General features: G+C 68.7%; 87 protein-coding genes and 3 pseudogenes. 33 read left to right on the top strand and 57 right to left on the bottom strand.

What is annotated here, in order from left to right:
• A partial coding sequence (locus JX613_RS10170; RefSeq protein ID WP_207101345.1) for a LysR substrate-binding domain-containing protein occupies positions 1-801 on the bottom strand: 801 nt, incomplete at its 3' end.
• Between the two features lie 90 nt (positions 802-891).
• On the opposite strand from JX613_RS10170, the gene pcaD reads away from it, so the two are divergent.
• The 5 genes from pcaD (at position 892) to JX613_RS10145 (ending at position 4502) form a co-directional block, all read left to right on the top strand.
• Entirely contained in the window at positions 892-1677 is a 786-nt protein-coding gene (pcaD, locus tag JX613_RS10165; RefSeq protein WP_207101344.1) for a 3-oxoadipate enol-lactonase, read from the top strand.
• The gene (gene pcaC / locus JX613_RS10160; RefSeq protein WP_207101343.1) at positions 1674-2057 is read left to right on the top strand and encodes a 4-carboxymuconolactone decarboxylase; all 384 of its coding nucleotides are present in this window, start codon (positions 1674-1676) and stop codon (positions 2055-2057) included. Before pcaD ends, pcaC begins: the two co-directional genes overlap by 4 nt.
• Positions 2054-2782 carry a protocatechuate 3,4-dioxygenase subunit beta gene (gene pcaH, locus JX613_RS10155; RefSeq protein WP_207101342.1) on the top strand — a complete coding sequence of 243 codons (729 nt, stop codon included), beginning with the start codon at positions 2054-2056 and terminating at the stop codon, positions 2780-2782. The genes pcaC and pcaH overlap by 4 nt, the downstream gene beginning before the upstream one ends.
• 1 nt (position 2783) lies before the next feature.
• Positions 2784-3383: a protocatechuate 3,4-dioxygenase subunit alpha gene (gene pcaG / locus JX613_RS10150; protein WP_207101341.1), complete on the top strand. Its 600-nt coding sequence runs from the start codon at positions 2784-2786 to the stop codon at positions 3381-3383.
• A 66-nt stretch (positions 3384-3449) separates the two neighbouring features.
• The gene (locus JX613_RS10145) at positions 3450-4502 is read left to right on the top strand and encodes a 3-carboxy-cis,cis-muconate cycloisomerase (protein WP_207101340.1); all 1053 of its coding nucleotides are present in this window, start codon (positions 3450-3452) and stop codon (positions 4500-4502) included.
• 30 nt (positions 4503-4532) lie between these two features.
• Here JX613_RS10145 and JX613_RS10140 read toward each other — a convergent pair whose 3' ends face one another.
• Both JX613_RS10140 and JX613_RS10135 read right to left on the bottom strand, forming a co-directional pair.
• The gene (locus tag JX613_RS10140; RefSeq protein WP_207101339.1) at positions 4533-5795 is read right to left on the bottom strand and encodes an MFS transporter; all 1263 of its coding nucleotides are present in this window, start codon (positions 5793-5795) and stop codon (positions 4533-4535) included.
• A gap of 163 nt (positions 5796-5958) precedes the next feature.
• Positions 5959-6798, bottom strand: coding sequence for a 3-oxoadipate:acetyl-CoA acetyltransferase (locus JX613_RS10135; RefSeq protein WP_207101338.1), 840 nt, complete (start codon positions 6796-6798; stop codon positions 5959-5961).
• A 203-nt stretch (positions 6799-7001) separates the two neighbouring features.
• Here JX613_RS10135 and JX613_RS10130 point away from each other — a divergent pair, with 203 nt between their 5' ends.
• The 8 genes from JX613_RS10130 to JX613_RS10095 are packed head-to-tail and all read left to right on the top strand — an operon-like array spanning position 7002 to position 13148.
• Entirely contained in the window at positions 7002-7664 is a 663-nt protein-coding gene (locus JX613_RS10130) for an amino acid ABC transporter permease (protein ID WP_207101337.1), read from the top strand.
• An 11-nt stretch (positions 7665-7675) separates the two neighbouring features.
• Positions 7676-8326 carry an amino acid ABC transporter permease gene (locus tag JX613_RS10125; RefSeq protein ID WP_207101336.1) on the top strand — a complete coding sequence of 217 codons (651 nt, stop codon included), beginning with the start codon at positions 7676-7678 and terminating at the stop codon, positions 8324-8326.
• Between the two features lie 26 nt (positions 8327-8352).
• Positions 8353-9162: a transporter substrate-binding domain-containing protein gene (locus JX613_RS10120; RefSeq protein WP_207101335.1), complete on the top strand. Its 810-nt coding sequence runs from the start codon at positions 8353-8355 to the stop codon at positions 9160-9162.
• A 40-nt stretch (positions 9163-9202) separates the two neighbouring features.
• Positions 9203-10021: a transporter substrate-binding domain-containing protein gene (locus JX613_RS10115; RefSeq protein ID WP_207101334.1), complete on the top strand. Its 819-nt coding sequence runs from the start codon at positions 9203-9205 to the stop codon at positions 10019-10021.
• A 56-nt stretch (positions 10022-10077) separates the two neighbouring features.
• Entirely contained in the window at positions 10078-10524 is a 447-nt protein-coding gene (gene aroQ / locus JX613_RS10110) for a type II 3-dehydroquinate dehydratase (protein WP_207101333.1), read from the top strand.
• Entirely contained in the window at positions 10521-11567 is a 1047-nt protein-coding gene (locus JX613_RS10105; protein ID WP_207101332.1) for a Gfo/Idh/MocA family protein, read from the top strand. Before aroQ ends, JX613_RS10105 begins: the two co-directional genes overlap by 4 nt.
• A complete protein-coding gene (locus JX613_RS10100; protein WP_207101331.1) occupies positions 11564-12307 on the top strand; it encodes an amino acid ABC transporter ATP-binding protein in 744 nt (247 codons plus the stop codon). The genes JX613_RS10105 and JX613_RS10100 overlap by 4 nt, the downstream gene beginning before the upstream one ends.
• 7 nt (positions 12308-12314) lie before the next feature.
• The gene (locus tag JX613_RS10095; protein ID WP_207101330.1) at positions 12315-13148 is read left to right on the top strand and encodes a shikimate dehydrogenase family protein; all 834 of its coding nucleotides are present in this window, start codon (positions 12315-12317) and stop codon (positions 13146-13148) included.
• Between the two features lie 34 nt (positions 13149-13182).
• Here JX613_RS10095 and JX613_RS10090 read toward each other — a convergent pair whose 3' ends face one another.
• From JX613_RS10090 to JX613_RS10070, 5 genes are all read right to left on the bottom strand, one after another.
• Positions 13183-14109, bottom strand: a complete 927-nt coding sequence (locus tag JX613_RS10090) for a LysR family transcriptional regulator (protein ID WP_207101329.1) — start codon at positions 14107-14109, stop codon at positions 13183-13185.
• A gap of 5 nt (positions 14110-14114) precedes the next feature.
• Complete coding sequence (locus JX613_RS10085) at positions 14115-15989, bottom strand: bifunctional sugar phosphate isomerase/epimerase/4-hydroxyphenylpyruvate dioxygenase family protein (RefSeq protein WP_207101328.1); 1875 nt, start codon at positions 15987-15989, stop codon at positions 14115-14117.
• Positions 15990-16094: 105 nt separating this feature from the next.
• Entirely contained in the window at positions 16095-17297 is a 1203-nt protein-coding gene (pcaF, locus tag JX613_RS10080) for a 3-oxoadipyl-CoA thiolase (protein ID WP_207101327.1), read from the bottom strand.
• 1 nt (position 17298) lies between these two features.
• Positions 17299-17970 carry a 3-oxoacid CoA-transferase subunit B gene (locus JX613_RS10075; protein WP_207101326.1) on the bottom strand — a complete coding sequence of 224 codons (672 nt, stop codon included), beginning with the start codon at positions 17968-17970 and terminating at the stop codon, positions 17299-17301.
• Positions 17967-18701: a 3-oxoacid CoA-transferase subunit A gene (locus tag JX613_RS10070; RefSeq protein ID WP_207101325.1), complete on the bottom strand. Its 735-nt coding sequence runs from the start codon at positions 18699-18701 to the stop codon at positions 17967-17969. The genes JX613_RS10075 and JX613_RS10070 overlap by 4 nt, the downstream gene beginning before the upstream one ends.
• A 104-nt stretch (positions 18702-18805) precedes the next feature.
• On the opposite strand from JX613_RS10070, the gene JX613_RS10065 reads away from it, so the two are divergent.
• Complete coding sequence (locus JX613_RS10065; protein WP_207101324.1) at positions 18806-19564, top strand: IclR family transcriptional regulator domain-containing protein; 759 nt, start codon at positions 18806-18808, stop codon at positions 19562-19564.
• A 3-nt stretch (positions 19565-19567) separates the two neighbouring features.
• Positions 19568-19726 (top strand): annotated as a pseudogene (locus JX613_RS20395) (creatininase); the annotation flags it as partial.
• 75 nt (positions 19727-19801) lie between these two features.
• On the opposite strand, the gene JX613_RS10060 reads toward JX613_RS20395, so the two are convergent.
• From JX613_RS10060 to JX613_RS10030, 7 genes are all read right to left on the bottom strand, one after another.
• The gene (locus JX613_RS10060; protein WP_207101323.1) at positions 19802-20275 is read right to left on the bottom strand and encodes a 6,7-dimethyl-8-ribityllumazine synthase; all 474 of its coding nucleotides are present in this window, start codon (positions 20273-20275) and stop codon (positions 19802-19804) included.
• Between the two features lie 3 nt (positions 20276-20278).
• Complete coding sequence (gene ribB / locus JX613_RS10055) at positions 20279-21394, bottom strand: 3,4-dihydroxy-2-butanone-4-phosphate synthase (protein WP_207101322.1); 1116 nt, start codon at positions 21392-21394, stop codon at positions 20279-20281.
• 103 nt (positions 21395-21497) lie between these two features.
• Positions 21498-23171 carry an alpha-amylase family protein gene (locus JX613_RS10050; RefSeq protein ID WP_207101321.1) on the bottom strand — a complete coding sequence of 558 codons (1674 nt, stop codon included), beginning with the start codon at positions 23169-23171 and terminating at the stop codon, positions 21498-21500.
• A gap of 43 nt (positions 23172-23214) precedes the next feature.
• Complete coding sequence (locus JX613_RS10045) at positions 23215-23391, bottom strand: hypothetical protein (RefSeq protein ID WP_207101320.1); 177 nt, start codon at positions 23389-23391, stop codon at positions 23215-23217.
• Between the two features lie 54 nt (positions 23392-23445).
• On the bottom strand, positions 23446-23766 hold the full coding sequence (locus JX613_RS10040; RefSeq protein WP_207101319.1) for a hypothetical protein: 321 nt from the start codon (positions 23764-23766) through the stop codon (positions 23446-23448).
• A complete protein-coding gene (gene ctaD / locus JX613_RS10035; protein WP_207101350.1) occupies positions 23763-26243 on the bottom strand; it encodes a cytochrome c oxidase subunit I in 2481 nt (826 codons plus the stop codon). The genes JX613_RS10040 and ctaD overlap by 4 nt, the downstream gene beginning before the upstream one ends.
• A 14-nt stretch (positions 26244-26257) precedes the next feature.
• Entirely contained in the window at positions 26258-26902 is a 645-nt protein-coding gene (locus tag JX613_RS10030) for a cytochrome c oxidase subunit II (RefSeq protein ID WP_237168488.1), read from the bottom strand.
• Positions 26903-26947: 45 nt separating this feature from the next.
• On the opposite strand from JX613_RS10030, the gene JX613_RS10025 reads away from it, so the two are divergent.
• Entirely contained in the window at positions 26948-27499 is a 552-nt protein-coding gene (locus JX613_RS10025) for a DUF2231 domain-containing protein (RefSeq protein ID WP_237168487.1), read from the top strand.
• On the opposite strand, the gene JX613_RS10020 is transcribed toward JX613_RS10025, so the two are convergent.
• Entirely contained in the window at positions 27469-27981 is a 513-nt protein-coding gene (locus tag JX613_RS10020) for a CopD family protein (RefSeq protein ID WP_207101317.1), read from the bottom strand. The genes JX613_RS10025 and JX613_RS10020 overlap by 31 nt on opposite strands.
• Positions 27978-28703 (bottom strand): cytochrome c oxidase assembly protein, encoded by a 726-nt coding sequence (locus JX613_RS10015; RefSeq protein WP_207101316.1) that lies wholly within the window; start codon positions 28701-28703, stop codon positions 27978-27980. The genes JX613_RS10020 and JX613_RS10015 overlap by 4 nt, the downstream gene beginning before the upstream one ends.
• A gap of 207 nt (positions 28704-28910) precedes the next feature.
• On the opposite strand from JX613_RS10015, the pseudogene JX613_RS19890 reads away from it, so the two are divergent.
• From JX613_RS19890 to JX613_RS19875, 3 genes and pseudogenes are all read left to right on the top strand, one after another.
• Positions 28911-29294: pseudogene (locus JX613_RS19890) on the top strand (alpha-amylase family glycosyl hydrolase); the annotation flags it as partial.
• 22 nt (positions 29295-29316) lie between these two features.
• Positions 29317-30300: pseudogene (locus tag JX613_RS20390) on the top strand (alpha-amylase family glycosyl hydrolase).
• Positions 30297-30554: a DUF3459 domain-containing protein gene (locus tag JX613_RS19875; protein ID WP_237168486.1), complete on the top strand. Its 258-nt coding sequence runs from the start codon at positions 30297-30299 to the stop codon at positions 30552-30554. Before JX613_RS20390 ends, JX613_RS19875 begins: the two are co-directional and overlap by 4 nt.
• 18 nt (positions 30555-30572) lie before the next feature.
• On the opposite strand, the gene JX613_RS10005 is transcribed toward JX613_RS19875, so the two are convergent.
• A complete protein-coding gene (locus tag JX613_RS10005) occupies positions 30573-32141 on the bottom strand; it encodes a DHA2 family efflux MFS transporter permease subunit (protein WP_207101315.1) in 1569 nt (522 codons plus the stop codon).
• Complete coding sequence (locus tag JX613_RS10000) at positions 32141-33265, bottom strand: HlyD family secretion protein (protein WP_207101314.1); 1125 nt, start codon at positions 33263-33265, stop codon at positions 32141-32143. Before JX613_RS10000 ends, JX613_RS10005 begins: the two co-directional genes overlap by 1 nt.
• Before the next feature lie 117 nt (positions 33266-33382).
• Between JX613_RS10000 and JX613_RS09995 the strand changes: the two genes are divergently transcribed.
• Positions 33383-34051: a TetR/AcrR family transcriptional regulator gene (locus JX613_RS09995; RefSeq protein ID WP_207101313.1), complete on the top strand. Its 669-nt coding sequence runs from the start codon at positions 33383-33385 to the stop codon at positions 34049-34051.
• A gap of 5 nt (positions 34052-34056) precedes the next feature.
• On the opposite strand, the gene JX613_RS09990 is transcribed toward JX613_RS09995, so the two are convergent.
• The gene (locus JX613_RS09990) at positions 34057-34962 is read right to left on the bottom strand and encodes a LysR substrate-binding domain-containing protein (RefSeq protein WP_207101312.1); all 906 of its coding nucleotides are present in this window, start codon (positions 34960-34962) and stop codon (positions 34057-34059) included.
• Between the two features lie 91 nt (positions 34963-35053).
• Between JX613_RS09990 and JX613_RS09985 the strand changes: the two genes are divergently transcribed.
• Positions 35054-37018, top strand: coding sequence for an oxidoreductase (locus tag JX613_RS09985; protein ID WP_207101311.1), 1965 nt, complete (start codon positions 35054-35056; stop codon positions 37016-37018).
• Between the two features lie 51 nt (positions 37019-37069).
• Here the strand turns inward: JX613_RS09985 and JX613_RS09980 are convergent, their stop codons facing one another.
• The 8 genes from JX613_RS09980 to JX613_RS09945 all read right to left on the bottom strand — a co-directional run bounded on the left by JX613_RS09980 (position 37070) and on the right by JX613_RS09945 (position 47752).
• Positions 37070-38521 carry an NAD-dependent succinate-semialdehyde dehydrogenase gene (locus JX613_RS09980; protein ID WP_207101348.1) on the bottom strand — a complete coding sequence of 484 codons (1452 nt, stop codon included), beginning with the start codon at positions 38519-38521 and terminating at the stop codon, positions 37070-37072.
• Between the two features lie 5 nt (positions 38522-38526).
• Entirely contained in the window at positions 38527-39579 is a 1053-nt protein-coding gene (locus tag JX613_RS09975; protein WP_207101310.1) for a tartrate dehydrogenase, read from the bottom strand.
• Between the two features lie 11 nt (positions 39580-39590).
• Positions 39591-41054: an aldehyde dehydrogenase family protein gene (locus JX613_RS09970; protein WP_207101309.1), complete on the bottom strand. Its 1464-nt coding sequence runs from the start codon at positions 41052-41054 to the stop codon at positions 39591-39593.
• Positions 41055-41169: 115 nt separating this feature from the next.
• Positions 41170-42495 carry an FAD-dependent oxidoreductase gene (locus JX613_RS09965; protein ID WP_207101347.1) on the bottom strand — a complete coding sequence of 442 codons (1326 nt, stop codon included), beginning with the start codon at positions 42493-42495 and terminating at the stop codon, positions 41170-41172.
• The gene (locus tag JX613_RS09960) at positions 42492-42791 is read right to left on the bottom strand and encodes a (2Fe-2S)-binding protein (RefSeq protein WP_207101308.1); all 300 of its coding nucleotides are present in this window, start codon (positions 42789-42791) and stop codon (positions 42492-42494) included. Before JX613_RS09960 ends, JX613_RS09965 begins: the two co-directional genes overlap by 4 nt.
• Positions 42788-44755 carry a hydantoinase B/oxoprolinase family protein gene (locus JX613_RS09955; protein ID WP_207101307.1) on the bottom strand — a complete coding sequence of 656 codons (1968 nt, stop codon included), beginning with the start codon at positions 44753-44755 and terminating at the stop codon, positions 42788-42790. The genes JX613_RS09960 and JX613_RS09955 overlap by 4 nt, the downstream gene beginning before the upstream one ends.
• Positions 44756-44760: 5 nt before the next feature.
• Entirely contained in the window at positions 44761-46794 is a 2034-nt protein-coding gene (locus JX613_RS09950) for a hydantoinase/oxoprolinase family protein (protein ID WP_207101306.1), read from the bottom strand.
• A gap of 76 nt (positions 46795-46870) precedes the next feature.
• Positions 46871-47752 carry a LysR family transcriptional regulator gene (locus tag JX613_RS09945; protein ID WP_207101305.1) on the bottom strand — a complete coding sequence of 294 codons (882 nt, stop codon included), beginning with the start codon at positions 47750-47752 and terminating at the stop codon, positions 46871-46873.
• A 98-nt stretch (positions 47753-47850) separates the two neighbouring features.
• Here JX613_RS09945 and JX613_RS09940 point away from each other — a divergent pair, with 98 nt between their 5' ends.
• Entirely contained in the window at positions 47851-48945 is a 1095-nt protein-coding gene (locus JX613_RS09940; protein WP_207101304.1) for an NAD(P)/FAD-dependent oxidoreductase, read from the top strand.
• 2 nt (positions 48946-48947) lie between these two features.
• Here JX613_RS09940 and JX613_RS09935 read toward each other — a convergent pair whose 3' ends face one another.
• Positions 48948-50273, bottom strand: a complete 1326-nt coding sequence (locus JX613_RS09935) for an NAD(P)/FAD-dependent oxidoreductase (protein ID WP_207101303.1) — start codon at positions 50271-50273, stop codon at positions 48948-48950.
• Positions 50274-50428: 155 nt separating this feature from the next.
• Between JX613_RS09935 and JX613_RS09930 the strand changes: the two genes are divergently transcribed.
• Positions 50429-50923 carry an Lrp/AsnC family transcriptional regulator gene (locus tag JX613_RS09930; RefSeq protein WP_207101302.1) on the top strand — a complete coding sequence of 165 codons (495 nt, stop codon included), beginning with the start codon at positions 50429-50431 and terminating at the stop codon, positions 50921-50923.
• Positions 50924-50951: 28 nt separating this feature from the next.
• Here JX613_RS09930 and JX613_RS09925 read toward each other — a convergent pair whose 3' ends face one another.
• The 10 genes from JX613_RS09925 to JX613_RS09880 form a co-directional block, all read right to left on the bottom strand.
• Positions 50952-52607: an ABC transporter ATP-binding protein gene (locus tag JX613_RS09925; protein ID WP_207101346.1), complete on the bottom strand. Its 1656-nt coding sequence runs from the start codon at positions 52605-52607 to the stop codon at positions 50952-50954.
• Positions 52607-53455 carry an ABC transporter permease gene (locus JX613_RS09920; RefSeq protein ID WP_207101301.1) on the bottom strand — a complete coding sequence of 283 codons (849 nt, stop codon included), beginning with the start codon at positions 53453-53455 and terminating at the stop codon, positions 52607-52609. The genes JX613_RS09925 and JX613_RS09920 overlap by 1 nt, the downstream gene beginning before the upstream one ends.
• A complete protein-coding gene (locus tag JX613_RS09915; RefSeq protein WP_207101300.1) occupies positions 53455-54414 on the bottom strand; it encodes an ABC transporter permease in 960 nt (319 codons plus the stop codon). The genes JX613_RS09920 and JX613_RS09915 overlap by 1 nt, the downstream gene beginning before the upstream one ends.
• 57 nt (positions 54415-54471) lie before the next feature.
• The gene (locus tag JX613_RS09910) at positions 54472-56085 is read right to left on the bottom strand and encodes an ABC transporter substrate-binding protein (RefSeq protein ID WP_207101299.1); all 1614 of its coding nucleotides are present in this window, start codon (positions 56083-56085) and stop codon (positions 54472-54474) included.
• Positions 56086-56143: 58 nt separating this feature from the next.
• Entirely contained in the window at positions 56144-56875 is a 732-nt protein-coding gene (locus JX613_RS09905) for an HAD-IA family hydrolase (protein WP_207101298.1), read from the bottom strand.
• A gap of 421 nt (positions 56876-57296) precedes the next feature.
• Entirely contained in the window at positions 57297-58208 is a 912-nt protein-coding gene (locus JX613_RS09900) for a 2-hydroxyacid dehydrogenase (RefSeq protein ID WP_207101297.1), read from the bottom strand.
• Positions 58208-59581: an aspartate aminotransferase family protein gene (locus JX613_RS09895; RefSeq protein WP_207101296.1), complete on the bottom strand. Its 1374-nt coding sequence runs from the start codon at positions 59579-59581 to the stop codon at positions 58208-58210. Before JX613_RS09895 ends, JX613_RS09900 begins: the two co-directional genes overlap by 1 nt.
• A gap of 14 nt (positions 59582-59595) precedes the next feature.
• Entirely contained in the window at positions 59596-60405 is an 810-nt protein-coding gene (locus tag JX613_RS09890) for a GNAT family N-acetyltransferase (protein ID WP_207101295.1), read from the bottom strand.
• Between the two features lie 114 nt (positions 60406-60519).
• Entirely contained in the window at positions 60520-61626 is a 1107-nt protein-coding gene (argE, locus tag JX613_RS09885; protein ID WP_207101294.1) for an acetylornithine deacetylase, read from the bottom strand.
• Entirely contained in the window at positions 61610-61972 is a 363-nt protein-coding gene (locus tag JX613_RS09880; protein WP_207101293.1) for a cupin domain-containing protein, read from the bottom strand. Before JX613_RS09880 ends, argE begins: the two co-directional genes overlap by 17 nt.
• Before the next feature lie 195 nt (positions 61973-62167).
• Between JX613_RS09880 and JX613_RS09875 the strand changes: the two genes are divergently transcribed.
• Both JX613_RS09875 and JX613_RS09870 read left to right on the top strand, forming a co-directional pair.
• The gene (locus tag JX613_RS09875) at positions 62168-62833 is read left to right on the top strand and encodes a haloacid dehalogenase type II (protein WP_207101292.1); all 666 of its coding nucleotides are present in this window, start codon (positions 62168-62170) and stop codon (positions 62831-62833) included.
• Positions 62830-64113: an FAD-dependent oxidoreductase gene (locus tag JX613_RS09870; protein ID WP_207101291.1), complete on the top strand. Its 1284-nt coding sequence runs from the start codon at positions 62830-62832 to the stop codon at positions 64111-64113. The genes JX613_RS09875 and JX613_RS09870 overlap by 4 nt, the downstream gene beginning before the upstream one ends.
• Positions 64114-64305: 192 nt before the next feature.
• On the opposite strand, the gene JX613_RS09865 is transcribed toward JX613_RS09870, so the two are convergent.
• From JX613_RS09865 to JX613_RS09800, 14 genes are all read right to left on the bottom strand, one after another.
• On the bottom strand, positions 64306-65235 hold the full coding sequence (locus JX613_RS09865; protein ID WP_207101290.1) for a GNAT family N-acetyltransferase: 930 nt from the start codon (positions 65233-65235) through the stop codon (positions 64306-64308).
• 129 nt (positions 65236-65364) lie between these two features.
• Positions 65365-66171 (bottom strand): 5-deoxy-glucuronate isomerase, encoded by an 807-nt coding sequence (gene iolB / locus JX613_RS09860; RefSeq protein ID WP_207101289.1) that lies wholly within the window; start codon positions 66169-66171, stop codon positions 65365-65367.
• A gap of 74 nt (positions 66172-66245) precedes the next feature.
• Positions 66246-67157, bottom strand: coding sequence for a myo-inosose-2 dehydratase (gene iolE / locus JX613_RS09855; protein ID WP_207101288.1), 912 nt, complete (start codon positions 67155-67157; stop codon positions 66246-66248).
• A 12-nt stretch (positions 67158-67169) separates the two neighbouring features.
• Positions 67170-68999: a 3D-(3,5/4)-trihydroxycyclohexane-1,2-dione acylhydrolase (decyclizing) gene (gene iolD, locus JX613_RS09850; protein WP_207101287.1), complete on the bottom strand. Its 1830-nt coding sequence runs from the start codon at positions 68997-68999 to the stop codon at positions 67170-67172.
• 41 nt (positions 69000-69040) lie between these two features.
• Complete coding sequence (locus JX613_RS09845) at positions 69041-70963, bottom strand: bifunctional 5-dehydro-2-deoxygluconokinase/5-dehydro-2-deoxyphosphogluconate aldolase (protein ID WP_207101286.1); 1923 nt, start codon at positions 70961-70963, stop codon at positions 69041-69043.
• Positions 70964-70985: 22 nt separating this feature from the next.
• The gene (locus JX613_RS09840; protein WP_207101285.1) at positions 70986-71771 is read right to left on the bottom strand and encodes a TIM barrel protein; all 786 of its coding nucleotides are present in this window, start codon (positions 71769-71771) and stop codon (positions 70986-70988) included.
• A 5-nt stretch (positions 71772-71776) separates the two neighbouring features.
• The gene (locus JX613_RS09835; RefSeq protein WP_207101284.1) at positions 71777-72793 is read right to left on the bottom strand and encodes a Gfo/Idh/MocA family protein; all 1017 of its coding nucleotides are present in this window, start codon (positions 72791-72793) and stop codon (positions 71777-71779) included.
• A gap of 8 nt (positions 72794-72801) precedes the next feature.
• A complete protein-coding gene (locus JX613_RS09830) occupies positions 72802-73701 on the bottom strand; it encodes a sugar phosphate isomerase/epimerase family protein (protein WP_207101283.1) in 900 nt (299 codons plus the stop codon).
• A 68-nt stretch (positions 73702-73769) separates the two neighbouring features.
• A complete protein-coding gene (locus tag JX613_RS09825; RefSeq protein ID WP_207101282.1) occupies positions 73770-74699 on the bottom strand; it encodes a substrate-binding domain-containing protein in 930 nt (309 codons plus the stop codon).
• Positions 74700-74740: 41 nt separating this feature from the next.
• A complete protein-coding gene (locus tag JX613_RS09820) occupies positions 74741-75760 on the bottom strand; it encodes an ABC transporter permease (protein ID WP_207101281.1) in 1020 nt (339 codons plus the stop codon).
• A gap of 12 nt (positions 75761-75772) precedes the next feature.
• On the bottom strand, positions 75773-77311 hold the full coding sequence (locus tag JX613_RS09815) for a sugar ABC transporter ATP-binding protein (protein WP_207101280.1): 1539 nt from the start codon (positions 77309-77311) through the stop codon (positions 75773-75775).
• A gap of 57 nt (positions 77312-77368) precedes the next feature.
• Positions 77369-78310 (bottom strand): sugar ABC transporter substrate-binding protein, encoded by a 942-nt coding sequence (locus JX613_RS09810; RefSeq protein ID WP_207101279.1) that lies wholly within the window; start codon positions 78308-78310, stop codon positions 77369-77371.
• A 242-nt stretch (positions 78311-78552) separates the two neighbouring features.
• Entirely contained in the window at positions 78553-79581 is a 1029-nt protein-coding gene (locus tag JX613_RS09805) for a LacI family DNA-binding transcriptional regulator (protein WP_207101278.1), read from the bottom strand.
• A gap of 60 nt (positions 79582-79641) precedes the next feature.
• Positions 79642-80649, bottom strand: a complete 1008-nt coding sequence (locus JX613_RS09800; protein ID WP_207101277.1) for a LacI family DNA-binding transcriptional regulator — start codon at positions 80647-80649, stop codon at positions 79642-79644.
• Between the two features lie 102 nt (positions 80650-80751).
• Here JX613_RS09800 and JX613_RS09795 point away from each other — a divergent pair, with 102 nt between their 5' ends.
• Positions 80752-81696, top strand: a complete 945-nt coding sequence (locus JX613_RS09795; RefSeq protein WP_207101276.1) for a TIM barrel protein — start codon at positions 80752-80754, stop codon at positions 81694-81696.
• The gene (locus tag JX613_RS09790) at positions 81693-82865 is read left to right on the top strand and encodes a Gfo/Idh/MocA family protein (protein ID WP_207101275.1); all 1173 of its coding nucleotides are present in this window, start codon (positions 81693-81695) and stop codon (positions 82863-82865) included. The genes JX613_RS09795 and JX613_RS09790 overlap by 4 nt, the downstream gene beginning before the upstream one ends.
• A 276-nt stretch (positions 82866-83141) precedes the next feature.
• Here the strand turns inward: JX613_RS09790 and JX613_RS09785 are convergent, their stop codons facing one another.
• On the bottom strand, positions 83142-83444 hold the full coding sequence (locus tag JX613_RS09785; RefSeq protein WP_207101274.1) for an HNH endonuclease: 303 nt from the start codon (positions 83442-83444) through the stop codon (positions 83142-83144).
• Between the two features lie 166 nt (positions 83445-83610).
• Here JX613_RS09785 and JX613_RS09780 point away from each other — a divergent pair, with 166 nt between their 5' ends.
• On the top strand, positions 83611-84438 hold the full coding sequence (locus tag JX613_RS09780) for a hypothetical protein (protein ID WP_207101273.1): 828 nt from the start codon (positions 83611-83613) through the stop codon (positions 84436-84438).
• Between the two features lie 57 nt (positions 84439-84495).
• Here the strand turns inward: JX613_RS09780 and JX613_RS09775 are convergent, their stop codons facing one another.
• Positions 84496-84993: a PRC-barrel domain-containing protein gene (locus tag JX613_RS09775; RefSeq protein WP_207101272.1), complete on the bottom strand. Its 498-nt coding sequence runs from the start codon at positions 84991-84993 to the stop codon at positions 84496-84498.
• Positions 84994-85211: 218 nt separating this feature from the next.
• On the opposite strand from JX613_RS09775, the gene JX613_RS09770 reads away from it, so the two are divergent.
• From JX613_RS09770 to JX613_RS09760, 3 genes are all read left to right on the top strand, one after another.
• Positions 85212-85697, top strand: a complete 486-nt coding sequence (locus JX613_RS09770; protein WP_207101271.1) for a DUF4142 domain-containing protein — start codon at positions 85212-85214, stop codon at positions 85695-85697.
• A complete protein-coding gene (locus JX613_RS09765; RefSeq protein ID WP_237168485.1) occupies positions 85585-86634 on the top strand; it encodes a patatin-like phospholipase family protein in 1050 nt (349 codons plus the stop codon). The genes JX613_RS09770 and JX613_RS09765 overlap by 113 nt, the downstream gene beginning before the upstream one ends.
• A gap of 578 nt (positions 86635-87212) precedes the next feature.
• Positions 87213-87350 carry a hypothetical protein gene (locus tag JX613_RS09760; RefSeq protein WP_207101269.1) on the top strand — a complete coding sequence of 46 codons (138 nt, stop codon included), beginning with the start codon at positions 87213-87215 and terminating at the stop codon, positions 87348-87350.
• A 16-nt stretch (positions 87351-87366) separates the two neighbouring features.
• On the opposite strand, the gene JX613_RS09755 is transcribed toward JX613_RS09760, so the two are convergent.
• Both JX613_RS09755 and JX613_RS09750 read right to left on the bottom strand, forming a co-directional pair.
• Complete coding sequence (locus JX613_RS09755) at positions 87367-87945, bottom strand: response regulator (protein ID WP_207101268.1); 579 nt, start codon at positions 87943-87945, stop codon at positions 87367-87369.
• Between the two features lie 181 nt (positions 87946-88126).
• Positions 88127-88843, bottom strand: a complete 717-nt coding sequence (locus JX613_RS09750; RefSeq protein WP_207101267.1) for an arylesterase — start codon at positions 88841-88843, stop codon at positions 88127-88129.
• Between JX613_RS09750 and JX613_RS09745 the strand changes: the two genes are divergently transcribed.
• Together JX613_RS09745 and JX613_RS09740 are read left to right on the top strand one after the other, a co-directional pair.
• Positions 88842-89540: an ABC transporter ATP-binding protein gene (locus JX613_RS09745; protein ID WP_207101266.1), complete on the top strand. Its 699-nt coding sequence runs from the start codon at positions 88842-88844 to the stop codon at positions 89538-89540. The two genes, JX613_RS09750 and JX613_RS09745, sit on opposite strands and share 2 nt — an antisense overlap.
• A partial coding sequence (locus JX613_RS09740; protein WP_336512289.1) for an ABC transporter permease occupies positions 89537-90856 on the top strand: 1320 nt, incomplete at its 3' end. The genes JX613_RS09745 and JX613_RS09740, both read left to right, overlap by 4 nt.

Raw genomic sequence — 90856 nt, 5'->3', positions numbered from 1 at the left:
GTTGCGGATCGGCAGAACCACCAGCGCGCCCGCCTCGATCTCGGGGCGGACCACCCCTTCGGAAATGAACCACACGGCGTCCGACCGCATCACCACCTCCCGCCCAAAGGCAAGGGAGACGTTCTCGAAGGCGGGCTGCGGGTCGGTGATGCCCACGGAATGCAGCCAGCTTCGCACCGATCCCGCGATCATCGCCCCTGCGGGCGGCAGCATCAGCGGATGGCGCGCCAGATCCGCATGGTCCCAATCCCCCCGCAGCAGCGGATGGCCCGCGCGCACCACCGGCACCACGCGTTCCCAGTAAAGGCGCCTGAAGTTCAGCCCCTCGGTATTGCCCGCGGGCGGCATCCGGCCCACGACCAGATCCAGCTGGCCTTCGCGCAGCAGCGACAGCAGCAGCCAGTTCGGCCCGGTCATCACGTCCAAGAGCACGTCCGGGCGGCTTTCCCGGAAGGCCAGCGCCGCGCGCGGCACCAGCCCGGTCGCCGCCGTGGGCAGCACGCCCACATGCAGGCGCGGGCGTTCGGGCGGGGGCGACAGGACCAGCGATTGCGCGCGCTCCAGATCGGCCAGCGCCGCGCCCGCATGGGTCTGATAGACGCGGCCCGCAGGCGTCAGCACCAGCTTGCGCCCCGATCGGTCGAACAGTTGCACCCGCAGGATTTCCTCCAGTTCCCGGATGGTCTTGGACGCGGCGGGCTGGCTGACATGCAGCGCCTCGGCCGCCGCCGACAGGCTGCCCAACCGGGCGGTTTCCAGAAAGCAGCGCAGGTGGCGCAGGCGCAGATGGGAATGCAGCATGGATAACCGTCCGGTTATGATCAGGTTGCATCATTATAATTTTCATCCCCTGCCCTGTCATGCGATAACCTGCGCCAAGGGGGGGACAGAATGCAGACCATTTCCACACACGGCATCACCCTGCACATCCGCGACGACGGCCCGAAGGATGGCCGCGTGGTGATGCTGGCCAATTCGCTGGGCACCGACCTGCGTGTCTGGGACGCGCTGCTGCCGCTGCTGCCCGCCGGGCTGCGGATCATCCGTTACGACAAGCGCGGCCACGGGCTGTCGGACGCCACGCCCGCGCCCTATACCCTTGACCAGCTTGTCGCGGATGCGGAAGGTGTCTGCGACGGCCTTGGTCTGAAGGACATCACCTTCGTGGGCCTGTCCATCGGCGGGCTGATCGGCCAGGGGCTTGCGGCGAAACGCCCCGATCTGGTCCGCGCACTGGTGCTGATGGACACGGCGGCCAAGATCGGCACCCCCGCCATGTGGCAGGACCGCATCAACACGATCAACGCGGGCGGGGTCGCGGCCCTGGCAGATCCGATCCTGGAACGCTGGTTCACGCCCGGTTTCCGCGCCACGAACCCCGAATTCGCGCTGTGGCGCAACATGCTGACCCGCACATCCGTCGCGGGCTATACCGGCTGCTGCGCGGCCATCGCGGGGGCGGATCTAACCGACAGCACCCGCGCGCTGCGCCTGCCGGTGCTGGCGATGGCGGGCGACCGGGACGGATCGACCCCGCCCGACCTGGTGCGCGCGACCGCCGACCTGTGTGGCGCCGCGTTCCACGTCATCCCCGACGCGGGCCATATCCCCTGTGTCGAACAGCCCGCAGCCACCGCCAAACTGCTGACCGATTTTCTGGAAAGGACCGCCCCATGACCGACCGCCATGCGCAAGGAATGCAGACCCGCCGCGCGGTGCTGGGCGATGCCCATGTGGACCGGGCCGAGGCCGCGAAATCCGACCTGGACCGGCCCTTCCAGGATCTGATCACCGAATCCGCCTGGGGCACCGTCTGGTCGTCCGACGCGATCACGAAACGCGAACGGTCCATGCTGACCCTGGCCCTGCTGGCCGCGACCGGCAATTTCGAGGAAATCCCCATGCATGTCCGGGCCACCGCCCGCACCGGCGCCACCAAGCGCGACGTGATGGAGGCTTTCCAGCACGTCGCCATCTATGCCGGCGTGCCGCGCGCGAACCACGCCATCAAGCTGGCGAAACAAACCTATGCCGAAATGGAGGCGGCATCCGAATGACCGATCTTGGCCCGCTGATCCCGCGCAACCGCGAGATGCATCCCGAACCCTATTGGCCCGACTACAAGACATCCGTCGCGCGGTCCCCGAACCAGCCGCTTCTGTCGCTGGAATCCGGGCCCTCCGAGGAAACCGGCCCGACCTTCGGCCATTCCCGCTTTGGCGCGCTGGACAACAACCTGATCCTGAACTGGACCAAGGGCGCCGCCCCCGCCGTGGGCGAACGCATCCTGATGCACGGGCGCGTCCTGGACGAAAACAACCGCGCGGTCCCCAACACCCTTGTGGAAATCTGGCAGGCCAATGCGGGCGGGCGTTACCGCCACAAGAAGGACACCTATCTGGCCCCGCTGGATCCGAACTTCGGCGGCTGCGGGCGGACGCTGACGGATGAAAACGGATACTATCAGTTCCTGACCATCCGTCCCGGCGCCTATCCCTGGCCGAACCGCGGCAACGACTGGCGGCCGATGCATATCCACATCTCGGTCTTCGGCCACAGCTTCGGCCAGCGCCTGATCACCCAGATGTATTTCGAGGGCGACCCGCTGATCCCGCTGTGCCCGATCGCCGCCACGATCCGCAACCGGTCCCAGCTTGACCGGCTGGTGGCGCCGCTGGACATGGCGCATTCGCGGCGGCTGGATTTCCTGGCCTACAAGTTCGACATCGTGCTGCGGGGCCGCCGCCAGACCATGTTCGAGAACAAGCTGGAAGGAATGTGAGATGGTGCAACCGCTGGATCATCAACCCGAGACGCCCTCGCAGACCGCAGGGCCCTATGTCCATATCGGCCTGATGCCGACCTATGCGGGCAATGCCGGGTATTACGATCAGGAGATCGGGGTCTCCCCCATTTCCGACGGCGCGCAGGGCGAGGTCATCGAGATCGTCGGATCGGTCTATGACGGCACCGGCTGGGCCTTGCGCGACGCGCTGATCGAAAGCTGGCAGGCCGATAGCGCGGGCAAGTTCCCCGGCCAGGACGGCGCGGACCCCGCCGTCAGCGGCCATTGCCGTTTCGCCGCCGACGCGGTGACGGGGGAATTCACGCTGCGCACCGTCAAGCCGGGCCGCGTTCCGTCGCGCTATGGCCGGGCCTTTGCGCCGCACATCTCGCTGTGGGTGGTGGCGCGCGGGATCAACATCGGCCTGCAGACCCGCATCTATTTCGAGGATGAGGACAACGAGGGCGACCCCCTGCTGTCCCGGATCGAGCAGCGCCCGCGCGTGGACACGCTGATCGCCAGAAAGATCGGCGACGGGAAATACCGCTTCGACATCCGCCTGCAGGGCGAGGGCGAGACGGTGTTCCTGGACATCTGACCGCCGGATTTGACCAAAGCGGCGCGGGGGCCACCCTCGCGCCGCTTTCGCATGGAAGGACAGGACATGACCGACGTTTTCGACCATCCCTGGCTGGGCGGACTGTTCGCCGATCCCGACATGGCCGCGCTGTGGTCGCCGGATGCGCAACTGGCCGGAATGCGCGCTTTCGAGGCCGCCTTCAGCCGCGCGCTTGGCCGGGCGGGGCTGGCCGACCGGGCCGAAGAGGCCGCGCGGGCCATCGAGGGCATGGGCTTCGACATGGATGACCTGCGGGCGGGGACCGCGCAGGACGGCGTGGTCGTGCCGCGCCTGGTGCGCCAGATGAAGGCGCAGGCAGGCGATGCCGCGGGGGCGGTCCACAAGGGCGCGACCTCGCAGGACGTGATCGATACGGCGACCGCGCTGGCGATGCGCGACACGCTGGCGCTGGTGGATCGGCGGCTGGCCGACCTGACCGCCGCGCTGGAGGGGCTGGCCGCGCGCTTCGGCGCCCGCCCGCTGATGGGCCGCACCCGGATGCAGGCCGCGACCGAAATCACCGTGGCCGACCGCATCGCGCCCTGGCTTTTGCCGCTGGCGGACCACCGCGCCCGCATCGCGCAGGCGCGGCCCCGCATCGCGCGGCTGCAACTGGGCGGCGCCTCGGGCGACCGCGCGGATCTGGGGGCCAAGGCGGATGCCGTGGCGGCGGACATGGCGGCGGCGCTTAGGCTGGAAAACCCCGCCCGCGCCTGGCACGCGATGCGCGACGGGGTGGCGGAATTCGCGGGCCTTCTGTCGCTGGTCACGGGCACCCTGGGCAAGATGGGGCAGGACGTGGCCCTGATGGCGCAGCAGGGGATCGCAGAGATCGAACTGTCGGGCGGCGGCACGTCCTCGGCCATGGCGCACAAGCAGAACCCGGTTTTGGCCGAATTGCTGGTGACGCTGGCGCGGTTCAACGCGGGGCAGCTTGCCCTGATCCATCAGGCGCTGGTCCACGAACAGGAACGGTCGGGTGCGGCTTGGGCGCTGGAATGGATGGTGCTGCCGCCCATGGCGCAGGCCACGGGGCGCGCGCTGGCGGCGGCGGTCACGCTGGCCGGTCAGGTCAGGCGGATCGGCACCCCCGAATAGGAAAGGGGCGCTTTTCGCGCCCCTTCCTTGTCACAGCTTCTGGCGGATCACGGTTGACTGCGCCAGCGCCAGCGCGCCCAGCAGGCCCACCGCCGCGAAGACATAGAAGCCCCAGGGATGGCCCAGTCCCATCGACACCAGCGTGCCGCCGACCAGCGGCCCGGCGATGGCCCCCATGCGTCCGACCCCCGCCGCCACGCCAAGCGCCGTCGCCCGCACCCCCGGCGGATAGTTGGACGCCACGAAGGCATAGACCAGCACCTGCGCCGAAAACACGAAGCAGCCCGTCAGGAACACCATCGGATAAAGCAGCACCGGCCCCATGCGGATCGACAGCACCGCCAGCAGCACCGCCCCGCACAGGAACCAGGCCACCGCGGCCAGTTTCAGCCCGACCCGGTCGCCCACCTGGCCCGCCACCAGAAGCCCGGCGATCGCGCCCGCGTTCAGCAGCAGCAGCAGCCACAGCCCGCCCGTCAGGCTGTATCCCGCCGTCACCATCAGCTTGGGCAGCCAGGTGTTCAGGCCATAGACCAGCAGCAGCCCCATGAAGGATGTCACGCAGATCGCGATGGAATTGCGCAGGAACGCGCCCCGGAACAGGGTGGGCAGGGAGGCGCGCTCCTCGGGGACGGGGCTGGCCTCGGGCAGGACCAGGCCGTAACGGCTGGCGATGGCCTCGGCCTCGGCACGCCGGCCGGTGGCCAGCAGGAAGGACGGCGATTCGGGCAGGGTGCGATACATGACCGGCGCCAGGATGAAGCCCGGGATGGCGCCGATGATGAACATCGCGTGCCAGCCAAGCGTCGGCAGCACCAGAAGCCCCAACAGCGCGGTCGAGACCGCCCCCACGTGATAACCCGTCATCACCGTGGTCGAGGCCTTGCCCGCCCGCCCGCGCGAGAATTCCGTCACCATGGCGATGGCGGTGGGCAGGCAGCCCCCCAAGCCGAAGCCCGCCAGGAAGCGGAAGATGCCAAGCTGGACATAGCTCTGCGCAAAGGCGCAGGCCAGCGTCAGCGCGGAAAAGACCAGAACGGCGAAGATCATCACCTTGCGCCGGCCCAGCCAGTCGGTGGCGATCCCGATGGACAGCGCGCCCAGCGTCATGCCCACAAGGCTGATGGTGGACACGAAGGTCGCCTGCGCGGGCGTCATCCAGGGCATGTCGCCCCCGGTCAGCGTGGGGATCAGCGCCCCCAGCACGACCAGGTCGAAGCCGTCCAGGACAACGGCGATCCAGCACAGGATCGCCACGGTCCGCGCCGCAGTGCTTTGAGAGGTGGGTATCACGTTTGTCTCCTTCCCAGTGGGGACGGCGACAGGTTCCCACCGTGGCTACGATCCGTAACGCGTCCTCATCCCCTGCGCGGGGCTTACCACGCCCCGGCCCTGCGGCAAAGCGCCACGCTTAGCCTGGGGCATGATATTTGCATGTCGCCCCATGTCTTGCCGGTTATGCGTCCGGCATCCGCAGCCCCAGGATCCGCCGCGCCTGCTGCCATGTCGCGACAGGACGGCCATGCTTCTCGGCGATCCCGGCCGCGCGGCGGACCAGCGCGGCGTTGGACGGCGCCAAGGTGTCGCGGTCCAGGCGCACGTTGTCCTCAAGCCCCGTGCGGGCGTGGCCGCCCGCGCCGATGGCCCATTCGTTCAGCACGATCTGGTTCGGCCCGATCCCCGCCGCGCACCAGGGCGCGTCCGCGCCGAACAGCCGCTTCACGGTGTGGATGTAATAGTCGAACACCTCGCGGTCGGCGGGCATGGCGTTTTTCACGCCCATCACGAACTGCACATAGGGCCGGTCCTTGATCTGGCCCGCCTTCCACATCTGATGGGCCTTGAGGATGTGGGACAGGTCGAAAGCCTCGATTTCCGGCTTCACGTCATGGGCCAGCATTTCGGCGGCCAGCCAGTCCACCAGATCGGGCGGGTTCTCATAGACACGGGTCGGGAAGTTGTTGGACCCTACCGACAGGGACGCCATGTCGGGCCGCAGGGGCAGCATCCCGCCCCGCGCCCGGCCGGCCCCCGACCGCCCGCCGGTGGACAGTTGCACGATCAGGCCGGGACAGTGCTTTTCCAGCCCTTCCTTCAGGCGCGCGAAGCGGTCGGGGTCGCTGGTGGGCTTGCCCTCGTCGTCGCGGACATGGCAGTGGGCGATGGTGGCGCCGGCCTCGAAGGCCTCCTGCGTGGACTCGATCTGTTCGGAAATCGTGATCGGCACGGCGGGGTTGTTGTCCTTGGTCGGCAGCGATCCGGTGATCGCCACGCAGATGATGCAGGGATTGGTCATGGCCGGTCCTTTCGCAGCATGGGGTGCCATGATCGGCCAAAAACCACGCGCCCGCCAGACGGGAACAAGACCTGCCCCCCGAAAGCAAATTAACATCATGTTATGAAAATTCGGGGTTTGGTATTTGACGGAACGCCCGTCCCGGTCCAGTTTCCCTTGAAAGGGCAACGCCTGAATCATGCCACCTGGGGAGGGGGGGAACCATGAACCTTGACTTCGGCGTCGTCTGGACGCGCTGGCCCGAATTGCTGGCGGGTCTTGGCGGCACGCTGTTCCTGGCGGTTTCCGGCATGATCCTGGCGCTGGTGATCGGCGTCATCGGCGTGGCGATCCGCCGGTCGAACAGCCGCATCGGACAGGCCCTGGTGATCGCCTTCGTGGAACTGATCCGCAACACGCCCTTCCTGGTGCAGATCTTCTTCATCTTCTTCGCCCTGCCGCTGGCGGGCGTCCGGCTGAACCCCACCACCACCGCCATCATCGCGCTTGGCGTGAACGGCGGCGCCTATGCGATCGAGATCATCCGCGGCGGCGTCGAAAGCATCCCCAAGGGCCAGACCGAGGCGGGCCTGGCCCTGGGCCTGCGCCAGGGCGAGATCTTTCGCAAGATCATCCTGAAACCCGCGCTGCGCGCCGTGTTCCCCTCGCTTGCCAGCCAGTTCATCCTGCTGACGCTGACGACCTCCATCGCCACCTCGATTTCCGCCTTCGAGCTGACAAGCGTGGCGCAGCGGATCGACGGCGACACCTTCCGCAGCTTCGAGGTCTATTTCACCATCACCGCGATGTATCTGGCGCTGTCCTGGCTGGTGATGTCGCTGTTCGCGCTGATATCCCGCGCGGCCTTCACCTATCCCACGCGCTGAAGGAACCGGACATGGCATCCATCGGAACCCCCGAACTGCTGTTCCTGCTGCGCGGCCTGGGCTGGACGCTGGCGCTGACCGCCATCGGCTTCGTGGGCGGCATCGCCTTCGGCCTGGTCGTGGCGCTGGTGCGCGTGTCCCGCCGCCGCTGGCTGCGCACCATCGCCGCCGCCTGGATCGCCATCTTCCAGGGCACGCCCCTGCTGATGCAGCTTTTCGTCGTCTATTTCGGCCTGCCGCTGCTGGGGCTGGAACCGCCTGCCTGGGGCGCGGTCGCCATCGCGCTGACCGCCCACGCATCCGCCTATCTGGGAGAAATCTGGCGCGGCGCCATCCAGGCCGTGCCCCTGGGGCAATCCGAGGCCGCGCACGCCCTGGGCATCAAGTATCGCAGCCTGATGCGCGACATCATCCTGCCCCAGGCGTTCCGGCTGTCGCTGCCCGCCACCATCGGCTTTCTGGTGCAACTGCTGAAAGGCACCTCGCTGGCGGCCATAGTGGGCTTCATCGAGCTGACCCGGGCGGGGCAGATCGTGTCGAACCAGACCTTCAAGCCGCTGATCGTCTTCGGCATCGTGGGGCTACTCTATTTCCTGCTGTGCTGGCCCTTGTCGCTGTGGGGCGGGCGGATGGAACGTCGCCTGGCCCGCGACCGCCGCTGAACCACATGTCCATGGGAGGAAAAGACATGCTTCGGAAACTGACCCTGGCCGCCGCCGCGCTGGCGCTGAGCATCGGTGCCGCCGACGCCCGCAGCCTTGAGGAAGCCAAGGCATCCGGCACGCTGATCGTCGGCATCCAGGCCGACAACTGCCCCTGGGGCTGCCTGGGCAGCACGGGCGAGGCGCAGGGCTTCGACGCCGCTGTTGCCCGCGCCTTCGCCGAACACCTGGGGCTGAAGGCCGAGTTCGTGCCCATGGCCGTGGCAAACCGCATCCCCGCCCTGACCACCGACAAGGTGGACGTGCTGATCGCGTCCCTGGGCATCACCGCCGAACGCGCGCAATCGGTGCAGTTCAGTCAGCCTTACGCGGAAAACACGCTGTTCGTGACGGCCCCGAAATCGACCGACCTGCCCGATCTGGCCGCGCTGGCGGGCCGGTCGGTCGGCGTTCCCCGGTCCACGCCGATGGACACGATCCTGACCGCCGAGGCCCCGTCCGACACCACCATCCAGCGGTTCGACGACGACGCGGCCAATATCCAGGCCCTCGTGTCCCGCCAGGTCGAGGCGGTCGGATCGAACCAGTTCTACATCCAGCGCCTGGAAGCCGCGCGCCCCGGCGAATTCGAGAACAAGTTCCCCATCGGCGCGCTGTTCCAGGGCATCGCCTCGCGCCTTGGGGAAAGCGACTGGAACAGCGCCGCGAATGATTTTCTGGACGGCTTCATCGGCAGCGAGGCCTTCAACGCCGCCTATGCCGAATGGCTGCAGGTGCCGGTCCCGGACCTGCCCGAAACCATCGACGGCGTCAGCTTCACCGTGGCGCAACAATAAGCTTTAAAGGACCACAGGTCCGCATTCAGGGAGGATAACCATGCTGAACTTCACCCGCATCGCCGCCGCCGGCGTCCTGGCGCTTGCCGCGCTCAGCGCCGCCCCCGCCGACGCCCGCTCGGTCGAGGAGGCCAAGGCCTCGGGCACCATCCGCATCGGCATCCAGGGCGACAACTGCCCCTGGGGCTGCATCAATTCCGCCGGGCAGGCCGACGGATACGACGCCGCCATGGGCCGCGCCTTCGCCGAATACCTCGGCGTCGAGGCCGAGTTCGTGCCCCTGGCCGTCGCCAACCGCATCCCGGCGCTGACCACCGACAAGGTGGACGTGCTGTTCGCCACCATGGCCATGAACCCGGAACGGGCGCAGTCGATCCAGTTCTCGGTCCCCTATGCCGCGAACCAGATGTCGGTGGTGGGGCCGAAGGACGCCGACATGTCCAGCCCCGACAAGCTGGCCGATTACCGCATCGGCGTGCCCCGGTCCGCCGCGCAGGACACCGCGCTGACGGCGCTTGCGCCGGAAGGCACCAACATCATGCGCTTTGACGACGACGCGGCGACCATCCAGGCGCTGTTGTCGGGCCAGGTCGATGCGGTGGGCGGCAACCAGTTCTACATCACCCGGATCGAGGCAGGCGCGCCCGGCAAATACGAAAACAAGATGCCCCTGACCGCGCTGTACAACGGCGTCGGCACCCGTCTGGGCGAGGCCGACTGGAACCAGACCGTCAACGCCTTCCTGACGGAATTCATGGCGACGGACGAATTCAAGGGCATCTACAACACCTGGATGAACATGGATCCGCCGCAACTGCCCGCGGAAATGGAAGGCGTGCCCTTCACCATCGCCCAGTAAACCAACCGCCCGGCGGCCATCCCGCCGGGCATCCCCTGCCCTGGAAGTGAACACCCATGCCCAAGCTCGTCTATATCCTCAACGGTCCCAACCTGAACCTGCTGGGCAAGCGCCAGCCGCATATCTATGGGTCGGAAACCCTGGCCGATGTGGAACGCGACTGCGCGGCCCTGGCGGCGGACCTGGGGGTTCAGATCCGCTTCCTGCAATCGAACACCGAAGGCCAGATCATCGACTGGATCCACGAGGCGCGCGAGGACGGCGCGGGCATCGTCATCAACCCCGCCGCCTATACCCACACCTCGGTCGCGATCCTGGATGCGCTGAACACCTTCGACGGCCCGGTGATCGAGGTCCATATCTCGAACGTCCACAAGCGCGAGGCGTTCCGCCACCATTCCTATGTCAGCCTGCGCGCGGACGGCGTGATCGCGGGCTGCGGGACCGAAGGATACCGCCTGGCCCTGCGCCGGATCGTGTCGCTGGCGGGACCGGACGCATGACACCCCGCATCGCCGTCATGGGCGCGGGCCTGATCGGCAGGCGGCACGCGATGCATGTCGCGGCGTCGCCTGACGCGGATCTGGCCTGCGTCATCGACCCGCATCCGGTGGGGCGGGACGTGGCGGCGGAATACGGCGCGCCTTGGGCGGCCTCGCTGGACCAGGCGCTGGCGTATCGCCCCGACGGCGTGATCGTGGCGACGCCGAACGGGATGCACATGCAGCACGGTCTGGACTGCATCGCCGCAAACCTGCCCGTGCTGGTCGAAAAGCCGCTCTGCGACAGCGTGGCGGATGCCGAACGGCTGGTGGCGGCGGCGGATGCGGCGGGCGTGCCCTTGCTGACCGGCCATCACCGCCGCCACAACCCGCTGATGCAGCGCGCCAGGCAGATGATCGACGGGGGCGCCATCGGCCGTCCCCTGGTGGCGAACGCGATGTTCTGGGTCCACAAGCCCGACGATTACTTCGACGTGGCCTGGCGGCGCGAAAAGGGCGCGGGGCCGGTTTTTCTGAACCTGATCCACGACATCGACAACCTGCGCTTCCTGCTGGGCGACATCACCGCCGTCACGGCGGCCGAATCGAACGGCGCGCGCGGCCATGCGGTCGAGGATACCTCGGTCATCCTGCTAGAATTCGCCAGCGGCGTCCTGGCCACCGCCAGCGTCTGCGACGCCACCGTCGCCGCCTGGAGCTGGGAGGCCAACAGCGGCGAAAACCCCGCCTATCCGCAGGTGGACCAGGACTGCTACCTGATCGGCGGTACCCATGGCTCGCTGGCATTGCCGTCCCTGACGCTGCGCCGCGCGCAGGGCGAGCGAAGCTGGTATGCGCCGCTGGAAACCAGCCGGGAAAAGGTGCCCGCCGAAGACCCGCTGGCCCGGCAGGTCAGCCAGTTCGCCCGCGTGATCCGGGGCGAGGAAGCGCCGCTGGTGTCGGGCCGCGAGGGGCTGGAAACCCTGCGCGTCATCGAGGCCGTCAAGCAATCCGCCGCCACCGGCACCCGCATCGTCCTTGATCCCGAAGGAGGGAGATCATGACCGAAGACTATCTGATCCGCATGGAAAACGTCGAAAAGTGGTATGGCGCCTTTCATGCCCTGAAGAACGTGAACCTGAACGTCCGGCGCGGCGAAAAGATCGTCCTTTGCGGCCCGTCCGGGTCTGGCAAATCGACGCTGATCCGCTGCATCAACCACCTGGAAACCATCAAGTCCGGCACCATCGTCGTGGACGGGACCAAGCTGGACGACGGCCAGAAGGCCATCGACACCGTGCGCCGAGAGGTCGGCATGGTCTTCCAGCAGTTCAACCTGTTCCCGCACATGACGGTCCTGGAAAACTGCACCCTGGCCCCCATGCGGGTGCGCGGCATCTCCAAGGCGGAAGCCGAGGCGACCGCCCGCAAATACCTGGACCGCGTGCGCATCGGCAACCAGGCGGAAAAATACCCCGCGCAACTGTCCGGCGGCCAGCAGCAGCGCGTGGCCATCGCCCGCGCGCTGTGCATGGAGCCCATCGCCATGCTGTTCGACGAACCGACCAGCGCCCTTGACCCCGAGATGGTCAAGGAGGTTCTGGACACCATGGTGAGCCTGGCCCGCGACGGCATGACGATGATCTGCGTCACGCACGAGATGGGCTTTGCCCGCCAGGTCGCCGACCGGGTGATCTTCATGGCCGATGGCGAGATCCTTGAGGAAAACACCCCCGAGGAATTCTTCCGCGCCCCGAAACACGAACGCGCCCGGAATTTCCTGGGCGAAATCCTGCACCATTGAGGCATTGATGATAAGCGGCACGACCCGGCTGATCGCGCATATCGGCTATCCCACCAGCACCTTCAAGGCGCCGATGATCTATAACCCCTGGTTCGACGCGCGGGGCATCGACGCCGTGGTGGTGCCGATGGGCTGCAAGCCCGAGGATTACGCGGCCTTCCTGCCGCTGGTCTTCCGGCTGTCGAACATCCACGGCGCGCTGATCACCATGCCGCACAAGGTCGCCACCATCGGCCTGGCGGACCGCGTGTCGGTCACGGCCCGGATCGCGGGGGCGGCCAATGCCCTGCGGCTTGGCGTCGATGGCGCGCTGGAAGCCGACATGTTCGACGGCGAGGGGTTTGTGCTTGGCGTCCTGGCCAAGGGGCAGCGGCTGGACGGGATCGGCGCGCTGGTGGTCGGCGCAGGCGGGGTGGGGTCGGCCATCGCGGCCTCGCTGGCGCGTGCGGGCGTGGCGCGGCTGGCGCTGTTCGATCCCAACCCGGCGGCGACGCAAGCCCTGGCGGGGCGGCTGATGGCGGCCTATCCGGCCCTGCGCGTGGAAACCGGCAGCCGCGATCCGGCGGGGTTCGAACTGGTGGTGAACGCATCCCCCCTGGGCATGAACGCGGACGATCCGCTGCCCGTGGACGTGACCCGCATCGACCCCGCAGCCTTCGTGGGCGAGGTGGTGCTGAAGACCGAGATGACGCCCTTTCTGGCCGCCGCCGCCGAGCGCGGCTGCCGATACCAGGTCGGCACCGACATGCTGTTCGAACAGATCCCCGCCTATCTGGATTTCTTCGGCTTCGGCAAGCCCACGGCGGACGAGCTGCGCCGGACGGCGGCGATCAGCTATTGACGGGCGGGTCGCAGGGTGGGGTGAAACCCCACCCTTATCCCGGCGGGCTGCCCCAATCGTCCCGCGCCACCGCCTGCGCCAACTCGCGGCGAAAGCGGTCGATGGCATATTCGGCAAAGCTGGACAATTGCCGCCCCTTGCGGGTCAGCACCCAGGCCGTGATGCCCGCGCTTTCCGCCAGCGGGCGGCGGGTAACGCCGGGCAGATAAACCTCGGCCACGGAAAACTCGTCGATCACCGCGACCCCCAACCCGTGCCGCACCAGGCTGACCACCGTCTGCGCGAACCGCCCCCGCATCGTGTATCGCGGCGTGATCCCGGCATCGCGGAACGGTTTCGCCAAGGCCGCGCCATAAGGGTCGTCGGGATGGACGCCCACGAAATCCTCGGCCGCAAGGTCGTGGACCGAGATCGTGCGCTTGGCCGCCAGGGGATGCCCGTCCGGGACGATGGCGACCAGCCGCCCATGCGCCAGCGGCTCGCAGGACAGGGCGGGGTTCTCCACGGCCGAGGACATGATCACGAATTCGCCCCGGTCCAGCAGCAGGTAGTCGGTCGTCTCCTCGATCTTCAGGATGTTGAGGTCGATGAACAGATCCGGAAACCGCTGCCGCACGCCCCGGATCGCGCGCGCCGCGATGAACTGCGCGATGGACGGGGCGGATGCAAAGGACAGGCGCACATCCTCGCCCTTGCGCAAGGCCCCCACGGCGCCGTTCAGGTTCTCCATCTGGCGGTAGACCTGGTGGATCATCTCGAAGATCGCCTCGGCCTCGGCTGACGGCACGAACAGCCCGCCCTTGCGCTCGAACAGCCGGATCCCCAGCGAACTTTCGGTGTATTTCACCAGCCGCGAAATCCCCGGCGCGCTGACGTTCAAAAGCTTGGCCGCGCCCTGGATGGTGCCCGCCATCATCACGGCGCGGATCACCTCGACCTGGCGCAGGGTCATCTCGCGCATGATCGCTACCGCGCGGGCATTCCGGCGGGGCGTTCGCTGCGTTTCTGTGCGGCGATGCGGAAGGGGGCGTTGGGCGCGCCGTAGCCGCCGTAAGCGCCGTTCCTCTGCACGATCTCCAGGAACAGTCCGCCCGGCTGCGCCTCGCTGTAGAACTGGAAGAACTGGCCGCCCGGCTCCTCGTCATACATGATGTTCAGCGCCTGCATCCGGCGGCGCAGCGCGGGATCGAGGCCAAAGCGGGCTTCCACGTCGTCGTAATAGTTGGCGCCGATCTTCAGCACCGGAAAGCCGCGTTCGGCCATGGCGGCGGCGGTGGCGAAAATGTCGTCCGTGCGGAAGGCCAGGTGCTGCACGGACGACCCGAAGGTATCCTCGATGAACCGGCCCGCCAGCGTGCGCCGCGATTCCGCGCCGTTCAGCGTGACGCGCAAGTTCCCCGCGCGGATCGCCTGGCTGCGCACCAGGCCGTCGGGATCGACCACGTCCAGCATCGGCGATTTGTCCGCCGCGAAGATCGAGGTGTAGAACAGCGACCAACTGAGCATCTCGTCATAGGCCATGGTCTGCGCGATATGGTCCACGCCGGTCAGCCCTGCGCCCGGCTGGACCGGCTGGTCCACGGTGAAGTCTACGTCCCACAGGCTGACCGCGCCGCCTTGCAGGAAGCGCAGCGCGCTGCCGCCCACGCCGCGGATGCCGGGGATCGACAGTTCCCCCGGCCCGTGCAGTTCGGCGTGGCCCGGCGCGTCCAGGAAGGTCGCGCGCGTGACCGCGCCCTGCGGGTCGGGGACCGTCAGCCCCACCTCGGACACGCCGGTGCCATGGCTGAGCCAGGCGGCATGCGCATAGCCCGAGGGTTCGGAGTTCACCAGCAGGTTCGCCCCGCCCTGCCGCCACAGGCGCACCTGCTTGGACCGATGCCGCCCCACCGGCGCAAACCCGGCCGAGGCCAGGAACCCTTCCAGCCGGCCCGCATCCTCGGGACTGGTGGCGAATTCCACGAACTCGACCCCCTCCACCGCGACGGGGCCGGGGAAGTCGGGCAGGACGGCGGGCAGTTGCGGCTCAGTGCGGCGCACGGCGTCCATCAGGTGGACCAGCGACCGGTGCCCGTCCTGCGCCACCAGCCGGGGCATTCCGCGCCGGAACTGGTCGTTGAAAATCTCCAGGCTGATCGGGCCGGTGTATCCCGCAGCCATCACCGCGCGCATGAAGCCGGTCACGTCCAGGTCGCCCTCGCCCGGCATGTTGCGGAAATGGCGCGACCAATACAGCAGGTCCATCTCGATCGCGGGGGCGTCGGCCAGCTGCACGAAGAAGATCTTGTCGCCGGGAATGCGCCGGATCGTGTCGGGGTCGATGCGGCGGGCCAGCGTGTGAAAGCTGTCCAGAATCAGCCCGATATTCGGATGATCGGCGCGGCGCACGATTTCCCAGGCGTCGCGGTGGTCGTTGACATGGCGGCCCCAGCACAGCGCCTCGTATCCCACGCGGATGCCGCGCTGCGCGGCGATGTCCCCCAGTTCCGCCAGGTCGTCGGCGGCGCGGCTGATGCCGCCCATCGCCGCCGGGTGGGTGGACGAACAGAACAGCACCAGATCGGTGCCCAGTTCCGCCATCAGGTCGAACTTGCGTTCCGCGCGGGCAAAGGCGCGGCTGCGCAGGGGTTCGGGCAGCCCCTCAAAGTCGCGGAAGGGCTGGAACAGCGCGATTTCCAGCCCGTGGTCGCGCACCATCCGGCCCACGTCGCGCGGGGTGTGGTCAGAGGCGACGAAATCCTGCTCGAAGATCTCGATGGCGTCGAATTTCGCGGCCTGCGCGGCAGCCAGTTTCTCGGCGAACTTGCCGGGCAGGGACACGGTAGCGATGCAGGATTTCATGGGCGGGTCCAGACAGGCAGTTTCACCCATAATGCCTGCATCGGCATGACAGGCAAGGACCGATCCGGCCAGGACATTAACAGGATGTTAATCGCCCCCGGCGGGTCACACCCGTTCCAGCGCCACCGCGATCCCCTGCCCCACGCCGATGCACATGGTGGACAGCGACCGCCTGCCGCCCGTGCGCGCCAGTTCTAGCGCCGCCGTGCCGGTGATGCGCGCGCCCGACATGCCCAGAGGATGCCCAAGTGCGATGGCCCCGCCATTGGGGTTCACGCGCGGGTCGTCGTTGGCGATCCCGAGGTCGCGCAGGGTGGCGAGGCCCTGGGACGCAAAGGCCTCGTTCAACTCGATCACGTCGAAATCGGCGGGGGTCAGCCCAAGCCGCGCCATCAGCTTTTTGGACGCAGGCGCCGGGCCAAAGCCCATGATGCGCGGGGCAACGCCCGCCACTGCCCCGCCCAGCACGCGGGCAATGGGCGTCAGCCCGTGCCGCCGGGCCGCGTCTTCCGAGGCCAGGATCAGCGCCGCCGCCCCGTCGTTCACGCCCGAGGCATTGCCCGCCGTGACCGAACCCCCCTTGCGGAACGGCGCCTTCAGCGCGGCCAGGGCCTCGGGCGTCGTTTCGCGCGGATGCTCGTCGCGGTCCACGATCTTGGGGTCGCCCTTGCGCTGCGGGATTTCCACGGGGGTGATTTCCACCGCCAGCCGCCCGTTGGCCTGGGCCGCCGCGGCCTTTTGCTGGGACCGCAGCGCGAAGGCGTCCTGGTCTTCGCGGCTGATGGAAAAATCTTCCGCGACATTCTCGGCCGTTTCGGGCATCGAGTCGACGCCGTATTGCGCCTCCATCAAGGGGTTCACGAAGCGCCAGCCGATGGTGGTGTCGTAAACGGCATTGCTGCGGCTGAAGGCGCTTTCCGCCTTGGGCATCACGAAGGGCGCGCGCGACATGGATTCCACGCCGCCCGCGATCATCAGCTCGGCCTCTCCGGCCTTGATGGCGCGGGCGGCCTGGATCACCGCGTCCATGCCCGACCCGCAAAGCCGGTTGATGGTGGTGCCGCCCACCTCGACCGGCAGGCCCGCCAGCAAGGACGACATGCGGGCCACGTTGCGGTTGTCCTCTCCCGCCTGGTTGGCGCAGCCGAAGATCACGTCATCGACGGCCTGCCAGTCCACGCCCGCGTTGCGCGCCATCAGCGCCCGCAGGGGCACCGCGCCCAGGTCGTCGGCGCGCACCATCGCCAGCGCGCCCCCGAAGCGGCCGATGGGCGTGCGGATGTAATCGCAGATGAAAACGTCGGGCATGTCACACCTCGGGGCAGGTCAGGTCGGCCACGGCACCGTCCAGATGCAGCGGCGCGCCGGTCAGGGATTGCAGGTCGTCCAGGGACAGCGCGGCCAGCTTCTCGCGCAGCACGAAGCAGCCATCCACGATGTCCACCACCGCCAGGCTGGTATAAACGCGGGTCACGCAACCCACCCCTGTCAGCGGCAGGGTGCAGGCGGCGACCAGCTTCGGCTTGCCGTCCTTGGTGACGTGATCGGTGATGACCGCCACGCGTTTCGCGCCATGGACCAGATCCATCGCGCCTCCCACGGCGGGCACGCCCTTGGGGCCGGTGGACCAGTTCGCCAGGTCGCCGTTCTGGGCCACCTGATAGGCGCCCAGGATCGCCACGTCCAGATGCCCGCCGCGCACCATGGCAAAGCTGTCGGCGTGGTGGAAGAAGGCGGTGCCGGGCTTGATCGTCACGGCCTTCTTGCCCGCGTTGATCAGATCCCAGTCCTCCTGGCCGGGCGCAGGGGCCTCGCCAAAGCCCAGGATGCCGTTTTCCGTGTGGAACACCGCCTGCCGGCCCTCGGGCTGGAAGCGGGCCACCATCTCGGGGAAGCCGATCCCAAGGTTCACATAGGCCCCATCCTGGATGTCCTGGGCGGCGCGCCAGGCGATCTGGGCGTTCGTCAGCTTGGCGGTCATGCCGTCACCTCGGGGTAATAAGCGTTCGCACGGTTGAGATCCTCTTCCTGCGCGGGGTTGGGAACCTCGACGATGCAATCCACGAAGATGCCGGGGGTGACGACCGCCTCGGGGTCGATGCCGCCGGGCTCAACGGCGCGGCTGACCTGCGCGACCGTGCGCGCCGCCGCCATCGCCATGATCGGCGCGAAGTTCCGCGCGGCCATGCGGTAGGTCAGGTTGCCCAGGTGGTCGCCGGTTTCCGCCTTGATCAGCGCCACGTCGGCCTTGAGCCAGCGTTCCTGCACATAGGACCGCCCGTCGAATTCCGCGACCGGCTTGCCCTTGGCCAGGTCCGTGCCGAACCCGGTCGGCGTGTAGAAGGCCGGGATCCCCGCCCCGCCCGCGCGGATGCGTTCGGCCAGCGTGCCCTGCGGGACCAGTTCCAGGTCGATCTCTCCGGCCAGATAGCGTTCGGTGAACACGCGCGGATCGGCGGACCGGGGGAAGGAACAGACCATCTTCGCGACCATGCCCTGTTCGATCATCGCGGCGATGCCGACATGGCCGTTGCCCGCGTTGTTGTTGATGACCGTCAGGTTTTTCGGGCTGCCGGTCGCCCGGTATCGGTCGATCAGCGCATGGATCAGTTCGATCGGGGCGCCCGATCCGCCAAAGCCGCCGATCATCACGGTCATGCCGTCCTCGATCCCCGCCACGGCGGCGGCGAGGCTGGATATCCTCTTGTCCATCAAGACCCTCCTGTGCCCGGCAGGGATAGGCCAGCCGGGGGGTTGCCGTAAACCGCCGTTGTGCGCTATGGTGCATTTGTTACCATATCGCACAAAAGGCGCGGATGATCACCGAACGCGACATGATGGGCGGGCTGGCCAAGGGCCTTGCGGTGATCGAGACCTTCACCGCCGACCGCCCCCGCCAGTCCATTTCCCAGGTTTCGGCGGCGTCCGGGCTGGACCGCGCCACCGCGCGGCGTTGCCTGCTGACGCTGGCCCATCACGGCTATGCCGATTACGACGGCAAGTTCTTCACCCTGACCCCCCGCGTGCTGCGGCTTGGCACGGCCTGCCTGGCGACCATGCCCCTGCCGCAGATCGTGCAGCCCTTCCTGGACCGCCTGTCCGAGGAGATCGGGCAAAGCTCGTCCGCCTCGATGCTGGACGGGGCCGAGATCGTCTATGTCGCCCGCGCGGCGCAGCGCAGGCTGATGGCGATTTCGCTGATGCCGGGGTCGCGCCTGCCCGCCTATTGCACCTCCATGGGCCGCGTCCTGCTGGCCGCCCTGCCCGAGGACGAGGCCCGCGCCCGCCTGGGCCAAGGCCCCCTGCCCGCCCGCACCCCCCTGACCCGCACCGCCCTGGCCGAGATCCTGGCCGAACTGGCCCAAGTCCGCAGGCAGGGTTTTGCCATGATCGACCAGGAGGTCGAGATGGGCCTGTGTTCCGTCGCCGTGCCCTTGCTGAACGCGCGCGGCAGGGTCGTGGCCGCCCTGAATGTCGGCTATCCCGCCATGGCCGACGGGGCCGACCAGGTCCGCGCCCGCTATCTTCCCGCGCTGCTGTCGGTCCAGCAGGCCGTGCGGCCGATGCTGGGCTAGCCGCTGGCGCAAACAAGTGTCGATGCGGCGCTGTTCACGCCATGCCACTGCATCAACCATCACTCGGGCTGGCTTGCCTGTCGTTCGGACGGAAATGCGGCATGGTCATCAACCGACCGCGCCGCGACCACGATCAGCCCGGGCATCGACGGCGGCCAGCCTGACGGTGCCGGACACCCGGATGCAGAACGAAGGCCTTGCGGACCTGCCCCTGGTGATCGGCAAGCCTTCGGCCGCTTACACCCGATCCCACCGGCGCTTCAGCGCGATCAGGTGCAGCGCCGCCGCCGCCGCGCCGCCGCCCTTGTTCTGGCCCTGGGGGTCGGCGCGGACCTCGGCCTGGGCAAGGTTCTCGACCGTGAGGATGCCGTTGCCGATGCAATGGCCCTGCAACCCCAGAAGCGTCAGCCCGCGAGAGCTGTCGTTGCAGACCGTGTCGTAATGCGTCGTCTCGCCCCGGACCACGCAGCCAAGCGCCACATAGCCGTCATACAGATCGCGGCGGGCCGCAAGCGCGATGGCGGTAGGAATTTCCAGCGCGCCGGGCACCTCGGCCAGGTCCGCCTCGCCGCCTGCGGACTGGATGACGGCGCGGGCCCCGGTGACCAGGCCTTCGGCGATCTGGCGGTAATAGGGCGACACCACGATCAGCAGGCGCGCGCCCTGGATGCGGGGCCGCGGCAGGTGGTGATGGTCGATGCTGGCGGCCATGGCTTATCCCTGGATCGGACGGGTGGAATGGATGGACAGGCCATAGGCGTCAAGGCCGATCACGCGCACGGGCGCGGAATTGGTCAGCAGCACCAGTTCCGACAGCCCCAGCGAGTACAGGATCTGCGCCCCCAACCCGTATTGCCGCAGGACGTGGGACGACACCTCGTCCTGGCGGGGCAGGCGGGGCGCGATGTCGCGGAACAGCACGACCACGCCCCGGCCCTCGTCGGCGATCATGCGCATCGCCTGGCCCAGGGTGCCGGCGTTTTCCCGCCCGATGCCCAGAACGTCGTGCAGCGGATCCAGGACATGCATCCGCACCGGGACGGGGCCGGGGGCCGCCAGGTCGCCCTTGGTCAGCACGATATGTTCGGCGCCCGTGATCTCGTCGGCGAAAAGGCGCATGGTCCAGTCGCCGCCATGGACCGACTGGACGGCCCTCTGGCCGCGCTCGGCGATCAGGTTGTCGTGGCGGCGGCGATAGGCGATCAGGTCGCTGATGGTGCCGATCTTCAGCCCGTGCCGTTGGGCAAAGACCACCAGGTCGGGCAGGCGCGCCATGGTGCCGTCGTCGTTCATGATCTCGCAGATCACGCCCGAGGGGTTCAGCCCCGCCAGACGCGCCACGTCCACCGCGGCCTCGGTATGGCCAGCGCGCACCAGCACGCCGCCTTCGCGGGCGCGCAGGGGAAAGATGTGGCCGGGCGTCGCGATGTCGGCCGCGCCCTTGGCCGGGTCGATCGCCACCGCCACGGTATGCGCGCGGTCCTGGGCGGAAATCCCGGTGGTCACGCCCTCGCGCGCCTCGATCGACATGGTGAAGGCGGTCTCGTGCCGGCTGGAGTTCTTGGGCGACAGCAGCGGCAGGCCAAGCGCGTCGATGCGCGCGCCGGTCAGCGACAGGCAGATCAGCCCGCGCCCATGGGTCGCCATGAAGTTGATGACGGCGGGCGTGGCCATCTGGGCGGGGATGACCAGGTCGCCCTCGTTCTCGCGGTCCTCGTGATCGACCAGGATGAACATGCGGCCCTGGCGGGCCTCGTCGATGATCTCCTCGGTGGGGGAAATCGCGTCGGACCAGTTGCGCTCGCCGGGGTCCAGGGGGGTGTCGGGCATCCGCCGCTCCTGCATGGAAGGGGGCCGGGGGGATGTCCGGCCTGATCGGTTTTTCCCTATTACACCTCTCGCCGGGAATCGAGTGCGGATCGCCGCCATGACCTCAGGGCGCGTTGATGACCTCGGCCTGGGGATGGGCGCGCAGCCACAGCACGCCATGCGCGGGCAGGTCGATGGCCAGGGTACCGTCGCGGGCCTGGCGCACGGTGCCCTGCCCCAGGATGGGCGTCAGGGAACCAAAGGAGCGACCGCCGTCGGGCTTGCATTCGGACCGGCAGGGCCGCTTGCCCAGGTTGTGCAGCAGCAGGACGGTCCGCTTGCCCCAGTCATGGCGCAGCGCCAGGATCGCGGCATCCGGGAAGGGAACGAAGCTCCATTCCCCGAAGGCGATCTCGGGCATCTCGCGGCGGCGGCGGACCAGGCGCTCCATCCAGATCAGCAGCGAGTCCGGGTCGCCTTCCTGCGCCGCGACGTTGATCGCGGACGGGCCCCATTTGCGGCCCGGGACCGGGGGGCGCAGCAGCTTGTCGGCGGGCGCGGTGGAAAAGCCGCCATTGGGTTCGTCGGACCATTGCATCGGGCTGCGCACGGCCAGCCTGCCGGGAATGTCCAGGTTCTCGGCCATGCCGATCTCCTCGCCGTAGAACAGGACGGGCGCGCCGGGCAGGGCGAAGACAAGGCTGTAGGCCAGCCGGAGATGGGCGGCGTCCCCTTTCAGCATGGCGGGAAGGCGGCGGCGCAGCCCGCGTCCGAACAGCCGCATGTCCTTGTCGGGGCCGAAGGCGCGGAACACCTCTTGCCGCTCGGCCTCGGTCAGCTTGTCCAGGGACCATTCGTCGTGGTTGCGGGCGAAATGCGCCCAGCCGTCGTCGGGATGCAGCCTGGGCATGGCCCGCAGCCCGTGGACCAGCGGCCCCGCATCCTCGCGCACCAGGGCCAGGGCAAGCGCCTGGTTCATGTTGAAGTCCAGGCACATGTTCAGCTCTCCCCCGCCATCGTCGCCGTAGAAGCGGCGCACGTCCTGGTAGGGCAGGTTCACCTCGCCCAGCAGCAGGGCGTCGCCGCAGCGGCGCATGATGAAGCGGCGCAGGTCGCGCAGCCAGTCGTGGGGGTCCAGTTCCGGCGCGTCCAGGCCCTTGGTTTCCAGCAGGAAGGGCACGGCATCGACGCGAAAGCCCGACAGGCCAAGCTGCAGCCAGAAGCCGACGATCCTGTGGATCTCGTCGCGGACCTGGGGATTGCCGATGTTGAGGTCGGGCTGGTGGCGGTAAAAGCGGTGCAGGTAATACTGGCCGGTTTCCTCGTGCCATTCCCAGTTGCTGGTCTCCTTGTCGGGAAAGACAAGGTCGTCGGGCGCGCCCGGCGGGATCTCGTCGCGCCACACATACCAGTCGCGGAAGGCCGAGGTCCGGTCGGATGCCGCCGCCTGGAACCAGGGATGCCGGTCCGAGGTGTGGTTGACCACCAGATCCGCGATCACCCGGATGCCGCGGTCCCGCGCCGTGCGCAGAAAGACCGCCAGATCGCCCAGCGTGCCAAGGCGCGGATCGACGCTGTAATAATCCGTGACATCATAGCCGTCGTCCCGGTTCGCCGTGGGATAGAAGGGCATCAGCCAGATGCAGGTCACGCCCAGGCCGGCCAGGTGGTCGATGCGCTGCGTCAGGCCGACGAAATCGCCGATGCCGTCCCCATTGCCGTCCTGGAACGTCTCGACATCCAGGCAATAGATGACGGCGTTCTTCCACCAGACATCGCCCGTGCGGCTGATATCCATGCAGGCTCCTTCTATTTTCGTGCGGGCGGGACGGCCCCGGGCGCTATTGCGAACCCGTCAGGCGCTTCTGGAACTGGTCGGCGCTCAGCCGTTCGATGCCAAGGCGTTCCAGCGCCTCGACGACGATCTGGGACGGGGTCTTGCCTGCCTCGCCCGCTGCGATGTCCAGGCCGCGGCGAAGATCGTCGGGCAGGTCGATGGGGGGTGATGCGCTTTCCATGCGGATGGTTCCCTGGCCTTCGCGGTATCAACAGCGCCGGGGGCTGCGGGTTCCCTAGAGGCAGAGCGAGGTGGCGACGACGGGCACCAGGCTCCACACCGTGGCGACCAGCGCCACGCCCGCCAGGATCGCGGCGGTCCGCTGCACCCAGGGCAGGGCCGAGGCGAAGCGCGGCAAGCGCAACCCGGCCAGCAGGGCGAGTTGCAGCGCGATGGCCAGCGCCCCGGCCGCGACCAGCGCGGCGCGGCCCTGGCCCAGGGTCAGCCCCGCCCCGGTCCAGCGGTCGGAACAGACCACCCCTTCCAGGCCGTAAACCGCGCTGAAGGCCGCGATCCAGACCGTCAGCGGCAGGGACAGGCGCAGGATGTCGCTCATGCCAGCCACCCAGGCAGCCAGGCCGCGCCAAGTCCCAGGATGGCGGTCAGCGCGGCATAGTCGATCCACAGCCGCACCACGCGCGCATCCCCGAACCGCCGGGCCGAGACATAGCCCGCGCGGATGCGGGCCATCAGGAACAGCACCATCAGCCCCGCGACCCCGGCGTGAAAGACGACATAGCCCGCGATCACCCACAGCGTCGCGTCATAGGCATGGGCGTCATGGGTCGTGCCGCCGAACACGGTCCAGGCGGCCGCGCCCAGGGCGGCCAGCCCGGCCAGGCTGGCCCCCAGGCGGATCCACGGCACCCCCGCCTTGCGGATCGCGCGGTCGGCCAGGCGGATCCCGGCGCAGGCCAGGACCACCCCGCCCGCCGCCAGGACCGGGCCCAAACCGCCGGGTTCCAGGATCGCGGGCGGCGGCCAGTTGGGGGCGACCGTCCACAGGAAGGCATAGCCGAACAGCAGCGACCCGAACAGCACCCCGTCGGCCAGCAGCAGGAACAGCGATCCCCACCAGCCGGGGGGACAGGGAACCTCGGTATGGGGCGGCAGGGACACCCCCCGGCCCGCGTCCAGCAGCCCCTCGTCCCGGCGCGAGCCGCCCTGCCAGGCCCAGCACATCGCCAGCGCCGTCACCCCCAGGGCCGAGGCCAGCATCAGCCCATACCATTTCCACACCGGCGCCATGAACATGACGCTGGTGACGACCGCCATGGCAAAGGGGATGATCGAGTTTTGGGGAAAGACGGCGATGAACTCGGGCTCGGCCCGGGCCACGCTGACGGCCAGCGTTTCGCGCCGGTTGCGGACGGGGTTGCCCAGAAAGCCCTCGCCGCGCGCGATCTGGACGGGCAGGCCGGGGTTGTCGTGCAGCGGATAGCGGCTGGCCACCACGGGGATCGAGGCGACGTTGTAGGCGGGCCCCGGGATCGGCGTCGCCCATTCCAGCGTGCCCGCGTTCCACGGGTTGCGCCGCCCGCGCACCGCGACAAAGGCGTTCACCGCCACGTCCAGGATCACCAGCGCGAAGCCGATCGCCAGCACGAAGCCGCTGATTGATGCCAGCAGGTTGATCCCCTCCCACCCTGAACCGGCCTCGATGCTGTCGATGCGCCGCCGCATTCCCAGAAGCCCCGCCCAATGCAGCAGCAGGAAGGTTCCATGGAACCCCGCCATGACCAGCCAGAAGGCCACCTCGCCCATGCGGAAGAACCGCTTGCGCCCGGTCAGGACCGGCAGCCAGTAATAGACAGCCGCGATCATCGGAAAGACATAGCCGCCGATCAGGACGTAATGCAGGTGCGCCACCACGAAATAGGTGTCGTGCGCCTGCCAGTCGAAGGGCACCATGGCGACCATCACGCCCGTCAGCCCGCCCATCACGAAGGTCACGAAAAACCCCAGGATCCACAGCATCGGCAGGTGCAGTTCGGGCCGGCCCTTCCACAGCGTGCCGATCCAGGCGAAGATCTGCACCCCCGTCGGCACCGCCACCAGGGTAGACACGGCCGAGAAGAAGGCCAGGCCCATATGCGGGATGCCGGTGGTGAACATGTGATGCACCCACAGCCCGAAGCTGAGGACGGCCAGGGATATCGCCGCCGCCACCACCCAGCCGTAACCCAAAAGCGTGGTGCGCGCCATGACCGGCAGGATCATGGAAATGACGCCCGCCGCGGGCAGGAAGATGATATAGACCTCGGGGTGGCCGAACAGCCAGAACAGGTGCTGCCACAGCAGGCTGTCGCCGCCGTGTTCGGCCTGGAAGAAGGGCATGTCGAAGGCGCGTTCCAGTTCCAGGATCAGGGATCCCAGGATCATCGGCGGAAAGGCCGTCAGGATCATCACCGCCACGACCAGCATGTACCAGGCGAAGATCGGCAGCCGGTCCAGCGTCATGCCGACTGCGCGATAGCGCAGCACGGTCACCACCACCTCGACCGCCGCACCGATGGCCGAGATCTCGATGAAGCTGATGCCCAGAAGCCAGATGTCGGTGTTGATGCCGGGCGAGAAGGCGGAGGACGACAGCGGCGGATACATGAACCAGCCGCCGTCCGGCGCGACCCCCGCGACCAGCGCCAGGATCATGATGGTGGCGCCGATCATGTAACACCAGAAGCCATAGGAACTGAGCCGGGGAAAGGCCAGGTCGCGCGTGCCCAGCATCCCCGGCAGCAGAAAGACGGTCAGCGCCTCGAAAAAGGGGATGGCGAACAGGAACATCATGATGGTCCCGTGCATCGTGAAGATCTGGTTGTAGACCTCGGGGCCCATGAAGACTGAGCGGGGCGATGCCAGCTGCGCCCGGATCAGCATCGCCAGGATCCCGCCCGCCAGGAACATGCCGGTGGCGCCCAGGATGAACATGGTGCCGATGTCGTTGTTGTTGACGGTCGTGAACCTGCCCTTCCAGCCGGGATCGTTCTTCCAGATCGGATGCAGCGCCTTGTGCAGCCGCAGCGCGGTCAGACGGGGTTTGTCGGTCACGGCGTCTCCCCTGCCAGAAAGGCGTCCCAGGCGGCCGCGTCATGGGCGACCACGGTGAAATGGTGGCGGCGGTATCCCGGGCCGTTGAATTCCGCGCCAAGGCCCGCGTATTCGCCCGGCGCCCAGGCCTGGATGCGCAGCACGTTCACATGGCCCGGGATCGCGTCCAGCTTGCCCGCCAGGCGCGGCACCCAGAAGCTGTGGATCACGTCGGCGCTGGTGATGCGCACATCGACGGGGCGGCCCGCGGGGATGTGCAGCGCCCCCTCGGTCACGCGGCCGGGCGCGTCGGGATAGGTGAAGCGCCAGGCCCATTGCCGGCCCTGGGCCTCGACCGCGACCACGCCGGGACCGGGGCGCGGCAGCAGCCTTTCGCCGATCCACAACCCCCAGGCGGTGAGCGCGGCCAGAACGGTCATCGTGAAGCCCAGGCCAAGGCCCTTGATCCAGACCGCCTCGCCCCGGCTGTCCCCGGCGGACGGCCCGCCCCCCCGGCGGAAGGCCAGCGCCAGCAGCACCAGCACCAGCACCAGGATCGCCGCCGCGCCCGCCAACATCACCCACCACAGGGTCGCGATGAGGGCGGCGGCGGGCCCGGCGGGGTGGAGGGCGGACAGCCGGTCCTCGCAACCCGCCAGCATCAGCGGCGTTGTGCCCCCGATGACCATCCTGGAAAGGACGCGCCGATGACCGGGGACAAGACGCGGGGCAAGCAGGAAACCGACGATCCGCCGGGCGCGGGCAAGGAGGGCCAGTTCGAGGATCCGGTGGCCGGCCTGCCGGGCTTTCACCAGACCTCGTCCCTGGTGGCCATCGCGGGCCACCCCCTGCACGCGATGAGCGTGGCCTTCCCGGTCGCGCTGACCTTCTGCACCTTCGGGGCCGACCTGTTCTATTGGTGGACGGGCGACGCCTTCTGGGCGCGGGCCGCGCTGTGGGCCGGGGGCATGGCCTTCCTGATCGGGGTCGCGGCGGCGTTTACCGGAACGCTGGAACTGCTGTTCGTGCCGGGCATCCGCGCGCGCGCCGCCGCCTGGACCCATGCCGGGATCGCGGTCGTGCTGCTGTCGATCCTGGGGGCGAACTGGGGCTACAGGCTTTACGGGTTCGAGGACGCGGTGCTGCCTTACGGCATCCTGCTGTCGGGTTTCAGCGTGGTCATGGTGGGCGCGACCGGGTGGCATGGCGGCAGGCTGGTCTTCGACTATCATCTGGGCACCTCGGACACCGGCAGCTGACGGCCCAGGGGCTCGGCCAGCCAGCCGGGGATCGGGATGCCGCCCAGCGGGGGCTTCAGCAGGACCAGGACCAGGACGGCCAGCACGGGCACCAGCAGGACCAGCAGCGGCACCAGCGGGCGCGGCGTGCGGTGGTGTCCGTCGCTTTCGCCCACCTGGACGATGTGGTGGCCGATCCAGGCGTGAAAGCCGATCAGCAGGGCCACGAAGACCAGCTTGGCGAACATCCAGGGGACAAAGACCTCTCGCAAGAAGATCAGCCAGGTTCCGGCGACGATGGCCGTCACGGCGGCGGGCGTGACGACCCAGACATAGCTGATGTGGGACGCCAGCCGGATCCGGGTGAAATCGGCCTGCCCGATGGCCGGGTCGTGGCGCGACAGCATGACCGGCAGGCCGAACAGGCCCCCCACCCACAGCGCCAGCGCGATCACGTGCAGCGCCTTCAGATGCGGGATGACCGGATCCAGCCAGGGGATCATGGGGCGGGGGCCTGCAACTGCCGCCAGCCCCGCCGCGCCACCCATGCGCCCAGGACGGCATAGGGGATGCCCGCCGGAACCCACATGACGATGCCGCCCAACTGCTGGTCCGACAGCGGCGTGAAGCCCCAGGCCAGCGGCGCCTGCTGGTGGATGGCATAAAGCGCCTCGGGCGCGAATGTCAGCAGCGCCCCCAGAAGGCCCATCTGCATATAGGCCCCCAGGATCAGCAGCCCCGCCTGCCCCACCGGCTGTCCCGGCGCCAGCACCGCCCGCCAGAAGGCGGTGGCGGATGCCAGCAGCGTCGCCTGCATGATCCAGTAGAGGCCCTTGTTCGCCATCGCCGCGTCATAGGCCTGCGGCAGGTGCCAGGCCCACAGCACCCCCGTCGCCACCACGAACAAGGGCGCGGCGGCACGCGGCCTGCGCGCGGGCCAGGCCAGCGCGACCAGCGGCGCGGCAACGGCCACCAGCAGCAGGTGATGGACCACCCGCGCGGAAAACAGCGCCGCCGACAGCGCGCACAGCGGCGAGACAAAGGCCACCGCCAGCACCAGCGCCGCCGCAGCCCCCGGCCGGGACCGGCCCGGCACCAGCGCCAATCCCGCCAGGGCGGCCAGCAGCAGCGGATCGAGGTTCCAGCGCATCCAGATCGCGCCCGGATCGGGGGCGGGACCGCAGTAAAGGCCCGCAAGATCCATGACCGGCGCGCCGGGGATCATGCCGCAGCTCTCGCTTCAGGGGGACATGGCCCGTCCTCCCGCTGCCGGGCGAAGCTGGTGCCGGGGCCGCTGTTCTTGCTCATCGGATCCTTTCCACGGGGACGCTTGTATCGGCAACACGGGCGGCGGCGACGGGTTCCGGCGCGCGCCGGAACAAGCGCCGCGAAACCCCCGTTCCCCTTTCCGGGCTGCCGCGAGGAAGACAGCATGACGCGACAAACGCCGTGGTGGCAGGACCGCACCGTCTATCAGATCTATCCGCGCAGTTTTGCCGATGCGGATGGCGACGGGGTGGGCGACATCCCCGGCATCATCGACCGGCTGGACCACCTGGCGGATCTGGGCATCGGGCTGATCTGGCTGTCGCCGGTCTATCGCTCGCCCATGGCGGACAACGGCTATGACATCTCGGATTACCGGGACATCGCGCCGGAATATGGCACGCTGGCGGATTTCGACCGGCTGGTGGCCGAGGCCCGCCGCCGCGACATCGGCATCATCATGGACCTGGTGGTGAACCATTCGTCCGACCGGCATCCCTGGTTTCTTCAGGCAAAGCAGGACCGCGCCTCGCCGTTCCACGACTTCTACCATTGGCGGGATCCTGCGCCGGATGGAGGACCGCCCGACGACCGGCGCGCCTCTTTTCGGCGGCCCGGCCTGGACCTATCACCCCGGGGTGGGGCGCTATGTCTTCACCCTGTTTTCCCCGCAGCAGCCGGATCTGAACTGGCAGAACCCGGCGCTGCGCCGGGCGGTTTACGACATGATGCGCTGGTGGCTGGACCGGGGCGTGCGCGGTTTCCGCATGGACGTGATCGACCTGATCGGCAAGGACATCGACCGCGACCTGATCGCCGAGGGCCCATGCCTGCACGGCTTCCTGCAGGAAATGCACCGCGAGGTGCTGGCTGGCCGCGACGTGGTGACGGTGGGCGAAAGCTGGAACGTCACCACGGACAGCGCGCTGCTTTACTGCGGGCGCGGCCGGGGGAACTGGACATGCTGTTCCAGTTCCAGCACATCGTCGCTGGCTGGGACAAGGTCCATGGCAAGTGGCGCCCCCATCCGCTGGATCTGGTGGGTTTCAAGAAGGTCTGGACCGACTGGCAACGGGCGCTGGAGGGGGACGGCTGGAACGCGCTGTTTCTGAACAACCACGACCTGCCCCGGTCGGTGTCGCGCTATGGCGACGCGGTGGCGGGAACGGTCGGCCAAGGCGCTGGCGACCGCCATCCACCTGATGCGCGGCACCCCCTTCGTCTTTCAGGGCGAGGAGATCGGCATGACCAACGCGGGCTTCACCGCCATCGCCCAATACCGCGACATCGAGCTGATCACCATGCACCGCGAGATGCTGGCCCAGGGCCTGCCCGAGCATGAGTTCCTGGAGGGCGCGGGCATCACCGCGCGCGACAACGCCCGCACGCCGATGCAATGGGACGCGTCACCCGGCGCGGGTTTTACCACGGGCACCCCCTGGATCGCGATCAACCCGAACCATGCCGACATAAACGTCGCCGCGCAGCGCGACGACCCGCAATCGGTGCTGGCGCATTACCGCCGCCTGATCGCGCTGCGCAAGCGCCACGCGTGATCGTGCAGGGCCGCTTCGTCCCCTGGCTGGAGGATCATCCCCGGATCTGGGCCTATGCGCGCGAATGGGGCGGCCAGCGCCTGTCGGTGCTGTGCAATATCTCCTCCGATCCCGCCCGGGCCGAGGTGCCGCCGGGCCTTGCGGTCAGCGGCGCCTGCCTGATCGGCACGGCAAAGCCCCGCCCGTCCGTGCCGCCCGGACCCATCACGCTTGAGCCTTGGGAAGCGGTGGCCGTCCTGGGCAATCCGGGCTGACGCGCCGCAGCTTGGCGTTCAGTGCCCGCCGCCCCCGGCCGCCCTGGCGGGGGGCTTCATCGCCAGCGCCATCAGCGCCAGCCCGGCGAACAGCGCCGTCAGCAGGATGAACACGTCGATGAAGGACATGATCACCGCCTGCCCCGCCACCTTCCCGGCCATCTGCGCCAGCGCGCCCTCGGGCGGCAGGCCATGGCTGGCGAGGTTCTGGCGCATCATCTCAAGCTGGTCCAGCGCCTGAGGATTGGACCAGGTGACGGCTTCGTCCAGCCGCGCGGTGTGCAGGGCGCGGCGGTCGGTCAGCACCGTGTTGATCATCGCCAGCCCGACCGCGCCGCCCAGGTTGCGCATCAGGTTGTAAAGCCCGGACGCGCCCTTCATCTTGGCGGGCGGCAGCGTGCCAAGCGCCAGGTTGTTGATCGGCACCATGCAGATCATCAAGGACAGGCCGCGCAGGATCTGGGGCAGCAGCAGTTCGTTGAAATCCCAGTCGGCGGTCATGCCGGTCAGCATCCAGGACGACGCGCCAAAGCCCAAAAACCCGCACAGCAGCATCAGCCGCAGGTCCATCCTGGACGACAAGATCCCCGCCAAGGGGGCCGAGACGAACATCGCCAGGCCCGACACGAAGACCGTCTCGCCGGTCATCAGGCTGTCGTAACCCCGCACCGCCGACAGATAGAGCGGGTAAAGATAGGTCATCCCGTAAAGGCCGATCCCCATCACGAAGGAAAAGACCGACCCCACCGCGAAGTTCGTGTCGGCAAAGGCGGACAGATCGACCAGCGGCTCGTCGCGGGTGAAGGCGCGCCAGAAGGTGACGATGCCGCCCGCGACCATCACGACAAACAGCGCCGCCACGACCTCGTCCTGGAACCAGTCGTTCGACGGGCCTTCCTCCAGCACGAATTCCATCGCGCCCAGAAAGGCCGCCAGCGCCACCAGCCCGGTCCAGTCGAACCGGCCGAACAGCGTCCATTCCGGCTTGTCGAAATCGACCAGCGCCAGCACGCCCAGCGTGACGGCGATCCCGGCGGGGACGTTGACCAGGAACAGCCAGTGCCAGGACAGCGCATGGCTGAGATAACCGCCCACGGTCGGCCCCACCGTGGGCGCCAGCGTCGCCACCAGCCCGATCAGGGGCGAGACGACATTGCGTTTCGCGGGCGGAAAGATCGTGAAGGCGGCGGCAAAAACCGACGGGATCATGCCGCCGCCCAGGAAGCCCTGGACGCCGCGCCACAGGATCATCTCGTTGATGGATGACGAGGTGGCGCACAGGAACGAGGCCGCCGTGAACCCCGCCGCCGAGATGGCGAAAAGATAGCGCGTGGACATCATCCGGGCCAGGAAGCCCGACAGCGGGATCATCACCACCTCGGCGATCAGATACGAGGTCTGCACCCACGAGATTTCGTCGGACGACGCGCCCAGTCCGGCCTGGATTTCCGGCAGCGACGCCGAGACGATCTGGATGTCCAGGATCGCCATGAACATGCCGAAGACCATGATGAAGAAGGCAGCGATCCGGCGCGGCGTCAGTTCGGGGACGGCGGCATGTCCGGCGTCGGGCGCGGGGGCGGCCATCAGTCGGCCGCGCCCGTGGTCTCATGGGGGCCGGTGCGGGTGTCGATGGCAACCTCGACCGACAGGCCCGCGCGCAGGCCGGGCGTGCCCTCGGGCAGGGCGATGCGCACGGGCACGCGCTGCACGATCTTGGTGAAGTTGCCGGTGGCGTTTTCCGCTGGCAGCAGCGAGAAGACCGCCCCGGTGGCGGGCGCGACCGACACCACGCGGCCCTCGATCTCGTGGCCCTCCAGGGCGTCGACGGACAGGCGGGCGGTCTGGCCCGGGCGGATTTCGGCCAGTTGGGTTTCCTTCAGGTTGGCCTCGACATAAAGGCCCCGGTCGGGAACCACCGCCGCCAGCCGGGCGCCCGCGCTGACCAGCTCGCCCCCCTTGATGGCGATGTTGGCGACCGTGCCGTCGAAGGGCGCGCGCAGGGTGGTGAAGTCCAGGTCGCGTTGCACCTGCGCCACGGCCAGTTCCAGTTCGCGCCGGGTCGCGGCGGCCTCGGCCCGCTGCGCCTTCAGCACCTCGACCTGGGCCGTCGCGCCGGTGATGGCGGCCTGGGCGGCGTTGCGGTTGGCCTCGGCGGTCGCCAGGGCCTCGTTGGCGTCGTCCAGGTCGGCCTGGGATGTCACGCGCCGCGCCGCAAGCCCCCGGGCGCGCTCGGCCGAGGTGCGGGCGGCGATCAGCACCGCCTCGGATGCGGCAAGCTGCGCCTCGGCCTGCACGACGGTGCTTTCGGCGGCGGCCACCTGCGCGTCGATCCGCGCCAGGGTGGTGGACAGTTCCGCCAGCCGGGCCTGCGCCTGGTCCAGCGCGATGCGGTAATCGCCGTCGTCGATCCGCAGCAGCACGTCGCCCGCCCTGACATGCTGGTTGGCGGCAACAGGAATCTCGGCGACATAGCCGGTGATCTTGGCCGAGATCAGCGACAGATCCGCTTGGACATAGGCATCATCGGTGGTGACCAGGAAGCGCCCCTCGCTCCACCATTGCCAGCCTTCATAGCCGCCCGCCAGCAGCGCGGCCAGCGCCAGGCCGCCCAGGATCCGCTTCTTGCGGCCCTTGGGGGCGGGCGGCTGCGCGCCGGGTGCAGGCGTTGCGACGGGCTGATCCGCCTCGGGACGTTCATGACGGGACATCGAGAGTTCACCTGCGCTGACGGGATATCGAACCACCCGGTTCGAGAGGCGAAAATAACCCCCCACGCGGAAAGTTTCAATATTCCATCGAACCACCCGGTTCGATAAAATCGCGCCATGACCGACAGCCCCGACGCCCCCGCCTGCCCCCTGCCGCGCCGCCATGCCGCGGGCGCCGATCCCCGCAAGCGCGACCAGATCCTCGCCGGGGCCTGGCACGAGTTCATGGCCAAGGGCTTTGACGCCGCCACCATGCAGGGGATCTGCCGCGCGGCGGGCGTGTCCAAGGGCACGCTTTATGTCTATTTCCACGACAAGGAGGATCTGTTCGTGGCCCTTGTCGAACACCGCCGCGCCCAGATCGCCCGGCAGCTTGGCGCGGCCCTGTCCGTCCCCGGCGGGATCGAGGCGCGCCTGACCGCCTATGCCGCCGCCCTGATCCGGATGCAGACCTCGCCCGATGTCCTGCGGGCGCAGCGGATCGTGGTCGCCATGGCCGAACGGATGCCCGACCTTGCCCGCCGCTTCTACGACGCCGGGGCGCGGCAGGTGCTGGGCGGCCTTGGCCGCTGGCTGACCGAGGCCGAGGCCGAGGGGCTGTTGCGCATCCCCGACCCCGAGCGCGCCGCCCACCAGTTCGTCGAGCTGGCGACGGCGGGCGTCTGGCGGCAATGCCTGTTCGGCATCCGCAGCAAGGCCCCCGACCCGGCCGAGATCGACGCCCTGGCGGCGGATGCCGTGCGGGTCTTCATGGCGGCCCATCGCGCGCCCGCCCCCGGCACCTGACGGGGTCAGGGGACGCCCAGATCCTCGGCCATCCGCGCGGCCAGCCAATCGCAGATCCGGGGGATCACCGGGCGCAGGGGGCGCGAGCGGGGGGAAATCAGCGAATGGGTGCGCCTGGTGCGGATCGCGGCATCGGATGCCCGGACCAGCCCGCCTTCGCGCAAGGCGCGCGACACCACGCTGACCCAGCCAAGGGCAATCCCCTCGCCATTGGCGGCGGCCTGCAGGGCCACGGAATAATCCGAAAAGCTGTGCCAGTCGCCCGCCTCGCCCGGACGGCAGCCCGCCAGCCTGCGCCAATGGTCGCCATGCGCCCCGTCCAGCGTCAGGAAGACATGGCGGGCGGGATCGCCGTCCAGCGTCCCCCGTTCCGCCAGATAGGCCGGGGCGCAGACCGGCAGGATGATTTCGGGCGCCAGCGGCCAGGCGTGAAAGCGCGGGTCGCCGGGGGCGATGATGCGGGTGGCGATGTCGGCTGCGGGCGGCACCTCGCCCAGCATCCCCTGGGCCAGATCCAGCCGCAGCTCGACCGCCGGGAAGGCGGCCTTGAAGTCGCGCAGGCGCGGCAGCAGCCAATGAGTCGCGAAAGAGCTGGAAAAGGACAGCATCACCTGGGTCCGCTGCCTGCCCTGCACCCTGCCTTGCGCCGCGCCGATGGCCTGGCCGATGGTCCCGAAGCCCTCGGTCACGGCGGCGAACAGGCGCTGCCCGTCGCGGGTCAGGCCGATCCCCAAGGGGCTGCGGTCGAACAGGCGCAGGCCCAGGTCGGCCTCCAATTGCGCGATGGCCCGGCTGACCGAGGGTTGGGTCACGTTGAATTCCCGCGCGGCGGCGGAAAAGCTGCCCGTGCGGGCGGCGGCCTCGAAGACGAACAGGGTGCGGGGGGCGGCCAGGCGCAGCGGCGGGGTCATGCGCCCAGCGTATAGCCCCCGTGCGAATTATCAAGCTTCCTTGCGGGCCGGGCCGGGCGCAGATTTGGCGCGACAGAACAGGACCGTTTCCATGCAGATGACCGCCCCGCGCACCGCCGATCCGCTGCTGGCCCCCTTCCGGTTGAAGGGGCTGGTGCTGCGGAACCGCATCGTCAGCACCAGCCATGCCTCGATGCTGGACGACGGGGGCGTGCCGGGCGAACGATACGCGGCCTATCACGAGGAAAAGGCGCGGGGCGGCGTCGGGATGACGATGATCGGCGGGTCGGCCATGGTGTCGCGCGATTCAAGCTGGGGCGGGGGGCAGCTGAACCTGGCCGATGACGCGGTGATCCCGCATCTGGCGGCGATGGCGGACCGCATCCACGGCCATGGCGCGGCGATCATGTGCCAGATCTCGCATCTGGGGCGGCGGGCCACCGCGCTTGGCGGGGCCTGGCTGCCCGCCATCGCGCCGTCCCGTGTGCGCGAGACGCGGACCCGCAGCTTTCCCAGGGAAATGGACCGGGACGACATCGACCGGGTGATCGCGGATTTCGCGGCGGCCGCGCGGCGCTGCAAGGACGCGGGCCTGGACGGCATCCAGACACTGACCGGCGGGCACCTGATCGGCCAGTTCCTGTCGCCGCGCACCAACCGGCGCACGGACGGCTTTGGGGGGTCGGTCGCGAACCGCGCCCGCTTCGCGCTGATGGCGCACGAGGCGATCCGGCGCGCCGTGGGCGACGGTTTCGTGGTGGGCATCCGCTATGTCGTGGACGAAGGCGGCACGGACGGCCTGAACGCCGACGAGGCACTGGAAATCGCGTTGATGCTGCAATCCGAGGGTCATATCGACCTGTTCGACTGCATCTATGGCCGGATGGACAGCGACCTGCTGCTGACCGAGGACAACATGCCCGGCATGTTCCAGCCGCAGGCCCCCTATCTGGCTCAGGTCAAGGCGTTCCGCCAGGCGGTCTCGTTGCCGGTGCTGCACGCGGGCGGCATCCGCGACGTGGCGACGGCGCGGCATGTGCTGAAGGGCGGCATCGCCGATCTGGTCGGCATGACCCGCGCCCAGATCGCCGACCCGCATCTGGTGGCCAAGATCGCGGCGGGGCAGGAAGACCGCATCCGCCCCTGCGTCGGCGCGTCCTATTGCCTCTACCGCAAGGCCCATTGCGTCCATAACCCTGCGACCGCGCGGGAAACCACCCTGGGCCACGCCATCCCCCCGGCCCCTGTCGCCCATCGCGCGGTCGTGGTGGGCGGCGGCCCGGCGGGGATGGAGGCCGCCCGCGTCCTGGCCGAACGCGGCCACCGCGTGACCCTGATCGAGGCCGCCCCGCGCCTTGGCGGGCAGATCCTGGTGGCGGCGCAGGCCCCGGGCCGCCGCGACCTGCGGGGCATCATCGACTGGCGGGGGGCGGAACTGGACCGGCTGGGGGTCGAGGTGCGGCTGAACTGTTGGGCCGAACCCGCCGATATCCTGGCCGAGTCCCCCGACATCGTGATCGTCGCCACCGGCGGCATCCCGGATCTCGACTGGCTGGAGGGTGCCGAGCATTGCCACAGCACCTGGGATCTGCTGACGGGCGAGGTTCCGCCGCAGGCCGACGTGCTGGTCTATGACGGCACCGGGCGGCAGGCGGCACCCTCCTGTGCGCTGAAGCTGGCAGGGGAGGGGCGGGCCGTCACCTTCGTCACGCCGGATGCGGTGCCAGCGGTCGAGATGCCCTATCAGGACGCCACCAGCTTTCGGAAGCGCTTCTATGGGGCGGGCATCGCCACCCTGACCGACCACGCGCTGATCCGGGTCGAGCGGGCGGGCAACCGCCTGCACGCCACCTTCCGCAACGAGATGACGGGGGCGGAACGCAGCCTGGACACTGCGCAGGTGGTGGTCGAACACGGCACCCTGCCGCTGGACGATCTGTTCACCGCCTTGCGCGGCCAGCCGGGTTTTACCCTGCACCGGATCGGCGATGCGACTGCCAGCCGCGACCTGCACGCCTCGATCCTGGACGCATACCGGTTGTGCCTGGGGTTGTAGGGTGGGGTTTTACCCCACCGCGTCCCGGTAAAGGTGGGTAAACCCCCACCCCTACAGCCCGCCGAAATGGAACGCCTTGGTTTCCAGGTATTCCTCGATCCCCTCCTGCGCGCCTTCGCGGCCAAGGCCGGATGCCTTGACGCCGCCGAAGGGCGTTTCGGCATGGCTGACCGCGCCGGTGTTCAGGCCGACCAGGCCGAACTCCAGCGCCTCGCCCACGCGAAAGGCGCGCGACAGGTCGCGGGTGTAGAAATAGGCGGCCAGGCCATAGGGCGTGCCGTTGGCGATGGCCAGGGCCTCCTCCTCGGTGTCAAACCGGAAGATCGGGGCGACGGGGCCGAAGGTTTCCTCAGCGGCAAGCTGCATGTCCGTCGTGGCCCCGACCAGCACCACCGGGTCGGCATAGGCCTCGGGCAGGTCACGCGCGGCGGTGGCGCGGGTGGCACCCTTGGACAGCGCGTCGTCCACATGGGCGCGGATCTTGGCGATGGCGGCAGCGTTGATCATCGGGCCGACCATCGTGCCTTCCGCCGTGCCGGGGCCCACCTTCAGCGCATCGACGCGTTTCGCCAGCGCCGCCACGAAAGCGTCATGGATGCCCGACTGCACCAGGATGCGGTTCGCGCAGACGCAGGTCTGCCCGCCGTTGCGGAATTTTGAAACCATCGCCCCTTCCACCGCCGCGTCTAGGTCGGCGTCGTCGAAGACGATGAAGGGCGCGTTGCCGCCCAGTTCCAGGCTCATGCGCTTCAGCGTCGGCGCGCATTGCTGGGCCAGCAGCGCGCCCACGCGGGTCGATCCGGTGAAGGACAGCTTGCGCACCACGGGGCTGGCGGTCAGCGTGGCGCCGATCGCCTCGGGCCGCCCCGTCAGGATGTTGAGAACGCCCGCCGGGATCCCCGCCCGTTCGGCCAGCACGCCAAGCGCCAGCGCTGAATAGGGCGTGAAGTCCGACGGCTTCACCACCATCGTGCAGCCCGCAGCAAGGCCCGGGGCGACCTTGCGGGTGATCATCGCGATGGGAAAGTTCCAGGGCGTGATGATCGCGCAGACGCCCACGGGCTCCTTCATGGCAAAGACCTTCTTGCCCGGCACCGGGGACGGGATGATGGTGCCGTTGATGCGCCGCGCTTCCTCGGCGAACCAGCGCAGGAAGGACGCGCCATAGTGGACCTCGCCCCGCGCCTCGGCCAGGGGCTTGCCCTGTTCGGCGGTCAGGATCTGCGCGAGATCATCGGCATGATCCAGCATCAGCTGGTACCAGGCCATCAGCAGGTCGGCGCGTTCGGCATGGGTACGCTTGCGCCAGGCAACCATGGCCCGTTCGGCGGCGGCGATGGCCTGCGCGGTTTCCTCGGCCGTGCAGTCGGGCACCGTGCCCATGGCGCGGCCGGTGGCGGGGTTCGTCACGTCCATGTCGGGGCGGGCGATCCATTGGCCGTCGATCAGGGCGGCCTGGCGGAACAGGGCGGGGTCGGTCAGTTGCGGGCCGAAATCGGTCATGCGGTTCATGCGCGGTCCTCCAGCGCGGACAGGATGGCGGCGGTGATGGCATCGGTGCCGTGCGAGCCGGGGCGGATGCCGATGCCCTTGGCGGTGGCGGCCTCAACGGCGGCCAGCACCGCATCGGCAGCGGGCTTTTCGCCCAGGTGGTCCAGCATCATCGCCCCCGACCAGATCGCGGCAATGGGGTTGGCGATGTTCTTGCCCGCAATGTCGGGGGCCGATCCGTGGACAGGCTCGAACATCGACGGCCCGCTGCGGTCGGGGCAGATGTTGGCGGATGCCGCGAAGCCCAACCCCCCCTGGATCGCCGCGCCCAGGTCGGTCAGGATGTCGCCGAACAGGTTCGAGGCCACGACTACATCCAGATCCCCCGGCGCCATCACCATCTTGGCGGCCATGGCGTCGATATGCATATGGCTGACGGTGACATCGGGATATTCTGCGGCAACCTGCTGCGTCACCTCGTCCCAGAAGACCATCGAGTATTTTTGCGCATTCGACTTCGTGACCGAGGTGAGGTGCTTCCTGCGTGCCCGCGCCTGCGCAAATCCGAAGCGGATGATGCGCTCGACCCCCTTGCGGGTGAAGATGGCGACCTCCGTCGCGACCTCGTTGTCGCGGCCCTGGTGGACGCGGCCGCCCGCGCCGGAATATTCGCCCTCGGTGTTCTCGCGGATGCAGAGAATGTCGAAGGCGTCAGCCCGCAGCGGGCCCTCCACGCCGGGCAGCAGGCGATGCGGGCGGATGTTGGCATATTGGTCGAAGGCCTTGCGGATCGGCAGCAGCAAGCCATGCAGCGACACTGAATCCGGCACCGTGGCGGGCCAGCCGACCGCGCCCAGATAGATCGCGTCGAAGGGGCGCAGCTGGTCGATCCCGTCCTCGGGCATCATGCGCCCCGTGGCCAGATAGGTCTCGCAGGACCAGTCGAAGCGGGTCGGTTCCAGCGTGAAGCCGAAGCGGGCGGCGGCGGCGTCCAGCACCTGCATCGTGGCCTCGGTCACATCGACCCCGATGCCGTCGCCGGGGATCAGTGCGATCTTGTGGGCGGTCATTGTCTTCTCCTTCAGATGTCGATCAGCACCGATTTCGTGCGGCGGTTCGCGGCAAATGCCTCGCGCCCCAGATCCTTGCCAAGCCCGGACGCCTTCCAGCCGCCGGTCGGCAGGATATGGTCGCGCGACCGGCCATAGCGGTTGACCCAGACGGTCCCCGCCTCCAGCCGCCGGGTCAGGCACAGCGCGCGGGACAGGTCGCGGGTGAACAGCCCGGCGCACAATCCATAGGTCGGGTGGCGGGCCAGGGCCAGCCCCTCGTCCTCGGTGTCGAAGGTCTGGAAGGTGGCGACGGGGCCGAAGATTTCCTCGGTCACGGCGGGGTTGTCGGCGGTGACACCAGCGATCAGGGTCGGCCGGTAGAAGCTGCCCTTGCGGTCGAAGCGCGCGCCGCCGGTCAGGATCTCGGCCCCCTGCGCGCGGGCGGCCTGCACGATTCCGTCGATGCGCCGCAGCTGCGGTTCCGAAATGATGGGCGAGAAGCCCGGTTCCTCGGCCCAGGTCGGCGCGGGCCGTGGCTTGGCAAAGCGGCTGCCCAGGCGTTCGGCCAAGGCGTCCGCGATACCGCGCTGCACGATGATGCGGGATCCGGCCACGCAGAACTGGCCCGCATTGGGCAGGATGCCGCGTTCAAGGCAATCGGTGGTCATATCCAGGTCGGCATCGTCGAAGACCAGCATCGGGCTTTTCCCGCCCAGCTCCAGCGTCATGGGCTTGATGCCGGTGCGCGCGATATTCTCCATGATCGCGGCGCCCGCGCGGGTGGATCCGGTGAAGCTGACCTTGTCGATGCCGGGATGGCCGGTGATCGCCGCCCCTGTCGTCGGCCCGTCGCCCAGCACGATGTTGACCAGCCCCGCCGGGATGCCCGCCCGCACTGCCAGTTCCGCCATGTAGAGCGTGGACCAGGGTGTCATCTCGGACGGTTTCAGCACCACGGCATTTCCTGCCGCCAAGGCCGGGGCGATCTTCCAGCCCGCCATCGAGATCGGAAAGTTCCAGGGCGCGATGGCCCCCACGACGCCGTAAGGTTCGGCGGCGATATAACCGAAGCTGCCCTCGGCGGTCGGCACCAGGTCGCCGCCCTCCTTGTCGGCGAATTCGGCGAAGAAGCGGATCTGATCCGCCGTCACCGCCACGTCGCCCGTGACGGCCTGCGCCACGGGGCGGGACGAACAGACGGCTTCCAGCCGGGCCAGCGTCAGGGCGTCGGCCTCGATCAGGTCGGCCCATCGGTGCAGCGCGCGCAGGCGGTCGCGGGGGTGAAGGCCCGCCCAGCCAGAGGCCGCCAGCGCCTGCCGCGCCGCCGTCACCGCCCGGTCCACCATCGCCGCATCGGCCACCGGGATATGGCCGATCACCTGGCCCGATGAGGGCGCGCGCACCTCGATCTGCGGGCGGCCCTGAACATAAGCGCCGTCGATGAAATGGCCTTGCGGCAGGGTCAGGGACAGGGGGTCGAAGGCGAATGTCATGGCATCCTCGGCTGGTGGGGCAAGGGTGGCGCGGGGGGCAAAGCGGAAGGTGCCGAAGGGGCGCGCGCGGCGGCAGAAACCGCCGTGCGGGGCGCTTGGGCGGAAGATTATGCCGTCAGTCTTCCAGAAGCGCGTCGATGGGCACCGGGCGCGCCGGGGGCTGGCCGCGCAAGCGGCCCACGGCCTGCGGGGCAAGGCCTGCATGGCGGGCGATCAGGTCGGCGGCGGCAAGCTGGCAATAGCGGCCCTGGCAACGCCCCATGCCGATGCGGCCCAGGGATTTCACGCGGTTGGCCTCGGCCCCGCCATGGTCGGCTGCAGCGCGCATTTGCCCGACCGTGATGCCCTCACAGCGGCACAGGACCGCCGTATCGGGCAGCGCGTCCAGCGGCACACCGGGCCAGGGAAAGGCCTGCGCCATGGCGGCGGCAAAGCGGTGCATCCGCCGGGCGCGGCGCAGCAGGCGCGGCGTGTCGGGCGTGGCGGTGCCAAGATCGTTGAGGCAGGCATTGGCGGCCAGTGCGCCCGCCGTTTCCGCGCTATCCGCCCCCAGGATGCGCAACCCGTCGCCCGCCAGATAGAGGCCCGGCCCCGCGCGGCCCATCGGGTCCGCCACCGGCAGCCATTGCGCCCAGGTGTCCGACCACGCAAACCGCGCGCCTGCCAGATCGGCCAGTTGCGTTTCCGCCCGCAGGTGCCAGCCAAGCGCCACCGCATCGCAGGGCGTGACCTGCGCCTGGCCCTTGGCATCGCGCCAATGCACGGCATCCTCCGCGATCCGATCCAGCCGGACGCCCGCGTGATAAAGCCGCCCGAGCCTCGCGCGCATCGCCAAGCCGCGTGCCGTCACGGCGGGCCGCGCCAGCGCCATGCCGCCGCCGCCGCCCGCCTGCTGGGCCAGGGTCGCGGTGTCCAGTACCGCCGCCACCCCCGCGCCCGCCGCCAGAAGCTGCGTTGCGACCAAGGTCAGCAGCGGCCCGGACCCCGCCAGCACGATCCGCCGCCCGATCGCCACGCCCTGCGCCTTCAGCGCGATCTGCGCGGCCCCCAGGGTAAAGACCCCTGCCCGCTGCCAGCCCTCGACCGGAACCAGCCGGTCGGTCGCCCCCGTCGCCAAGATCAGACGATCATGGGCGATCCGCTGCGCACCCACATGCGCCACCCCGTCGCGGATCGCATGGACGGAAGCTTGCGGGCGATGGTCCACCTGCCCCGACGCCACCATGGCATCAAAAACCGCGTGCAGCGCCCGCGCCTTCCCGGCCTCGGACCCATATAGCTTTTCGGGCGGGCGAGAAAACCCCTCGGGCGGGCGGCGATAGATCTGGCCACCGGCCCGCGCGCCTTCGTCCACGACAATGGGCCGCAACCCCGCCCGCACCAGCCGTTCCGCCGCGCGGATGCCCGCAGGCCCGGCTCCCACGACCAGCACGCGGGTCATGCGGGCCACCCGTCCGGCGCCTCGGATAGCAGCCGCATCCCTGGTGCGAGGGGCGTCGAGCAGGCGCGCAGGCGCACCCCGTCCTCGGCCCAGATCCAGCAGTCCTGGCAGGCGCCCATCAGGCAGAAACCCGCGCGCCGTTCGGGGCCAAATTCCGCCGGGCGCAGCGAGTCCGCGCCCGTCAGGATCGCCGTCAGCACCGTGTCACCCTGAAGGCCGGTCATGTCCCGCCCATCAAGGCGGAACGCGACCGGGGCGCGATCCGTCTCGGCCAGCCGGACCAGTTGCCCGGTCATTCGGCGGCCTGCGCCAAGGCCGGGCGCGGCAGGTCGGGGAAGCGCGCGCAGACGGCCTCAAACGCCCGGTGGACGGCCTCGGGGCCGTTGCCGTCCATGCGGCGGAAGATCTCGGTCTTGGCGAAGAAGCGCCAGTGGATCGGCAGCGCCGCCAGGATCGCTGTCAGCGCATCATAGGCGGCGGGGGTCCAGCGGGCCTCGTAGCCGTCGCGCTCGGGGCCGAAATGGAAATGCCCCTTGTGCGCCACCGCCTGCGCGCGCAGCGCCGCCGTTGCCTGCGGATCGCCCACGACCACGCCATAATCGCGCCGCGCCGCATCGGTCGAGACATAGCCGCGCGCCACGTCCTGTTCGACCCGCCAGACCTCGCGTTCTAACGGATTGCCGCGCCCACCGCCGCCGGCAGACCGGACCAGCAGCACGTCGCCCGGCCCCAGGATCGCGGTATCGGCGGAGCCCGTCTGCCGTTCTTCGGGCGTGCCGGGGTTCAAGACCATCTGGGCCAAGCCTGCCGCCTTGCCGCCCAGGATCCCCCAGGGGCGGAAGACGCTGCGGTCGCGGTTGCGGGCGGTGATGCGGGTGTCGGGGGCGAAGACGCGGAAGGCCATCTCGGTCGCCAGCCCGCCGCGCCAGCGGCCCGCCCCGCCGCTGTCGGGCGCGAGGCCATAGCGGACGAATTCGACGGGCACTTCGGTCTCGGTGATCTCGATGGGGGTGTTCTTCAGATAGGCCGCGTCCGCGCCCGATCCGTTGGTGCCGTCGCGCCAGGGCATCCCGCCGCCGCCGCCCACGACCGGGTTCACCGCGGCGATGACGGTCCGTGCCGTGCGCTCGTCCCGCGTCATCACGTTGACGATGCAGTTGTTTCCGGCAGGCGCGGCGGGCATCCGGTCGGGGATGGCCTGGCTGAACGCCCCGAAGATCACCGAGCGCAGCCGCGCGCAGGTCAGCGACCGCATCCCCACGGCGGCGGGGGCGACCGGGTTTAGCACGGTCCCTTCCGGCGCGATGCAGGTGAAGGGCCGCGTCAGCCCGGTGTTCAGCAGGATGCGGGGGTTCAGCGTATAAAGGACATAATACACCCCCACCAGCAGCATGGTATGGCGCGGATCCCCGCCCGAGGGCACGTTCAGCGAACTGCCAAGCTGCGGGTCCGATCCGGTGAAATCCAGAACCGCGCTGTCGCACCGGATCCTCAGCGTCAGGTTCAGGCGGCAGGGATTGGCCTGGTCGCTGTCCTCGTCGGCATAGTCCGCGAAGCGGTAGTCGCCATCCGGGATGGCGCGCAGGATGTCGCGGGCCTGCGCCTCGGCCTGGTCCTTCAGCGCGGCGACGCCTTGCACGAAGCCCGCCTTGCCGAAGCGCGCGATCATCCCGTGTACCTTGCGTTCCCCGGTGTTCAGCGCGCCGACCAGGGCCTTGATGTCGCCGATGTTCAGTGCGGGCTTGCGCACGTTGGTCTGCATGATCCGCAGGATCTGTTCGTCAAAGACGCCTTCGCGGACCAGCTTCATCGGCGGGAAGCGGATGCCTTCCTGGTGGATCTCGGTCAACGACCGCGACAGCGAGGCAGGCACCGCGCCCCCCATGTCGGTGTTGTGGATATGCCCGCCGGTCCAGGCGACGATCTCTCCGTCGGCAAAGACCGGCTTCCACAGGTGGGTGTCGGGGGCATGGGTTGCGACATGGCCGGAATAGGGATCGTTGGTGAAGGCCACGTCGCCGGGGCGGTAATCATCCACCATCGCGATGGCCCGGCCATAGGTCAGCCCCGGATACCAGGTCGCGCCCAGGTCCATCGGCACGGCGAAGGTGTCGCCCGCGCGATCCATCAGCATGACGGTGAAGTCCTGGGTTTCCTTGACAAAGGCGGAATGGGCGGTGCGGTGCAGCGTATGGGCCATGTTCTCGGCCGCCGCGCGGGCGTGGTTGGCCAGGACTTGCAGAGTCATCGTGTCGAACATGGGCCTTACTCCGCGAAGCTCAGGTGGATGTTGAGGTGGTCGTCCACGCGGGCCGTGGCGCCTTCGGGGATGGCGAAGGTCGTGTCCTCCTGCGCGACGATGGCGGGGCCGTGGAAGGTCGCGCCACCCGTCAGGTCGGCGCGGTCATAGAGTGGCACGTCCGCCCAAGCGCCCATATGCACCGGCACATGGCGCGAAGGCGCGGCGGGGGCGGGATCGCCGGTTTCCACCGGGAACTCGGGCTTCGGACCCGCGCCGATGGCGGACAGGCGCAGGTTCACGATCTCGATCCGGCCCTCGGGGTCGTCGAAGTCGTAGATGCGGCGATGCGTGGCATGGAAGGCTGCCGCGATGCGCGCGGGATCGGTGAGCCAGGCGGGTTCCAGATCGACCTCGATCTCGTAGCTTTGGCCCCTGTAGCGCATGTCGGCGGACAGGCGCAGGTCGGCCGCACCGTGATGGCCCTGGGCTGTCAGCCAGGCGCGCCCGTCCCGGGTCAGCGCCTGGAAGGGTGCTGTCAGATCCGCGCCCAGGTCGGCAAAGACCGTGCGGATGAAATCGCCGCGCAGGTCCGACACCAGCCCGCCAAGCGCGGACACCACGCCTGGACGGCGCGGGGCGATCACGCGGCTCATCCCCAGCTCGCGCGCGAGAAAGGCCCCCAGCATCGGCCCGCCGCCGCCGAAGGGCATCAGCGCGAAGTCCCGCAGATCGACGCCCGCGCGGGAACTGAGTTTCTCGACCTCGACGAACATCTCGGAAATGGCGATGTCGATGATCGCCTGCGCCGTCTCCTCGGGCGAACGGCCAAGCTGGGCGGCCAGCGCGCCGACCGCCTGCCGGGCCAAGGCCACGTCCATCCGCAACTGGCCGTAAGCCATCTGGCTGTGGCCCAGCCAGCCGCAGACGGCCATCGCGTCCGTCACCGTGGGCCGGACCCCGCCGCGCCCATAGCAGGCCGGGCCGGGGTTCGACCCCGCCGATTCAGGCCCGACGCGCAAGACGCCCTGCGCGTCCACGCTGGCGATGGACCCCCCGCCGATGCCGATGGAACTGACCGACACAGACGGAATGTGCAGCGGAAATTCCCCGATCAGCTCGTCTGATCCGAACTGCACCTGCCCGTCCACGATCAGCGCGAAATCGGCCGAGGTACCACCGATGTCCAGCGTCAGGACACGATCCTCGCCCGCCTGCCGCGCCAGCCAGCTTGCGCCGATCACGCCGGAGGCGGTGCCCGACAGCAGCATCGACACGCAATCGCGCCGCCCCTCGGTCGCCGTCATCAGCCCGCCGTTCGATTTCGTCAGCATGGCGCGGGCCGGCACCCCCTGCCCCGCCAGCCGCGATTCCAGCGCCGCCAGATAGCCCGCGACGCGCGGATGGACATAGCCGTTCAGGATCGCGGTCGAGGTGCGTTCGTATTCGCGGATCACCGGCCAGACCTCGGACGAGGCGAAGACGAACAGGTCGGGGGCCAGCGCCTCGATCCGCGCCTTGACGGCGGTTTCCTGCGAACCGTCGCGCCAGGAATGCAGCAGCGCGACGATCACCCCTTCGGCCCCCGCCGCCTTCGCGCTGCTGACCGCATCAGCGATGGCGGCGTCATCGGGAGCAACCGTCTGGCGGCCGTCGGCGCGCATCCGGGCGGGGATGCCGAACACCATGTTGCGCGGGACCAACGGGTCGGGGCGGTGGCAGAACAGCGAATACATCTGAGGCATCCGCAGGCGGGCGAGCTCGATCACATCCTCGAAGCCCGCATTGGTGATCAGCGCCAGGCGCGCGCCCTTGCGCTGGATGATGGTGTTGATGCCGACGGTGGTGCCGTGAACAAAGCGGCTGACCGCTTTGGGAGCCAGCCCCTCGCGCTCGGCCAGCAGGCGCAGGCCTTCCAGCAGTTCGGCGCCGGGATCGTCGGGCGTGGTCAGCACCTTGAGCGAGGCGACGCGGCCCGTCACAGCCTCCAGCGCGCAGAAATCCATGAAGGTGCCGCCGATATCGACGCCGATCTTCCAGTCCGTGACGGTCTCGTCCATGCTGCCCCTCGCTTCGATGATCGGGGCGATGGAACCAGACCGGGCGGCCCGCGTCCAAGACGCAATGCAGCGCACGCTATAAGGCGGGCTTATGCTTTCGGATCGTGTCGCGCATCAGGGTCTCGGCCCGCGACAGCGTGCGGCCCGCCAGCGTCAGCAGCGACAAGGGCAGGGCCGCGTAGTCCAGCAGCGGGCATTGGCGGATGCCCGCGAACTGCGCCCAAGGCAGCAGAGAATCCACGACCGCGATCCCCAGTCCCGCCTGCACGAAGCCCACGGCGGTGATCGACATGTCGATTTCCAGCACCGGCTCGAACCGCAGGCCTTGGGCGCGGGCCGCCCCGGACAGTTCATGATGCGGACGGGTCGCCGCGCGATAGGAAATCAGCGCCTGGTCCTGCAGGTCGGCAAGGCGCAGCCCCGCGCTGTCCGCAAGGGGATGGCCCGGCGGCAAAAGGCAGGTGAAGCGCGTGCCGCCCAGCGGCTCGACGGCGACATCGGGGGGCATCGCGTCGTCCAGCGCCAGTGCCAGGGTGGCGTCGCCCGTGCGCAGCATGGTGATCAAGGACGCAACCGGGGCGACATGGGCGCGCACTAGGATATCGGGATGTGCCTGGCGATAGGCGGCCAGCACGCCGGGCAAAAAGGACATCGCGGGCGGGGGCGAGGCCGCGATGCGCACCAGCCCCGCCCGCCCCTGCCGCAGGTCGGCGGTCTTGCGGCGCAACCCCTCCAGCCCGCCGAACAGGCGTTCGGCATCGGGCAGCAGTTCGATGGCCTCGGGCGTGGGGTGCAGGCGGCCCTTTTCGCGGGTGAACAGGGGAAAGCCCAGTTCGTCCTCGGCGTGCAGCAGCACCTGGGACAGCGCGGGTTGCGAGATGTTCAGCATCCGCGCGGCAGCAGTGATCGTGCCCGCCCGCATCACCGCCACGAAGACCTCTAGCTGCCTGGCCCGCATCGTCACCCCATAGGTTTGGCTTATGGTTCACCCAAGAACCCGTCCTTGACCCTTCATGCCCCCGGACGTTCGATGGGGCAAGATCAGGGAGAGGCGGCATGTCGGTGATCGTTCTGGGCGGCGGGTTGATGGGCAGCGCGACGGCCTTCTTCCTGGCGCGCCGGGGGGTCGCCGTCACGCTGATCGACCAGGGGCGGATCGGCGCGGGGGCGACGGTCGCCTCGTTCGGCAATATCCGCCGCAGCGGGCGGTATCTGCCGCAACTGCCGCTGGCGCATCGGTCGCTGGCCTTGTGGCACCGGCTTCATGCGCTGCTGGGCCGCGACGTGGAATTCCGCGCGACGGGGCATCTGCGGCTGATCTTCGACACTGAAGGCCTGGCCCTGATGCGCCGCTTTGCCGCCGCCGCCCGCCCCTGGGGGCTAGAACTTGAGGAGCTTGGCCCGAACGAGATCCGGCAACGCTTTCCGGGTCTCGGGCCGGATGCCATCGCCGCATCCTTTTCGCCGCAGGACGGGTCGGCCAACCCGCGCCTGATCGCGCCCGCCTTTGCCGAGGCCGCCGCACGGGCGGGGGCGCAGGTGGTGGACCAGGCGCAGGTGCTGAAGATCGCGCCGGGCTTCACGGTGGAAACATCGCGCGGGACGTTTCATGCCGAGCGGCTGGTCAACTGCGCGGGCCATCATGGCGCGGCGCTGGCCGCGCGGTTCGGGGAAGCGGTGCCGCTTGACGTTTGCGGCCCGCAGATGGGCGTGACGGAACCCCTGCCGCACCGCATCCTGCCGGTGGTAGGCGTCTGGTCCGCCGATCACGGCGCCTATCTGCGGCAGGTGGAACGCGGCAACGTGGTGTTCGGCGGCGCGGTGGACCGGGTGGCAGTCGGGGCGGATGGCCGCGCCCATGCCGACCCCGCGCGCCTGCCCCAGCAGTTGCGCGCCGTGGTCCGGCTGGTGCCCGCGCTGCGCCATATGGCCGTCATCCGCCAATGGTCGGGGGCCGAGGGCTATGTCCGCGACGGGCTGCCCGTCATGGGACCATCCGCCACCACGCCGGGTCTGTTCCACGCCTTCGGGTTCTGCGGCCACGGCTTCCAGTTGGGGCCGGGCGTGGGCGATGCGATGGCGGAACTGGTCGCCACGGGTGCCTGCGAAACGCCGCTGGAGGATTTCCGCATCGGGCGCTTTGCCGCATGAGGTCAGAACTTCGCGACCTTGCCCCATTGGCTGCCCTTGAAGCGGTCCAGCCGGTATTGAGCGACCTCGGTGATCGGCGTGCGGCCCATGATCATGTCGGCCACCAGATGCCCGACTCCCGGCCCGATCCCGAAGCCATGGCCCGACAGCCCCGCCGCCAGCACCAGCCCGGGCACCCCGCAATCGGCGTCGATCACCGGCACCCCGTCGGGCGTGCTGTCGATGAAGCCCGCCCAGGCTGCCTGCACGGGAATGTCGCGCAGCGCGGGCAGCAGGCGGCGGGCGCGGGCCAGGGTTTCGCTTACCAAGGCCTTCGAGGGGCGGGGGTCGAGGATTCGCATCCGCTCCATCGGCGTCTCGCGGTCCAGCGCCCAGGTCTTGCGCGTCTCGAACCCCGCCGCCCAGCCTTGCAGCCCCCCGGGCCGCAGCGCGCGCCAGCGTTTGGCGAACATCGGCAGGAAGTGCCGCGCCCCCGCCATCATCCCCGGCGTCAGGTCCACATTCGCCCGCCCCGAGATCGCCAGCGTATGGCCCCCGTCGCCCCGCCGCGTGGCGGATACGGCGGCGGTGTGCAGCGCATCGGGCAGGCCCTGCGCGCCCGGCATCACCGACAGGATCGAGCTGCGGACCGAGGCCTGCGGGAAGGCCACCCCCAGCTGGTGCAGGAAGCTGCCCGCCCAGGCTCCGCCCGCCATGACCACCGTGCCGGTGCGGACCGTGCCGCGTTCCGTCACGACCCCCGCCACGCGGCCGCCTTCCAGTTCCAACCCGCGCGCGGTGCAGGACTGGATCACATGGCCGCCATGCCTGACGATGCCCTGCGCGATCAGCGGCGCGGCGCTGGCCGGATCGGCGATGCCGTCGGTGGGCGACCAGACGCCGCCCAACCAGGGTTTTCCGGTGGCGCGGCCGCGCTCAGCGGCCTCGGAGGCGGACAGCATCCGGGTGTCGATCCCTTCAGTGCGCGCAAAGCGGCCCCAGGCGGCCCAGCCTTCCAGTTCCGCCGGGTCATCGGTCAGATACAACAGCCCGCAGCGGCGGAAGCCCAGGCCGGGGCCAAGATCGGCGGTCATGATGTCCCACAAATCCAGGCTGCGGGTGGACAAGGGCAGTTCGCGCGCGTCGCGGTTCTGTTGGCGGCACCAGCCCCAGTTGCGGCTGGACTGTTCGGCCCCGATCCGGCCCTTTTCCAGAAGCACCACCCTTTGCCCCGCACGGGCCAGCCAATAGGCGGCGGAAACCCCGACGATGCCGCCGCCGATCACCACGCAATCGGCACGGGGCGGCAGGTCGGGGGCGGTCTGGATGTGTAGCAGGGGGGCGGGCATGGGGTTCTCCGGTCGTATAGGGGCAGGCTAGCGGCGGCGTGCCAGCCGCATCTGCCGCATCACGTCGCGGTGACGGCATTTCCTGTCGAATTGCAGGTGGTTGGCAGCGGGGCCGAATTGCAGCAGAAGGAACCCAAAAAGGAAGGGATGGGCTGATGACACCGCCTCTCAAACTGGATCGCATCGACGTGAAGATCCTGGCCGAATTGCAGAAGAACGGGCGGATCACCAATGTCGAGCTTGCCGATCTGGTAGCGCTGTCCCCGTCCCCGTGCCTGATGCGCGTGAAGAAGCTGCAGCAGGCGGGCTATATCACCGGATACAGCGCGCAAATCAACGTGGCCAAGCTGGGCGAGACGCTGACCGTCTTTACCGAATTCACGCTGAAGAACCACCGCCCGCCCGATTTCGCGCGCTTCCAAGAGGCGCTGGAGCGGATCGACAGCTGCATCGAATGCCACCTGGTCTCGGGCGGCTACGACTACCTGGCGAAGTTCGTGACGGCGGGGATCGTGGATTACCAGAACATCATCGAGGCGCTGATCGACCGCGACGTGGGCGTGGACAAGTATTTCAGCTTCGTGGTTATCAAGACGCCGTTTGTGAAGAACCAGATCCCGTTGACGCGGCTGTTCGCGGATCGGGGATGATCATGGTGGGGTGGAGTGAAACCCCACCCTACCGCCCTGCGAATTGCGCCAGCAGCGCCGGATCCTGTTCCAGCCCCTTCAGCCAGCCGGTGTCCAGCTTGGGGATCGAGCCGATCAGCAGCCGGGAATAGGGATGGGTCGCGTCCGTGGACATGCGGGCGGCGGGCAGGGCCTCGACCACGCGGCCCTTCAGCATCACCAGAACCTCGTCGCAGATCGCCTCGACCGTGGACAGGTCATGGCTGATGAACATGTAGGACAGGTTCAACTCGCGCTGCAGTTCCTTGAGCAGGTCCAGGATCGCCGCCGCCACCACCGTGTCCAGCGCCGAGGTGATCTCGTCGCACAGGATCAGGTCCGGTTCGGCGGCCAGCGCGCGGGCCAGATTCACGCGCTGCTTCTGCCCGCCCGACAGTTCCGATGGCAGGCGGTGGCGCAGTTGGCCGGGCAGGCGCACCATGTCCAGAAGCTCGATCACCCGCTTGCTGCGCGCAGCCCCTGACATGCCGTGATAGAAGGTCAGGGGGCGGGCCAGGATCGCCTCGATGGATTGGGCGGGGTTCAGCGCGGTGTCGGCCAGTTGGAAAACGATCTGGGCGCGGCGCAACTCGTCCTTGCTGCGGTCCGACAGCGAGGGCGCCAGTTCCTTGCCGTCCAGCAGCAGGTTGCCTCGATAGGCGGGCAGGATCCCGGCGATGGCGCGGGCCAGGGTGGATTTGCCCGATCCCGATTCCCCGATCACGCCCAGGTTGCGGCCCCGTTCCAGCCGGAAGCTGACATCTTCCAGGATCCTCGCCGCAGGCACGCCGTCGCGGATCGCGCCATAGCCCGCGCAGAGGTTCTGCACCTGAAGGATCGGCTCTCGTGTCCCGGCCTGGGCCTCGGGGACATGCGGCACGGGCTCGAAGGCGTCCAGAAGCTGGCGGGTATAGGGATGCGCCGGCGCGTGCAGGATCTGTTCGGTCGGGCCTTCCTCCTGCACCACGCCGTTCTTCAGGACGATGATGCGGTCGGCGATCTGGGCCACCACGGCCAGGTCGTGGCTGACATAGACGCCCGCCATGGCGCCCTTGTCCATGACCGACTTGAAGGCGCGCAGAACCTCGATCTGGGTGGTCACGTCCAGCGCGGTGGTGGGTTCGTCAAAGATCACCAGCGCCGGATCCCCGATCAGCGCCATGGCCGCCGACAGCCGCTGCAACTGCCCGCCCGAGACCTGGTGCGGATAGCGGCTGCCGATATGGTCCGGGTCGGGCAGCGCCAGGGCGCGGAACAGCTGGCGGGCCTTGGCTTCGGCCTGAGGGCGCGGCATCAGCTTGTGGATGGCGGTGATTTCCACCACCTGGTCCATGATGCGCTTGGCAGGGTTGAAGGCCGCCGCCGCCGATTGCGGGACGTATGACACCTCGGTCCCGCGCATGGCGGCGCGCTGGCGTTCGGACATGGCCGTCACGTCGCGGCGGCCCACGCGGATGTGGCCTGCATGGATCTTGCAGCCAGGCCGCGTGTGGCCCATCAGCGACAGGGCGATGGTGGTCTTGCCCGACCCGCTTTCGCCGATCAGGGCCAGGATTTCCCCGGGCGCGATGTCGAAGCTGACACCCTTGATGATCTCGACATCGCGGCCCGAGTCGGTTTTCGCGCCGATCTTCAGGTCGCGGACGGAAACAAGCGGCTGGTCCATCATTCGCTCCGGTCCCTGATGCGCGTGGGCAGGTTGTCGATGAACAGGTTGACCGAGATGGTCAGCGAGGCGATGGCGATCGACGGAAAGATCACCGCAGGCGCGCCCAGCGACAGCCCCTCGATGTTCTCGCGCACCAGCGCACCCCAGTCGGCATTGGGCGGCTGCACGCCAAGGCCCAGGAAGGACAGGCCCGACAGGACCAGCACGATGAAGACAAAGCGCAGCCCCAGGTCGGCCAGCACGGGGCCGAGGATGTTGGGCAGGATCTCTCGCCCGATGATGTGGCCGAAGCCCTCGCCCCGGGCGCGGGCCACGGTGACGAAATCCATGGTGTTGACGTTGACGGCCAGCGCGCGGGCAAAGCGATAGGATCCGGGCAGATACATCGCCGCCAGCGTCAGGATCAGCACCGGGATCGAGGATCCGACGGCGGCCACCACCACCAGCCCGAACAGCAGGTGCGGGATGCCGTTGAAGGCGTCCAGGAACCGCGACAGCAGGGTGTCGAACCAGCCGCCGACCACCGCTGCGATCATGCCCAGGATCACCCCGCCCGCGCAGGCCAGGATCACGGCGGCCAGAGCGATGCCCACGGTATAGCGCGTGCCCATGATGATGCGGGACAGGATATCGCGGCCCAGATAGTCGCTGCCCAGCCAGAACTGCTGGCTCATGGGGCCGAAGTAATCGTAATCGACCATGTCGCCGGGCGGATAGGGGGCGATCCAGGGGCCGATGACCGCGATCACCGCCCAGAACAGGATCACCGCCAGGCCCAGGCGGCCCACGCGGTTGAAGGAATATCCCAGCCGGGCCGGGGTCGGAAGGCGCAGGGCAAGGGACATCAACGGCGCAACCTCGGGTTTGAGAGAAGGGCGATCATGTCGGCCAGCGTGATCAGAGCCAGATAGCTGATGCAGAAGATCATCGCGCAGCTTTGGATCAGGGGCAGGTCGCGGGTGGACACAGCATCGACCATCAGCTTGGCCACGCCCGGATAGTTGAAAACGGTTTCCACGATGATCACGCCGCCGACCAGATAGGACAGCGACAGCGCCACCGCATTGGCTATGGGGCCAAGGGCGTTGGGCAGCGCGTGGCCCAGCACCATCCGCGTGCGGGACGCGCCCTTCAGCAGCGCCATTTCGACATAGGGCGTGTTGATCGTCTCGATCACGGCGGCCCGCGTCATGCGGATCATCTGGGCCGAGACCACGAAGGACAAGGATATGACCGGCATCGCATAGGCGCGCAGCATGTCACCGATGCTGTCCACATTCACGCCGAAGGACAGCGCGGGCAGCCAGTCCAGCCAGACGGCGAAGACCAGCACCGCCAGCGTCGCCACCATGAATTCCGGCACCGAGATCACCGAGATCGTCAGCACCGACACCAGCCGGTCCAGCCAGGATCCGCGCCACATCGCGGCGGCGATGCCCAGACACAGCGCGACCGGCACGCAGACCAGCGTCACGATCCCCGCCAGCCGCAGCGTATTGGCCAGCCGCCCCGACAGCAGGTCCGCGACCGCCATCCTGTTGACATAGGACATGCCCAGGTCGCCCTGCGTCAGCCCGCCCAGCCAGGACAGGAAGCGCCAGATCGCCGGTTCGTCCAGGCCCATGGCGGTGCGCAGGCCGGCCACGGCCTCGGGCGTGGCGGCCTGGCCCAGCAGGATTTCGGCCACGTCGCCGGGCAGAAGCTCGGTCGCGAAGAACACCGCGAAGGACACGATCAGCAGCGTGACCAGCGCGATGCCAAGCCGCTGGCCGACCAGGATCCATGTGGTTGCGGAACGCAGCATGGCGCATCTCCGATCAGGGAAGGGTGCCCCGCGCAGTCCTTGCGCGGGGTCGTGGCATCAGGCCTCCAGCCAGACGTATTCGGCGAAGGCATAGCCCATCTGGCCGCCCAGAGGGTTGGCGCGCATCCCCTTCATCTTGGACGAATGCGCATCGACGTTGGAAATATAGGCGGGGATGATGGTGCCTGCCTCGTTCGCGACCATCTCCTGCATCTCCCAATAGATCGCCTTGCGCTTTTCCTCGTCCAGAAGCCCGCGCGCCTCGACCAGCATCCCGTCGAATTTCTCGGACTTGTACTGGCTTTCGTTCCAGGGCGCGTCGGATGCGTAGAGCAGCGAGAACAGGATGTCCGGCGTGGGACGCGGGTTGATGTTGCCGAAATGGATCGGCGCCTTCAGCCAGTAGTTCGACCAGTAGCCGTCCGAGGGCACGCGCTCGATCTGGAAGGGCATTCCGGCCTCGTTGCCCGCCTGCTGGACGACCATGGCATAGTCGATGGCCGAGTTCGCCGCATCCGAGGTGACGATGGGGATCGCCTGGCCCAGGACGCCCGCCTTCTCGAACAGGGCCTTGGCCTGTTCGGGATCGTAGGGCCGGGGTTTCAGGTTCGGGTTGTGATACTTGTCCATGGGCGAGACGGGCTGGTCGTTCGCGACCTCTCCCAAGCCGCGCAGGACGCCGTTCACCATGGCCTCGCGGTTCATCAGGTATTTCATGCCCTCGACGAAGCCCGCCTTGCTGCCCGGATCCATGTCCAGGCGGATGTTCAGGTTCGTGTAGTTCCCCCCGGTCGAGATCGAGGTAGTGATGTGGTCCTGCCCCTCGACCATGCGCATGGACCGGGGGTTGATCGCGGCGGCCAGGTGGATGTCGCCCGACAGGACCGCGTTGACGCGCGCGTTGTTGTCCGAGATGGCGAAGTATTCAAAGCTGTCCAGATACGGCCCGCTGTCCTTGAAATAGTTCGGGTTGCGCGTGCCGATTGACCGGACACCAGGTTCAAAGGTCTCGCAGACAAAGGCGCCGGTGCCGTTGGCCTTGCTGAAATCGCTCGTGCCCTCGGCCAGGATCATGAAGTGGTGCAAGGACAGGATGGTGGGCAGGTCGGCATTGGCGGCGGCCAGCACGATGCTGACGGTGCGGTCGTCCACGGCGGTGATTTCCGCCATCTGTTCGGCGATGGCAGCGGCTTTCGATCCTACCGCCGGATCCAGGTGGCGCTTCAGCGACCAGACCACGTCGGACGCGGTCAGGGTCTTGCCGTCGTGGAAGGTCACGCCGGGCTTCAGGATGATCTGCCAGGTCTTGGCGTCCGTCGTCTCGATGGTGTCGGCCAGCTCCATCTTCACCACGCCGCCTTCGTCCAGGAAGGTCAGGCGGTTATAAAAGGCGCAGCAGCGGGTATAGTCGGTCGAGAGCGACGCCTTGGCCGGGTCCAGCGTGTCGGCGGTCGATGCCGACCAGCCCGCGGCCTTCAGGTGCCCGCCCGTCACCGGGGTTTGCGCCACCGCCTGGCCCGCGCGCAGCAGCAAGGATCCGCCCGCCGACAGCGCCACGCCGGACGCCATTAGCATCTTGAGCAGTTCCCGGCGCGAGGCACCCCGGCGGATCGCGGCTTCCACCATCGCGTCGTCGCGGCCGGTCCAGTTGGTCGGTTTGAGGTCTTTCATGTCATCTTCCCTGTTGTCAGGCCCGGCGGCTCTCTCGGTCGCTCAGGGGCGGGTGAAGTCAGTTGCCGAAGGCCTTGTCGGCCGCTTCGGCGAGGTCGATCAGCGCGTGGAAGTGGTAATCGGGTTCGGTGAACTGGGCCGGTTCGATGGTGCCGCCGTATCCCTGTTGCGCATGGCGGCGCTGGATCCAGGCGTTCGTCATGCCCAGTTGGCGCGAAATGCCGATGTCGTGGTATTGGCTTTGCGCGGTGTGCAGGATGTCGTCCTTGCTGCCGCCGTCCTGTTCCACGAAGTCGAAGACCTGGTGGAAAAAGGCCGGGTCGGGCTTTTCGGTGCCGGTGTCGTCGGTGGTGAAGCTGGCCCAGAAGGGATTGCCCAGCTTCGCCTCGTATTTCTCGAAGGCCCAGCGGCGGGCATTGGTCATGGCGATCAGCTTGTAGCGCGCCTTGAGCCGCGCCATGGCCTGCACGCTGTCGGGGAAGGGCTGCGCCTCGCCCACGGCGTCGATCATGAACCGGCGGTTTTCCGGGGTGTCGGGAAGGCCGGTGGCGGCCGCGATCTGGGCGTAGCAGCGGCCCAGGTCGTCGGGGAAGCGCAGCGCATCGGGCTGATAGCGGGCGTTGCGATAGAGGGCCAGCGCGGCCTCTCCGTCCACGGTCATGCCCGCGTCGGCGGCGATCTTTTGCAGCGCGCCGGTGATCGCGCCCTCGAAGTCGATCAGGGTGCCCACCACGTCGAAGGTGACATAGGAAAAGCGGTCCAGGGGTTTCGCCGCCGTCAGGGTGGCCATGGGAACTTCCTTTCGCAGGTGCCGCAGAGTGTGCGGCGGTCAGGTCGGCGGAAGCGCGGGCGTCGTCATCCCGTCGCATCCAGATTGCGTCATCCGGGGTTTGCAAAACGCCGAAACATGGGGGCGGCGCAGCAGATTCTTTCGTATCGGGGCACCGCGCGGCATATCGCGCGAGTCCGCGCCCAGGGTGCCCGGCACGGGCGGGATCAGGAAAGGCATCGCGTTTCCCCTGCCCACCGCGCGAGGGTGCAACCAGAGACGGCGCAGCCCCGCGACCACGGAAGGCCAGCGCCCGCCGGGGGCGGGGCGGGTGCTGGCCGAGCCTTTGAGGCCCGGCGGTTCTGGTGGCCATGTCATCAGGCGGCGAAGGCGATGGCCTTCGCCAATCGGCGCGATGGTCCTGCGGCAGGAATCAGTCATCTCAATATCCCCGGCTGCGGTCCACCAGGCCCGGCACGGGCTGGCCATCGCGATCGGCACGGATCACGGCAAGGGCATGGCGCGCGCCCTCGGCGGCATCGGTATGGGCGGCGACATGCGGGGTGATCAGCACGCGCGGGTCCGTCCAGGCCCAGTGGTCGGCGGGCAGGGGCTCGGGGTCGGTCACGTCCAGCATGGCGGCGGACAGGCGGCCGCTGTCGAGCGCCCGGCGCAGCGCGTCCATGTCCAGTTGCGCGCCGCGCCCGGCCTGGACCAGACCCGCCCCGGCGGGCAGGCGGGCCAGAAAGGCGTCGTTCATCATCCTCCGCGTCCGGTCCGTCAGGGGCAGCAGGCAGACCAGGATGTCCGCCCCGGCCAGGAAATCGTCCAGCCGATCCGCGCCGAAGACCGCGACGCCCTCCACCGGCGCGCCCGAACGGCTGTAGCCCGCGACCGAAAAGCCCAGGGCACCTAGGCTTTCCGCCGCCAGCCGCCCGATCCGGCCCATGCCCATGATCCCCACCCGGCGGGACCGGGCCAGCCGGGCCGGGCGCGGCTGCCATGCACCGCGCGCGGCATCCTCCAGATAGGCGGGCAGGTCGCGGTGCAGGGCCAGCACCGCCATGACCACCCAATCGCGGACCATCGCCTCGATCCCCGGCGCGAGGGTGCGCGACAGGGCCACGCCCGGGGGCAGCGGCGGGAAATGGTCGGTGCCCGCGCCCACGCAGATCACCGTGCGCAGGTTGGGATAGCGCGCCAGGTCGGCGGGCGGGGTCCAGCAGGCCAGGTGCGTGACAAGGGCGGGGTCGGTGACGCCCGCCTCGTCCGCGATGAAGCCCTCGCCCGCATCGGCGAAGATGCGCCCCCAGACGGCCCCGCGTTCGGGCGTCGAATGCAGCAGCAGCGCCATCAGCGCAGGACCGCGCGGATCTCGGGATCCTCCAGCGTCAGGTCCAGGACAGCGCGGGTGCGTTCGACAATGGCGTCGATCTGATCCTCCGTGCAGCAGAGCGGCGGGGCATAGCCGAAGATGCCTTGCGCAAAGGACCGCACGATCAGCCCTTGGTCCCATGCGCGGTCGAACAGCCGCGTGGCAGGCTGGATGGCAGGCGGCAGCGGGGTCTTGGCGTCCTTGTCCACGACCAGTTCGACGGCCGCCAGCATCCCCCTGCCCCGCACGTCGCCTACCAGCGGGTGATCGCGCAGGCTTTCCAGCCCCGCCTGCAACCGCGCCCCCGCGCGGCGGCCATTCTCCAGCAACCCCCCTTCGTAAAGCGCCAGCACCTCCAGCGCGACGGCGGCCGAGACGGGATGGGCGGAATAGGTGAAGCCGTGCCCGATGGCCTTGGCCCCCGCCCCGTCGGCCAGCGTTTCATAGACATGATCGCGCATGAAGACCGCGCCCATCGGCACATAGCCCGAGGTCAGGCCCTTGGCCGTGGTCATCAGGTCGGGGACGATGCCCTCGTCCTGACAGGCGAACAGCGGGCCGGTGCGGCCAAAGCCGGTGATGACCTCGTCGGCGACGAACAGCACGTCGTATCCGGCGCAAAGGTCGCGCATCGCCTTGATCCAGCCGGGGGGCGGAACCAGCACGCCGCCGGACCCCTGGATCGGCTCGACATAGAAGGCGGCGACGCGGTCGGGGCCGATGGCCTCGATCTTGGCCCGCAGTTCCGCGACCGAGGCATCGATCACCGCCTGCGAGTCTGTGCCCACCGGGTTGCGATAAAGATAATGGGACGAAATCTTGTGCTGCCAGTCATAGGGCGCGCCGAACCCGTCGTGGAACAGCGGCAGCGCGGTCAGTCCCGCGCCCATGGTCGTGGACCCGTGATAGCCGTTCGCGACCGAGATGAACTGGTCGCGCCCCGGCTGGCCCTTGGCGTGCCAGTAATAACGGATGAAGCGGATCGTGCTGTCCACCGCGTCCGACCCGCCCAGCGTGAAATACACGTGGTTCAGATCGCCGGGTGCGCGTTCGGCCAGCGCGGCGGCCAGGCGGATCGGGGCCTCGGCCCCAAGGTCGAAATAGCCGGTGGCATAGGGCAGCTTGCGCATCTGGTCGGCTGCGGCCTCGACGATGCTTTCGTGGCCATAGCCCGCGTTCACGCACCACAGGCCCGCGAAGCCGTCGATCAGGGTCCGGCCCTCGGCATCGGTGACGGTCGCGCCCTGCCCGCCGGTCAGGATGCGCACGCCGCGCGCCTCATGCCCGCGGAAGGAGGAAACCGGGTGGATCAGGTGCCGGCGGTCAAGCTCGACAAGGGAATTGCTCAGCATTTTCTTCTCCGGGTTCAGCCAAGGGCCTGCGAGATCAGGGCAAAGGTCGTGGGATCGGGGGTCTGCGGGTTGCGGACCATGGCGGTGCCGCCGCCCACGGGGGCAAGGCCCAGGCGGGCGGCCAGCGGCTCCAATCCCTGCCCTGCGCGCAGGTCGGCGCGCAGGAAGGTGCCCTCGCAGCGGCGCGCGGCATCCGTCAGCATGGCGCGGGCGGTGGCGGTGTCGGGGGCGGTGATGGGGCCGACGACGCGGCCCCGTCCGAAGTCGCGCAGCAGGGCGAAGCCGGTGTTGCAGATCAGAACCTCGCCTTCGGCGGCAATGGCGCGCAGCAGGGGCGCGCGGTCCATGCCGCTGGCGGCGCGGTCGGTCGGGGCCAAGCGGTCGATATCGGCGGAGGTGCCGGTCGTCACGGGCAGGTCCGGCGCTGCTGCGGTCGCGATGCCTTGGTGCTGCACGATCTGCCCGGTGGCGTGGAAGCCCAGCTTTTCGTAAAGCGGCAGCCCGTCGGTGGTGGCGACCAGCCGCATTTCCCGGTCCCCGGCCAAGGCGATGATGGCATCCATCAGCGTGCGGCCTAGGCCACGCCCGCGCATCGCCTCATCGACGATGATCATGTTCAGGGTGGCGACCGGGCCGAAGGGCGAACACAGCGCCGTGCCGACCACGCGATCCCCGTCCAGCGCCACGACCCCTTGCGAGACCGACAGCGTCAGCGCCCAGTCCTGTTGCCGGTGGGGCCAGCCCGCCTGCCGGGACAGGCGCAGCGCCTGCGGCAGATGGGCGGGGGTAAAGGCGGCAAGCGCGGGGGTCGTGGTGGTGGTCATCGGTTCATCCTTGTTGCGGTTATCCTGCCACGGGCGCGCCCCCGGGATCACCGATCTGGCCGGTGCGCGCGGCATGTCCTGCGGATCGCATGGGCGGTGCCGCAGAAAATGCCGTCACGGGCAAAGCCCTTGCCCCAGGCGGCGGATCAGGGCGCAGCAATCATCCAGTTCGCCCGTTGTCAGGTATTCCTCGGGGCGGTGCGCGCGGGCGATGTCGCCGGGGCCGCAGATGATCGCGGGGATCCCGGCCCCTTGGTAAAGCCCGGCCTCGGTCCCATAGCTGACGGCGCCCAGGGGGGTGGCGCCGGTCAGGTCGGCCATCAGCCGCGCCAGCGGGTGATCGGGGTCCAAGGCCAGCGCGGGATAGGAGGACAGCCAGTCCACCGCCAGCCCCTGCGCCGCCGCGACGACCGGAGCCAGGATCGCCTTGGGATCGACGCCCTGGATGGCGCGGGCCTCGATCTGCGCCTCGGCATGGTCGGGGATGATGTTGACGGCCTGCCCGCCCGTGACCGTGCCGATCTGAAGGCTGGACCAGGGCGGCGCGAAGCGCGCGTCCCGGGGCCCCGATTGCAGCACCACGGCCTGCGCCGCCGCCGCGTTCAGCGCGGGCAGCAGCGCATGAATGGCGTTCACCCCCAGGTCGGGGCGCGAGCTATGCCCCGCCACGCCCGACGCCGCCAGCCGCAGCGCCGCCTTGCCCTTGTGGGCCAAGACCGGCACCAGGCCGGACGGCTCTCCGATGATCGCCCCCAAGGGCGGGGCGCAAAGACCCGGCAGCGCCGCCAGCAGATGCGGCACCCCCCGGCAGCCCGCTTCCTCGTCATAGGACAGCGCGATGTGGATCGGCGCGGACAGCGGCATGGCGGCCAGTTCGGGCACCATGGCCAGGGCGGCCGCGACAAAGCCCTTCATGTCGCAGGCCCCGCGTCCGATCAGGCGGTCCCCATGGCTGCGCAGCATGAAGGGATCGCCCTGCCAGCCGGGTTCCCCCGCCGGGACCACGTCGAGGTGGCCCGACAGGACGTAACCCGCGCGCGAGGGATCCCCGATGGTGGCGAACAGGTTCCAGCGGTCGCCCTCGGGTCCGGGGATCAGGGCGGGTTCCACCCCGTACCCGCGCAGGTAATCCTGCACGAACGCAATGATCGCGCCGTTCGGGCCGCCCACGACGCTGGGAAAGCCCACCAGCCGGGCCAGCAGGTCAGTCGGCGAAGACATAGATCTTGCGCACGGTTTCGACCGTCTTCCAGGTGCCCTTGAAGCCCGGCTTCATCAGGAAGCTGTCGCCTGCGGCAAACCGGCGCGTCTCGCCGCCGTCCTCGGTCAGGTCAACGACGCCAGACAGGATATGGCAGAATTCCAGCGCCTCGCCCTTGGCGGACCGGGTGGTGCCGGGGGTGGCTTCCCAGATGCCGGTGCGGATCTTGGTCCAGTTGCCCAGCGGCACCTCGTCCAGGGCCCAGGTCTTGAAGGCGGGCGCGCCGGCGATCAGCTTGTCAGCGGCGGCCACATCCTCGTGCGGGGCAAAGGCGGGGGCGGTGTCGATGGGGGTCAGCAGCGTCATGGCGGTTCCTTTCCTTGGTTGCCGCCAGATTGGCCCGCTCCACAGCGGCTCGGGCACCGTTGTCGCGGCGCAGGCGGCACGGCCTGCCGTCCGTCGCGGGATTTTCGCAATCTCCTGCCGTCAGGCGGGCGACTGCCGCACACCCCGCCGCCCCGGTGCGTCCAAGATGGGAAAAACCGACCCGCAGGAGGCCCCATGGCGCAGCGCCCGAAATTCATCACCTTCGATTGCCACGGCACGATGATCTTCTTCGACATGGCGGGCGCCGCGCGCGACCATTACGGCGCCCAGCTGTCCGGCCCCCGGATGGAGAAGTTCATCGCCAATTTTGCGGCCTACCGCCTGGACGAGGTTCTGGGCGTCTGGAAACCCTATGCCGAGGTCGTCCACAACGCGCTGGAACGCACCTGCAAGCGCAACGGCCTGGCCTTCGATCCGGCGGTGGCCGCCGACATCTATGACCGCGTGCCGACCTGGGGTCCGAACCTGGACGTGCCCGCGGGCCTTCAGCGCATCGCCGGAAAGATCCCGCTGGTGGCGCTGACCAATTCCATGAACGACCAGATCCCCCACAACATCGCCAGGCTGGGCGCGCCCATCGACCATGTGTTCACGGCGGAAAGCGCCGGCGCCTACAAGCCCCGGATGCGCGCCTTTGAATACATGTTCGACCAGCTTGGCTGCGGACCCGAGGACGTGCTGCATGTGTCCTCGTCCTTCCGCTATGACCTGATGACCGCCCATGACATCGGCATCCGCAACAAGGTCTGGGTGAACCGGGGCCACGAACCCGCGAACCCCCATTACGGCTATACCGAGGTCCGCGACATCTCGGGCCTGGCCGAGGTGGTGGGGCTGTGACCCGCCACGCATCCTATTGGCAGGACGGCGTGGCCCCCTTTGCCGGGGCCGAGGCCGGGCCGGTCGAGGGCCGCTTCGACGTGGCCGTGATCGGCGGCGGCTTCACCGGGCTGAACGCCGCCCGCAGCCTGGCCAGGGCTGGCGTCAGCGTGGCCCTGCTGGAGGCCGAGACCGTCGGCTGGGGCGCCTCGGGGCGCAATGGCGGGCACCTGAACAACGGCATCGCCCATGGCTATGGCGACGCCAAGGCGCATCTGGGGACGGAACGCGCGCATGCGCTTTACCGCGCCTATGACCGATCCATCGACATGATCGAGCAGATCGTGGCCGAGGAAAACATCGCCTGCGATTTCCGCCGCTCGGGCAAGCTGAAGCTGGCGTCCAAGGCAAGCCATGTCGCGGGCCTGCGCGCGAATTTCGACCTGATCCATGCCGAGGTCGACCCCGACACCCGCTGGCTGGACCGCGCCGACCTGGCGGGCGAGGTCGGGTCGGACAGCTTCCACGGCGCGATGCTGTATGAGAAATCCGCGATGATCCATATGGGCCGCTATGCCCAAGGGCTGGCCGGGGCGGCGGCGCGGCACGGCGCGCGGATCTGGGAAGGCGCACCCATGACGGGGCGGGCCAGGGCAGCCAGGGGGTGGGACTTGCAGACCCCGCGCGGGCGGCTTGTGGCGGATCGGGTGATTGTCGCCACCGGGGCCTATGGCACCACGGCGCCCTTGCGGCATTTCCGGCGGCGCATCATCTCGGTCGGGTCGTTCATCATCGCGACGCGGCCCCTGACAAAGGCCGAGGTCGCGGCCACCCTGCCCGGCGACCGGACCTGCGTCACGTCCATGAACATCGGCAACTATTTCCGCCTGTCGCCCGACCGGCGGCTGATCTTTGGCGGGCGGGCGCGGTTCTCGGCCCGGTCGGACCAGAAGGCGGACGCGAAGTCGGGGGCGATCCTGCGCCGGTCCATGACGGCGATCTTTCCGCATCTGGCCGATGTGCCGGTGGATTACTGCTGGGGCGGGCTGGTGGACATGACCAAGGACCGCTTCCCCCGCGCGGGCGAGGTGGACGGCATGATCTATGGCATGGGCTATTCCGGGCACGGCGCGCAGATGTCCACGCTGATCGGGCAGGTGCTGGCGGATCTGGCGATGGGACGGCGCGGCACGAACCCGCTGGAGGGACTGCACTGGCCCGCGATCCCGGCGCACAGCGGCAAGCCCTGGTTCCTGCCGCTGGTGGGGTTGTGGTTCGGGTTGAAGGACCGGCTGTCGTAACGGCGCGTGGCGGGGTGGAACCCCACCCCATCTTGATTGGCGAAGGCCATCGCCTTCGCCACGTCGCGGCCTATCCTTCCCGCACCGCCGGGCCTCTCGTGGTCTGGGATTGCGCCGTCCTTGCGTCGCACCATCAGATAAAGGCGGGGGAAACGGACAGGTTTCCTGATCACGCCCGTTCGGTCGAAACCCCTACCCCAGCGAATGCGAGGCCAGGCCATAGATCACGGCCCCTTCCGTCGCGCGGCGATGGGGGCCGATGCGCATCTCGGTCACGGTATCGAAGGCCGCCAGCCCGGCATCGGCCAGGAAGGACAGGAAGCCCTCGCTGTTCACCGGCGTGTCAAGGCGCGTGAAGGTGCCCGCATTGGCGCGGATCAGCGGCGAGACCAGCGCCATCGCCATTGCGTCATCCTCGGCCACGACCGGGCCGATCACCACGCCCTTGCCGAAGTCGCGCTGCAAGGCAAAGCCGCAGACCGCCCCGTCCCGCAGCGCCACGGTGCCGGTGGACAAGGCCAGCAGCCCGTCCAGCACCCGCGCCCGCACCGCACCATAGGCCGCCGCATCCAGCGCCCGCAGCGCCGCCTTGTCCCCCGGTTCCAGGCTGCGGACCCGCAACCCCGTCGCCTGCACCGGCTCAACCGCCCGCGCGATCCCCTGCTGCTGGTGAATGACGCCCACCGGCAGGAACCCCGCCGCGGCATAAAGCCGGTATCCCGACCGCGTCGCGCTCAGCCGCAGGTCGCGGCCCGCGCAATCGGCCAGCACGCGCTGCAATAGCCACTTGCCCGCCCCCCGCGCCTGCAAGCGCGGCACCGTGACCATCATCCCCAGCATGGCGAAATCCGCCCCCATCGGGAAATACATGGCCGATCCGACCGGGCGGCCGATCTCGTCGGTGGCCAGATAGCCCTGGCCCAGCGACAGGAACAGATCAAGGTCACGGGCCCGGTGCGGCCACAACACCCCCACCGTCAGTTCGTGCAGCAACTGCCGCTGCGCCATGCCCAGCGGTTGGGCCGAGGTGTCATAGGCGTCGATCCGCAGATGCGGCGCCGGGCCGCGATCACCCGCCGCCATGCCCGCACCCGGCGGCAAACCCGCTTTGTCCTGACCCATCCCGACCCCCCCTGCTGTGGCGCATTCGCGGCCAGTATGCCCGGGGGCCCTCGCCATTTGGTGCCGTATCGGGGTCTTCCCGACGAAGATCGTGCCGCTGCAGGCTCCGGGAAGGCGAGTTCCGCGTCCTTATCCGTCCCTTTCGATCACGCTTTCGACCTCGGGCGCGGGGACGAAGCGCCAAGCCCTGCGCGGCCCTGCCATGACGTTGAGGTAGTAAAGCTCGAACCCGTGGGGCGCGCCGCAGGGATGGTGGCCGCGCGGCACCAGCACCACGTCGCCGTCGCGCACGGCCATGGTTTCGTCCAGCGACCCGTCGTCGGTATAGACGCGCTGGACGGCCCAGCCATCCTTGGGGTTCAGGCGGTGGTAATAGGTTTCCTCCAGATAGGTGATGCGGGGGAAGTCGTCCTCGTCATGGCGGTGGGAGGGGTAGGAGGACCAGTTGCCCGCCGGCGTGAAGACCTCGGTCACCAGCAGGCTGTCGCAGACATCCTCGGCCTCCATTGCGATGTTGTTGATCCAGCGGGTGTTGGGGCCCTTGCCCCGCTGTGTCAGCGTGATGCCGTCCGGGCCGATCCGGCGCGCCCCATGGCCGCCCCTGCCCGGTGCGGTGCAGACGGCGATGGTGCAGTCGGTTGCGGCCTCGGCGCGCCAGTCCTGGCCGTTCGGGACATAGAGGCAATGCGGCGGGGTCTTCTCGAAGACATCCATGCGTTCGCCCAGGGTGCCCCAGTCCTGGCCTGCCGCCTCGATGCGGGCCTTGCCCTCGACCATCACCAGCATCGCCTCTGTCCCACCGGTCGCTTCCGCCGCCGTCTCGCCCGCGCGCAGCCGGTAGAGCGAAAAGCCGACATAGCGCCAGCCCGCCGACTGGGGCGTGATCTGGTGCACCTTGCCATGGGTGCCGAAGGGTCTGCGAAGAAGATGGCTCATCGGGCGGCTCCTGCTTTGGACGTTAAATATCCCACGGGGGTCCGGGGGTGTGAAACCCCCGGCCTTCGCCGCCGTCAGGCGGCCGCCGCCCGGTCCAGTCCCGCCTCGGCTGCGGCGGCCTTCAGCGCCTTCAACCCCATGGACTGGTATTCCAGCGGGTTGCGCAGCGCGGGATCCTGCTCGGCCTCGATCACCAGCCAGCCGTCATAGCCCACATCTGCAAGGATACGCAGCAGCGGCACGAAGTCGATGGCCCCTTCCGGGTCGCCCGGCACGGTGAAGGCCCCGGCCAGCACGCCTTGCAGGAAGGACAGGTTCTCGGCCCGCACCCGCTGCGTGATGTCCCGGCGGATGTTCTTGGCGTGGAAATGCGCGACGCGGGCGGCGTGGCGGCGCAAGACCGCGACCGGATCGCCGCCACCGAAGGCGCAATGGCCCGCGTCGAACAGCAGATGCGTGGCGGGGCCAGTCGCGGCCATGAAGGCGTCGATCTCCTCGGGGCTTTCCACAACCGTGCCCATGTGGTGGTGATAGGCCAGCGTGATGCCCTGCGAGGCCAGGTATGCCGCGAAGGCCTCGACCTTGGCGCCGAACGCGGCCATCTCCTCCGCCGTCAGGCGCGGACGGTCGTTCACCGGCACATCGGGATCGCCATGCACGGTGTTGGAACATTCGCAGACGATGCAGACCGCGCAGCCATTGGCCTTCAGCTTGGCCAGATGCGGCTGGACGGCGGCGATCTCGTCCTCGACGCTGCCCACCAGCAGGTTGGTCGAATACCAGCCCGAGATGAAGGCCAGGCCATACTGCCCCAGCAGCGCCTTCAAGGCCTGCGGGTCGTGGGGCCAGCGGTGGCCGTTCTCGATGCCGTCAAAGCCGATCACCCGGCCCGCCTCGTGCAGGATCTGCTCGGTCGGGATATGGGCGCCGATGGTCTGGTCGTCGTCGTTGGCCCAGGCGATCGGGTTGGTGCCATAGCGGATCATGGGTGCATCCCTTCAGTTCACCAGCCGCGCGCGGGCGGCGTTTTCCAAGTATGTCCTATAGGCCTCGCGCAGGCGGTTCGTGCCGCCCACGGCGGGCACGGCCACGTCCCACCAGTGGCCAGCATCGCCGAAACCCGGGCCGTCCTTGGCGGTGGTGTCGATGACGATCACCGTGGGGACGCTTCGCCCCCGAGCGGCGGCGATCTGCGCTTCCAGATCGGCGATACCCCCGGCCTTGACCGCGTGCGCGCCCATGGACCCCGCATGGGCCACATAGTCGATGCGCGGCTGGTCGGCCACGTTGCAATCTTCATACAGGTTGTTGAAGGGCACGCCGCCGCAGACCTGCTGCAGGCGGTTGATGCAGCCGTAACCCCGGTTGTCGGTCAGCACCACGGTAAAGGGCACCCGCCGCATCACCGCCGTCGCCAGTTCCGAGTTCGCCATCATGTAGCTGCCGTCGCCCACGAAGCAGATCACCTCGCGGTCGGGGCAGGCCAGCTTGATCCCCATCGCGCCCGCGACTTCGTAGCCCATGCAGGAATAGCCGTATTCCATGTGGTATCCGCCCTGCGCGGGCTGCCACAGCAGCTTCAGCGCGCCGGGCATGGTGCCTGCCGCGCACATGGCAATGGCCTGGGGTGCTGCACGCTGCACCGCGCCGATCACCTGGGCATCAGAGGGCAGGTCGTTGCTGTCGCCGGGCGCGGCGCAATGGGCATCGACGGCGGCCAGCCAGGCGGCGCGCGGGGCGGGATCGAAAGCCGCCTTGTGATCGCCCAGCATGGCCGTCAGCTTTTCCAGCGCCACGCGGGCGTCAGACACCAGGGGCTCTGCCCCGTGCTTGGCCGCGTCATAGCCGTGGACGTTGATCGACACCAGCTTCGCCCCTGCCGCGAACAGGGTCCGCGAGCCGGTGGTGAAGTCCTGCAACCGCGTGCCGACCCCGATCACCAGATCCGCATCCCGCAGCACGGCGTTCGCCGCCGCCGATCCGTCCACGCCCGAGGCGCCCAGGTTCATCGGGTCCGCCTGCGCCAGGGCCGACTTGCCCGCCTGCGTCTCGGCCACCGGGATGCCGTGGCGGGTGGCAAAGGCCGACAGCGTGGCCTCGGCCCCGGAATAGATCACCCCGCCCCCCGCGACGATCGCGGGGCGCCGGGCGGCGCGGATCAGATCCGCCACCCGGGCCAGTTCCCCCGCATCGGGTTCGGGGCGGCGGATGCGCCAGACCTTCGGTTCAAAGAACGCCTCGGGCCAGTCGTATGCTTCCGCCTGGGTGTCCTGGCAGAAGGCCAGGCACACCGGCCCGCAGTTCGCCGGATCGGTCATCACCCGCAGCGCGCGGGGCAGCGCGGTCAGCAGTTGCTCGGGGCGCTGGATGCGGTCGAAATAGCGCACCACCGGGCGGAAGCAGTCGTTGGCGCTGACCGTGCCGTCATCGAAATCCTCGACCTGTTGCAGCACCGGATCGGGGCGGCGGCTGGCAAAGACATCGCCCGCGATCAGCAGCACAGGCAAACGGTTCACATGCGCCAGCGCCGCCGCCGTCACCATGTTCGTGGCCCCCGGCCCGATGGAGCTTGTCACCGCATGGGCGCGGCGGCGCCTCGATGCCTTGGCGAAGGCGATGGCCGCGTGCGCCATGGTCTGTTCGTTCTGGCCCCGCCAGGTCGGGAAGGCGTCGCCGATCCCGTGCAGCGCCTCGCCGATGCCCGCCACGTTGCCGTGGCCGAAGATGGCCCAGCATCCCTCGATGAACCGCTCGCCGTCCTCGGTCATCTGCACCGACAGCCAGCGCACCATCGCCTGCGCCGCGGTCAGCCTGATCGTTCCGCTCATCCTTGCCTCTCCTGCCTGTTCGGTCAGCGTCAGGGGCCGGTTCATGCCGCCACCCGCGCGCTGGCCCGCGCCTTGTCCCAGATGCCGCAGAGCCGGCTGTAACGGCGCGCCATCTCCTCGACCGCCTCGGCGTCGGTCAGGTCGCCGTCCAGCCAGGCGCAGGCCACCGCGCCGAAGATCGTGCGCCCGACCGCGAATCCCCGCACCAGCGGGAAGGATGCCGCCACCGCGAAGCTTTCCGCCAGCTCCGCCTCGGGCGCGTCCAGGCCCAGGACCACGATGCCGCGGGTGTGGGGGTCGTTCTCCTCGATGGCGGCGATGGCCTTGCGCCAGGCCACCGGCGAGGTCATGGGCTCCAGCTTCCACCAGTCGGGATACACCCCTGCCGCATAGAACTGCCGGATCAGGGTGGCCGTCGTCTCGTTGTCCACGGGGCCGACCTTCGAGGGGATGATCTCCAGCAGGAACTCCAGATCGTTGCGCCGCGCAGCCTGGAACAGCCGCTTCACCGTCTCCTCCTGCCCGGCCCGCATGGCCGCATCGTCGTTCGGGTGGCAGAAGCACAGCACCTTGACCACGTTCTCGCGCGCCCATCCCTCAAGCCCGCCGCAGTCGAGGCCCAGGTCCGGTTCAAGCTGCAAGGGCCGCGATCCGGGCCATTCGGCGGGCCGCCCGATCCACAGACCCGTGCCGGATGCCGCGTGCAGCGCGTCCCGCCCGATGCGGTTGTCGCAGAGGATGCCGTAGCCGGACTTGCCGCCCTGAACCTGCAACGCGGCCTTCAGGCACAGTTCCTTGAACGCCCCGCCCTTGTCCAGCGTATAGCCCGGCATCTGTTCCAGCTGCATCCGGTGGTCGAAGGCGAAGACCCGCATGGTGGACCAGTCGCCCCCGGTGCGCCGCTGGCGGTTGGTGGCCCAGTGGACCTGCTCCAGTTCCGCGTCGTTGCGCAGGTCGGGCCGCACCACGCCGCGCCGCAGGAAGAATTCAAGTTCCGCAAGGCTGGGATAGGCGGGCGTGCAGCCGTGGCGACTGACGGCCAGGGCGCCGCAGGCATTGGCGTATTCGAGGGCCTTGGGCCAGGGCTCGCCATCCAGCCAGCCCTTCATCAGCCCGGAAAAGAACCCGTCCCCCGCGCCCAGGACGTTGAAGACCTCGATGGGAAAGCCTGGTCCGGCCTCGCCCTGATCCAGGCTGTCGGGGATCGCGCCGGTGAAGGCCACCGCGCCCGCCGCCCCGCGCTTGCAGACCAGCGTGGCAGGCGTGATTGCGCGCACCGCCCGCAACGCCGCGACCGTGTCGGTCGAGCCGCCGGCAATGTGGAACTCCTCCTCGGTGCCCACGATCAGGTCGAACAGCGGCAGCGTGGCCTGCAGCCGGGCCGTCACGGCGGCGCTTTCCACGAAGCGGCTTTCCCCCGCCCCGTGCCCCGCCAGCCCCCACAGGTTCGGGCGATAGTCGATATCCAGCGCCGTCCGCGCCCCATGCTTGCACGCCAGCCGCAGCGCCTTGATCACCGCCGCCTCCGTGCGCGGATGCGACAGATGCGTGCCGGTCGCCAGCACCGCGCGGGCTTCGGCGATCAGCCCTTCATCAATGTCGTCCTCGCAGAGCGCCATGTCCGCGCAGTCGCTGCGATAGAAGATCAGCGGGAACTGGTCCTGGTCGCGGATCCCCAGGATCACCAGCGCCGTCAGCCGGTCGGGGTCGGTCGCGACGCCCCGCACATCGACGCCCTCGCGCACAAGCTGCTCGCGGATGAAGCGGCCCATGTGCTCGTCGCCCACCCGCGTGATCAGCCCGGACCGCAGCCCCAACCGCGCCGTGCCGCAGGCGATGTTGGTGGGGCTTCCGCCGATATACTTGCGGAACGACCCCATGTCCTCCAGCCGCCCGCCAACCTGCGCGCCGTAAAGGTCCACGCCCGCGCGGCCGATGGTGATCAGGTCAAGGGATTTGCTCATGGGATCGGTCCTTGTCTGGGGGTCAGGCTTGCGCGGAAACGAAGGCCATGCTGGTCTTCAGCGCGCCCTTGGGGTCGGCGGCGTCGTGAACCTGGGGGGCGAAGGGCTCGAAGCTGAAGGGGCCGTCATAGCCCGCGTCCAGCAGCGCCCGGATCTGGGGCAGGTTTTCCAGACGGTCGGCGCCGTCCACCAGCACACGATGGGCGTCCAGCATGTCGTCCACCGCCACCTCCGCGTCGGTCACGCCCGAGATATGGGCAAGGCCGGTCCAGTCCGGGAAGAACCCGGTCTCGCCCGCCAGATGGTGGTGGAAGGTGTCGTGGACCAGCTTGTAGGTGCCGATCCCCCCTGCCGCCTGGATGGCGCGGATCGCCTCGGCCTTGGTGCGCAGGGATGAAACCGGAAAGCCCAGGGGTTCCACCAGCCCGGTCAGCCCGCGCGTGTCGAGGATCGTCTTCATGGCCGTCAGCGCGCCCACCAGGCTGTCGAAATCGACCGGCGTGCCGTCGTTCAGGGGGCACATGACCAGCGCCCTGGCCCCGCAGGCGGCGGCATAATCGGCCATCGCCTCGGCCCGCGCGGGCAGGTCGCCCGCCCAGACGTTGAAGGGATAGAGCGCGTTGATCGAGACGACCGTGACGCCGGCCTTCTCGGCCTCGGCCTTCACCTGGGCGGGATCCCAGGTGGACAGCACGTCGGGCAGGTCGTTGCGGATCTCGACCTCGGTCACGCCAAGCTCGCGGGCGGCGGCGAAGAAGTCGGGCAGCGACAGCCTAGGGGCGGCGATGTGGTTCAGGGCAAAGCGCATGGGGATCAGCCTTGGGCGTAAAGGGTGGGACGGTCGGGATAGGTGATGGCGACGGACTCGCCCTCGGCTTCCTGCGCCTGGACGCAGGCGTCGGACGCGACGGCGGCCATGTAGCCGTCCCAGGAGGTCGGGCCGGAGGCCGTGCCCTGCGCCGCAGCCTTCAGGAAGTCCTGCAATTCCACGTCATAGGAAGCGACGAAGCGGTCCTTCCAGTCGGTCAGGATCGGGTTCTGCAAGGTGGCATTCAGGCGCATCTGGATGGCCATGGGTTCGGGCAGGCGGGCCACGCCATCCTCGCCCACAACCTCGCACTGGATGTCATAGCCGTAGTGGCAGTTCACGAAGATCTCGGTGTTGATGACCGTGCCCTTGGCCGTCACCAGCGTCACGATCTGCGGATCGCGCAGCTTCGCATGGCTGCGGGCCGCCGAGCGCGGGAAGGTCACGCGGGCCGAGACGTAATCGTCGTCCAGCAGCCAGCGGAACACGTCGATCTCGTGGATCAGCGTGTCGTGGATCGCCATGGGAGTGGTATAGGCTTCCGGCACGGTCGGGTTGCGGTGTGCGGCATGGACCATGATCGGCGCGCCGATCTGGCCGTTCACGACCTGCTTCAGCGCGACATAGCCTTCGTCGTAACGGCGCATGAAGCCGACCTGGACCAGGCGCTTGCCGTGAGCAACCTCGGCATCGACGATGCGCTTGGCGCCCTCGGCGGTCGTGGCCAGGGGCTTTTCGCAGAAGCAGGGCTTTCCGGCGGCGATGGCGGTCAGGACATATTGTTCATGCGTCGCGCCCCAGGACGTGACCAGCACGGCATCGACCTGATCCGAGGCAATCAACTCCTCGCCCGTTGCAAAGACCGTCGCATCGGGGGCGATGTCGGCCTTGACCGCTTCGGCCGAAGCGCGGTTCACGTCGGACAGCGCGGTGATGGTGCCGCCTTGCAGCACCTGGTTGATGCGGCGGGCATGGTCGCGGCCGATGGCTCCGGTGCCGATGACACCAATTCTGACGGTCATGTCGTGTCTCACTTCCAATACTGGTCGATGTATTTCTGCATTTCCTGGCGCATGAAGCGCCCGGACTGGTCGGCCTTGTCTTCCCAGGCAAAGACGCAGGCGGTCATGATGCCGTCGAAGCCGATTTCCGCCAGCGTGCCGAAGAACTCGTCCCAAGGCACTTCGCCCTGGCCGATGTTGAGGTGCTGGTGGACGCGGGCCTGCGTGCCCGGCGGGTTCAGGATATAGCGCAGGCCCGAGGACGCCTTGTGGTTGAAGGTGTCGCCCACATGGACATGGGCCAGCACGTCGGCGGCCTCGCGCAGCATGGCGCGGGTGTCGTCGCCGAAATAGAAGGTGTGCGGCGCGCAATAAAGGAAGCGCACGTTCTTCGAGTTCACCGTGCGGATGATGTCCAGCGCGGGCTGGATCGTCTCGCACCAGTCCTCGGGATGCGGCTCGATATTCAGCTGGATGCCCTCGCGTTCCAGCACCGGGACCAGTTCCTCCATGCTGCGCCACCAGGCGTCCTCGCAGGCCTCGATCATGGACCCGGTATGGCAGCAATAGCAGGATCCCTTGTCGGGATGCGGGCCGCGGCCGAATTCGCTGTTCATGGTGTCCACGCCCAGTTCGACCGCGATCTCGATGGCGCGCTTCCAGTGCTTGACGGCGGCTTGCCGTTCGGTTTCGTCGTTGCTGGCCCAGCGATACATAGGCAGCAGGCTGGCGATGCCGACATCGGCGTCCTTCAGCGCCTTTTTCAGCGACGCGATCCGGTCGGGAAAGACGCGCGGCGCCTTGAACCATTCCAGGAAATCGCCGCGCGGGGACAGCTCGATCCAGTCATAGCCAAGCTCCTTGACCTTGGCGGGAATTGCCTCCAGCGGCAGGTGGCGGTGCATGAAGGGGTCGATGGCAATGCGCATGGGGTGGTCCTGTCCTGTCTGAAAAGCCGGGCGGGACGGGGAGGAAGCGTCCCGCCCGGCGGCACCGCTTACTTCCGGTAATCGGCCATATTGGCGGGCGTGACGGGCTCGAAGGGGATCCAGTGTTCGGGTTCGACCTTCTCGCCGTTGGCGGCGGCGACGGCGGCGCGCACGGCCTGTTCGCCCTGGCCCGTGGCGTTCTGATAGACGGTCACGTCCATCTGCCCCGCCTCCATCGCGGCCAGCCCGTCGGCGGTGGCGTCGATGCCGGCGATGACGATGTCGCCCTTGCCGGTGGTGGCGGCCAGGGCCTGCGCCGCGCCGATGGCCATTTCGTCGTTGTTGGCGACGATGGCGTCGAATTCCAGCCCCGCCGTCATCCAGGACGTGACCAGATCCTGCGCCTGCACGCGGTTCCAGTTGGCGACCTGCTTTTCGACGATTTCCACCTGGCAATCGGGCTTGGCGAAGGCGTCCTCGACCATCTGCGTGCGCACCAGGGCGGCGTGGTTTTCCAGCGGCCCCATCAGGATCACCGCCTTGGGGTTTTCACGCCCCTTCAAGGCTTCACAGACGGCGGCGGCCTCCAGGTTGCCCGCATCGGTTTCCTCGGAGCCGACATAGGCGGTGCCTGCGGGCATCCCGGTGTCCAGTTCGGCCGGGGGGTGGTTCACATAGATCAGCGGGATTCCCGCCCCGGTCGCAGCGGCGGTGATCGCCGCCGTGGAGTCCCCGTCCACAGCGTTCACGATGATCGCGTCCACGCCGTTCGCCACGAAGTTCTGGACTTGGTTCAACTGCTTGGCCACGTCCAGTTGCGCATCCTCGACCGACAGGGTGACGCCCTCGGTGCGCTCGGCCTCGGCCCGGATGCCGTTCAGCAGGATCGTCAGGAACGGGTTGTCGAACGAGGTCATGGTGACGCCGATCCGGGTTTCGGCCAGGGCGGGGGCGGCAAGGGACAGGCACAGGGCGGTGGTCGCGATCAGTCTGGTCATGGGGTGCATCCCGTCGGTTGGGTGTGAAAGGAGAGCGGGGGCTAGCTGGTCTTGCGGCGCTTGCGCTGCCGATGCACATCGGCCACCACGGCGGCGACCACGATCGCGCCCTTGATCATTTCCTGGTAGTAGGCATCGAGCCGCAGGAACGTGAAGCCCGAGATGATGACCCCGAAGATGATCATCCCGATGGCCGTGCCCAGGATCGACCCCCGCCCGCCGTTCAAGGACACGCCCCCGATCACCGCCATGGCGATGGCGTCAAGCTCATAGGCCAGGCCCATGCCCGCCTGCGCCGTCTGGCCGCGAGCGGCGACCACCATCCCGGCAAGCGCCGCCAGCATCGCGGCGATGACATAGACCTTGACCAGGTGGCGTTCCACGTCGATGCCCGACACGCGGGCGGCCTGGGCATTGGCGCCGATGGCATAGGTGAACTTGCCGTAGCGGGTGTATTTCATCGCGACGTGGAAGATCGCGGCCACCAGGATGAAGATGACGACCGGCATCATGCCCGATCCGATCCAGGCGAAGCCCTCGGTCGGAAAGGAGATCGGCTGGCCCTTGGTGTACCACTTGGCAAAGCCCCGCACCGTGACCATGGTGCCAAGCGTCGCGATGAAGGGCGGGATCTTGGTATAGGCGATCAGCCAGCCGTTGATCAGCCCGACCAGGGCGCCGAAGGCCAGCCCGATCAGCAGGGGCAGGATCATCGGCAGGTCGGTCAGCGCCGGATAGACCGCGCGGGCATAGGTCGAGACCTGGGCGAAGGACATGGCGACCATCGCCACCGCGCCCACCACCGATCCCGAGGACAGGTCGATCCCGCCCGAGATGATCACCTGCGTCACGCCCACGGCGATGATGCCGATCACGGACACCTGCAGGATCATGATCTTCAGCCGGTTCCAGGACAGCAGGAAGGACTGGCCCTGGAAGATCCAGCCCAGGATCTCGAACACCAGGGCGATGCCGATCAGGACCAGCAGGATGTTGACCTCGGCCGGCAGCTTGCGATGGGTGCGCGGGGCGCTGCGGGCGGTGATGTCTTGGCTGCTCATGAGGATGTTCCCTTACTTCGCCGCAAGCGACATGATCTTGACCTGGTCCGCTTCCGCGCGGTCCAGGAAGCCCGACACATGGCCTTCGTGCATGACCATGATGCGGTCGGACATGCCCAGGACCTCGGGCAGTTCGGACGAGATCATCAGGACGGCGACGCCCTGCGCGGCCAGTTCCGTGATCAGGCGGTGGATTTCGGATTTCGCGCCCACGTCGATGCCGCGCGTGGGTTCGTCCAGGATCAGGATGCGCGGCTTCGTCAGCAACCAGCGCGCGATCAGCAGCTTCTGCTGGTTGCCGCCCGACAGGTTTTCGACCGTTTCCTGAAGGTTCGGCGTCTTGACGCGCAGGGTGCGGGCCATGTCCTCGGCCAGGCGGGTGACGGCGGCCTGCTGGACGAAGCCGTACTTGACATGGCTGCGGGTGATCAGCGCGGACTGGATGTTTTCCAGGCAGTCCAGCGTCAGGAAGCAGCCGGTTTCCTTGCGGTCCTCGGTCAGGAAGGCCATGCCATGCGCCATGGCCTGGGCGGGCGTGGCGATGGTCACGGGCTGGTTGTCGATCAGGATCTCGCCCGACTCGGCGGGGGTGACGCCGAACAGCGCCTCGGCCACGTTGGACCGCTTGGACCCGACAAGGCCCGCCAGCCCCAGGATCTCGCCCCGGCGCAGGGTGAAGGACACGTCGTGGAAGACGCCGGGCAGGGTCAGGTTGCGGACCTCCAGAATCGTGTCGCCGATGGGGCAATCGACCTTGGGGAACATGTTGGTGATCTCTCGCCCCACCATCATGCGGATGATGTCGTCGCGGGTCACGTCCTTGGCATTGTGGGTGCCCACGTACTTGCCGTCGCGGAAGACGGTGAATTCGTCGGCGATCTCGAACAGCTCGTTCATCTTGTGGGTGATATAGACGATGCCGATGCCGCGTTGGCGCAGGTCGCGGATGATGGCGAACAGGTGGTCCACCTCGCGTTCCGTCAAGGCGCTGGTAGGTTCGTCCATGATCAGCACGTCGGAATTGTGGCTGACCGCCTTGGCGATCTCGACCATCTGCTTTTGCGCGACCGTCAGTTCGCTGACCTGCGCGCGGGGGTCCAGCCTGATGTTCAGCCGTGCGAACAGGTCGGCGGTCATTTGCGCCATCTTCGCGTGGTCGATCAGGCCCCAGCGGTTCTTCGGTTCGCGCCGGATCCAGATGTTCTCGGCCACCGTCATCCAGTTCATCAGCGCCAGTTCCTGGTGGATCATCGAGATCCCCTGTTCCAGCGCATCCAGCGGCGACCTCAAGGCCACCACCTGCCCCCGTAGCCGGATTTCCCCGGCATCGGGCTGATAGACCCCGGCGATGATCTTCATCAGCGTGGACTTGCCCGCGCCGTTTTCCCCCATCAGGGCGTGAACGGTGCCGGGGCGGATGCGCAGTTGCACGTCGTCCAGCGCCAGCACGCCCGGGAATTCCTTGCGGATGCCGGTGATCGACAAGACGCCTTCGCGGTCTATCGCCGCGTGGACGCGGTCGATGGCTGCGGCTGTCCTTGGGCTGACCATGAAACTGTCCTCCGGGTGGAAAGGGGTGCCGGGGCGGTGCCGCCCCGGCGGCACGGCTCAGTTCCTGGCCTGGTAGTCGGCCAGGTTCGCGGGCGTCACCAGCTCGAAGGGGACATAGACCTTGGTTTCCACATCCTCGCCGCGCGCCAGCTTCAGCGCGGTATCGACCGCGCCCTGGCCCTGGCCGGCGGCGTTCTGGAAGACGGTCACGTCCAGGTCGCCCGCCTCCATCGCGGCCAGCGCGTCCTGCGTCGCGTCGATGCCGCCGATGATGATGTCGTCCATCGGCCGGCCCGCCGATTTCAGCGCCTGGATCGCGCCGATGGCCATCTCGTCGTTGTTGGAAATCACCGCGTCGAATTCCAGGCCCGAGGTGATCCAGTTCGTCATCAGGTCGGCGGCCTGCGTGCGCTGCCAGTTCGCCGTCTGCTCCTCGACGATCTGGATGAAGGAACAGTCCGGCGTGGCGATCACGTCCTTGATGTCCTGGGTCCGCATCCGCGCCGCCTGGTTCGACAGTTCCCCCATCAGCACGATGGCCTTGGCTTCCGTCTTGCCGGCCTCTTTCAGCAGGCGGCAGACTTCCTGCGTTTGCAGCGTGCCGGATTCCCTTTCATCGGACGCCACGAAGGCCTGGTTTTCGGGCAGGTCATCGACGTTCACGGGTTCCCGGTTCACATAGACCAGCGGGATGCCCGCATCGCTTGCCGCCTGCGACATGGCGACGGTGGCGTCGGTATCGACCGGGTTCACGATGATCGCGTCCACGCCCGAGGCCACGAAGTTCTGGATCTGGTTCAGCTGCTTGCCCACGTCGTTCTGGGCATCCTCGATCTGCAGGGTCACGTCGTCCAGGCTGGCCGCGTGGTCCCCCATCCCGTTGCGCAGCACGGTCAGGAAGTTGTCGTCAAACAGCGCCATCGACACCCCGATATTCTCGGCCTGGGCCGCCGTTCCCATCACCGCGCAGATCGCGGTCGCCGTCAGCAGTCGCTTCATGGTCTTCCCTCCACTGTTGGCGCGTCGCGCCTTTATTCGTTACCTCGTGCCGGAAGGGTGCAGGCGGCCACCCCTGCGGATGCAGGGTTTCGGGCGGTGCGGTCCTTTGGCAGGCGGCGACGATTCTCCTCAGACCGTCGCAAGGGGGAAGATCACCGAGGGCTGCCCGTGGGTCAATCACGGCAGGGCCGGCGAAACCATCATCCGTGATGGAAAATGATGCCCTGCATGATGGGTTCCTATCACAGGCTTTCGGGCGTCCAGATCTGGAAGGGCAGGAACCGCTGGCCGGGATTGTCGGTCATGCCGTGGTCGCGGGCATGGATCATCAGGGCGATGGTTTCCTCGCAGACCTGGCGCAGGGGGGTGCTGATGACGACCGACAGGGTGCGGTCCTGAAGCGCCTCGCGCGAATCCGGGGTCAGTTCGTTCACGACCAGCGCCACGTCGCCGGGCTTGCGCAATTCGCGCAGGGCGGCGATGGCGCCCTCCATGCCCCCTCCCGCGCAATAGATGCCGACGATGTCGTTGTGGCGTTCCAGCAGTTCGGTCGTGGCCTCATGGGTGAGTTGCCGGGTTTCCAGGTTGACCTGGGGGTTCAGCAGCTCGAAATCCGGGGCGTATTCGCGGAAATAGCTGCGAAAGCCGGTTTCGCGCAACTCGTGCCCGTGAAAGCGGTGCCCGCCGATGAAGACCGCGACCTTGCCGGGTTTTCGGGCGATCCTGGAAATCAGCCAGGCGACCGTCCGGCCCACCTTGATGTTGTTGGTGCCGACATAGCTTTCGCGCACGCCTTGGGCGAAATCCGACAGCAGGGAAAAGGTCGGGATCCCCCGCTGGCGCAGGGCGCCGACCGCCGCCGTGACCTTGTGGTGATCCAGTCCCGTCGCCGCCACCGCATCGACCTTGCCCGCCATCGAGGTTAGCAACTGTTCCAGTTCGCCGGGCAGCGTCGATTGCGCGAACCGCACCGTCACCCGCAGCCGGTGCGAGGCGACAAGCGCCGCCTGTTCCTGAAAGATCCGCGCGAAGTCCTGGTAAAAGGGATGGCGTTCCTTTTGCAGGATCAGCGCGACATGCAGTTCGGGCAGTTCCGCCATCAGCCGCGCGCGGATCGCGTTGGCGCCGTGGTATCCGATGCGCTGCGCGGCCTCCTGCACGCGGCGCGCGGTTTCCTCGCGCACCTTCAGGCGGCCGTTCAGCACGCGGTCGGCGGTGGCGAGGCTGACGCCCGCCTCTCGCGCAAGGTCGGCAATGGTGGGGCGGCGCATGGTTCCTCGGCTGATGTGGTCCCTCAAGGGCGTGAGGGTTTCACATCACCGGGACGGGCGTCAAACGCTTTCGGGCATGACGATCTGGATCCCGGTGGCGACCGATCCCGCCGGGCCGTCCAGGCGGCCCAGCAGGCGGGCCATGGTTTCCACGGCAAGACGCGCTTCCAGCACGGGTTTCTGGTCGATGATCGCCTGCACCTTGCGCGCCTTCAGCAGGGCGCGCCGCTGCGGCGTCAGCTCGTGGGTGACGACCGCGATGGGGCGGGTCCGGCGCAGGGGGGCCAGCGCGGCCACCAGTTCCGAACAGCCCGTGGTGCACAGGTATATGCCCCGCAGATCCGGGTTCGCCCGTGCCGCGCGCAGGGCCAGGGCGGCGGCGGTGGCCTTGTCCTCGTGCGTTTCCAGAACATCGCAGACGCGGACGGCGGGGTGGCGTTCGGCCAGCACGTCGATGAAGCCGCCGCTGCGCGCGCCGTGGCCCGGCATGTCGAAGCGCCCGATCAGGACCAGGGCCTCGCCTGCGCGCGCCATCAGATAACCCATCAGGTCGCCCGCCACGCGGCCCGACTGGCGGTCGTCGGGGCCGACAAAGGCGGCGCGGCGCGGGCCGGGCAGGTCGTCGGCCATGGTGACGACGGGAATGCGCGGGGGCAGCGCCTCGACCGCCGCGACGATCCGGGGGGCGGCGGGGACGGTCAGGATCATGCCGTCGGCCCAGGCGGCGGCGCGGGCGATCTGTTGGGCGATGCGGTCGGGGCGGGTGGGGTCGATCCGCTCGACCTGGAACAGCAGGTTCAGGTCGCGGTGGATGGCGCGGGCCTGGTCGATGCCCTGGCGCAACTGGTCGTGAAAGGGGTTCGACGGCGGCTGGATCAGGATCGCGATGCGTTTCGTCAGCGTGGGCCTGACGGTCAGGCTGCGGTCCAGGCCCAGGCGGCGCGCGGCTGACAGGATCGCGGCTTCCTTGTCGGCGGAAACCCCGCCGCGCCGGTTCACCACCCGGTCCACGGTCGCCAGCGACACGCCTGCGGCCCGGGCCACGTCCTCCAACGTCACTTTCGCCATGATCCCTCCGCCGCGCGAGGATGGCGGATTGAGGGGTTCCCCTCAAGTCCTTCCTTCGCCGCGCATGGCCTGCGGGCTAAGGCTGCGGGTGGAGGATAACCCATGACCATCACCATCACGACGGCGCCCTGCTGCTGGGGCGTGGACGATGTTGCGAACCCGAACCTGCCCGACTGGCGGCTGGTGCTGGAGGAGGCCGCAGCCGCAGGTTACGGCGGGCTGGAGCTTGGCCCCTATGGCTACATGCCGCTGGACGCCGGGACGCTGCCTGCGGAACTGCGCAAGCGGGGCCTTTATGTCGTGGCGGGCACGATCTTCGACAACCTGGTGGACCCTGCGGGCCGCGACAGCCTGGAACGCCAGGCCCGCCGGATCTGCGCGGTCATCACGGCGCTGCCCAAGCCGCCCGTGGCGCCGGGCCAGCGGTTCCCCGCGCCTTATCTGACGGTGATGGATTGGGGACACGAGGCCCGCGATTATGCCGCAGGACATTCCGACCGCGCGGTGCGGCTGGACGATGGCGCGTGGCAAGGCATGGTCGCCAACATCCGCGCCATCGCCCGCATCGCCCGCGACCACGGGGTGCGCGCCGTGATCCATCCTCATGCGGGCGGCCACATCGAGTTCGCGGACGAGATCGCGCGCATCTGCGCCGACGTTCCCGCCGATGAGGCAGGCTTGTGCCTGGACACCGGGCACACCGCCTATGCCGGGATGGATCCGATCGCCACGCTGGACCGATACTGGGACCGGCTGGACTATATCCATTTCAAGGACATCAATGCGGCGAAATTCGCCGATGTGATGACCCGCCGCATCCGCTTCTTCGATGCCTGCGCGGAAGGGGTGATGTGCCCCATCGGCGACGGCTCCATCGACTATCCGGCGATCCGGGCGCTGCTGGACCGGCGCGGCTATGCGGGCTTCATCACCGTGGAACAGGAACGCGACCCCCGGAACGCGGGCGGGTCGCTGGCCGATGTCCTGAAGTCCCGCCGCTATCTGGAAACCGTGGGCTTTGCCCGCGCCAAGGAGGAAACCCGATGATCGACGGCATCCGTTTGACGAAATCCCCGATCCGCTGGGGCATGGTGGGCGGCGGCAGGGGCAGCCAGATCGGCTATGTCCACCGATCCGCCGCGATGCGCGACGGCTATTTCGCCCTGAAGGCCGGGGCCTTCGACCTGGACCCGGACCGGGGCCGCGCCTTCGGGGTGGACCTGGGGCTGGACCCCGGCCGCTGCTATCCCGATCATCAGGCGATGTTCACGGCGGAAGCCGCGCGTCCCGACGGCATCCGCTGCGTGACGGTCGCCACGCCGAACAACACCCATTACCCCATCACCCGCGCCGCGCTGCTGGCGGGCCTCCACGTCATCTGCGAAAAGCCCCTGACCTTCACCACCGCCGAGGCGCTGGATCTGCAAGCCATCGCGCAGGAACGCGGGCTGGTCGTGGGCGTCGCCTATGGCTATTCCGGCCACCAGATGATCGAGGAAGCCGCTCGCCTTGTGGCAGGCGGCACCCTGGGCGATATCCGCATCGTCGCAATGCAATTCGCCCACGGCTTCCACAGCGCGGCGGTGGAGGGGGACAACCCCGCCGCCCGCTGGCGCGTCGATCCGGCCTTTGCCGGTCCCTCCTATGTCCTGGGGGATCTGGCGACGCATCCCTTGTATATCGCGCAGGTGATCTGCCCCGGCCTGCGCATCAAACGGCTGCTTTGCACGCGGCAAAGTTTCGTCGCCTCGCGTGCGCCGTTGGAGGACAACGCGACCGTGCTGATGGAATACCACGGCGGCGCGGTGGGGACGCTGTGGACATCCGCCGTGAACGCGGGGTCGATGCACGGGCAGAAGGTGCGGGTCGTAGGGTCCAGGGGTTCGGTCGAATGGTGGGACGAACATCCCAACCAGTTGCGGCTGGAAATCCAGGGCGAACCCGCGCGCCTTCTGGACCGGGGGATGCCCTATCTGCATCCGCAGGCGCTGGCCGACGACCGCATCGGCGCGGGCCATCCCGAAGGGCTGTTCGAGGCCTGGGCGACCCTGCATTCCCGCTTTGCCCTGGCCATCGAGGCGCATGAGGACGGCGATCTGTCCCGCGTGGCCGGCCTGCGCTATCCGGGCATCAGCGCGGGGGTCGAGGGCGTCCGCTGGGTCGAGCATTGCGTGCGATCCGCCGACGCAGGCGGGGTTTGGGTCGATTACGGATAAGGCTGGGGGCGGCGTTCGCTTCCTTGGACGGGCGGGATCAGGAAATGCATCGCATTTCCCCGCCCGCCACGCGACGGTGCCACCAAAGACGGTGCAACCCATGACCACGGAAGGCCGGCGCCCGACCCAGGGGGGCGTGAAGCGCCCGCCGGGGGCGGGGCGGGCGCTGGCCGGGCCTTTGGGGCCCGGCGGTGCAGGTGGCACCCGCATCGCGTGGCGAAGGCGATGGCCTTCGCCAGATCAAACGCGGCGCGCCGTCAGGAAGGTCGATCCGCCCTAGCGCCTCTTGCGCCGCGTGCCCCCGGGAACGCGCGACAGGAAGCCCGGCGGGCGGCGGCTGACCCATTCGGCAAAAGCGGCCAGCCGGGGATGGGCGCGCAGGGCCTCGGGCGTGTTGAAGCTGCGGGCCAGATCTTTTTCGCTGATCGCCGCGTGGATCTCCTTGTGGCAGATGTGGTGCATCAGCACGACCGGGCCCTTGGCCCCACCCCTGGATCGCGGGACCAGGTGGTGCAGGCTTTGCGGCACGTCGGGCGGGATCGGGCGCAGGCAGAGGGGGCAGCGGGGATCGTCGGTCATGGCGCCCATATGGGAAGCGGCGGCGGGATTGCACCGGGCCGGGCGTTCAATCTTTGTTCACCTGCCTTGAAACCGCTGGCGCCCTGTGGTTCAGCGGCCCCTTACCCCACCACAGGCTGCCTTCCGATTCCCCATGAACGTCGCTGCTTTCCCTGACCAGGCCTTCATGCCCGCCCATGGGCCCGCCCCGATCCTGGCGGGCTTTGAATGCGGGCGGCTGCACTGGAACGGGCACGACCTGCTGGATTCCACGAACCACCTGCCGCACGGGGCGATGGCGCACCACTATGCCGTGGCGCGTGACCAGGGCATCGCGGGCGCGCGCGACGGGCTGTCCTGGCGCCATGACATCGCCGCGCGCGTGAATGCCGCGCCCGAGGGCTTTCCCGTCATCTGGGACTTTGTCCATTTCGACGCCCCGCCGCGCCCCGCGCAGCACGCCATCGCCTGCTGCCAGGCCCTGCCCCCGGATGCCTGGGCGATTGCCGTGAACGAGCCCTCGGTCGGGCGGCGGGTGTCGGGCATGACGCCGGGGCGGGCGACCGAGATGGCGCTGCGGATGATGGCGGCCGCCGCCTGCCTGCCGAACCGCCCGCGCTTTGCCACCTGCGACCCCTTCCACCACCTGCATCCCAGGGTCTTCAAGGCGACCGACCGGCTGGTCGCCAGCGGGCACGTGCAAATGGTGGGCGTCAACTATTACCCCCACCACGCGATCGAGCCGCTGCACCGCGTCCTGCGCGCGGTGGCCGACAGGTATCGCCTGCCGGTGATGATCACGGAAACCGGCTGGCACGACGGGCTGCCCGCCGCGCATCGCCGCTTTCCCCATGTGCGCGACCGCTGGGACTGGCTGGCCCATGTCCAGGCCGAGATCGCGCTGTCGGGCGTGCCCGTCGCGGGCCTGTGCTGGTATCCCTGGCTGGACATGCCGGCCTGGGACAATCCCCATCACGGCCGCTGGCCCTGCGGCTGGCCGGGGCGGCAGGCGTGAGGGCATGAAAAAGGCCCGGGGAAGCGCGCCCCCGGGCCTTCTGCCTGTCCGGCAGGATCAATCCCGCTTCGGCCATTCAAAGGCAGGCGCGTTTTCCAGCGCGGCGCGGTCGGCGGTGAAGACGATGAAATAGTCATCCTCGGAATCGCCGTCGCGGATCATCCGCAGCTGGTCCATCGACACCGAGACGGTCTTTTCGCCAAGGCCCAGGAAGCCGCCGATATCGACCAGCACGGCCTTGACCTCGCCGGTTTCGCTGATCACCAGGTCGTCGATCTCGCCGATGCTGTCCCAGTCCGCGTCTGCATCGTTATAGGTCGCGGCGGTGTCGGGATCGGTCTCGGACACGTAAAGGTTCTTTTCGATGAAGTCGTCGGCCGACATGTCGGTCGGCATCGCCATGTAGCCAAAGCCGCCGGTGGTTGCCGCGGGCGCGGTGGCCGTGGTGGCGGTGGCGGGCGCCGTGGTGGCGGGGGCCGGGTCGGCCGCCGTTTGCGCCAGGGCCGGGACGGCCAGCAGGGCGACCAGGGCGGTGGATGTCAGGAACTTGGTCATGGGATATCTCCTTCGGCAAACCCACGGGGGGAATGGCCTAAGAACCTGTCATCGCAGGCAAGGTTCCGGCCGGATGCTTCACAAGGGGCAAACCAATTCGTGAACCCGCACCGGCCACCGGCAGCCCGCCCCGGGAACGAAGCTATCAAAAAGCAAGTGCCGGAACATAACATTTGTTCGCCCGTTTGCGTGCCATCACACAACAGAGGAGATCCCCGATGGAACGTAGAACGCTTTTCGCGGCTGGCGCCCTGGCGGCCATCATGCCTGTCGCCCGCCTGGCCCATGCGCAGGCCGCGCCCGATGCGGACAAGCAGCCCATCCTGCTGGGGGGGAATTTCGCCCTTCTGAGCAGCCGCATGGCGCTGGACAAGGCGTCGGACGCTGCGGTCAAGGCCTTCGCCACCCTTGAAGTGGCCGAGCAGGAGGCCGTCGCCACCGCCTTCGGGGCCGCCCCCTCGGAAGAGCTGATGCCCGAACACGCGACGATGATGGAACAGCTGTCGGGCCTGTCGGGCGCCGAATTCGACACCATGTATCTGCAAGGCCAGATGACCGGGCACGAACAGCTTCGCGCCCTTCACGCGGCCTATGCCAAGAACGGCAGCGATCCCCGGGCGCAGGGCGCGTCCATCGTGGGGGTGCCGGCCATCGACACCCACCTGTCGATGCTGCGGGCCATCCAGCAACGGCTGGGCGGCTGATCCGGTGGAGGCCTGGCTGTGCCTTGCCGGTGGGAACGCGCTTGGCGCCTTCCACGCCGGCGCCTGGCAGGCCATCGAGGAAGCCGGCATGCGGGTCACCCGCATGTCGGGCGCCTCGATCGGCGCCGTTGTCGCCGCGCTGATCGCGGGCAGCCCCCCTGACCGCCGGAATGACACCCTGCGCCGGTTCCTGTCGCGCGTGGGGCAGGCCCGGCCCCTGACGGGGCGGCGGTCGGCGGTGGCCGGAATCCTGGCGATGGGCCATCCGTCGATGTTCGTGCCGTCCTGGCCCGGCATCTGGGAAATCCTGCCGGGAATGCCCGCCGACAACGCGCTGTTCCGCCGCGACCGGATGCGGCGCCTGTTCCAGGAGCTGATTGACTTCGACCGCCTGAACAACGGCGCCATAGAACTGACGGTCACCGCCCTGGACGCCGAAACGGGCGAGATCAAGGCCTTCCGCAACTCTGATGCCCCGCTGACGGTGGATCACCTGATGGCCAGCACGGCCCTGCCGGTGCTGTTCCAGCCGGTGCGGATCGACGGGCGCTATTTCCTGGATCCCGGCACCTGCGAGAACCTGCCGCTGCGCCCGCTGCTGGACCGCCCCGGCGACGCGCTGATCTTGGCGCTGGATCTGTATGAATTGCAAAAGCCCCTGGTGCCCACGATGGACGGGGTGGGCTGCCGCGCGCAGGAACTGGTCTTCGCGGGCCAGTCCGCCCGCATCATCGCGGGCTGCGACCTGACGAACCGCCGGTTCCGCCATGTCGTCCTGGCCGATCCCGAGGACGGCTTCACCGGCAAGGCCTTCGATTTCGGCCACCACAGGCTGGAACACCGGCGGCAGCTTGGCCACGACCTGATGGCCGAAAGCCTGCGCGATCTGGCATCCGTTCCCCTGCTGGCGGCGGAAGGATCGGGGGTGGGGGGCTAGATCCCCCGACCCTTGGTGCCTTCGGATCCCGAGACCACGAAAAATCCTGCGCGTGTCGTGGCGCGCAGGATTTCCCTGGGGTGAGTACGAATATCGACTACAACCAAGAGTATAGCCTGCTTTGCACGTCGTGCAAGACGTTAAGGACTTGTTAATACTTTTTGATGCCTCAAAAGCCCTTCCTTCAGGCAGGGATCCGGTGGGGGTCAGGGCCTTTCCCGGCAGCGCGCGGCGCGCGATGGGACCGATGTCGGGCCAGGCTTGCCGCCAGGCTGCAAAGCGTGACAAGCCCCTTGCCCTTGACACGCGCCGCCATCCGGCTGAAGCCGGGCGGCCAGGGCGCGGTCGCGGGGCGGCGTGATCCATGGGGAAGAAACGTCCGGATCGGCCAAAGGTGGCAAAGATCAGGAACCCACGGGGCGCGCCTTGCACGAAAAAAGACCGGATGGTGCGGGGACATGACCGTTTCGTCAGGTCGCGCCGGGAACAAAGGGTCCGTCCCGCAGTTCGGGGCGCCATGAACGGGAAACGCCGAAACGAGGTATGATGTGCGCAGGGATCAAAAGCCTGGCAAGGACATGGAAAAGCAGTTGAAGGAACTGGGCAGTCTTGTGGAACAAGAGGCTGTTCCCGACAGGCTGCGCGAACTGGCCGCCCGCCTGCGCGAGGCGCTGCTGGCCACGCAATCGGCCGGCCGCCGCCCGCCGGATCATTGACCCCGGGGGGTTCCGGCTATTGCAGGTGAAGCCTGCCGCGCTGGCAGTATTCGTCGTCCAGAAGCTCCATCAGGCGGGCGCGGACATCCCCTTCCATCCGGCTTTCGGTGGTTTCCGCGATGGCGCGCAAAAGCGCCGCCTCGACCAGGCGGTCGGCCGAGGCCTCGTCGGGCATGACCGCGCGCGACCGGCGGATCATCTCGATCACGGCGGCCTCGATGCTGTCGGCCTGGTGCGGGGCCATGGCGCGATGCTGCTGGTGAAGGTCGTGCAGCAAGGGCGCGGCATGGCTGGGCTTGGTGTAGACATGGCGGCGCGAGAACCGCGCGGGCACGGCCTGCGGGTCATAGCCCGTCAGGAACACGAAGGGGATCCCGTGGTGGGTCAGCGAATCCGCCACTTGGAACGAGCTTTCGTCCTGGACCCGCACGTCCAGGATGGCCGCCTGCACCAGCCCGACCCGCTGGATCGCGTCATGAACATCGGCAAAGGGCCCCACCACCGTGTCGCCCCCGGCGCGGATTTCCCGGGACAGCTTGTCTGCCGCGAAGAAATCGTCCTCGACCACGAGGATCTGAAGGGAACTGGCTGTCATCAACCCTCCGGCAACAAGACTCGTCAGGCGAACGCGCCGGTGCGGCATTTGGCTCCGCACGGCCCGCCCAAGGCAGACATTAGGACATCATTTCCGTTGCGTCACCTGTCCGATCAACCGGAAAGTGTAATTTATGTTAACTTTTGTTGCCCTAGCGGAAAGTCGCGCGGGAGCGGCGGCGTCAGTCCACGGGCGATGCGACCTGTTGCAGCCACCCCGCCACCGCCGGGCCCAGGGCCGCGACGATGGCCTGCACCCCGGCGGCGTTCGGATGCAGGCCGTCGTCCTGCATCAGCGCGCCATAGTCCTGGCCCGCCGCATACCGCCGGGTGATGGGCGCCAGCAGGTCGGGATAAAGCGCCGCATCATGTTTGCGCGCCAGGTCGGGGAACATCGCCTGAAACTGCTGCTGGAAGGCGGGGCCATAGTTGCCGGGCGCGGACAGGCCCACCAGCATGGCGGGCACCCCCTCGGCATCAAGGCGGGTCAGGATGGCGTCCAGGTTGGCGCGGCTGGCGGCGGGGTCGATGCCGCGCAGCAGGTCGTTGCCGCCAAGCGCCACGATCATCGCGTCGGGCTTGTCGGCCAGCGTCCAGTCCAGCCGCGACAATCCCCCCGCCGTGGTGTCGCCGCTGACGCCCGCGTTGATCACGATCACGTCAAGGCCGGCCCCGCGCAGCCAGCCCTGCAACTGCGGCACCAGCCCCTGGTCGGCGGGCAGGCCATAGCCCTGGGTCAGCGAATCCCCCAGTGCCGCCAGACGCAGCGGTTCCACGGCGGCGGCAGCAGCGGGCAGGGCCAGCACGGCAAGCGCCGCGATCAGGCGCCATTGCCGCTTGCGACAGGCGCGGCGGACCCTAAATGGCAGGAAAGGCAGGCTTTCGGGAAGGATGTTCATGACCGATCCGGTTTTGTCGCTGAGGGATGTTTCCCTGACCTTGCAGGGCAATGCCGGGCTTGTGGAAATCTTGCGGGGCATTTCGCTGGATGTCCACCGGGGCGAAAGCCTGGGGCTGGTCGGCCCCTCGGGGTCGGGCAAGTCCTCGCTTCTGATGCTGATGGGCGGGCTGGAACGGGCCACCGGCGGGACCGTCGCGGCCCTGGGCCATGACCTGACAGCGCTGGACGAGGATGCGCTGGCCCGGTTCCGCAGGGGCCGGATGGGCGTGGTCTTCCAGTCCTTCCACCTGATCCCCACCATGACCGCGCTGGAAAACGTCGCCACCCCCCTGGAACTGGCGGGCCAGGCCGATGCCTTCGACCGCGCCGCCCTTGAGCTGCGCGCCGTGGGCCTGGCCGCGCGGATGGACCATTACCCCGCCCAGATGTCGGGGGGCGAACAGCAGCGCGTGGCGCTGGCCCGCGCCACCGCGCCGCGCCCGGCGATCCTGCTGGCGGACGAGCCCACGGGCAACCTGGACGGCGCCAGCGGTCAGGCCGTCATGGACCTGCTGTTCGGCCTGCGCGACCGGCACGACGCGACGCTGGTGCTGGTCACCCACGCCCCGGATCTGGCCGCGCGCTGCGACCGCGTGGTCCACCTGCGCGACGGCCGGGTCGCGGGCTGCGACAGCCCCCGCCGGGCCGCGTCGTGAGCGTCGCCTGGCGCATCGCCCGGCGCGAATTGCGCGGCGGGCTGGCGGGGTTCTGGATCTTCCTTCTGTGCCTGGTGCTGGGGGTGGGGGCCATCGCGGCGGTCGGGTCGGTCCGCGCCGCCATCGCCACCGGCCTTGCGCGCGAAGGCGCGGCGGTGCTGGGCGGGGACGGGGCGATCCGCCTGACCTATCGCTTTGCCGATACGGGTGAGCGCGCCTGGATGGGGGCCCGCGCCGCCCGCGTCTCCGAGGTGGTGGATTTCCGGTCGATGGCGGTGGCGGGCCCGGGCGATGATGCCGAACGCGCCCTGACCCAGGTGAAGGGTGTGGACGCCAACTGGCCGCTTTACGGGCAGGCGCAGTTCGATCCCCCCCTGCCGGTGGCCACTGTGCTGGCCGGGCGCGACGGGGTGCCCGGCGCGGCGATGGATCCGCTGCTGATCGACCGGCTGGGCCTGGCCCCCGGCGACCGCTTCCGGCTGGGGGTGCAGGATTTCGTCCTGATGGCCGCGCTGGTTCGCGAACCCGACGCGCTCGGGTCCACCTTCGGCCTTGGCCCGCGCACGCTTGTGCCCACCACGGGCCTTACCGGATCGGGCCTGCTGGCCCCCGGCACATTGTTCGAGACCAGCTATCGCCTGACCCTGCGCCCCGGCGACACGCTGGACACCCTGCGCGCCGCCGCCACCGCGCGGTTCGAGGGCGCGGGGATGCGCTGGCGCGACAGCCGCAACGGCGCGCCGGGGGTCGAGGCTTTCGTGGACCGGCTGGGGTCGTTCCTGGTGCTGGTCGGGCTGGCGGGGCTGGCGGTGGGCGGGATCGGCGTGTCGTCCGCCGTGCAAAGCTATCTGGACGGCAAGACCCCCGTCATCGCCACGCTGAAGACCCTGGGGGCCGAGGGGCGCACGATCGTCGCCGTCTATCTGCTGCAGATCGGCCTGCTGACCCTGCTGGGGGTCGCGGGCGGGCTAGCCTTGGGCGGGCTTGCGCCGCTGGCGGCCGCCCCCCTGCTGCAGGCGCGCCTGCCGATCCCGGCGGAATTCACCCTCTACCCCGCCCCCCTGGCCGAGGCCGCGCTGTATGGCACCCTGACCGCGCTGGTCTTCATCCTGCTGCCCCTGGCGCGGGTGGAACGGGTGCGCGCCGCAGCCCTGTTCCGGGGCATCGGGACAGGCGCGCGCGCCCGGCCGCGCGGGCTTTACCTGCTGGCGCTGGTGGGGGCGGTGGCAGGGCTGGTGGGGGCGGCCACGCTGATGGCCTCGGCCCCGCGCCTGGCGCTGGCCTCCGCCGCAGGGGTCGCGGGGGCGCTGGCGGCG

Source organism: Paracoccus shandongensis, assembly GCF_017315735.1.
Lineage (GTDB): Bacteria > Pseudomonadota > Alphaproteobacteria > Rhodobacterales > Rhodobacteraceae > Paracoccus > Paracoccus shandongensis.
The sequence above is the reverse complement of the archived record's forward strand: the minus strand, read 5'-3'. Positions and strand labels throughout refer to the sequence as shown.

Bases quoted from the DNA above. Each gene is read 5' to 3' on its own strand.
- pcaD (WP_207101344.1), top strand. From the start codon at position 892: ATGCAGACCATTTCCACACACGGCATCACCCTGCACATCCGCGACGAC.
- pcaC (WP_207101343.1), top strand. From the start codon at position 1,674: ATGACCGACCGCCATGCGCAAGGAATGCAGACCCGCCGCGCGGTGCTG.
- pcaH (WP_207101342.1), top strand. From the start codon at position 2,054: ATGACCGATCTTGGCCCGCTGATCCCGCGCAACCGCGAGATGCATCCC.
- pcaG (WP_207101341.1), top strand. From the start codon at position 2,784: ATGGTGCAACCGCTGGATCATCAACCCGAGACGCCCTCGCAGACCGCA.
- JX613_RS10145 (WP_207101340.1), top strand. From the start codon at position 3,450: ATGACCGACGTTTTCGACCATCCCTGGCTGGGCGGACTGTTCGCCGAT.
- JX613_RS10135 (WP_207101338.1), bottom strand. From the start codon at position 6,798: ATGACCAATCCCTGCATCATCTGCGTGGCGATCACCGGATCGCTGCCG.
- JX613_RS10130 (WP_207101337.1), top strand. From the start codon at position 7,002: ATGAACCTTGACTTCGGCGTCGTCTGGACGCGCTGGCCCGAATTGCTG.
- JX613_RS10125 (WP_207101336.1), top strand. From the start codon at position 7,676: ATGGCATCCATCGGAACCCCCGAACTGCTGTTCCTGCTGCGCGGCCTG.
- JX613_RS10120 (WP_207101335.1), top strand. From the start codon at position 8,353: ATGCTTCGGAAACTGACCCTGGCCGCCGCCGCGCTGGCGCTGAGCATC.
- JX613_RS10115 (WP_207101334.1), top strand. From the start codon at position 9,203: ATGCTGAACTTCACCCGCATCGCCGCCGCCGGCGTCCTGGCGCTTGCC.
- aroQ (WP_207101333.1), top strand. From the start codon at position 10,078: ATGCCCAAGCTCGTCTATATCCTCAACGGTCCCAACCTGAACCTGCTG.
- JX613_RS10105 (WP_207101332.1), top strand. From the start codon at position 10,521: ATGACACCCCGCATCGCCGTCATGGGCGCGGGCCTGATCGGCAGGCGG.
- JX613_RS10100 (WP_207101331.1), top strand. From the start codon at position 11,564: ATGACCGAAGACTATCTGATCCGCATGGAAAACGTCGAAAAGTGGTAT.
- JX613_RS10095 (WP_207101330.1), top strand. From the start codon at position 12,315: ATGATAAGCGGCACGACCCGGCTGATCGCGCATATCGGCTATCCCACC.
- JX613_RS10090 (WP_207101329.1), bottom strand. From the start codon at position 14,109: ATGCGCGAGATGACCCTGCGCCAGGTCGAGGTGATCCGCGCCGTGATG.
- JX613_RS10085 (WP_207101328.1), bottom strand. From the start codon at position 15,989: ATGAAATCCTGCATCGCTACCGTGTCCCTGCCCGGCAAGTTCGCCGAG.
- pcaF (WP_207101327.1), bottom strand. From the start codon at position 17,297: ATGCCCGACGTTTTCATCTGCGATTACATCCGCACGCCCATCGGCCGC.
- JX613_RS10075 (WP_207101326.1), bottom strand. From the start codon at position 17,970: ATGACCGCCAAGCTGACGAACGCCCAGATCGCCTGGCGCGCCGCCCAG.
- JX613_RS10070 (WP_207101325.1), bottom strand. From the start codon at position 18,701: ATGGACAAGAGGATATCCAGCCTCGCCGCCGCCGTGGCGGGGATCGAG.
- JX613_RS10065 (WP_207101324.1), top strand. From the start codon at position 18,806: ATGATCACCGAACGCGACATGATGGGCGGGCTGGCCAAGGGCCTTGCG.
- JX613_RS10060 (WP_207101323.1), bottom strand. From the start codon at position 20,275: ATGGCCGCCAGCATCGACCATCACCACCTGCCGCGGCCCCGCATCCAG.
- ribB (WP_207101322.1), bottom strand. From the start codon at position 21,394: ATGCCCGACACCCCCCTGGACCCCGGCGAGCGCAACTGGTCCGACGCG.
- JX613_RS10050 (WP_207101321.1), bottom strand. From the start codon at position 23,171: ATGGATATCAGCCGCACGGGCGATGTCTGGTGGAAGAACGCCGTCATC.
- JX613_RS10045 (WP_207101320.1), bottom strand. From the start codon at position 23,391: ATGGAAAGCGCATCACCCCCCATCGACCTGCCCGACGATCTTCGCCGC.
- JX613_RS10040 (WP_207101319.1), bottom strand. From the start codon at position 23,766: ATGAGCGACATCCTGCGCCTGTCCCTGCCGCTGACGGTCTGGATCGCG.
- JX613_RS10030 (WP_237168488.1), bottom strand. From the start codon at position 26,902: ATGCTGGCGGGTTGCGAGGACCGGCTGTCCGCCCTCCACCCCGCCGGG.
- JX613_RS10025 (WP_237168487.1), top strand. From the start codon at position 26,948: ATGACCGGGGACAAGACGCGGGGCAAGCAGGAAACCGACGATCCGCCG.
- JX613_RS10020 (WP_207101317.1), bottom strand. From the start codon at position 27,981: ATGATCCCCTGGCTGGATCCGGTCATCCCGCATCTGAAGGCGCTGCAC.
- JX613_RS10015 (WP_207101316.1), bottom strand. From the start codon at position 28,703: ATGATCCCCGGCGCGCCGGTCATGGATCTTGCGGGCCTTTACTGCGGT.
- JX613_RS10005 (WP_207101315.1), bottom strand. From the start codon at position 32,141: ATGGCCGCCCCCGCGCCCGACGCCGGACATGCCGCCGTCCCCGAACTG.
- JX613_RS10000 (WP_207101314.1), bottom strand. From the start codon at position 33,265: ATGTCCCGTCATGAACGTCCCGAGGCGGATCAGCCCGTCGCAACGCCT.
- JX613_RS09995 (WP_207101313.1), top strand. From the start codon at position 33,383: ATGACCGACAGCCCCGACGCCCCCGCCTGCCCCCTGCCGCGCCGCCAT.
- JX613_RS09990 (WP_207101312.1), bottom strand. From the start codon at position 34,962: ATGACCCCGCCGCTGCGCCTGGCCGCCCCCCGCACCCTGTTCGTCTTC.
- JX613_RS09985 (WP_207101311.1), top strand. From the start codon at position 35,054: ATGCAGATGACCGCCCCGCGCACCGCCGATCCGCTGCTGGCCCCCTTC.
- JX613_RS09980 (WP_207101348.1), bottom strand. From the start codon at position 38,521: ATGACCGATTTCGGCCCGCAACTGACCGACCCCGCCCTGTTCCGCCAG.
- JX613_RS09975 (WP_207101310.1), bottom strand. From the start codon at position 39,579: ATGACCGCCCACAAGATCGCACTGATCCCCGGCGACGGCATCGGGGTC.
- JX613_RS09970 (WP_207101309.1), bottom strand. From the start codon at position 41,054: ATGACATTCGCCTTCGACCCCCTGTCCCTGACCCTGCCGCAAGGCCAT.
- JX613_RS09965 (WP_207101347.1), bottom strand. From the start codon at position 42,495: ATGACCCGCGTGCTGGTCGTGGGAGCCGGGCCTGCGGGCATCCGCGCG.
- JX613_RS09960 (WP_207101308.1), bottom strand. From the start codon at position 42,791: ATGACCGGGCAACTGGTCCGGCTGGCCGAGACGGATCGCGCCCCGGTC.
- JX613_RS09955 (WP_207101307.1), bottom strand. From the start codon at position 44,755: ATGTTCGACACGATGACTCTGCAAGTCCTGGCCAACCACGCCCGCGCG.
- JX613_RS09950 (WP_207101306.1), bottom strand. From the start codon at position 46,794: ATGGACGAGACCGTCACGGACTGGAAGATCGGCGTCGATATCGGCGGC.
- JX613_RS09945 (WP_207101305.1), bottom strand. From the start codon at position 47,752: ATGCGGGCCAGGCAGCTAGAGGTCTTCGTGGCGGTGATGCGGGCGGGC.
- JX613_RS09940 (WP_207101304.1), top strand. From the start codon at position 47,851: ATGTCGGTGATCGTTCTGGGCGGCGGGTTGATGGGCAGCGCGACGGCC.
- JX613_RS09935 (WP_207101303.1), bottom strand. From the start codon at position 50,273: ATGCCCGCCCCCCTGCTACACATCCAGACCGCCCCCGACCTGCCGCCC.
- JX613_RS09930 (WP_207101302.1), top strand. From the start codon at position 50,429: ATGACACCGCCTCTCAAACTGGATCGCATCGACGTGAAGATCCTGGCC.
- JX613_RS09925 (WP_207101346.1), bottom strand. From the start codon at position 52,607: ATGGACCAGCCGCTTGTTTCCGTCCGCGACCTGAAGATCGGCGCGAAA.
- JX613_RS09920 (WP_207101301.1), bottom strand. From the start codon at position 53,455: ATGTCCCTTGCCCTGCGCCTTCCGACCCCGGCCCGGCTGGGATATTCC.
- JX613_RS09915 (WP_207101300.1), bottom strand. From the start codon at position 54,414: ATGCTGCGTTCCGCAACCACATGGATCCTGGTCGGCCAGCGGCTTGGC.
- JX613_RS09910 (WP_207101299.1), bottom strand. From the start codon at position 56,085: ATGAAAGACCTCAAACCGACCAACTGGACCGGCCGCGACGACGCGATG.
- JX613_RS09905 (WP_207101298.1), bottom strand. From the start codon at position 56,875: ATGGCCACCCTGACGGCGGCGAAACCCCTGGACCGCTTTTCCTATGTC.
- JX613_RS09900 (WP_207101297.1), bottom strand. From the start codon at position 58,208: ATGGCGCTGCTGCTGCATTCGACGCCCGAACGCGGGGCCGTCTGGGGG.
- JX613_RS09895 (WP_207101296.1), bottom strand. From the start codon at position 59,581: ATGCTGAGCAATTCCCTTGTCGAGCTTGACCGCCGGCACCTGATCCAC.
- JX613_RS09890 (WP_207101295.1), bottom strand. From the start codon at position 60,405: ATGACCACCACCACGACCCCCGCGCTTGCCGCCTTTACCCCCGCCCAT.
- argE (WP_207101294.1), bottom strand. From the start codon at position 61,626: ATGTCTTCGCCGACTGACCTGCTGGCCCGGCTGGTGGGCTTTCCCAGC.
- JX613_RS09880 (WP_207101293.1), bottom strand. From the start codon at position 61,972: ATGACGCTGCTGACCCCCATCGACACCGCCCCCGCCTTTGCCCCGCAC.
- JX613_RS09875 (WP_207101292.1), top strand. From the start codon at position 62,168: ATGGCGCAGCGCCCGAAATTCATCACCTTCGATTGCCACGGCACGATG.
- JX613_RS09865 (WP_207101290.1), bottom strand. From the start codon at position 65,235: ATGGGTCAGGACAAAGCGGGTTTGCCGCCGGGTGCGGGCATGGCGGCG.
- iolB (WP_207101289.1), bottom strand. From the start codon at position 66,171: ATGAGCCATCTTCTTCGCAGACCCTTCGGCACCCATGGCAAGGTGCAC.
- iolE (WP_207101288.1), bottom strand. From the start codon at position 67,157: ATGATCCGCTATGGCACCAACCCGATCGCCTGGGCCAACGACGACGAC.
- iolD (WP_207101287.1), bottom strand. From the start codon at position 68,999: ATGAGCGGAACGATCAGGCTGACCGCGGCGCAGGCGATGGTGCGCTGG.
- JX613_RS09845 (WP_207101286.1), bottom strand. From the start codon at position 70,963: ATGAGCAAATCCCTTGACCTGATCACCATCGGCCGCGCGGGCGTGGAC.
- JX613_RS09840 (WP_207101285.1), bottom strand. From the start codon at position 71,771: ATGCGCTTTGCCCTGAACCACATCGCCGCCCCTAGGCTGTCGCTGCCC.
- JX613_RS09835 (WP_207101284.1), bottom strand. From the start codon at position 72,793: ATGACCGTCAGAATTGGTGTCATCGGCACCGGAGCCATCGGCCGCGAC.
- JX613_RS09830 (WP_207101283.1), bottom strand. From the start codon at position 73,701: ATGCGCATTGCCATCGACCCCTTCATGCACCGCCACCTGCCGCTGGAG.
- JX613_RS09825 (WP_207101282.1), bottom strand. From the start codon at position 74,699: ATGACCAGACTGATCGCGACCACCGCCCTGTGCCTGTCCCTTGCCGCC.
- JX613_RS09820 (WP_207101281.1), bottom strand. From the start codon at position 75,760: ATGAGCAGCCAAGACATCACCGCCCGCAGCGCCCCGCGCACCCATCGC.
- JX613_RS09815 (WP_207101280.1), bottom strand. From the start codon at position 77,311: ATGGTCAGCCCAAGGACAGCCGCAGCCATCGACCGCGTCCACGCGGCG.
- JX613_RS09810 (WP_207101279.1), bottom strand. From the start codon at position 78,310: ATGAAGCGACTGCTGACGGCGACCGCGATCTGCGCGGTGATGGGAACG.
- JX613_RS09805 (WP_207101278.1), bottom strand. From the start codon at position 79,581: ATGCGCCGCCCCACCATTGCCGACCTTGCGCGAGAGGCGGGCGTCAGC.
- JX613_RS09800 (WP_207101277.1), bottom strand. From the start codon at position 80,649: ATGGCGAAAGTGACGTTGGAGGACGTGGCCCGGGCCGCAGGCGTGTCG.
- JX613_RS09795 (WP_207101276.1), top strand. From the start codon at position 80,752: ATGACCATCACCATCACGACGGCGCCCTGCTGCTGGGGCGTGGACGAT.
- JX613_RS09790 (WP_207101275.1), top strand. From the start codon at position 81,693: ATGATCGACGGCATCCGTTTGACGAAATCCCCGATCCGCTGGGGCATG.
- JX613_RS09785 (WP_207101274.1), bottom strand. From the start codon at position 83,444: ATGACCGACGATCCCCGCTGCCCCCTCTGCCTGCGCCCGATCCCGCCC.
- JX613_RS09780 (WP_207101273.1), top strand. From the start codon at position 83,611: ATGCCCGCCCATGGGCCCGCCCCGATCCTGGCGGGCTTTGAATGCGGG.
- JX613_RS09775 (WP_207101272.1), bottom strand. From the start codon at position 84,993: ATGACCAAGTTCCTGACATCCACCGCCCTGGTCGCCCTGCTGGCCGTC.
- JX613_RS09770 (WP_207101271.1), top strand. From the start codon at position 85,212: ATGGAACGTAGAACGCTTTTCGCGGCTGGCGCCCTGGCGGCCATCATG.
- JX613_RS09765 (WP_237168485.1), top strand. From the start codon at position 85,585: ATGCCAAGAACGGCAGCGATCCCCGGGCGCAGGGCGCGTCCATCGTGG.
- JX613_RS09760 (WP_207101269.1), top strand. From the start codon at position 87,213: ATGGAAAAGCAGTTGAAGGAACTGGGCAGTCTTGTGGAACAAGAGGCT.
- JX613_RS09755 (WP_207101268.1), bottom strand. From the start codon at position 87,945: ATGACAGCCAGTTCCCTTCAGATCCTCGTGGTCGAGGACGATTTCTTC.
- JX613_RS09745 (WP_207101266.1), top strand. From the start codon at position 88,842: ATGACCGATCCGGTTTTGTCGCTGAGGGATGTTTCCCTGACCTTGCAG.
- JX613_RS09750 (WP_207101267.1), bottom strand. From the start codon at position 88,843: ATGAACATCCTTCCCGAAAGCCTGCCTTTCCTGCCATTTAGGGTCCGC.